Annotated in this window: 113 protein-coding genes, 1 tRNA gene, 2 pseudogenes and 2 riboswitches (1 of these 118 cut by a window edge); of the genes and pseudogenes, 59 read left to right on the top strand and 57 right to left on the bottom strand. The window is 63.5% G+C overall.

The features are described from left to right. The 3 genes and pseudogenes from DY201_RS07775 to DY201_RS07765 form a co-directional block, all read left to right on the top strand. Positions 1–333, top strand: the 3' portion of a protein-coding gene (locus DY201_RS07775; RefSeq protein ID WP_115730707.1) for a YqaA family protein. Its footprint begins 255 nt before the window's first position; 333 of the gene's 588 nt are visible here — the last part of the coding sequence; the start codon falls outside the window, past its left edge; its stop codon occupies positions 331–333. Positions 334–370: 37 nt separating this feature from the next. Then, on the top strand, positions 371–886 hold the full coding sequence (locus DY201_RS07770; RefSeq protein WP_115730706.1) for a disulfide bond formation protein B: 516 nt from the start codon (positions 371–373) through the stop codon (positions 884–886). 117 nt (positions 887–1,003) lie between these two features. After that, positions 1,004–1,510 (top strand): annotated as a pseudogene (locus DY201_RS07765) (DMT family transporter); the annotation flags it as partial. Here the strand turns inward: DY201_RS07765 and DY201_RS07760 are convergent. After that, positions 1,477–2,328, bottom strand: coding sequence for a YihY/virulence factor BrkB family protein (locus DY201_RS07760; RefSeq protein ID WP_172582920.1), 852 nt, complete (start codon positions 2,326–2,328; stop codon positions 1,477–1,479). The pseudogene DY201_RS07765 and the gene DY201_RS07760 overlap by 34 nt on opposite strands. Before the next feature lie 194 nt (positions 2,329–2,522). On the opposite strand from DY201_RS07760, the gene DY201_RS07755 reads away from it, so the two are divergent. The 7 genes from DY201_RS07755 (at position 2,523) to DY201_RS07725 (ending at position 7,926) form a co-directional block, all read left to right on the top strand. Next, a complete protein-coding gene (locus tag DY201_RS07755; protein ID WP_280959923.1) occupies positions 2,523–3,365 on the top strand; it encodes an SDR family oxidoreductase in 843 nt (280 codons plus the stop codon). A gap of 27 nt (positions 3,366–3,392) precedes the next feature. Continuing rightward, positions 3,393–3,587, top strand: a complete 195-nt coding sequence (locus DY201_RS07750) for a twin transmembrane helix small protein (protein WP_115730704.1) — start codon at positions 3,393–3,395, stop codon at positions 3,585–3,587. 12 nt (positions 3,588–3,599) lie between these two features. Further along, entirely contained in the window at positions 3,600–4,181 is a 582-nt protein-coding gene (locus tag DY201_RS07745) for a cob(I)yrinic acid a,c-diamide adenosyltransferase (RefSeq protein WP_115730703.1), read from the top strand. A 39-nt stretch (positions 4,182–4,220) separates the two neighbouring features. Next, positions 4,221–5,009: a rhomboid family intramembrane serine protease gene (locus tag DY201_RS07740; protein ID WP_115730702.1), complete on the top strand. Its 789-nt coding sequence runs from the start codon at positions 4,221–4,223 to the stop codon at positions 5,007–5,009. Between the two features lie 221 nt (positions 5,010–5,230). Then, entirely contained in the window at positions 5,231–5,980 is a 750-nt protein-coding gene (locus DY201_RS07735; protein ID WP_115730701.1) for an electron transfer flavoprotein subunit beta/FixA family protein, read from the top strand. Between the two features lie 24 nt (positions 5,981–6,004). Beyond that, positions 6,005–6,934, top strand: a complete 930-nt coding sequence (locus tag DY201_RS07730) for an electron transfer flavoprotein subunit alpha/FixB family protein (protein WP_115730700.1) — start codon at positions 6,005–6,007, stop codon at positions 6,932–6,934. Between the two features lie 110 nt (positions 6,935–7,044). Next, entirely contained in the window at positions 7,045–7,926 is an 882-nt protein-coding gene (locus DY201_RS07725) for a 3-hydroxybutyryl-CoA dehydrogenase (RefSeq protein ID WP_115730699.1), read from the top strand. 43 nt (positions 7,927–7,969) lie between these two features. Here the strand turns inward: DY201_RS07725 and DY201_RS07720 are convergent, their stop codons facing one another. From DY201_RS07720 to DY201_RS07710, 3 genes are all read right to left on the bottom strand, one after another. Continuing rightward, positions 7,970–8,770 carry a GGDEF domain-containing protein gene (locus DY201_RS07720; protein ID WP_165915900.1) on the bottom strand — a complete coding sequence of 267 codons (801 nt, stop codon included), beginning with the start codon at positions 8,768–8,770 and terminating at the stop codon, positions 7,970–7,972. Positions 8,771–8,917: 147 nt separating this feature from the next. Then, positions 8,918–9,382, bottom strand: coding sequence for a GNAT family N-acetyltransferase (locus DY201_RS07715; RefSeq protein ID WP_245431923.1), 465 nt, complete (start codon positions 9,380–9,382; stop codon positions 8,918–8,920). Further along, the gene (locus DY201_RS07710) at positions 9,379–9,780 is read right to left on the bottom strand and encodes a rhodanese-like domain-containing protein (RefSeq protein WP_115730697.1); all 402 of its coding nucleotides are present in this window, start codon (positions 9,778–9,780) and stop codon (positions 9,379–9,381) included. Before DY201_RS07710 ends, DY201_RS07715 begins: the two co-directional genes overlap by 4 nt. Before the next feature lie 78 nt (positions 9,781–9,858). Here DY201_RS07710 and ftrA point away from each other — a divergent pair, with 78 nt between their 5' ends. Then, positions 9,859–10,848 (top strand): transcriptional regulator FtrA, encoded by a 990-nt coding sequence (ftrA, locus tag DY201_RS07705; protein ID WP_245431922.1) that lies wholly within the window; start codon positions 9,859–9,861, stop codon positions 10,846–10,848. Between the two features lie 245 nt (positions 10,849–11,093). Here ftrA and DY201_RS07700 read toward each other — a convergent pair whose 3' ends face one another. The 4 genes from DY201_RS07700 to DY201_RS07685 form a co-directional block, all read right to left on the bottom strand. Then, complete coding sequence (locus DY201_RS07700) at positions 11,094–11,765, bottom strand: amino acid ABC transporter permease (protein ID WP_115730696.1); 672 nt, start codon at positions 11,763–11,765, stop codon at positions 11,094–11,096. Between the two features lie 124 nt (positions 11,766–11,889). Then, entirely contained in the window at positions 11,890–12,696 is an 807-nt protein-coding gene (locus tag DY201_RS07695; protein ID WP_165915902.1) for a transporter substrate-binding domain-containing protein, read from the bottom strand. Positions 12,697–12,722: 26 nt separating this feature from the next. After that, positions 12,723–13,034: a GYD domain-containing protein gene (locus DY201_RS07690; RefSeq protein ID WP_115730694.1), complete on the bottom strand. Its 312-nt coding sequence runs from the start codon at positions 13,032–13,034 to the stop codon at positions 12,723–12,725. Further along, on the bottom strand, positions 13,034–13,708 hold the full coding sequence (locus tag DY201_RS07685; protein WP_115730693.1) for a cysteine hydrolase family protein: 675 nt from the start codon (positions 13,706–13,708) through the stop codon (positions 13,034–13,036). The genes DY201_RS07690 and DY201_RS07685 overlap by 1 nt, the downstream gene beginning before the upstream one ends. 138 nt (positions 13,709–13,846) lie before the next feature. On the opposite strand from DY201_RS07685, the gene DY201_RS07680 reads away from it, so the two are divergent. Then, positions 13,847–14,743: a LysR substrate-binding domain-containing protein gene (locus DY201_RS07680; protein WP_115730692.1), complete on the top strand. Its 897-nt coding sequence runs from the start codon at positions 13,847–13,849 to the stop codon at positions 14,741–14,743. A gap of 32 nt (positions 14,744–14,775) precedes the next feature. Here DY201_RS07680 and ugpC read toward each other — a convergent pair whose 3' ends face one another. The 5 genes from ugpC to tlpA form a co-directional block, all read right to left on the bottom strand. Then, positions 14,776–15,825 (bottom strand): sn-glycerol-3-phosphate ABC transporter ATP-binding protein UgpC, encoded by a 1,050-nt coding sequence (ugpC, locus tag DY201_RS07675; RefSeq protein WP_115730691.1) that lies wholly within the window; start codon positions 15,823–15,825, stop codon positions 14,776–14,778. After that, a complete protein-coding gene (gene ugpE, locus DY201_RS07670) occupies positions 15,825–16,673 on the bottom strand; it encodes a sn-glycerol-3-phosphate ABC transporter permease UgpE (RefSeq protein WP_115733657.1) in 849 nt (282 codons plus the stop codon). The genes ugpC and ugpE overlap by 1 nt, the downstream gene beginning before the upstream one ends. Before the next feature lie 40 nt (positions 16,674–16,713). Further along, on the bottom strand, positions 16,714–17,598 hold the full coding sequence (gene ugpA, locus DY201_RS07665; protein WP_115730690.1) for a sn-glycerol-3-phosphate ABC transporter permease UgpA: 885 nt from the start codon (positions 17,596–17,598) through the stop codon (positions 16,714–16,716). 210 nt (positions 17,599–17,808) lie between these two features. Further along, positions 17,809–19,119 carry a sn-glycerol-3-phosphate ABC transporter substrate-binding protein UgpB gene (ugpB, locus tag DY201_RS07660; protein ID WP_115730689.1) on the bottom strand — a complete coding sequence of 437 codons (1,311 nt, stop codon included), beginning with the start codon at positions 19,117–19,119 and terminating at the stop codon, positions 17,809–17,811. 354 nt (positions 19,120–19,473) lie between these two features. Next, the gene (tlpA, locus tag DY201_RS07655; protein ID WP_115730688.1) at positions 19,474–20,163 is read right to left on the bottom strand and encodes a thiol:disulfide interchange protein TlpA; all 690 of its coding nucleotides are present in this window, start codon (positions 20,161–20,163) and stop codon (positions 19,474–19,476) included. Positions 20,164–20,196: 33 nt separating this feature from the next. On the opposite strand from tlpA, the gene argH reads away from it, so the two are divergent. The 4 genes from argH to DY201_RS07630 all read left to right on the top strand — a co-directional run bounded on the left by argH (position 20,197) and on the right by DY201_RS07630 (position 25,946). After that, entirely contained in the window at positions 20,197–21,597 is a 1,401-nt protein-coding gene (gene argH / locus DY201_RS07650) for an argininosuccinate lyase (protein WP_115730687.1), read from the top strand. Between the two features lie 70 nt (positions 21,598–21,667). Beyond that, positions 21,668–21,874, top strand: a complete 207-nt coding sequence (locus tag DY201_RS07645; RefSeq protein WP_115730686.1) for a lipoprotein — start codon at positions 21,668–21,670, stop codon at positions 21,872–21,874. A 30-nt stretch (positions 21,875–21,904) separates the two neighbouring features. Beyond that, on the top strand, positions 21,905–23,173 hold the full coding sequence (lysA, locus tag DY201_RS07640; protein WP_115730685.1) for a diaminopimelate decarboxylase: 1,269 nt from the start codon (positions 21,905–21,907) through the stop codon (positions 23,171–23,173). A 178-nt stretch (positions 23,174–23,351) separates the two neighbouring features. After that, positions 23,352–25,946, top strand: a complete 2,595-nt coding sequence (locus DY201_RS07630) for a TIGR02302 family protein (protein ID WP_115730683.1) — start codon at positions 23,352–23,354, stop codon at positions 25,944–25,946. Between the two features lie 250 nt (positions 25,947–26,196). On the opposite strand, the gene DY201_RS07620 is transcribed toward DY201_RS07630, so the two are convergent. Both DY201_RS07620 and DY201_RS07615 read right to left on the bottom strand, forming a co-directional pair. After that, a complete protein-coding gene (locus tag DY201_RS07620) occupies positions 26,197–26,823 on the bottom strand; it encodes a glutathione S-transferase family protein (protein WP_115730682.1) in 627 nt (208 codons plus the stop codon). A 95-nt stretch (positions 26,824–26,918) separates the two neighbouring features. Next, complete coding sequence (locus DY201_RS07615; protein ID WP_115733656.1) at positions 26,919–27,779, bottom strand: LysR substrate-binding domain-containing protein; 861 nt, start codon at positions 27,777–27,779, stop codon at positions 26,919–26,921. A 317-nt stretch (positions 27,780–28,096) separates the two neighbouring features. Between DY201_RS07615 and DY201_RS07610 the strand changes: the two genes are divergently transcribed. After that, positions 28,097–29,041: a DMT family transporter gene (locus DY201_RS07610; protein ID WP_115730681.1), complete on the top strand. Its 945-nt coding sequence runs from the start codon at positions 28,097–28,099 to the stop codon at positions 29,039–29,041. On the opposite strand, the gene DY201_RS07605 is transcribed toward DY201_RS07610, so the two are convergent. From DY201_RS07605 to DY201_RS07595, 3 genes are all read right to left on the bottom strand, one after another. After that, complete coding sequence (locus DY201_RS07605; RefSeq protein WP_165915903.1) at positions 29,008–29,403, bottom strand: response regulator; 396 nt, start codon at positions 29,401–29,403, stop codon at positions 29,008–29,010. The two genes, DY201_RS07610 and DY201_RS07605, sit on opposite strands and share 34 nt — an antisense overlap. A 66-nt stretch (positions 29,404–29,469) precedes the next feature. Then, the gene (gene hpt, locus DY201_RS07600; RefSeq protein ID WP_115730679.1) at positions 29,470–30,012 is read right to left on the bottom strand and encodes a hypoxanthine phosphoribosyltransferase; all 543 of its coding nucleotides are present in this window, start codon (positions 30,010–30,012) and stop codon (positions 29,470–29,472) included. 9 nt (positions 30,013–30,021) lie between these two features. Next, entirely contained in the window at positions 30,022–30,618 is a 597-nt protein-coding gene (locus DY201_RS07595) for a hypothetical protein (protein WP_245431921.1), read from the bottom strand. A 310-nt stretch (positions 30,619–30,928) separates the two neighbouring features. Here DY201_RS07595 and ftsE point away from each other — a divergent pair, with 310 nt between their 5' ends. The 4 genes from ftsE to DY201_RS07575 all read left to right on the top strand — a co-directional run bounded on the left by ftsE (position 30,929) and on the right by DY201_RS07575 (position 34,296). Then, complete coding sequence (ftsE, locus tag DY201_RS07590) at positions 30,929–31,588, top strand: cell division ATP-binding protein FtsE (protein WP_067957659.1); 660 nt, start codon at positions 30,929–30,931, stop codon at positions 31,586–31,588. Beyond that, on the top strand, positions 31,581–32,597 hold the full coding sequence (locus DY201_RS07585) for a cell division protein FtsX (protein ID WP_115730677.1): 1,017 nt from the start codon (positions 31,581–31,583) through the stop codon (positions 32,595–32,597). The genes ftsE and DY201_RS07585 overlap by 8 nt, the downstream gene beginning before the upstream one ends. A 164-nt stretch (positions 32,598–32,761) precedes the next feature. Continuing rightward, a complete protein-coding gene (locus DY201_RS07580) occupies positions 32,762–33,388 on the top strand; it encodes a YdcF family protein (protein ID WP_425358716.1) in 627 nt (208 codons plus the stop codon). A gap of 119 nt (positions 33,389–33,507) precedes the next feature. Beyond that, positions 33,508–34,296 carry a lysophospholipid acyltransferase family protein gene (locus tag DY201_RS07575; RefSeq protein WP_115730675.1) on the top strand — a complete coding sequence of 263 codons (789 nt, stop codon included), beginning with the start codon at positions 33,508–33,510 and terminating at the stop codon, positions 34,294–34,296. 11 nt (positions 34,297–34,307) lie between these two features. Here DY201_RS07575 and DY201_RS07570 read toward each other — a convergent pair whose 3' ends face one another. Then, positions 34,308–35,363 carry a bifunctional transcriptional activator/DNA repair enzyme AdaA gene (locus tag DY201_RS07570; protein ID WP_115730674.1) on the bottom strand — a complete coding sequence of 352 codons (1,056 nt, stop codon included), beginning with the start codon at positions 35,361–35,363 and terminating at the stop codon, positions 34,308–34,310. 69 nt (positions 35,364–35,432) lie between these two features. After that, positions 35,433–35,957 (bottom strand): gamma-glutamylcyclotransferase, encoded by a 525-nt coding sequence (locus tag DY201_RS07565; RefSeq protein WP_115730673.1) that lies wholly within the window; start codon positions 35,955–35,957, stop codon positions 35,433–35,435. A 56-nt stretch (positions 35,958–36,013) separates the two neighbouring features. On the opposite strand from DY201_RS07565, the gene DY201_RS07560 reads away from it, so the two are divergent. Continuing rightward, entirely contained in the window at positions 36,014–37,012 is a 999-nt protein-coding gene (locus tag DY201_RS07560; protein ID WP_115730672.1) for a DUF2125 domain-containing protein, read from the top strand. 45 nt (positions 37,013–37,057) lie between these two features. On the opposite strand, the gene DY201_RS07555 is transcribed toward DY201_RS07560, so the two are convergent. Continuing rightward, complete coding sequence (locus DY201_RS07555; RefSeq protein ID WP_115730671.1) at positions 37,058–37,993, bottom strand: prephenate/arogenate dehydrogenase family protein; 936 nt, start codon at positions 37,991–37,993, stop codon at positions 37,058–37,060. 3 nt (positions 37,994–37,996) lie between these two features. Continuing rightward, a complete protein-coding gene (gene hisC, locus DY201_RS07550) occupies positions 37,997–39,109 on the bottom strand; it encodes a histidinol-phosphate transaminase (RefSeq protein WP_115730670.1) in 1,113 nt (370 codons plus the stop codon). Between the two features lie 153 nt (positions 39,110–39,262). Then, a riboswitch (SAM riboswitch) is annotated at positions 39,263–39,340 on the top strand. 53 nt (positions 39,341–39,393) lie between these two features. On the opposite strand from hisC, the gene metA reads away from it, so the two are divergent. Next, positions 39,394–40,317, top strand: a complete 924-nt coding sequence (gene metA / locus DY201_RS07545) for a homoserine O-acetyltransferase MetA (protein WP_115730669.1) — start codon at positions 39,394–39,396, stop codon at positions 40,315–40,317. A 91-nt stretch (positions 40,318–40,408) separates the two neighbouring features. Here metA and DY201_RS07540 read toward each other — a convergent pair whose 3' ends face one another. Then, positions 40,409–41,266, bottom strand: a complete 858-nt coding sequence (locus DY201_RS07540; RefSeq protein ID WP_115733655.1) for a LysR family transcriptional regulator — start codon at positions 41,264–41,266, stop codon at positions 40,409–40,411. A gap of 136 nt (positions 41,267–41,402) precedes the next feature. On the opposite strand from DY201_RS07540, the gene DY201_RS07535 reads away from it, so the two are divergent. Further along, positions 41,403–42,956 (top strand): MFS transporter, encoded by a 1,554-nt coding sequence (locus DY201_RS07535; protein ID WP_115730668.1) that lies wholly within the window; start codon positions 41,403–41,405, stop codon positions 42,954–42,956. A 44-nt stretch (positions 42,957–43,000) separates the two neighbouring features. Here the strand turns inward: DY201_RS07535 and DY201_RS07530 are convergent, their stop codons facing one another. The 5 genes from DY201_RS07530 to DY201_RS07510 all read right to left on the bottom strand — a co-directional run bounded on the left by DY201_RS07530 (position 43,001) and on the right by DY201_RS07510 (position 49,160). Then, the gene (locus DY201_RS07530) at positions 43,001–44,806 is read right to left on the bottom strand and encodes an ABC transporter ATP-binding protein/permease (protein WP_115733654.1); all 1,806 of its coding nucleotides are present in this window, start codon (positions 44,804–44,806) and stop codon (positions 43,001–43,003) included. A gap of 130 nt (positions 44,807–44,936) precedes the next feature. Further along, positions 44,937–45,824, bottom strand: coding sequence for a lipid kinase (locus tag DY201_RS07525; protein WP_115730667.1), 888 nt, complete (start codon positions 45,822–45,824; stop codon positions 44,937–44,939). Positions 45,825–45,977: 153 nt separating this feature from the next. Then, positions 45,978–47,399, bottom strand: a complete 1,422-nt coding sequence (locus DY201_RS07520; RefSeq protein ID WP_115733653.1) for a pyridoxal phosphate-dependent decarboxylase family protein — start codon at positions 47,397–47,399, stop codon at positions 45,978–45,980. A gap of 98 nt (positions 47,400–47,497) precedes the next feature. Continuing rightward, a complete protein-coding gene (locus DY201_RS07515; RefSeq protein WP_115730666.1) occupies positions 47,498–48,301 on the bottom strand; it encodes a DUF1194 domain-containing protein in 804 nt (267 codons plus the stop codon). An 88-nt stretch (positions 48,302–48,389) separates the two neighbouring features. Then, positions 48,390–49,160, bottom strand: a complete 771-nt coding sequence (locus tag DY201_RS07510; protein WP_115733652.1) for a class I SAM-dependent methyltransferase — start codon at positions 49,158–49,160, stop codon at positions 48,390–48,392. Between the two features lie 106 nt (positions 49,161–49,266). Between DY201_RS07510 and gloB the strand changes: the two genes are divergently transcribed. The 3 genes from gloB (at position 49,267) to DY201_RS07495 (ending at position 51,045) form a co-directional block, all read left to right on the top strand. After that, positions 49,267–50,034, top strand: a complete 768-nt coding sequence (gene gloB, locus DY201_RS07505) for a hydroxyacylglutathione hydrolase (RefSeq protein WP_115730665.1) — start codon at positions 49,267–49,269, stop codon at positions 50,032–50,034. 115 nt (positions 50,035–50,149) lie between these two features. After that, the gene (locus DY201_RS07500) at positions 50,150–50,605 is read left to right on the top strand and encodes a DUF6678 family protein (protein ID WP_131922320.1); all 456 of its coding nucleotides are present in this window, start codon (positions 50,150–50,152) and stop codon (positions 50,603–50,605) included. A gap of 2 nt (positions 50,606–50,607) precedes the next feature. After that, positions 50,608–51,045, top strand: coding sequence for a cupin domain-containing protein (locus tag DY201_RS07495; RefSeq protein WP_115730663.1), 438 nt, complete (start codon positions 50,608–50,610; stop codon positions 51,043–51,045). Here the strand turns inward: DY201_RS07495 and yddG are convergent. Beyond that, a complete protein-coding gene (yddG, locus tag DY201_RS07490) occupies positions 51,042–51,938 on the bottom strand; it encodes an aromatic amino acid exporter YddG (RefSeq protein WP_115730662.1) in 897 nt (298 codons plus the stop codon). The genes DY201_RS07495 and yddG overlap by 4 nt on opposite strands. A gap of 137 nt (positions 51,939–52,075) precedes the next feature. Continuing rightward, positions 52,076–52,858, bottom strand: a complete 783-nt coding sequence (locus DY201_RS07485) for a DUF3108 domain-containing protein (RefSeq protein WP_115730661.1) — start codon at positions 52,856–52,858, stop codon at positions 52,076–52,078. A gap of 249 nt (positions 52,859–53,107) precedes the next feature. Here DY201_RS07485 and rpmB point away from each other — a divergent pair, with 249 nt between their 5' ends. From rpmB to DY201_RS07455, 6 genes are all read left to right on the top strand, one after another. Then, complete coding sequence (gene rpmB, locus DY201_RS07480; RefSeq protein WP_115730660.1) at positions 53,108–53,404, top strand: 50S ribosomal protein L28; 297 nt, start codon at positions 53,108–53,110, stop codon at positions 53,402–53,404. Between the two features lie 119 nt (positions 53,405–53,523). Further along, positions 53,524–54,201, top strand: coding sequence for a queuosine precursor transporter (locus tag DY201_RS07475; protein ID WP_115730659.1), 678 nt, complete (start codon positions 53,524–53,526; stop codon positions 54,199–54,201). Positions 54,202–54,310: 109 nt separating this feature from the next. Continuing rightward, positions 54,311–55,201, top strand: a complete 891-nt coding sequence (locus DY201_RS07470; RefSeq protein ID WP_115730658.1) for a LysR family transcriptional regulator — start codon at positions 54,311–54,313, stop codon at positions 55,199–55,201. Between the two features lie 100 nt (positions 55,202–55,301). Beyond that, a complete protein-coding gene (locus tag DY201_RS07465; RefSeq protein ID WP_115730657.1) occupies positions 55,302–55,664 on the top strand; it encodes an antibiotic biosynthesis monooxygenase in 363 nt (120 codons plus the stop codon). Between the two features lie 14 nt (positions 55,665–55,678). After that, complete coding sequence (locus DY201_RS07460; RefSeq protein ID WP_115730656.1) at positions 55,679–56,308, top strand: DsbA family oxidoreductase; 630 nt, start codon at positions 55,679–55,681, stop codon at positions 56,306–56,308. A gap of 88 nt (positions 56,309–56,396) precedes the next feature. Beyond that, positions 56,397–56,846: a GNAT family N-acetyltransferase gene (locus tag DY201_RS07455; RefSeq protein ID WP_115730655.1), complete on the top strand. Its 450-nt coding sequence runs from the start codon at positions 56,397–56,399 to the stop codon at positions 56,844–56,846. Between the two features lie 6 nt (positions 56,847–56,852). Here DY201_RS07455 and DY201_RS07450 read toward each other — a convergent pair whose 3' ends face one another. Beyond that, positions 56,853–57,281, bottom strand: coding sequence for an Lrp/AsnC family transcriptional regulator (locus DY201_RS07450; protein WP_115730654.1), 429 nt, complete (start codon positions 57,279–57,281; stop codon positions 56,853–56,855). Positions 57,282–57,403: 122 nt separating this feature from the next. On the opposite strand from DY201_RS07450, the gene DY201_RS07445 reads away from it, so the two are divergent. Beyond that, positions 57,404–58,504, top strand: a complete 1,101-nt coding sequence (locus DY201_RS07445) for a saccharopine dehydrogenase family protein (RefSeq protein WP_115733651.1) — start codon at positions 57,404–57,406, stop codon at positions 58,502–58,504. A gap of 139 nt (positions 58,505–58,643) precedes the next feature. On the opposite strand, the gene DY201_RS07440 is transcribed toward DY201_RS07445, so the two are convergent. From DY201_RS07440 to DY201_RS07420, 5 genes are all read right to left on the bottom strand, one after another. Next, entirely contained in the window at positions 58,644–59,015 is a 372-nt protein-coding gene (locus tag DY201_RS07440) for a nuclear transport factor 2 family protein (RefSeq protein ID WP_115730653.1), read from the bottom strand. A 48-nt stretch (positions 59,016–59,063) separates the two neighbouring features. Further along, positions 59,064–60,185, bottom strand: a complete 1,122-nt coding sequence (locus tag DY201_RS07435) for an esterase-like activity of phytase family protein (protein ID WP_245431919.1) — start codon at positions 60,183–60,185, stop codon at positions 59,064–59,066. Next, positions 60,182–62,080: a cobaltochelatase subunit CobT gene (gene cobT, locus DY201_RS07430; RefSeq protein WP_115730652.1), complete on the bottom strand. Its 1,899-nt coding sequence runs from the start codon at positions 62,078–62,080 to the stop codon at positions 60,182–60,184. Before cobT ends, DY201_RS07435 begins: the two co-directional genes overlap by 4 nt. A gap of 12 nt (positions 62,081–62,092) precedes the next feature. Next, positions 62,093–63,079, bottom strand: a complete 987-nt coding sequence (cobS, locus tag DY201_RS07425; RefSeq protein WP_115730651.1) for a cobaltochelatase subunit CobS — start codon at positions 63,077–63,079, stop codon at positions 62,093–62,095. A gap of 116 nt (positions 63,080–63,195) precedes the next feature. Further along, a complete protein-coding gene (locus DY201_RS07420; RefSeq protein ID WP_115730650.1) occupies positions 63,196–63,822 on the bottom strand; it encodes a J domain-containing protein in 627 nt (208 codons plus the stop codon). Positions 63,823–63,963: 141 nt separating this feature from the next. Between DY201_RS07420 and DY201_RS07415 the strand changes: the two genes are divergently transcribed. After that, complete coding sequence (locus tag DY201_RS07415) at positions 63,964–64,266, top strand: BolA family protein (protein WP_115730649.1); 303 nt, start codon at positions 63,964–63,966, stop codon at positions 64,264–64,266. Between the two features lie 80 nt (positions 64,267–64,346). Beyond that, positions 64,347–64,611 (top strand): annotated as a pseudogene (locus DY201_RS29805) (low molecular weight phosphatase family protein); the annotation flags it as partial. A 6-nt stretch (positions 64,612–64,617) separates the two neighbouring features. On the opposite strand, the gene DY201_RS07405 reads toward DY201_RS29805, so the two are convergent. From DY201_RS07405 to DY201_RS07395, 3 genes are read right to left on the bottom strand one after another with little or no spacing between them, the layout of a single operon-like run. Continuing rightward, entirely contained in the window at positions 64,618–65,526 is a 909-nt protein-coding gene (locus DY201_RS07405; protein ID WP_115730648.1) for an HlyC/CorC family transporter, read from the bottom strand. Further along, on the bottom strand, positions 65,523–66,635 hold the full coding sequence (gene aroB, locus DY201_RS07400; RefSeq protein WP_115730647.1) for a 3-dehydroquinate synthase: 1,113 nt from the start codon (positions 66,633–66,635) through the stop codon (positions 65,523–65,525). The genes DY201_RS07405 and aroB overlap by 4 nt, the downstream gene beginning before the upstream one ends. Then, positions 66,632–67,255: a shikimate kinase gene (locus DY201_RS07395; protein ID WP_115730646.1), complete on the bottom strand. Its 624-nt coding sequence runs from the start codon at positions 67,253–67,255 to the stop codon at positions 66,632–66,634. Before DY201_RS07395 ends, aroB begins: the two co-directional genes overlap by 4 nt. A gap of 132 nt (positions 67,256–67,387) precedes the next feature. Here DY201_RS07395 and DY201_RS07390 point away from each other — a divergent pair, with 132 nt between their 5' ends. The 5 genes from DY201_RS07390 (at position 67,388) to DY201_RS07370 (ending at position 71,299) form a co-directional block, all read left to right on the top strand. Then, positions 67,388–67,537 carry a histidine kinase gene (locus DY201_RS07390; protein ID WP_115730645.1) on the top strand — a complete coding sequence of 50 codons (150 nt, stop codon included), beginning with the start codon at positions 67,388–67,390 and terminating at the stop codon, positions 67,535–67,537. Further along, a complete protein-coding gene (locus DY201_RS07385; protein WP_115730644.1) occupies positions 67,534–68,445 on the top strand; it encodes a site-specific tyrosine recombinase XerD in 912 nt (303 codons plus the stop codon). Before DY201_RS07390 ends, DY201_RS07385 begins: the two co-directional genes overlap by 4 nt. Positions 68,446–68,543: 98 nt before the next feature. After that, positions 68,544–69,494: an acetyl-CoA carboxylase carboxyltransferase subunit alpha gene (locus tag DY201_RS07380; protein ID WP_115730643.1), complete on the top strand. Its 951-nt coding sequence runs from the start codon at positions 68,544–68,546 to the stop codon at positions 69,492–69,494. A 297-nt stretch (positions 69,495–69,791) separates the two neighbouring features. Further along, positions 69,792–71,060 (top strand): L,D-transpeptidase family protein, encoded by a 1,269-nt coding sequence (locus DY201_RS07375; RefSeq protein ID WP_115730642.1) that lies wholly within the window; start codon positions 69,792–69,794, stop codon positions 71,058–71,060. A 5-nt stretch (positions 71,061–71,065) separates the two neighbouring features. Next, positions 71,066–71,299 (top strand): sulfurtransferase TusA family protein, encoded by a 234-nt coding sequence (locus tag DY201_RS07370; RefSeq protein WP_115730641.1) that lies wholly within the window; start codon positions 71,066–71,068, stop codon positions 71,297–71,299. 21 nt (positions 71,300–71,320) lie between these two features. Here the strand turns inward: DY201_RS07370 and DY201_RS07365 are convergent, their stop codons facing one another. Both DY201_RS07365 and DY201_RS07360 read right to left on the bottom strand, forming a co-directional pair. After that, complete coding sequence (locus DY201_RS07365) at positions 71,321–72,460, bottom strand: CobW family GTP-binding protein (RefSeq protein WP_115730640.1); 1,140 nt, start codon at positions 72,458–72,460, stop codon at positions 71,321–71,323. Continuing rightward, positions 72,457–73,605 carry a D-alanyl-D-alanine carboxypeptidase family protein gene (locus tag DY201_RS07360; protein ID WP_115730639.1) on the bottom strand — a complete coding sequence of 383 codons (1,149 nt, stop codon included), beginning with the start codon at positions 73,603–73,605 and terminating at the stop codon, positions 72,457–72,459. Before DY201_RS07360 ends, DY201_RS07365 begins: the two co-directional genes overlap by 4 nt. A gap of 226 nt (positions 73,606–73,831) precedes the next feature. On the opposite strand from DY201_RS07360, the gene DY201_RS07355 reads away from it, so the two are divergent. After that, on the top strand, positions 73,832–74,995 hold the full coding sequence (locus tag DY201_RS07355; RefSeq protein ID WP_115730638.1) for a M20 aminoacylase family protein: 1,164 nt from the start codon (positions 73,832–73,834) through the stop codon (positions 74,993–74,995). A 151-nt stretch (positions 74,996–75,146) separates the two neighbouring features. Beyond that, positions 75,147–75,223: transfer RNA gene (locus tag DY201_RS07350), tRNA-Arg, on the top strand. 247 nt (positions 75,224–75,470) lie between these two features. On the opposite strand, the gene DY201_RS07345 is transcribed toward DY201_RS07350, so the two are convergent. Further along, complete coding sequence (locus DY201_RS07345; RefSeq protein ID WP_115730637.1) at positions 75,471–76,607, bottom strand: GGDEF domain-containing protein; 1,137 nt, start codon at positions 76,605–76,607, stop codon at positions 75,471–75,473. Positions 76,608–77,111: 504 nt separating this feature from the next. Between DY201_RS07345 and DY201_RS07340 the strand changes: the two genes are divergently transcribed. Further along, a complete protein-coding gene (locus DY201_RS07340; protein WP_115730636.1) occupies positions 77,112–78,848 on the top strand; it encodes an LVIVD repeat-containing protein in 1,737 nt (578 codons plus the stop codon). 75 nt (positions 78,849–78,923) lie between these two features. On the opposite strand, the gene DY201_RS07335 is transcribed toward DY201_RS07340, so the two are convergent. The 5 genes from DY201_RS07335 to DY201_RS07315 all read right to left on the bottom strand — a co-directional run bounded on the left by DY201_RS07335 (position 78,924) and on the right by DY201_RS07315 (position 84,936). After that, the gene (locus DY201_RS07335) at positions 78,924–79,673 is read right to left on the bottom strand and encodes a F0F1 ATP synthase subunit A (RefSeq protein WP_115730635.1); all 750 of its coding nucleotides are present in this window, start codon (positions 79,671–79,673) and stop codon (positions 78,924–78,926) included. Between the two features lie 298 nt (positions 79,674–79,971). Further along, positions 79,972–81,369, bottom strand: coding sequence for a dihydrolipoyl dehydrogenase (lpdA, locus tag DY201_RS07330; RefSeq protein WP_115730634.1), 1,398 nt, complete (start codon positions 81,367–81,369; stop codon positions 79,972–79,974). 4 nt (positions 81,370–81,373) lie between these two features. Continuing rightward, complete coding sequence (locus DY201_RS07325) at positions 81,374–82,681, bottom strand: dihydrolipoamide acetyltransferase family protein (protein WP_115730633.1); 1,308 nt, start codon at positions 82,679–82,681, stop codon at positions 81,374–81,376. A gap of 2 nt (positions 82,682–82,683) precedes the next feature. Continuing rightward, positions 82,684–83,697 carry an alpha-ketoacid dehydrogenase subunit beta gene (locus DY201_RS07320; protein WP_115730632.1) on the bottom strand — a complete coding sequence of 338 codons (1,014 nt, stop codon included), beginning with the start codon at positions 83,695–83,697 and terminating at the stop codon, positions 82,684–82,686. Between the two features lie 3 nt (positions 83,698–83,700). Beyond that, on the bottom strand, positions 83,701–84,936 hold the full coding sequence (locus tag DY201_RS07315) for a 3-methyl-2-oxobutanoate dehydrogenase (2-methylpropanoyl-transferring) subunit alpha (RefSeq protein ID WP_115730631.1): 1,236 nt from the start codon (positions 84,934–84,936) through the stop codon (positions 83,701–83,703). Positions 84,937–85,120: 184 nt separating this feature from the next. Next, positions 85,121–85,237, top strand: a riboswitch (TPP riboswitch). A 217-nt stretch (positions 85,238–85,454) separates the two neighbouring features. On the opposite strand from DY201_RS07315, the gene thiC reads away from it, so the two are divergent. Genes thiC through DY201_RS07285 form a run of 6 tightly spaced genes read left to right on the top strand, consistent with a single transcriptional unit; the run spans position 85,455 to position 90,591 of the window. Then, a complete protein-coding gene (gene thiC / locus DY201_RS07310) occupies positions 85,455–87,281 on the top strand; it encodes a phosphomethylpyrimidine synthase ThiC (RefSeq protein WP_115730630.1) in 1,827 nt (608 codons plus the stop codon). Then, the gene (thiO, locus tag DY201_RS07305) at positions 87,278–88,264 is read left to right on the top strand and encodes a glycine oxidase ThiO (protein ID WP_115730629.1); all 987 of its coding nucleotides are present in this window, start codon (positions 87,278–87,280) and stop codon (positions 88,262–88,264) included. The genes thiC and thiO overlap by 4 nt, the downstream gene beginning before the upstream one ends. Next, positions 88,248–88,445 carry a sulfur carrier protein ThiS gene (gene thiS, locus DY201_RS07300; RefSeq protein WP_115730628.1) on the top strand — a complete coding sequence of 66 codons (198 nt, stop codon included), beginning with the start codon at positions 88,248–88,250 and terminating at the stop codon, positions 88,443–88,445. Before thiO ends, thiS begins: the two co-directional genes overlap by 17 nt. A gap of 3 nt (positions 88,446–88,448) precedes the next feature. Beyond that, positions 88,449–89,222 carry a thiazole synthase gene (locus DY201_RS07295; RefSeq protein WP_115730627.1) on the top strand — a complete coding sequence of 258 codons (774 nt, stop codon included), beginning with the start codon at positions 88,449–88,451 and terminating at the stop codon, positions 89,220–89,222. After that, positions 89,219–89,824, top strand: coding sequence for a thiamine phosphate synthase (locus DY201_RS07290; protein ID WP_115730626.1), 606 nt, complete (start codon positions 89,219–89,221; stop codon positions 89,822–89,824). Before DY201_RS07295 ends, DY201_RS07290 begins: the two co-directional genes overlap by 4 nt. Continuing rightward, on the top strand, positions 89,821–90,591 hold the full coding sequence (locus tag DY201_RS07285; protein ID WP_115730625.1) for a hydroxymethylpyrimidine/phosphomethylpyrimidine kinase: 771 nt from the start codon (positions 89,821–89,823) through the stop codon (positions 90,589–90,591). Before DY201_RS07290 ends, DY201_RS07285 begins: the two co-directional genes overlap by 4 nt. A 16-nt stretch (positions 90,592–90,607) precedes the next feature. Here the strand turns inward: DY201_RS07285 and fghA are convergent, their stop codons facing one another. From fghA to DY201_RS07255, 6 genes are all read right to left on the bottom strand, one after another. Then, positions 90,608–91,441 (bottom strand): S-formylglutathione hydrolase, encoded by an 834-nt coding sequence (gene fghA, locus DY201_RS07280; RefSeq protein ID WP_115730624.1) that lies wholly within the window; start codon positions 91,439–91,441, stop codon positions 90,608–90,610. Positions 91,442–91,777: 336 nt separating this feature from the next. Then, positions 91,778–92,905 (bottom strand): S-(hydroxymethyl)glutathione dehydrogenase/class III alcohol dehydrogenase, encoded by a 1,128-nt coding sequence (locus DY201_RS07275; protein WP_115730623.1) that lies wholly within the window; start codon positions 92,903–92,905, stop codon positions 91,778–91,780. Between the two features lie 55 nt (positions 92,906–92,960). After that, on the bottom strand, positions 92,961–93,608 hold the full coding sequence (locus DY201_RS07270; RefSeq protein ID WP_115730622.1) for a glutathione S-transferase family protein: 648 nt from the start codon (positions 93,606–93,608) through the stop codon (positions 92,961–92,963). Between the two features lie 9 nt (positions 93,609–93,617). Further along, complete coding sequence (locus tag DY201_RS07265; protein ID WP_115730621.1) at positions 93,618–95,384, bottom strand: Rieske 2Fe-2S domain-containing protein; 1,767 nt, start codon at positions 95,382–95,384, stop codon at positions 93,618–93,620. Between the two features lie 41 nt (positions 95,385–95,425). Continuing rightward, complete coding sequence (locus DY201_RS07260; RefSeq protein WP_115730620.1) at positions 95,426–96,331, bottom strand: aromatic ring-hydroxylating oxygenase subunit alpha; 906 nt, start codon at positions 96,329–96,331, stop codon at positions 95,426–95,428. A gap of 26 nt (positions 96,332–96,357) precedes the next feature. Next, positions 96,358–97,224, bottom strand: a complete 867-nt coding sequence (locus DY201_RS07255; protein WP_115730619.1) for an aromatic ring-hydroxylating oxygenase subunit alpha — start codon at positions 97,222–97,224, stop codon at positions 96,358–96,360. Between the two features lie 240 nt (positions 97,225–97,464). Between DY201_RS07255 and DY201_RS07250 the strand changes: the two genes are divergently transcribed. The 5 genes from DY201_RS07250 (at position 97,465) to DY201_RS07230 (ending at position 103,014) form a co-directional block, all read left to right on the top strand. After that, positions 97,465–98,235 (top strand): GntR family transcriptional regulator, encoded by a 771-nt coding sequence (locus tag DY201_RS07250; protein WP_115730618.1) that lies wholly within the window; start codon positions 97,465–97,467, stop codon positions 98,233–98,235. A 46-nt stretch (positions 98,236–98,281) separates the two neighbouring features. Continuing rightward, positions 98,282–99,376: a BMP family ABC transporter substrate-binding protein gene (locus DY201_RS07245; RefSeq protein ID WP_115730617.1), complete on the top strand. Its 1,095-nt coding sequence runs from the start codon at positions 98,282–98,284 to the stop codon at positions 99,374–99,376. Between the two features lie 125 nt (positions 99,377–99,501). Next, positions 99,502–101,043 carry an ABC transporter ATP-binding protein gene (locus tag DY201_RS07240; protein ID WP_115730616.1) on the top strand — a complete coding sequence of 514 codons (1,542 nt, stop codon included), beginning with the start codon at positions 99,502–99,504 and terminating at the stop codon, positions 101,041–101,043. Then, positions 101,027–102,094 carry an ABC transporter permease gene (locus tag DY201_RS07235; protein WP_115730615.1) on the top strand — a complete coding sequence of 356 codons (1,068 nt, stop codon included), beginning with the start codon at positions 101,027–101,029 and terminating at the stop codon, positions 102,092–102,094. The genes DY201_RS07240 and DY201_RS07235 overlap by 17 nt, the downstream gene beginning before the upstream one ends. Then, entirely contained in the window at positions 102,094–103,014 is a 921-nt protein-coding gene (locus DY201_RS07230; RefSeq protein ID WP_115730614.1) for an ABC transporter permease, read from the top strand. The genes DY201_RS07235 and DY201_RS07230 overlap by 1 nt, the downstream gene beginning before the upstream one ends. A 33-nt stretch (positions 103,015–103,047) precedes the next feature. Here the strand turns inward: DY201_RS07230 and DY201_RS07225 are convergent, their stop codons facing one another. The 4 genes from DY201_RS07225 to DY201_RS07210 form a co-directional block, all read right to left on the bottom strand. Continuing rightward, positions 103,048–104,520 carry a M81 family metallopeptidase gene (locus DY201_RS07225; protein WP_115730613.1) on the bottom strand — a complete coding sequence of 491 codons (1,473 nt, stop codon included), beginning with the start codon at positions 104,518–104,520 and terminating at the stop codon, positions 103,048–103,050. A gap of 40 nt (positions 104,521–104,560) precedes the next feature. Next, a complete protein-coding gene (locus DY201_RS07220) occupies positions 104,561–105,388 on the bottom strand; it encodes a carbohydrate ABC transporter permease (RefSeq protein ID WP_165915907.1) in 828 nt (275 codons plus the stop codon). Beyond that, the gene (locus DY201_RS07215; RefSeq protein WP_115730612.1) at positions 105,385–106,254 is read right to left on the bottom strand and encodes a carbohydrate ABC transporter permease; all 870 of its coding nucleotides are present in this window, start codon (positions 106,252–106,254) and stop codon (positions 105,385–105,387) included. Before DY201_RS07215 ends, DY201_RS07220 begins: the two co-directional genes overlap by 4 nt. Before the next feature lie 78 nt (positions 106,255–106,332). Continuing rightward, positions 106,333–107,568 (bottom strand): ABC transporter substrate-binding protein, encoded by a 1,236-nt coding sequence (locus DY201_RS07210; RefSeq protein WP_115730611.1) that lies wholly within the window; start codon positions 107,566–107,568, stop codon positions 106,333–106,335. A gap of 191 nt (positions 107,569–107,759) precedes the next feature. Here DY201_RS07210 and DY201_RS07205 point away from each other — a divergent pair, with 191 nt between their 5' ends. The 4 genes from DY201_RS07205 to DY201_RS07190 are packed head-to-tail and all read left to right on the top strand — an operon-like array spanning position 107,760 to position 110,958. Then, complete coding sequence (locus tag DY201_RS07205) at positions 107,760–108,530, top strand: SDR family oxidoreductase (RefSeq protein ID WP_115730610.1); 771 nt, start codon at positions 107,760–107,762, stop codon at positions 108,528–108,530. Between the two features lie 4 nt (positions 108,531–108,534). Then, the gene (locus DY201_RS07200) at positions 108,535–109,605 is read left to right on the top strand and encodes an ABC transporter ATP-binding protein (protein ID WP_115730609.1); all 1,071 of its coding nucleotides are present in this window, start codon (positions 108,535–108,537) and stop codon (positions 109,603–109,605) included. Beyond that, positions 109,602–110,483, top strand: coding sequence for a MurR/RpiR family transcriptional regulator (locus DY201_RS07195; protein ID WP_115730608.1), 882 nt, complete (start codon positions 109,602–109,604; stop codon positions 110,481–110,483). Before DY201_RS07200 ends, DY201_RS07195 begins: the two co-directional genes overlap by 4 nt. A 1-nt stretch (position 110,484) precedes the next feature. Next, on the top strand, positions 110,485–110,958 hold the full coding sequence (locus DY201_RS07190) for a hypothetical protein (RefSeq protein ID WP_115730607.1): 474 nt from the start codon (positions 110,485–110,487) through the stop codon (positions 110,956–110,958). The last annotated feature ends 159 nt before the right edge of the window (positions 110,959–111,117 follow it).

Genomic DNA, 111,117 nt, shown 5'->3' with positions numbered 1-111,117 from the left:
CTCGAATTCTACGGCAAGTATGACGAGTTCGAGGCACTCAAGGTGTCGTCAGGCGCTGGTATCATCCTGTTGATGCTGGTCACGTCGGGGCTGTCACATTTGCCGCCAATCAAGGTGGTCACCATTCTCGCCGGCGTCGTCAGCTTCCCGCTCGGCTGGTTCATCGTCTCGGCGATCGTCGCCCGTGGCGCACGCTTCCTTTTCCTGGCATGGCTGCTCCGCACCTATGGCGAACCGATCCGCCACTTTATCGAAAAGCGCCTCGGGCTCTTGGCCGGCCTCGCCGCCGCTGCCCTCATTTTGCTCTATCTTCTCGTCAGATACCTCCACTGAACGGCAAATGCCGGTAACAACAGCTGGGCACTCAAGAATGACCTCCCTCGCCTCCCCGACCGGCCGCAGCCAGACGCTGACCGCGATCTTCCTGACCATTGCCATGGCCGCCGTCGTCGGCACCGCACTCGGCTTCCAGCACATTGGCGGCTACCTGCCCTGCAAGCTCTGCCTCGAGCAGCGCACGCCCTATTATGTCGGCGTGCCGTTGATGGCGCTTGCCGCACTGTCGTCGGCGCTGCACTGGCCGGCCTGGATGACCCGCGCGCTGCTGGCCGTGGGCTGGCTTTTGATGCTTTACGGGCTCTATCTCGGCGCCTACCACGCCGGCGTCGAATGGCGCTGGTGGGCCGGCCCGACCGACTGCCAAGCCGTTTCGGGCACCGTCGACACCGGCGGCAAGGGCCTGCTCGACGTGCTCAACAATGTCGTGCCGCCGCGCTGCGAGGATGCGGCACTGCGCGTACTCGGCCTGTCCTTCGCCGGCTGGAACGTGCTCGCCAGCGCCTTCCTGGCGGTGGTTGCGCTTCGTGGGGCTTTCAGTAAGGCGTAAGTTGGGGGAGGCCGCGATCCTTCGCACCCTCTGTCCTGTCGAACATCTCCCCCACAAGGGGGGGATCAGCCTTCATCAAGGCTCGAACTCAACATCCCGGATAGGTCCGTGAGCACCGGAAGCATCGGCGTGGTGATCGTGCTTTCCCCCAAACTTGGCGCGATCGGCGGCGGCGTTACCTGGCAGACGCTGACCGCATCGATCATCGCCATGGCCGGCATCAGCGCCGGCACGATCTGGCAGAAGCGCGTCGGTGCGGCCAGCGACCTGGTATCAGGTACGTTCTGGCAATATGTCGGCGCGGCGATCCTGATGACGGCTGCCTCGGCGATCTTCGAGACGCAACAGATGACGATGAACGGCGAATTGATCTTCGCCATGGCCTGGTTGGTCTTCGTGCTGTCGATCGGCGCGATCTTCCTTTTGATGGTGATGATCCGCGACGGCGCGATGTCGAAGGTCGCTTCGCTGTTCTACCTGGTGCCGGCGGTGACCGCCGTCATCGCCTGGCTGCTGTTTGGCGAACAGTTGTCGGCGATCCAGCTCGTCGGCATGGCGATTGCCACGCTTGGTGTCGGCCTGGCGACGGCTCAGCCTGGCACGCGGGCGCGGGCCTCGAGATAACGGCTGATCGCGGCGTTGAGTTCGCCGCCGAGGATGAAGATCGCCGAGACGATGTAGAGGAAGACCACCGCGATCATGATCGAGGCAAGACCGGCATAGGTGGTGACGTAGGACGAGAACGTGTCGAGATAGGCGGCGAAGATCGTCGAGCCGACCACCCAGGCGATGAGTGTGAAGACGATGCCGGGGATGATGCTGAAGAAACGGCGCCGACCGGCCGGCAGCCACATATGCACGGCAAACAACCCGAAGACGATGACTGCAGAAGCGATGGAAAAGCGCCAGACGGTGATGGTGCCCATATAGGGCTGGATCCATTCGAACTTGGCTTCAAGGATGCGCGCGATGATCGGTGCAAACACCAAAAGCACCGAGATCGCGACGAAGCTGATCGTAGCGATGAGCACGAAGAAGATGCTCTGGATGCGCCGGAACCAGAAGGTGCGGGTCTCGGTGATGCGGTAGGCACGGTTGAGGGAGGTGCGCAGCGCCTCGACGCCGTTGGAAGCAAAGTACGCCGCAAGCACGACGCCGTAGGTCAGAAGATCCGTACGCGGCACGGTCAGAACGTTGACCACCTCCCGCGCGATGGGTGCCGCGATCTGGTCAGGCCAGGTGTCGAACACCAGATGCACGGCGGTTTCGGCGAATGCATCGGCGCCGAGGAAGCTGGCGAGGGTGGTGGCAAAGATCAGGAAAGGGAACAGTGCCATCAGCGCCGAAATGGCGAGATGACTGGCCATTGCCCAACCGTCGTCGTCATGGAAATGGCCGGCTGCGTCGAAGAGCACGCGCCTCGTGGCGACGATCTTGCGCATCAGCTCCAGTTTACCACTCCGTCCGATTGTTTCCGAGGCGCGAATATGGGAAGGCTTTGCCTCGGTTGGCAAGTAGCGCATCGACTTGAAAAACACCAAGATTTTCAGAAAGTGCTATGCGCGAATTCAACAATTTGCTGGAGTGTCTCTTGTGCGTCCATGTCGCACGCGCGGCGTTTCAAGACGGGAGCGACGTGAACCCGACCAAGGATTTACGCACCATCATCATGACCGGCGCCTCATCGGGCATCGGTGCCCATTGCGCTCGCGCCCTCAAAGCCGAAGGCTGGCGGGTGTTTGCCACAGCGCGCAAGGCCGAGGATCTGGCGGCACTGGAAGCCGACGGTATCGAGGCGCTCTATCTCGACTACACTCAACCGAAATCGATCGAAGCGCTTGTCGAAACTGTGCTCGAACGCACCGGCGGCAAGCTCGACGCGCTGTTCAACAATGGCGCGCACGCCCAGCCGGGAGCGGTCGAGGACCTGCCCATGGCCGCATTGCGCGACCAGTTCGAGGCCAACTTCTTCGGCTGGCACGACCTGACGCGGCGCATCGTGCCTGTGATGCGCGCGCAGAACCACGGCCGTATCGTCAATTGCTCGTCGATCCTCGGGCTGACGCCAGTGCCGTTCCGCGGCGCCTACTCCGCCTCCAAGCATGCGCTGGAAGGACTGATGCTGTGCATGCGTCAGGAGCTCGCAGGCAGCGGCGTCCACGTCGCAATGATAGAGCCCGGACCGATACGCTCTGAGATCGCCACCAACGGGCTCGACTGGTTCCTGCGCTACATCGACCACGAGAACTCACCTCACCACGAGGCCTACCGCGCCCAGCTCGAAAGGCTCTCCAGCGGCGGCTCGAAATCGCGGCTGAAACTGGGGCCGGAAGCGGTCCATGCGGTATTGCGACACGCCCTGCTGTCACCCCGGCCGCGTCCGCATTATGTTGTCACCACCCCTGCGAGAATCGGCGTCGTGCTGAAGCGCCTGCTGCCCGCCTCGCTGCTCTACAGAATTCTGGCCCGCCAAGCCTGACCGGCCGCCGACTGAACTGGAACCAACATGGCTACCGTCTTCAACATCCTCGCCGTCGTCTTCATGTTCGCAGTCGTGGTCGTCCTGATCCGCGGCCTGGTCAACATGCTGCGCGGCGGCTCAGGCAACACCTCCAACAAGCTGATGCAGGCCCGCGTGCTGCTGCAGGCGGTGGCGTTGGTGTTCATTGTTTTGACCCTCTATTTCACCCGTGGCGGCTGAGCGGAGCGCGGAATGGTCAAGCTCAACAAGATCTACACCCGCACCGGCGACGACGGCACCACCGGCCTGGGCTCGGGCGAAAGGCGGTTGAAATCGGACCTGCGCGTCGAGGCCTACGGCGCCGTCGACGAGGCCAATGCCTGCATCGGTTTGGCACGGATACATACCGCGACCGAACACCCCGACATCGACGCCATGCTCTACCGCATCCAGAACGACATGTTCGATCTCGGCGCGGATCTGTCGACGCCCGACACCGGCAGGGACCTGGGCTACGAGCCGCTGCGCATCATCGCCAGCCAGACCTCGCGCATCGAGGCCGACATCGACGCGCTGAACGCGCATCTCGAGCCGCTGCGGTCCTTTGTGCTGAATGGCGGATCACCGGCGGCAGCAGCGCTGCATCTGGCCCGCACCGTTGCCCGCCGCGCCGAACGGGTGATGGTGGCGCTGGCGCAGCACCCCGAGGAGCATGTCAACCGCGAGGGCATCCGCTACATCAACCGCGTCTCCGACCTGCTGTTCGTTGCCGCGCGTGTGGTCAATGACAACGGAAAAGCCGATGTGCTATGGGTTCCCGGCAAGAACCGCTAATCAGCAGATTTAGTCGCCGGGAGGGCGGAAGCGAGCCGCATGTTCATTCCGCTCTATGATTCCAATCACCTGCGCCACATCAGGCTGCAATACGTCACCCTCAGCCTGATCGCGATCAACGTCATCGTCTATCTCCTGACCACGGTCGGCGGCGAGGACTTTGCCACCGCGGCTGTACTTGGGCTGGGCTACATCCCCTCCGTCGTGCACGACCTGGCGGAGCTGTCGCCGGATCTGATCATCATTCCGGAAGATCTGAGCTACATCACCTATTCCTTCCTGCACGGCGACATCTTCCACCTCGGCGGCAACATGTTGTTCCTGTGGGTGTTCGGCGACAATGTCGAAGACGCGCTCGGGCATTTCCGCTTCCTGGTTTTCTACCTCTTGTGCGCGGTCGCCGGCGCCTTCCTGCACGGGCTGATCCTGCCGGATTCGCAGACGCCGCTGATCGGCGCCTCGGGCGCCATCGCCGGCATCGTCGCCGCCTACCTCATCCTTTACCCCCGGGTGAAGGTGTGGGTACTGGCCTTTGCCCGTATCCCGCTGCGCATCCCGGCCTGGATTCCACTGATTCTGTGGGTCGCCTTCCAGTTCCTGATGATCGCTATCGGCGGCGACGAAGAGGTCAGCTGGGCAGCGCATGTCGGCGGCATCGTCGCCGGCGCCGTTCTGGTGCTCGTCCTGCGCCGGCGCGAGGTGCCTCTGTTTGCCGATGCCGAGGAGGCGGTGCCGTTACAGGAAAAGGCCGAAGCACCGGCTATGCCGGAGCCTGCGACGCCAGAGCCTCCAACCGCCCAGCCGACGACGCGCTGGGGCCGGCAATAGAGGCTGCTGGCCCAGCTTGTTTCAAACGATTTGAGCTTGAAGCAGATATTGACGCTAACGTTAGCCGCAACTACGGTCCGGCCGCTTGCGGCAGCCCTCCCGCCACCAAAAGCGCGAGATCAAGTCTGTTTTTCCGCCCAATATGTCGGCAATCGACAATTGCGTGGGCCCAAGCGCTGCTATAGCGCGCACAATATCGCTGTTCAGAGAGGTACCAGCCCATGAAAGTTCTCGTCCCGGTCAAGCGGGTTGTCGATGCGAACGTGAAGGTGCGCGTGAAATCGGATGGCTCGGGCGTTGAGCTCGCCAATGTGAAGATGGCGATGAACCCGTTCGACGAGATCGCGGTCGAAGAGGCGATCCGGCTCAAGGAAGCCGGCAAGGTCGAGGAGATCGTCGTGGTCTCGATCGGACCGGCCCAGGCCCAGGAAACGCTGCGCACCGCGCTCGCCATGGGCGCCGACCGCGCCATCCTGGTCAAGACCGACGAGGCCGTCGAGCCGCTCGGCGTGGCCAAGGTGCTGAAGGGCGTGGTCGAGGCGGAACAGCCCGGCCTGGTGCTGCTCGGCAAGCAGGCGATCGACGACGATTCGAACCAGACCGGCCAGATGCTGGCAGCCCTGCTGGGCTGGGCCCAGGGCACCTTCGCCTCGAAGATCGAACTCGCCGGCGACAAGGCCAATGTGACGCGCGAAGTCGATGGCGGCCTGCAGACGGTGTCGCTGAAGATGCCGGCGATCGTCACCGTCGACCTGCGCCTCAACCAGCCGCGTTACGCCTCGCTGCCGAACATCATGAAGGCCAAGAAGAAGCCGCTCGACGAGAAGTCGGCCGCCGATTTCGGTGCCGACATCACCCCGCGACTCAAGGTGCTGAAGACTGAGGAGCCGGGCGGCCGCAAGGCAGGCATCAAGGTCAAGACCGCGGCCGAACTCGTCGACAAGCTGCGCAACGAAGCCGGCGTGCTCTAAGCGAAGCGGAAAGGGATCAAACACATGGCAATTCTCCTCATCGCTGAACACGACAACGCTTCGCTCTCCGACCAGACCGCCAAGGCCCTGTCGGCAGCGCTCAAGATCGGCACCGACATCGACGTGCTGGTCGCCGGCAAGGGCGCCAAGGCAGCCGCCGATGCGGCTGCGAAGCTCAAGGGCGTGCGCAAGGTTCTGCTCGCCGAAAGCGAAGAACTGGCCGAGCGCCTGGCCGAGCCGACCGCTGCCCTCGTCGTCAGCCTCGCCGGCAACTACGACACCATCATCGCCGCGGCCACCTCGACCGGCAAGAACGTCGCCCCGCGCGTCGCAGCGCTGCTCGATGTCGCCCAGGTCTCGGAGATCATCGAGGTCGTCTCCGCCGACACCTTCAAGCGTCCGATCTATGCCGGCAACGCCATCCAGACGGTGCAGGCACAAGGGCCCAAGAAGGTCATCACCGTGCGCACCGCCTCGTTCCAGGCAGCACCCGATGGTGGTTCGGCAGCCGTCGAGACCGTTGCTGCTGCCGCCAACCCCGGCCTGTCGAGCTTCGTCGAAAACAAGCTGTCTGAGAGCGACCGTCCGGAGCTGACCTCGGCCAAGATCATCATCTCGGGTGGCCGCGCGCTCGGCTCTTCGGAGAAGTTCCAGGAAGTCATCCTGCCCGTCGCCGACAAGCTCGGTGCTGCCGTCGGCGCTAGCCGCGCTGCCGTCGACGCCGGCTACGCCCCCAACGACTGGCAGGTCGGCCAGACCGGCAAGGTGGTGGCGCCCGATCTCTACATCGCCTGCGGCATTTCGGGTGCGATCCAGCACCTTGCCGGCATGAAGGACTCGAAGGTCATCGTCGCCATCAACAAGGACGAGGAAGCCCCGATCTTCCAGGTGGCCGACTACGGCATCGTCGGCGACCTGTTCGTCGTTCTCCCGGAACTCGAAAAGGCGCTTTGACGCCCCAACGAGTGACGTATTAAAATATGATGGCCGGGGTAGACGAGTGCTACCCCGGCCATTTAGTTTGCATTGCACAAAAGTAAAAAGCCTGCGACGGGATAGGTGTGATGACGGGTAAGATCGAGACGATCGGCATTGTCGGCGCTGGCCAGATGGGCGGCGGTATCGCACATGTTTCGGCACTGGCAGGCTACAGCGTGCTGCTCTACGACGTGTCGCCGGAGCGCATCGAAAAGGGCATCGCCACCATAAACGGCAACCTGGCGCGTCAAGTCGCCTCGGGCAAGCTCGAGGACCAGGCCCGCAAGGACGCAATGGCCCGTATCTCGTCCGCGCCCGCCATGGCCGACCTTGCCAGCGCAGACCTCGTCATCGAGGCGGCGACGGAAGACGAAACGATCAAGCGCAAGATCTACGCGCAGCTGTGTCCGCAGCTGAACCCGGAGGCGATCCTCGCCACCAACACCTCGTCGATCTCGATCACGCGCCTTGCCGCCCAGACCGACCGGCCCGAGCGTTTCATCGGCATCCACTTCATGAACCCGGTTCCGGTGATGAAGCTCGTCGAGCTGGTGCGCGGCATCGCCACCGAAGACAAGACCTTCGAGGCGTCGAAGGAATATGTCCGCAACCTCGACAAGACGGTGACTGTGTCCGAGGATTTCCCGGCCTTCATCGTCAACCGCATCCTGTTGCCGATGATCAACGAGGCGATCTACACGCTTTACGAGGGCGTCGGCACCGTCGAAGCCATCGATACGGCGATGAAGCTGGGCGCCAATCATCCGATGGGGCCGTTGCAGCTCGCCGATTTCATTGGCCTCGACACCTGCCTGTCGATTATGCAGGTGCTGCATGATGGCCTGTCGGACTCGAAGTATCGCCCCTGCCCGCTGCTGGTGAAATATGTCGAAGCCGGCTGGCTTGGCCGCAAGACCGGCCGCGGTTTCTACGACTATCGCGGCGAGCATCCGGTGCCGACACGCTGAACCGCGTTGCGGCGGACGCTTCGCCCGCGGGCAGCCTGATGTCTCAGTTCGGGAGTCCGGTGTGAAACCAGCTCGGTGTCATATCTGACGGCATGGCCGCCAGCTCGACCCGGTTGCGCCCCGCGCCCTTGGCTTCGTAGAGATGCAGGTCGGCGACGCGGAACAGCTCTTCGAACATCACCGGCCGGTCGAACAGGGCGCCGCCTACGCTGACCGTCAGCGTGTGGTTGTTGCCGCCTGGCCTGAACGGCGCGTCGGCCACTGAGCGGCGGATGCGCTCGGCGATATCGGCAGCGTTGACCGGTGTCACGCCAGGCAAGAAGACCGCAAATTCCTCGCCGCCGAGGCGGCCGAGCATGTCGTCGCGCCTCAGGCAAGGCTGGATCGCCGCGACGATGATGCGTAGCGCTTCGTCGCCCTCAGCATGACCGAAGCGGTCGTTGACCGACTTGAAGTGATCGGCATCGATGACCAGCAGCGCGCCCATGGCGCGCTGGCGGCGCGCGATCTCCCGGGTGAGCACATTTTCGACCCGGGTCGAAAAGGCTCCCCTGTTGAGACAGGCGGTAAGCGCATCGGTCGATGCTGCAACGACGAGCTTGTGGTTGACGATCGCCAGCTCACGCAGCTTGAGCGTCAGGTAGAAGAACAAAGGCCCTGCCAGAAGGATCGGCAAGACAGTCGCCTCGATCAGGCCGAGATGCAGCACGTCGGCACTGGCGTTGCGGAACACCGCATAGGTAGCCGCAAGTGACACCGCGATGCAGCCTAGTGTGCCGAACACGGTCCATCCGGCGAGTTGCAGCCATGCGCCAGGCGAAAGCTTCTTCAACGATACCGGCAACCCTGCCACCTCCTTGATGCTGAACCGATCATCGATCGTGCTGCATGAACAGGAGGTTAGCACGGGGCGTCAAATTCGAGCGATCACTGCAACGAGTTGCGCTCGGCCGGTCGTGCGTCGGTTAGGGTATGCCAACATCGGCCGGCCTCATCGGGCTCTCTTCGGAGAATGCACGTGCTTGCTGAAGCGCATCTTTGGCTGGCCAACACCGCCTTCGCGCTCGAAAAAGCGTATCGCATCCAAATTCCGCAGCGGCGTTTGCCATTCCATTCGCTCCACCCCCGCTTCCTCGGTCAGAAGACCGACATGGTCGAAGAGCTGCTTTCCAATTCCCTGTCCGCGCGCATTCTCGTACACGAACAAGCAGTCGAGGTGGGCAAACCGGCCGGCAGTCCACAGTGCGTAGTCGAATGTGAGAGCTGCATAGCCGATCAGGGTTCTCTCATCTTCAGCTACGATAAGATGTGTAGGAGGCTCACGAGCATCGAGAATGGCGACGAGATCGGCTTCATTCACGCATTCGGTCGCCCGCTCGAAGAGCGCATGTTGCCGGATTAAATCCAGCAACTGTGCGGCGTCTTTGGGCAACGCCTTTCTGATCTGAACCGTCACGCTGTCTCGGAAGCTGCAAGCTCAAAGCCTTCGTCGAGCCATCCGGTGATGCCGCCCGCCATGATCTTGACGGGGCGTCCCAATTCAGCGAACCGCAAAGCGCCGCGTGCCGCGCCGTTGCAGTGAGGACCGGCACAATAAGTCACGAAAATCGTATCGTCGGGCCACTCGACCATCTTCGACCGAACGATCTTGCCGTGCGGAAGATTGATGGCGCCCGGTATATGGCCCTTGGCAAACATCGCTGGGCTGCGCACGTCGAGAAGCACGAAGTCAGCGCCCTTGCTGAGCGCCTCATGAACGTCCCAGCAGTCGGTTTCAAACGTAAATTCAGCAGCGAAATGTTGCCGGGCGAGCTCGCTAGGTGCGGGTGGGATAGCGGTAACTGATGTGGTCATATCGGTCTCCTTTCCCTCTCTGTCTACGATTTGGCCCCGTGCTTGCAATTGGCAGGAATGCCAATATACGTAAAGATCATGCCAAAGTTGACTGGACCCCTGATTGTCGCCCTCCTTTACGACGGGCTGTGCACCTTTGAATTCGGCATCGTCGCCGAAATCTTCGGACTCTCTCGGCCTGAATTGGGATCGGGATGGTACCGGTTCGCCAGTTGTGCGGTCGATGAGGGGCCAATGCGTGCCCATGGCGGGTTCGTCATCGTCGCCGACAACGGCTCGGAGGTAATCGAACAAGCCGACATTGTTGTCGTTCCAGGCTGGAAGGGTGCTGACGTTCCCGTCCCTGAAGCGCTGTGCCAGCAACTGCGAGCGGCTCACAGGCGCGGGGCCCGGCTGGCGTCCATATGTTCCGGCGCATTTGTTGTTGCTGCGACGGGTCTGCTTTCGGGTGGTGCAGCAACGACGCACTGGCGTTATGCCGACAAGCTGCGCCGAAATTACCCCGACATCGAGGTTGATGACACCTCTCTGTACCGCGCTCATGATCGTATCTACACGTCAGCGGGAAGCGCGGCGGGGATCGATCTCCTGATCGAGATCGTCAGGCAGGATTTCGGGGCCGTTGCAGCGAACTCAGTCGCCAGACGTCTCGTGATGCCCGCGCACCGAACGGGGGGACAGGCACAGTTTCTTGAACGGCCTGTTCCGATCCGGGAAGGGCTGGAAATCGCTCCGCTTCTTGACAGCATACGTGCCGATCTTGCGACCAACTGGAGCATCGAACGGATGGCACATGAAACCCGGATGAGCATGCGAACATTTCTGCGCCGGTTTTCCGAAGCCACAGGAAAGACCCCAGGGGATTGGATCGCGGCCGAACGTGTCAGCGAGGCGAAGCGTCTGTTGTGTCAAGGCAACGCGAGTATGGAGGCGATCGCGTTGGCAGCCGGTTTCGGAAGCTCCCATACGCTTCGACATCATTTTCGGAAAAAAGTCGGGATAAGCCCAGGTGAATATCGCGCACGTTTTATGATCGAGATGCCCGATAAACAGATGGCATCGGCCTAAGGTGTCAGTTCGCCCGTACCGGAACTGACCCCAGACGCCCGCGCCCTATACCCTCTTGCCGTCGCTGCCGAAGAAATGCGGCTTTTCGCGCTGGCCGCAAGACCGGACGCGGCTTCTCAGATCATCGCGGCGAGCACCCGGTTCCGACGCGCTGACGGCTGTCAGTTCAAGTTTCCGATTTGTGAGGCAAGTGTCCGATACGTCGGGCTCCTTCTCTGCACGCCCGGTTGGACGCGCAGAAACGCTCAGCCCAGCCGCCTCTGGATAAGCCCCTGGATCACCATCAGGATCGAGACGATCACCAGATAATAGACGAGTGCCGCGCAATACCATTCGACGAAGCGGAAGCTCGCGGCGATCGCGTCATTGACTACCGCCATGATCTCGCGCAGCGAGATGACATAGGCCAGCGACGTCAGCTTGATCAGGTTGATGAATTCGTTGACGAGCGACGGCAGCGCGATGCGCAGAGCTTGGGGCAGGATGACCAGGAAGAAGGCCTGGGCATTGGTCAGGCCGAGTGCCTTGGCGGCATCCATCTGGCCGGGTCCGATGGCCCGCAGCGCACCGCGCATGACCTCCGCCATGTAGGCGGCGGTGACGAGCGTGAAAGATATCGCCGCAGCAACGAAGGGCGTGTACCAGTTCGCCTTGAGCAGGGCCGGGATCAGTTGCGGCGCCCCGTTCCAGACAATCAGCAGAACCAGGATCAGCGGCGAAGCGCGAAACAGCCAGACATAAATCTGGGCGGCAAGATTGCGCCCGCGTTTCGGCGAGTTCAACGCCAAGGCCACCGGCAGGCACAAAAGGAACGAGACGAGTTGCACAACTGCCGACAAAAGGATGGCAACGCCCGCCCCTTTCAGCATAGCCGTGGACTGCAAGGCGCTCAGGAAAAGCGCGAGATCGAAAGTCATCCGCCGCCAACTCCCCGCCGGCTCGAGCCTTTTGCCGCCATGCCGGCTGGCCGGCGGCAAAAGCCTGGTTTCAAACTGTCAGAGCTTTGACAACTCGCGCGGCTGCAAGTTGTCGGAGGGTGAACTACAGATCATGGTCGACGTCAAAGACCGCCGGATCAAGTCCGTACTTCTTGGCAAGCCCGGCGAAGAAGCCCTGCTCCCGCAGCGCCTTGAGTGCCAACTTCACGGCAGCGAAATCTGCCGGGTCGCGGCGGCTGTAGATGCCATATTTGAACTCCGACTGCCAGACATAGGCGACGCGCAGCTGGTCGCTGGCGCCGGCTACCCGGAAGGCGCCCTCGGCTTCCTCGGTCAGCGTGGCGTCGGCGCGCCCGACCATGACCTGCTGGTAGGCCGCCTGCTGGCTGGGATAGTCCTGCGCCGTCAAGGGCGGCACGCCCTTGGCCATCAGATCTTTGTTCAGCGGATCAACGCGTTCTTCGCGGTAATAGGTGCCGGCTTCGAGCGCGATGGTCTTGCCGCTGAGATCCTCGGGTGCCTGGATCGCGGCATTGTCTGCCTTGGTGACGATCACCGTCGCCGACTTCATGTAGGGTGCGCCATCATAGGTCTCGCGGCGCTTGTCGTTGATGTAGATGCCGCTGACGATAAGGTCGCAGCGGCCCGAACCGAGCGTCGGCAACAGGCCGGCGAAGTCCGTCACAATGTAGCCCGCCTTGGCGTTCCACAGCTTGGCCAGCGCCTCGACGACATCAATGTCGATGCCGACCGGCGTGGTGTCGCCCGGGTTGGTCTTGTAGGTCAAGGGCGGAAAGGCGGCTGTCGTGCAAACGTTGAACTTGCCTTCGGAAACGAACCCCGGCACGTCGGCCTGGGCGGCGCCCGTCATCAGCATCGCCATAGAGGCAATCGCAAGCAGCTTCTTCATCGGATTCATTCCCCTCTTGTTGTTATTTATTGCAGGACGCGCTCGACAATGCCGCCGTAAGTCGGCGGATCGAATGCCGGCAGGATAAGCGGATCGACGAAGCCGTCGCGGCGGGCAGTGAGCACGTATTGCATCATCGCCTCGTTGCTCGGCATCTCGAAAACCTGAACGAAGTCATAGCTTCCCAGCGTGGCGTAGAAGGCGATCGACTTGCCCCCAAGCGCTGCCACGCGCTCCTCGCTGACCTTGCGGCGGTCGACGCTGCCACTGAGTTCGGCGAGGCCCTTGTCGGTCAGGCGCATCAGCGAAACGTATCTCTGTGTTGTCGGTGCCGACATCAGCTCGCCTTCCCCGACAAATCCTGCAGGGCCTCGATGACAGCGGCTGAATCGGAAAGCGCGCCAAAGATGCCGTTCTCGACGGTAACCATATGCAGCGCGGCCTCATGCGCCCGCTGGTCTCCGCTGGCGCATGCGTCAGAAATCGTCAGGCACTGGAAATTGCGGTCGCAGGCTTCGCGCAGCGTGGTGTGGACGCAGACGTCCGTGGTGCAACCCGAAAACAATAGATGGGTGATGCCCTGCGCGCGCAGCACATGTTCGAAATCGGTGTAGGTGAAGGCGCCGTTACAGGTCTTGTCGACGATGATGTCTTCGGCCGCGACATCGATTTCCGCAACGATATGGAAGCCAGGGCTGGAGCGCAGCAGGATCTCGGTGCCTTCGATGCCGGCCCGCTTGCGCCGCCACTTCTCGTAGGGCGTCATGTCGGCCATGTCCGCCCGGTAGCCCTGGCGCGTGTGGATGATCTTGAGACCGGCGGCGCGCGCGGCGGCAATCAGCCGGTTGACTGTCGGCAGGATCGCCCGCAGCGGCGTCGGATCATAACCATGCTTGGCGAAGTAGCCTGTCGTCGACAGGAAGTCTTCCTGCAGATCGATGACGACAAGGGCGGTGTTTGCGGCGACGAAATTGCCGTCATAGGGAAAATTGAATGGGATAGCCTTGATCATATTGGTCCTCCTTTTTTCACGATAGGACGAGGAATCGTTTGAAAAAAGCAATTTATTCAGATCAGTATCGTGCAGTTATACTCACCTATCAGGAAGCCAATAGGCATCGGCCAACCAGCGCACGGAGAGCGACGACAGATGCGATCACTGGGCTTTCTGCAATATCTGCGCGCTTTCGAAGCCGTCGCCCGGATTGGCACCTTGCGCGGCGCAGCCGACGAGCTTGCCTTGAGCCCAAGCGCGGTATCGCTGCAACTGCGCAAGCTTGGCGAAGCGACTGGGCTGATGCTGTTCAGGAAGTCGGGCCGCAACGTCGTTCTGACCCAGGCCGGGCGGGAATTTTCCCAGACTGTCACCCAGTCGCTTGGCCAGCTCGCGGGCGCGGTGCGCTCGGCGGGCGATATCGATCTGGACGGCAAGGCGCGCGCGCTTACGATCTTCATGTCGCCGTCGCTCGGCATCGCTTGGCTGACCGCAACGCTTGTCGAATTCGCCGAGGCGATGGGCACGTCACGCCTGACCTTGCGCCACTGCATGCGCGAGAGCGACGTCGACTGGACCGAGGCCGATATCGCGGTGGTCTACGACAACCCGCCCTTCGCCAATTGCCGCTGGCTGCTGCTGAGCGCGGTGAAGCTACGCCCGGTCTGTTCGCCGATCCTGTTTCCCCGGCTCGACCTTCAGCATCGCGAACGCAAGCTGGGCGGCATCACGCTGCTTCACGAGGATGACGGCCAGGAATGGGCGCGCTGGGCGACTGCGGCGCGCGTTAGCCTCGAGGGTTGCGGCAGCGTGCGCGTGCCGACTGTGGCGCATGCTGTGGCTTCGGCGGTGCAAGGCCAAGGCATTGCGCTGGTGTCCGACGTCCTGACCCGCAGTCATTTCAACGACGGGCGGGTCATCCAGCCATTTTCAACGTCGATCGATGCCTCATGGGCCTACTACATCGTCTGGCCGTTCGAGCGCTCAGACGATCCGCTGATCCAGGCTTTGATCGGAAGGATCATGGAGAGCATACATCCGGCCGGCGGCTAGTCCAGGCGGAGCGTCTTTCCGTGACCCCGCGGTCACCCCACCCTCTTGCCGTCGCTGCCGAAGAAATGCAGCTTTTCGCGCCGTGCAAAGATCGGCAGCTGGTCGCCGACCAGCACCTCGGTCCGGCCGGCCACCCGCACCACGATCTTGCCACCGCCGGCGGCGCAGTAGAGAAAACTCTCTGATCCCACCGGCTCGACGCCTTCGACCCTGGCCATCAGCCTGAGACCATCGGTCGAGGCCGCGCCATCGGCGCCGACCTCGCAGTCCTCGGGCCTAAAGCCAATCGTTGTCGCATTGCCTGATACTTCAGGCAGCGTGATGGCGTCTTCGAGCTGGCCGCCGCGCAGCGGCAGAAGGTTCATCGGCGGTGCGCCGATGAAGGAGGCGACGAAGGTCGAAGCCGGCTTTTCATAGATGTCGAGCGGCGCGCCGAGCTGTTCGACCAGCCCGCCATTCATCACCACCAGCACGTCGGCCAGTGTCATTGCCTCGAGCTGGTCGTGGGTGACATAGACTGAGGTGACGCCGAGCTGACGCTGCAGGTTCTTGATCTCGACGCGCATCTGGCCGCGCAGCTTGGCGTCGAGGTTGGACAGCGGCTCGTCGAACAGGAAGACCTTGGGATTACGCACGATGGCGCGACCCATGGCGACGCGCTGGCGCTGCCCACCCGACAATTCGCGTGGGCGGCGTTCGAGCAGATGCTCGAGCTCCAGCGTCTTGGCCGTCGAGCGCACCCGCTTGTCGACCTCGTCCTTCGGCATGCCGCGGTTGCGCAGGCCGTAGGCCATGTTGTCGTAGACCTTCATATGCGGGTAGAGCGCATAGTTCTGGAACACCATAGCGATGTCGCGCTCGGTCGGGCCGATGGTGTTGACCACCTTGCCGTCGATGGCGCAGGTGCCGGCCGAGATGGTCTCGAGCCCGGCGATCATGCGCAAAAGCGTGGACTTGCCGCAGCCCGAGGGACCGACCAGCACGCACAGCGCCTTGTCGGGAATGGCGATGGACACGCCCTTCACCGCTTCGACCCCGCCGGCATAGACCTTGCGTACGTCCTTGAGATCGACGGTTGCCATTATTTCTCCGTATCGACGAGGCCGCGGATGAACCAGCGCTGCATCAGCACAACGACCAGTATGGGTGGCACGATGGCCAGCATTGAGGTGACCATCACCAGATGCCATTCGGTATCGGCATCGGCAAACGAGATCATCTTTCTCAGCGCAATGACGATGGTGTTCATGTCGTTGCGGTTGGTGACGAGCAGCGGCCAGAGATATTGCGTCCAGCCATAGATGAACAGAATGACGAACAGCGCCGCAATGTTGGTACGCGACAGCGGCAGCAGGATATCCCAAAAGAAGCGCCACGGCCCGGCACCGTCTACACGCGCGGCTTCGACCAGCTCGCCCGGAATGGTCAGGAAGAACTGGCGGAACAAAAGAGTCGCGGTCGCCGAGGCGATCAGCGGCACGATCAGCCCGGTATAGGTATCGATCAGGCCGAGATCGACCATCACCTTGTAGGTCGGCAGGATGCGGACCTCGACCGGCAGCATCAGCGTGATGAAGATCAGCCAGAAAAACACCATCCGCAGCGGAAAGCGGAAGAACACGATCGCATAGGCCGACAGCAGGGAAATGATGATCTTGCCGATGGCGATGCCGAGCGCAACGATGGTGGTATTGAACAAAAGCGTCGCGACGCTGACCCCGCCAATGCGGCCGACACCACCAAACAGTGCCTCGGAATAATTCTCAAGGAAACGGTCGCCGGGCACCAACGGCAGCGGCGGGCGCAGGATGGTCTGCAGCGAATGGGTCGAGGCAACGAAGGTGTAGTAGATCGGGAACGCCACGATCACGATGCCGAGGATCAGGATGGCGTGCGCGATATAAATGCCTGTTACCGACTGACCGATCATCAGCTTGTCGTGCCCGCTGACAGGCGGAAGGGCTTTCGGCTCAGCCATAATGCACCTTCTTCTCGACATAGCGGAACTGGATGGCGGTGAGCGCAATGACGATGACCATCAGGATCACCGACTGGGCCGCGGAGTCGCCGAGGATCAGATTGACGAAGCCGTCATTGTAGACCTTGTAGACCAGCGTCTCGGTGGCCTTGCCCGGCCCGCCGCCGGTCACGGCATGGATGATGCCGAAGGTGTCGAAGAAGGCGTAGACGGTGTTGACCACCAGCAGGAAGAAGGTGGTCGGCGCAAGCAGCGGGAAGACGATGGTCCAGAAGCGCTTGTTCTCGCCGGCGCCGTCGATGGCCGCCGCCTCGATCAGCGTCTTGGGGATGGCCTGCAGGCCGGCAACGAAAAACAGGAAATTATAGCTGATCTGCTTCCAAGATGCGGCGGCAACCACCAGCGCCATCGCCTGCTCGCCATCGAGCAGCGGGTCCCAGTTGATGCCGAGCCAGCGCAGGCCATAGGCGAGCGAGCCGATCGACGGGTTGAACAGGAACAGCCACAGCATGCCGGCAATGGCCGGTGCCACCGCATAGGGCCAGATCATCAGCGTGCGGTAGAGGTTGCGGCTGCGCACCACCTTCTCGGCCATGACGGCGAGCAGCAATGCAGTACCCATGGCAACGGCTGCCACCGAGACCGAAAAGATCGCCGTGACCTGGATCGAGTTGAGATAGTTGGGGTCCGACAGCACCTTCTTGAAATTGTCGAACCAGACGAATTTCGACGACAGGCCGAACGGATCCTCGCGCAGCATCGACTGGCGCAGCGCCTGGCTCGCCGGCCAGTAGAAGAACACCAGCGTGATCGCCAGCTGCGGCGCGACCAGCAGGTAGGGCAGGATCTTGTTGGGAAAGACGACGCGTGGGGACAATGAGGGCCTCTTGTTACGCGTTTGTCAGAAGCTGGATGGCATCGCTGCCGTCCTTCGGCCCAGCGTTTGCGCCGCCCCTTACCCTAGCCTCTCCCCCGTGAACGGAGAGAGGAAGGGCGCCCACCTTGCCGCTTGTCCCTTCTCCCGGTTCACGGGGAAAAGGTGCCGGTAGGCGGATGAGGGCAGCGCTACGATGGCTTCAAGCTGATGTCAGTTGCCGATCGCTTCCTGGATCGCCTTGTTGCCGCGTGCGACGGTGTTGTCGAGCGCCTGCTGGGCGGTCTGCTGGCCGGCGAGCATCTTTTCGAGCTCTTCGTTCTCGATGTCGCGTACCTGCGGCAGGTTGACGAGGCGGACGCCCTTCGAGTTTTCGGTAGGCGCCTTGCCCATCATCTGCTTGATCGGGATCTCGCGGGCCGGGTTCTTGTCGTAAAAGCCCGACTTCTTGGTCTCCTCATAGGCAGCAAGCGTGACCGGCAGGTAGCCCGAAACCTGGTGCAGGCGGGCCTGGATCGGCGTTTGCGACAGGAAGTTGAAGAAGGCAGCGACACCCTTGTACTGCTCGTCAGGCAAGCCGGCAAAAACCCAGAGCGAAGCGCCGCCCGGAATGGTGTTCTGCGGCGCACCCGCTGCGTCAGCCTCATAGGGCAGTTGGCCGGTGCCGTAGTTCATGCCCGACTTGACGATGTCGCCGAGGCCACCCGAGGATTCGGTGAAGATACCGCATTCGCCGGCAAGGAAGATCTGCTTGGCTTCGGAGGTGCGGCCGCCATATTTGAAGGTGCCGTCCTTGGCGAGGTCGGCGAGCTCCTGGAAATGCTTGACGAAGGCAGGGGCGTTGATCTTGAGCTCGACATCGGTGCCGCCGATGCCGTTTTCATTGGTGCCGTAGGACAGGTTGTTCCAGGCGGCGAAATTCTCGGTGTGGATCCAGGTCAGCCAGGTTGAGGTGAAGCCGCAGGGGGCTGCACCGCTCGACTTGATCTTCTTGGCAGCGTCCCAGACCTCGCCCCAGGTCTTGGGTGGATTGTCGACGTCGAGGCCGGCTTTCTGGAAGATGTCCTTGTTGTAATAGAGGATCGGCGAGGACGAGTTGTAGGGGAACGACAGCATGGTGCCGTCGGGCTTCGAGTAGTAGGCGACGATGCCCGGCAGGTACTGGCTCTTGTCGAAGGCCTGACCGCCCATCGACAGGATGTCGGCGACCGGCTTGATGGCGCCCTCGGCACCCATCATCGTGCCCGTACCGGCATCGAAGACCTGCATGATTGCCGGCGGCTGCTTGGCGCGGAAGGCAGCGATGCCGGCGTTCAGCGTCTCGGGATATGTGCCCTTGAAGACCGGAACGATCTTGTAGTCGCTCTGGCTCTTGTTGAACTCTTCGGAAAGCTGGTTGACGACCTCGTTGTTCGCGCCGGTCATGGCATGCCACCATGAGATCTCGGTGACGGCGAAGGCGGAGGTGCTGGACAACAGCGTCATGGTGGCGGCAACACCGGCCGCAAAGCCTAGGGTCTTCATGTCTCGCTCCCGTTCTGGTTGGCGAAATGTTTAGTTCCGCGAGGAGCAGTATTGTCGGATTATGACAGCGCGACAACAGTTTTATAGCGATCGTATGAAGGTCGCATTTGGCTCGCTTTGATTTCGATTTCTCCACAACCTCATGACAAGCTTTCGCTTTTCCAGAAAACGAAAGTAATTTACCGGGAATTAGACTCGTCTGAACTGCCGGCAATGCCGGCTAACGAAAGCCTTGAAATGGAATGAACGTGCCATTACGTGGCCTTCGCGGATGAAAACCGCGAAGATGGCGGCCCAAATCCTACAATCTGAAATTGCAGGGGCCGCCAACAAAAGTGTGTGGACACGCAGGCCCTATTTGGCGAGCGCGGCCTCGATCAGCTTCCTGGCGTCGGGGCTGGCCCATTCGGCGGGGCCGTTCATGTTGGCAAGCAGGCAGCCTTCACCGTCGACCAACAGCGTGACGGGCAGGCCGAGCGCCAGGCCGCGCTTCTTCAGGTCATTGAACACGGCGAGCGTGTTGTCGCGGTAATGGCCGAGTGAGGAGACGCCGATCTCTTCGAGGAACTTCTTCGGCTTGGTGTCGTCGCCAGTGTCGACATTGACGGCCACGACCTCGAACTCCTCGCCGCCCATCTCACGCTCCAGCGCGTCGAGCGCCGGCATCTCGGCACGGCACGGCGCGCACCAGGTGGCCCACAGATTGACCAGAAGCGTGCGACCGGCATGGTCGGCGATGGTCATCGGCTTGCCCTGGGGATCGTTGAAGGCGAGCGTCTTCAGCGACTGCGGCGGGTCGGCCGGCATCATCGCCGCGACATGGCCCGTCGCGGCGGCTGCGACGGCCTTCGCCTTTTCAGCCTTCGCCGCACACAGCTTGTCGTCGGGGCTCGCAGAGGAGTCGACGGCGACCGTGGGCTGCGGCGTGTTGTTGCCAGGACGGGTCGTGCTGACATATACCGCGACCGCGCCGGCGATCACGCCCGCAACGGCGGCAATCAGTATATGGCGTGGGGCTGGAAACATTTTTCTGCGGTCCGACATCTAATCAATTCTCTCCGGAGCCCGGGTATCACGATGAGCGACAAGAAGGCCAGCAACCAGATGTGGGGCGGACGTTTTGCCTCGGGCCCGGCTGCGATCATGGAGGCGATCAACGCCTCGATCGGCTTCGACAAGAAGCTTTACGCCCAGGATATAAGAGGTTCAGTCGCCCACTCCGTGATGCTGGCGGAAACGGGCATTATTTCGGCTGACGATCAACAGAAAATCGCTCACGGCCTGAACACGATCCTGCGAGAAATCGAGGAGGGCAAGTTCGCATTCTCGACCCGGCTCGAAGACATCCACATGAATGTCGAGTCGCGGCTCGCCGAGCTGATCGGCCCGTCTGCCGGGCGCCTGCACACAGCACGTTCGCGCAACGACCAGGTGGCCGTCGACTTCCGGCTCTGGGTCAAGGACGAGTTCCACCGTGTCGCCGCAGCACTGAAGGGGCTGATCGCGGCCTTCCTCGAACGCGCCGAACAACACGCCTCGACTGTCATGCCCGGGTTCACCCATCTGCAGACGGCGCAGCCGGTGACCTTCGGCCACCATTGCATGGCCTATGTCGAGATGTTCGCACGTGACCTCAGCCGCGTCCGCGACGCCGTCGAGCGCATGAACGAGAGCCCGCTGGGTGCAGCCGCCCTCGCCGGCACCGGCTTCCCGATCGACCGCTTCCAGACGGCCAAGGCGCTCGGCTTCCGCGAGCCGACACGCAACTCGCTCGACAGCGTCTCGGACCGTGACTACGCGCTCGAATTCCTGTCGATTGCCGCGATCTGCGCGACGCATCTGTCGCGCCTGGCTGAAGAGATCGTCATCTGGTCGACGCCGCAGTTCGGCTTCGTGCGCCTGTCGGACTCATACTCCACCGGTTCGTCGATCATGCCGCAGAAGAAGAACCCCGATGCCGCCGAACTGGTGCGCGCCAAGACCGGGCGCGTCAACGGCCACCTGATCGGCCTGTTGACGGTCATGAAGGGCCTGCCGCTGACCTATTCCAAGGATATGCAGGAAGACAAGGAAGCAGTGTTCGACGCCGCCGAGACACTCGACCTGATGCTGGCTGCGATGACCGGCATGGTCGGCGACATGACCATCAACGAACAGGCGATGAAAAAGGCCGCCGGCTCGGGCTATTCGACCGCCACCGACCTTGCCGACTGGCTGGTGCGCACGCTCGGCATGCCTTTCCGCGAGGCGCATCACGTCACCGGCCGTGCCGTAGCTTTGGCCGAAAGCAAGAAGGTCGGGCTCGAGAAACTCGCGCTTGAGGACCTCAAGTCGATCCATGATGGCATCACAGACGACATCTTCTCGGTTCTGTCGGTGCAAAATTCGGTGAAGAGCCGCACCTCCTTCGGCGGCACAGCGCCGGCAGAGGTGAAGAAACAGATCCGCTACTGGAAGAAACGTTTGATGAAAGCTTGATCTATCCGGGGTGCAAAGCCCGAAAATCTCCGCTACAAGCGGCGGGGAAATTTTCGCGGACGGATGGAACATGACCGCTGGCAGGATTCTGGTGACGCTCGGGCTGATTGCGGCGGTTGGCATGGCTTCGGCCTGCGGCCGCAAGGGCGACCTCGACACCCCCTATGATGCTGCCGTGCAGGCGCAGAAAGACGCCCAGAAGGCCGGCCAGCCAGCCGGCGCTGCGCCGGTGAAACCGGTCGAGGACAAGCCTTTCATCCTCGACCCGCTGCTCTGAGCCGCACTTCATTTTCGAAAGCATGCTGCCGTGAACCATTTCGACTATCGTGACGGCGTCCTCCACGCCGAAGACGTGGCGCTGACCGATATCGCCGCTGCCGTCGGCACTCCATTCTACTGCTATTCGACCGCGACGCTGACGCGCCACTTCCAGGTCTTCTCCAAGGCTTTCGCCGATCTCGACTCGCTGGTCTGCTACGCGCTCAAGGCCAACTCCAACCAGGCCGTATTGAAGACGCTGGCAAAGCTTGGCGCCGGCGCCGACACGGTTTCGGAAGGCGAGATGCGGCGTGCGCTGGCCGCCGGCATCCCGGCTGAAAAGATCGTTTTTTCGGGCGTCGGCAAGACGGCGCGCGAAATGGACTTCGCGCTGCAGGCCGGCATTCTCTGCTTCAACGTCGAATCCGAGCCCGAGCTCGAATTGCTGTCGGCGCGCGCTGTAGCCAACGGCAAGACGGCACCAGTGTCGCTGCGCATCAACCCCGATGTCGACGCCAAGACGCACAAGAAGATTTCGACCGGCCTTGCCGAGAACAAGTTCGGCATCCCGCGCCAGAGGGCGCGCGAAGTGTATGCCCGCGCAGCCGCCCTGCCCGGCATCAAGGTGACCGGCATCGACATGCATATCGGCAGCCAGATCACCGAGCTGCAGCCTTTCGACGACGCCTTTGCGCTGATGGCCGAACTCGTGGAAACGCTCAAGGCGGACGGCCACGAGATCGACCATGTCGATCTCGGCGGTGGCCTCGGCATTCCCTACAAGACCGACAACAACCCGCCGCCGCTGCCCGACGCCTATGCCCAGATCGCGCACAAGCATGTCGGTAAGCTCGGCCTCAAGGTGATGTTCGAGCCCGGCCGGCTGATCGTCGGCAATGCCGGCATCCTGGTATCGGAAGTCATCTTCGTGAAGGAAGGCGACGCCAAGAACTTCCTGATCGTCGACGCGGCGATGAACGACCTGATCAGGCCGACACTCTACGACGCCTATCACGACATCCGCCCGGTGATGCAGCCGGCGGCCAACACGCCGCGCATGACCGTCGACATCGTCGGGCCGGTCTGCGAGACCGGCGACTATCTCGGCCTCGATCGCGACCTGCCCAGGCTGAAGGCTGGCGACCTGATCGCCGTCGGCACGGCCGGCGCCTATGGCGCTGTGCAGGCAGGCACCTACAACACGCGGCTGTTGATCCCCGAAGTGCTTGTCGACGGCGACCGTTTCCATGTCGTGCGCAAGCGCCAGAGCTATGACGAACTGATCGGGCTCGATTCCATTCCCGATTGGCTTGCCTGACGGCGCGCCAGCTCGCCAGGACGTGGATCGGGAGATCTATGGCGTTCCTTGCGCTTCCTCTGGACGTGCTGTGCGTTGAGCTTCACGATTACGTTGGTCGCCTCGCCTTCGCCGCGATTGATGGTATTCTGCCACAGGCAGGGTGGCTGCATCCCGCGCCGCCCAAGCGGAAGGGCCGATGACGGAACCGACAAGACCAGCGCTGCATCGTAACGTCGCCGCCAGCCTGGGCAGGACGCGCCTGGCCATATCAGCGGCAATGATCGTCGAGCGTGGCTGGCCGCTGGTGCTGCCACTGATCGTCGTTGTCAGCTTGTTCGTCAGCTTGTCCTGGCTTGGCCTGTTCCGGGCCCTGCCCGACATGGCGCGACTGGCGCTGGCCGTGGCCTTCGGGCTCACTGGACTTGCCTCGCTCTATCCATTGCGCTTTTTCCGCCTGCCGACATGGGCCGAGATCGACAGCCGCCTCGAACGCGCCAATCAGCTGCTGCACACACCGGTGCAGGTCCAGACCGACCGCCCCTCGGGCCGGCCGGACAGCTTCGCCGACGCCCTCTGGCGCGAGCACCAGAAGCGCATGGCCGAACGGCTCGGCACACTGGGCGGCGACTTGCCCCGCACCCGCGTGCCGGAGCGCGACCCATGGGCGCTTCGCGGCGCGGCTGCCCTGCTGTTCGTATGCGCCTTTGCCTTTTCCTTCAGCCCGACCGGCGGACGGCTGGGCGACGCCTTCAGGGCGCATGCGACGCGCGACATCGTACCCCCGCGCATCGACGCCTGGGTCACGCCGCCGACCTACACCGGCAAGGCACCGATCTTCCTGACCGCCGATGCCAGCAAGGATGTTCCTGTCACCAACGTACCCGAAGGCAGCGAATTGTCGCTGCGTGTCACCGGCGGATCGGGTGAGGAAACGCTCGCCTTCACAGATGCTGCAGGTACAGTGCGCGACATCGCGCCGAACGGCGTCAAGACCGAAGCCTCGACACAGGTTGCTGCTGGCCCCGTCGCCGCCGTCAGACAGTTCGCCGACAAGCTCACCGCCGAGGGTACGCTGACGCTGAAATCCGGTGACGACGAGCTCGACCGCTGGGCCTTCACCGTCATTCCCGACAGCGCGCCGAAGATCAACTTTGCCGGTGAGCCCAAGCGTGCCGTCAACGGCACGCTCGAGCTGACCTACAATATCGAGGACGACTATGGCGCGGCTTCCGCCAGGGCCGACTTCGCCCTTGCCGAGGCGCAGTCGCCCGATGCCCGCCCGCTCTATGGCCCGCCCGAAATGCCGCTTTCGCTGCCGCGCCGCGGTGCCGCCAAGAAGCCGGTAAAGGCGACGCGTGACCTGACCGAGCATGTCTGGGCCGGAGCTTCGGTGAAGCTCACCCTGCACGCCACCGACGACGCCGGCCAGGAAGCCAAGAGCGAAACCAAGACGCTCATCCTGCCTGAAAAGCCCTTCACAAACCCGCTCGCCCGAGCGGTGATCGAACAGCGGCGGCTGCTGGCATTAGACGCCAACGCCAAACCGCGCGTGATCGACCTGATGGACGCGATCACCCTCAGGCCGGAGGACACGATCGACAATCTTTCGCACTACCTTGCACTGATGAGCGCCCGTACGCGGCTCAAGATGGCCAGCTCCGATGACGAGCTGCGCGAGGTGGTCACCTATCTCTGGCAAGTGGCGCTCGGTATCGAGGACGGCGACCTGTCGGCGGCGGAAAAGCGCCTGCGCCAGGCCCAGCAGGCCCTGCAGGATGCGCTCGAACGCGGCGCCAGCGACGAGGAAATCGACAAGCTGATGGCCGAGCTGCGCGAGGCAATGAACGAGTTCCTGCGCGAATTCGCCGAACGCAACCAGCAGAACCAGAATACCCAGAACCAGTCGCCGGCCCAGGAGCTGCGCCAGAGCGACCTGCAGCGCATGCTCGACCAGATCGAAAACCTGGCCAAGTCAGGTAACCGCGACCAGGCCAAGGAGCTTCTGTCGCAGTTGCAGGACATGATGAACAATCTGCAGGCCGGCAAACGGCAGCAAGGCCAGCAGGGCCAGCAGAACTCCGAGATGCGCCAGCAGATGGACAAGCTTGGCGAGATCATGCGACGGCAGCAGGAGATGATGAACGAGACGTTCCGTCTCGACCAAATGCAACGCGGCCAGCAGGGCGACCAGAGCGATCCCTTCGGCGAGAATGGCGAGCCCGGTCAGCAGCAGCAACAGGGTGAACAAGGCCAAGGCCAGCAAAACAAGGGCAAGCAGGGCCGGCCAATGACGCCGCAGGAATTCGCCGACGCGCTTAAGCAGTTGCAGCAGGGCCAGAGCCAGCTCGAGAAGGACCTCGAATCGCTGATGAAGGGGCTGGAAGGCCTCGGCATCAAGCCGGGCAAGGGCTTTGGCGACGCCGGCGAATCGATGAACCAAGCCGAGGGCTCGCTCGGCAAAGGTGAAGGCGACCGTGCCGTCGGCCATCAGGGCCGTGCGCTCGAAGCGCTGCGCCAGGGCGCCCAGGACATGATGCAGCAGATGCAGGCCATGCAGGGCGACCAGGGCGGCAGCGGCGAAGGCGGCCGCCAACAGAATGCCGACCGCGACCCACTCGGCAGGCCACGCGCCACCACCGGACCCGACTTCGGCGATTCGACCAAGGTGCCGGACGAGATCGACGTGCAGCGAGCCCGCCAGATTCTCGACGCCATCCGCAAGCGACTCGGCAACGCGCTGAGCCCCGAGCTGGAGCGGAGTTATCTCGAACGCCTGCTGGAGTTGAGATAGGCAGCGGCAACGGGGGCTGCTTGCTCCGTCGCACTCCGTCCCATCCCCCTCTGGCCTGCCGGCCATCTCCCCCGCAAGGGGGAGATTTATCTCGCCGCCGACGGCGCTCATCCTGTGACGTCGTAGAATTTGCGAAGTTAGTGATTGGCTTCAGCGCCGATGGCGGCCTGATCTCCCCCCTTGCGGGGGAGATGTCCGGCAGGACAGAGGGGGGTGAAGCCGCACCAACGCTCAGGCCCGCCCCTTCCCCTCACCCCGCAACCATTCCCGCCTCTTGCGCCAAAGCATGATCCTTCTGGCTGGCGCGCTGGAAGGCGGGGCGAGCAGCCAGCCGCTCGACATAGTCGAGGAACACCGGTTTATCAGGCAGCGTCTTGAGCACGCGGATGCCGAAATTGATGCCGCCGCCGATCTGGGTGTCGGCAGCGGTGAAGCGGTCGCCGGCGATGTAAGGGCGCGAGGCCAGCGTCTTTTCGAGATTGTCGACCATCTCGCTGAACGATCCGTAGGAATAGCCGCCGCCCATGAATTCGTGGCCATGCGCCTTTGCCGCCAGCACCGGATCGAACACCGAATCGGCGTAGACGAGCCAGGTCAGGTAAGGCGCGCGCAGCTTGTCGCCCATGGCAGGTGCAAGTCCGGCTTCGGGGAAGACGTCGCAGAGATAGGTGCAGATCGCCGCGCGCTCGGTGACAAGGACGCCGTCATGGATGATCGCCGGCACCTTCTTGTTGGGCTGGATCGAGCGGTAGGCTTCCGGCACCCCGCCAGGCGCGCGGATATCGACCTTCTCGATCTTGTAAGGTGTGCCGAGTTCCTCGAGCAGCCACAATATGTTGGACGCGCGCGACCATGGCGCATGGTAGAATGTGATCATCAAGTCCTCCCGTTTCAGAGATGCGAACTACATAGCATTGGCCTGCTGACAGCCCTTTGTCAGGAGCGCTGGCAGGAAGTGACTTGATTCAGCAATCAGCGCCGCTGATGGAAGGCATCCCGGATGGCGTCGGCCATGGCGTCGACGGCTTCGCTGTTGGCACGCGGGTTGCGATGCATGACGACCCTCGTCGTGTCGATCGGGCCGAAGCCCTCGGCATCCGTCAGCTCACGGCAGTCCACAGGAATGTTGCTGCGCGCCATCGGCGCCAGCGCCAGGCCGGCGGTGACGGCAAGCGAAAGCCCGTTGGTGGTGTCGCTTGTATAGGCGAAACGATAATCGATGCCGCGCTGCTCCAGCGAGCGAAGCGCGTACTCTCGCGACCAGCCGTGACGGGTGTACATGGCAACCGGCAGCGGCCGCTCCAGATGCAGATTGTGGTGAATGGAGGTCACCCAGACGGTTGGGTCGTTCATCAGAACTTCGGCGCCCGAAGGAAATTGCCACTCGAACACCACGGCAAGGTCGAGTTCGCCGGCTGCCAGCGCCGCCAGTTGGGTGACCGAGTAACCGAACCGAACCGTCACCTCCACTTGCGAATGGCGCTTGGCGAAGGCACCCAGCGCGCGCGACAGGACGGGCTGCCCGTACTCCTCGGGAATGCCTATCCGGACCGGCCCGCCAAGTGGTGCGGCGCGCATCGCGGATGCGGTTTCGTCGAGCAGGGCAACGATCCGGCGGGCATTGCCGACAAGCTCGCTACCCCGTTCCGTCAAGGTGACGCCACGCGCGCCGCGCGCAAACAGCACCTCGCCGACAACCTCCTCAAGGCGTTTGATCTGCATGCTGATTGCCGACTGGGTACGCCCGACGCCTTCGGCCGCGCGGGTGAAATTGCCGCTCTCGGCAACCGCGAGGAAGGTGCGCAACAGGTCGCTGTCGAGGCGTGCGGTCATGAAAACGTTTTCAGCCATGAGAAAATCTAATGACTGTCATCATTCCAATTCGTTTGCATCGTGTCAAACGGCAGGGAATAGTCCCGCTACCCATTGGAAGGTGGCCGTAAGAGATGCGGCTACGGACTGGTAAAACCGTCCTCACTTTCACCCGCCGCAACTTTGCCGGCGGGTATTTTTTTGGCGCATCGCTCTGAAGGTGAACGCGCCGCGCCATCCAGCGCTGGCCCAACAGGAGGCGCCGACAAGCGCTCTCGCGCCGCCTGATCTCAAGATACAACAGTCGACACGACCTCTCAGGCGAGCACCCCTGTACCATGCACAACAGAACGCTTCTCGGCATCCTTTGCCTTTGCCTGGGCGTGCTGGTGTTTTCGATCCAGGACGCACTGATCAAGGCCGTGGCCGGCACCTACCCGGTCAGCGAGGCCCTGCTGATCCGCGCCGTGGTCGCCTTGCCGATCCTGCTTGTGCTGGTTCATCGCGATGTCGGCCTGGCAGCACTCGCCTCGCCCAACTGGCGCTTCCTCGCCACGCGTTCGACGATCCTGTTCGTGTCCTACTGCGCCTATTATCTGGCCATCCCGGCGCTGCCGATCGCCGACGCGGCAGCGCTGTTTTTCCTGGCGCCGCTGCTGATAATGACCATGGCCGGTCCCTATCTTGGTGAGCGGGTGCCGTGGCAAAGCCTTGCCGCCGGCACCGTCGGCCTGCTCGGCGTGATCGTCATGGTCAATCCTGGGGCCGGCATCTTCGAATGGGCGGCCTTGCTGTCTCTCGTCTCGGCATTTCTCTACAGCTTCTCGCAGCTGATGGCGCGCAAGGTCGGCGTGACGGAAAGCGCCACGACCATGGCCTTCTACCAGAACGCCGCCTATCTGCTCGGCGCGGTGCTGATCACCACGATCTTCTCCGCCACAGGCTTCCATCAGACCGGGCACCCCAGCCTTGATTTCCTGATGCGGCCGTGGATCTGGCCGAGCCTGCGCGACTTCCTGATGATGGGCGCCTGCGGCATCATTGCTGCTGTCGGCATGGTGTTGCTCGGCCAGGCCTACCGGCTGACGCCGGCCAACAAGGCAGCGACCTTCGAATATACCGGGCTGTTATGGGCGCCGCTGTGGGGCTTCCTGTTCTTCGCTGAGATCCCCGGCAGCGGCACGGTCATCGGCGCCTTGCTGATCGTCGGCGCCGGCATCTTTGCGCTCAATGTCGGGACGCGGCCGCCTCAGGCAGCACCCGCAAGCGCTACCGTCGACTGAGATACAAGTGCCAGCGAGACGCGGTCGCGAATGTCCGACAGCGTGAACGGTTTCTGCACGACATCGATGATGATGGCGTCGAGTTCCTCGGCACGTTCGCGCTGGTCGGCATAGCCGGTCATCAGCAGGATCGGCAGTCCGGGATAGGCGCGAGCCGCCTTCTGCGCCATCTCGATACCGTCCATCTCCGGCATGCGGATGTCTGAGACGACGAGGTCGTAGCCGCCCCGCGCTGCGTGGATGCAGTCGAGCCCCTCGGCGCCATCGCAAGCGACATCGACCTTGTGGCCGGCGCGTTCGAGCGCGCGGGCTGCAAGTGTGCGTACGGACTCATCGTCCTCAACGATCAGAAGCTTTGCCATGGCGGCGATATTTGCCGCGACTGGTTGACGATTTCTGAACGCCGGAAAATTTGTGATCGGCCGTTGTCAGGCCTCGCCCTTGACCACCCCGACGAAGGGCAGTTCACGGAAGGCGTGTGCCACATCCATGCCGTAGCCGACGACGAAATAGTCGGGGCAGTCGAAGCCGACGTAGTCGGCATTGAGGTCGGTCTTGCGGCGCATGCGCTTGTCGAGCAGCACGGCGATCGAGCAGCTCTTGGCGCCGCGCGACATCATCAGCTCGCGGGTGAACTTCAGCGTCTTGCCCGATTCGAGAATGTCGTCGATCAGGAGAACGTCGCGGCCGGCGACCTCGTTGTCGATGTCGCGCAGCACGCGGACCTCGCCGCTGGTCGTGCCCGCGCCATAGCTGGAGATGAAGATGAACTCGACTTCCGGCGAAAGGCCGACGTCATGCATGGCCCGGATGAGGTCGGCGGCAAAGATGAACGAACCCTTCAGCACCGAGATGACCAGAAGGTCGGTGTAGTCGTGCGCCGCGATGTCCTTGGCGAGTTCGAGATTGCGCCGTGCGATCGCCGAGGCGGAGAACAGCACTTCGATTTCCTTGTCGCGCAGAACTGGCATGACAGCATCCTATTCCGAGAAAGCGACCGTAACGGTCTTTACCCCGTTCATAGGCACGTCGAGCCGGCTCGAAAAGTCCCATCTTGCGCCGGCCGCTACCGGAACGGTACCTGTCCCCAGCCTGTAACGCAGGACTTTGCCGTCATCACCGGTGACGGCAATGACGATCGGCGGCAGCGATGCCGGGCTGATTCCATCGTTGAAGGCAGCGCCATCGACGAGCAGCAGCGGCTTGCGACCGGAGCTGTCGATGCGCGAAACGACATCGGCCAAGCGCAGGCTGGACGCCTGCCATGACAACGGAAAGGCCGATGCATGCAGCATCTGGTGCCCGCCAGCCACCCAAAACGCCATTGCCGCCAATGAGATACCGGACAGCCAGAAGATCGGCCCACCGCGCGTGGGCCCAGCGTCCCGCCGAGAATGCGTTGGCCGCAGCATCTCCATTCCGCCGGTACTGGCTGGCTGGCTGACAAAGACGGGTTGGACGGTGGATGATTCGTTTCGGCGATCGGCATGCGCCACGACCTCGAAATCGGCGTCGATGATGTCTGAGGCAGGCGCGCGCTGGGGCTGGGCGGAAGTGTCGCGGCCGTCATCGGTCATGATTTCGCCGGAAACCGGGCGTGCTTTCCGCTGCTCAGCCATCAGACCCCTTAGACATTCTACTGAGAGGGGGTAAACGGAAATGGTTAATGCTTCGCCACCGAGGCGCCCCAGCGCCCCATTCCGGACGGAAAATTAACCGTCCGTTAACCATGCGGACCCATGGTCGTTTCGTAGAAACGGGCAGCCAGGGTCCCGATGAATCTCCGTGGATTCGCAAGTTCCCAGGGCTTCGCAAGTCCCCGGGGCTTTGCAAGTCTCCAGGGTTTCGTAAGTTCCCAATGTTTCGCAAGTTCAAGGTCTGCAGCACGTGATCCGCTTCGAGAATGTCGGCCTCAGATACGGGATGGGACCGGAGATCCTGCGTGACATCTCCTTCCACATCCCCGAGCGCTCGTTCCAGTTCCTGAGCGGGCCTTCGGGCGCGGGCAAGACCACCCTGCTGCGGCTCCTGTTCCTGTCGCTCAAGCCGACGCGCGGCCTGATCAGCGTCTTCGGCAAGGACCGCTCGCGCATCTCGCGCACCGAGCTGCCGCTGATGCGCCGGCGCATCGGCGTGGTGTTTCAGGATTTCCGCCTGCTCGACCACATGACCACCTATGAGAACGTGGCGCTGCCGTTGCGCGTGCGCGGCCGCGAGGAAGCGAGCTACCGCACAGACGTCACCGAACTGCTCAAATGGGTCGGCCTCGGCGAGCGCATGCATGTGCTGCCGCCGGTGCTTTCGGGCGGCGAGAAGCAGCGCGCCGCGATCGCCCGCGCGCTGATCGAGCAGCCCGAGATCCTGCTAGCCGACGAGCCGACCGGCAATGTCGACCCACCGCTGGCGCGGCGCCTGCTCAGGCTGTTCATCGAACTCAACCGGCTTGGCACCGCGGTGGTGATCGCCACCCACGATCTCGGCCTGATGGACCAGGTCGACGCCCGGCGCATGATCCTCGCCGGCGGAAGGCTCGACATCTATGACTGAGGTCCAAGCCGACAGCCGCTTCCACGACGAGGAGTTCGAAGACGAATTCGAGGATGCGCCGCTGCAGCAGCAGCCGGCGCCGCGAATGCAGCGCAAGACCGCACCGATCGTGCCGTCGCAGAACATCGCCGGCCGCGCGCTGGTGCTGGTCATCGCCATCATGACCTTCCTGTCGTGCCTGACGCTGGGAGCGGTGACACTTGTGCGCGACACCGCCTCGGTATGGGAAAACCAGATAGCACGCGAAGCGACGATCCAGATCAAGCCGGCCGAAGGGCTCGACATGGAAGCCGCGCTCGAGACTGCTGCCCGCATTGCCAGCGAGTTCGCCGGCGTCAGCGGCACCAAGATCGTCGACCGGGCGGCCACCGCGCGCCTGCTCGAACCCTGGCTCGGCTCGGGGCTGAACATCGACGAACTGCCGGTGCCGCGGTTGGTGATCGTCACCATCGACCAGAGCAGCCCGCCCGATTTCGGTGCGATGCGCCAGGCGATCACGCCCAAGGTACCGACCGCAACGCTCGACGATCACCGCACCTGGGTCGACCGGCTGGTGGCGATGGCGCGCACGACCGTCACCATCGGCACCGGCGTGCTGGTGCTGATGCTGGCAGCGACGATCCTGTCGGTGGTGTTTGCGACGCGCGGCGCCATGGCCGGCAACGGCCACATCATCGAGGTGCTGCATTTCGTCGGCGCCGAGGCCAATTTCATCGCCAGCGAATTCCGTCGCCATTTCCTGCTCACCGGCATGAAGGGCGCTGCCGCCGGTGGCGTTGCCGCGGTGGTGGTCTTCATCATCTTTTCGTGGTGGTCGTCGCTCAATCTTGCGACCCCCGAAGCAGACCAGGCAACAGCACTGTTCGGCAATTTCGCCATCGGCGTGAACGGCTATCTCGGCGTCGCCGTGATCGTTGCGGTCATCGGTGCGCTGACGGCTGCGACATCGCATTTCACCGTCGTCAGCTATCTTGGCGACATCGACGTGCAGCATCCGGAGAGGATGTGATCACCGATGATGTCAATTTGTTGCAGAATGTGCTTAGATAGGCGCTGCAAAAGCCTCATTCCCTGCGTAACCATGGTTTCGTGATGGGTCAGAACGCGCTCGCCGCATCGGGGACGGTTTCGGAAAGAAAATTCTACCCGGCTGGGCTCAAGCCGCGCCGGAGAATGATTTTTTTGCGCCGCATACTGTTCATCCTGGTCGCCGCTGCCGTCATCTTCACCGGCGGCTTCGCGCTGTTTGCGACCCATGTCAGCAGCCTGACCACACCTGCCAACCCCGCCAAGGCCGACGCCATCATCGTTTTGACCGGCGGCCAATCGCGGCTGGACGCGGCGCTCGACCTGCTCAAGGCCGGAAAGGGCGAACGCCTGCTGATCAGCGGCGTCCACCCCGCGGCGACGCGCCGGCAACTGCAGCTGGCGACGCGCAGCGACAAGTCGCTGTTCAACCGGGTCGACATCGACCGCGCCGCGCTCGACACCATCGGCAATGCCGAGGAAAGCGCCAAATGGGTTGAAAGCCACGACTATGCCCGCGTCATCCTCGTCACCAACAATTACCACATGCCGCGCAGCATGCTGGAAATGGGCCGCCTGCTGCGCAAGGCCAGCCTGGAGCCCTACCCGGTCGTCAACTCCAAGCTTGGCGAAGGTCGCTGGCTGACCAAGCCCGAGGCGTTCCGCGTACTGTTCACCGAGTACAACAAGTACCTGCTGGCGCTGGCACGCGGCATCGTGCCGGTCAAGCCGACCTCGGACGGCATGGTCGTGGTCCAGGCCGCCGCCGAATAACTTTCCGGCACAAAAGCCGGCCCGCGCAAAAACCGATTGTGCGCGAAGCGGCGTTTTCCTTTTCGGCCGGCTTGGTGTAACCAACGGCGAAATCCCCGTCCTTCAGGCGCTCCTCACCAATGCTCCATATCCGCTCGCTGGCGTTCAACTTCGTCTTTTATGTCAGCCTGATCGTCCAGATGATCGTCTGGACGCCCTACTACTTCCTGTCGCCACGCCACCGCGCCTGGCTGGTGCCCAAATTCTGGGCGCGTTCGAGCCTGTGGCTTCAGGAGAAGATCGCGGGAACGAAAAGCGAGGTAACGGGGCTTGAGAACCTGCCTGCGGGTTCGTTCATCCTGGCGCCAAAGCACCAGTCCTTCTGGGATGCCATCGCCTTTTTCCCCTATCTGCGCGACCCGCTCTACATCCTCAAGCGCGAGCTGATGTGGATCCCGTTCTTCGGCTGGTACATCGCCAAGATGAAGATGATCCCGGTCAATCGCGGCAAGCGCTCGGCAGCACTGAAGGCGGTGGTGGTGGCAACCCGCCGGGAAATGCAGAATGATCGCCAGTTGATCATCTACCCCGAAGGCACCCGCCGCGCCCCCGGCGACGAGCCGGCCTACAAATGGGGCATCGCCGAGCTCTATGCGGCGCTCAACATGCCCGTGGTCCCGGTCGCCCATGTCGCCGGCCTGTACTGGCCCCGCCGCAAGTTCCTGCGCTTCCCCGGCACAATCAAGGCACGTTTCCTGAAGCCGATCCCTGCGGGCCTCACGCGCGAGGAATTCATGCAGCGCCTGATTTCAGAGACGGAGGCCGCCTGCGACGAATTCCTGATCGAAGCAGCAACCTCGAAAAATCCACCGCCGATGCCGCCGACGGCGGTGAAGCGGTTGAAGGAACTGGGTATCGAGGTCGGCTAGCTACCGGCTGGCTAACCAGCAGTCATGCGCCGCTCGTGTTCGAGCAGCCAGCGCTTGCGCCAGAGGCCGCCGCCATAACCTGTCAGATCACCGCTGGCGCCGACGACCCTGTGGCACGGAATGACGATGGCGATCGGGTTGGCGCCGTTGGCGCGGCCGACCGCACGTACGGCTGCGGGATTGCCGATCTCGGCGGCAAGACCGGAATAGGTCACCGAGACACCTGCCGGAACGCGGCGCAGGCCATCCCAGACCTGACGCTCGAAGGACGTGCCCTGCGGCGCAAGCCGAGTGGCGAACTCTGCAGATGTGCCCGCGAAATAGGCGGAGAGTTCCGCCTCGATCTGGTCGATCGGTGCCGCCCTGCCGAAGGCTATTGCCGAACCGGTGACCGCCTGCAGCTTGCGCACCTCTGTCGCCAGCGCCTTGCGCTCGAGGAATTCGAGAATGTGCAGGGCGTGTTGGTCGGCGATGGCGATCATCGGGCCGATGGGCGTCTCGATCCAGTCGGCCTTGAGCATGGTCTTGCCGCGCAGCTTGGCCGGCGCCTCGCCAAGCAGCCGGGTGACAGCCGCGCGAAATCCGCTGCCGGAATCGAAACCCGCCTCGACCTGCGCGCCGACGACGCTGTCACCTGACATCAGCCGTTCCGCCGCCTGCCCCAACCGGCGCAGCCGCGCCATTTCGAGAAAGCTCATGCCGAAACGACGCTTGAAGGCGCGGCGCACTGTCGAGGCATCGAGGCCCATGGCAACGATGTCGGCTTCCAGCCAGCGCCGCTCCGGCTCGCGTTCGAGTGCTTCGACCAGCGTTGCGACCAATGGCTCCGCTTCGCCCGAGCCCATCATCGGCCGGCAGCGCAGGCAAGGCCTGAAGCCGGCATGCAGGCATTCGGCCGTGGTGTCGAAAAACTGCACGTTCTCGCGTCTGGGCTTGCGGGCGGAACAGGTCAACCGGCAGAAGACGCCGGTCGTCCGCACGCCGACATAGGCAAAGCCGTCATAGCCTGCATCACGGGCAATCAATGCATCGTAGAGCGTGTCGTCATCGGGGCGTTGGAACAGCATGGTTGATCCTTAGCGCGTCTCCGCCGGGCGCGCCGCCGAAAATCGGGCGTCGATTTTGCCCTCCTGACATCAGGCCTGTTTGCCGATGAGCCGCGCCACTTCTTCGAGCCAGTGGTCGCGAATGCCGAGCGCCTTGAGATGCTCGACGGTGCTGACCACATAGTCTTCGTTGCGGCCCGACTGACCGACGGCGCCACCGACGATTTCGGCGGCGTGGGCCGCGTCGAGATTGCCGGCATACTGGTGGTGCTTGCGGTCGGCGATGTAGCAGACCGCCTCGACCTTTTCGCCCTGGTCGAGCTCTATTGCCAGTTGGCGTTCGAGATAGACGCTGGTGACCAGTTCACGCTCACGCAGATAGGCTAGCACCTCGTCCCTGAGATCGCCCGGCACGCGGAAGGCGAGGCCGACGCAGGAGCCGCCGCGGTCGAGGCCGAGCACCAGGCCGGGGCGCTGCTCGGTGCCGCGATGGACCCAGGAACGGATGCAGAGCGAGCGGCGAAAGCCCATCAGCCGGGCACGGCGCGTCTCGATATGCGCGAAACCTGGCCGCCACATCAGCGAACCGTAGCCAAAAACCCAAAAATCGCCCATATCGCCAGCCTGTTGGTGATCGCGGTGAACAGAACCGCGTTAGCGAGAGCCCAAGCATGCCGTCAAGTCAGGAACCAAGACCGAATTCCAGCCGCCGCTTCATGTGGCTCGGGCTTTTCATCGTGCTTCTGTTCGGTGGCTATAGCGCCGGATGGTTCTGGTTCGCCGGAAAGGCCGAAAGCGAGGTGCGCAAGGCGATCGCCGGCGTCAACCGCGATGGCGTGTCGCTCGAATGCGCCAACCCCGAGATCAAGGGCTTTCCATTCCGCATCGGGCTATTCTGCGACCGGCTGGACTATGAGGATTCCGGCCGCAGGATTTCGGCGAGCGCCGGCAGTTTCCGCACCGCCGCCCAGGTCTACCAGCCGATGCACTCGGTGCTGGAGATTGACGGCCCGCTCAGGATCAACGCGCCCGACCTGCCGCAACTGCAGTTCGATTGGGACCTGCTGCACGCCAGCACCCGCATCGCCAAACCCCTTCCCGAACGGATTTCGGTCGAAACGCGCAAGCTGTCCGGCCAGGCGGCGTTCATCGACGGCGTTGCAAAGCCGCTGTTCACCGCCGAGCAGACGCAGACGCATCTGCGCCCGAATGGCGCCAACATCGATCTTGCCGGCACCTTCACCGGTCTCCAGATCGACCCGCAGGCAATAGGTGGCCGCACGCTGCCCAAGCTCGACGGCAGCGCCGACACCTCGCTGAACAATGGTGTCGCGCTTGTGGAGAGCAGGCAGCCGGTGCTGCGCGGCCAGTCGGGCAGCATTCGCTCGCTGACGCTGACGACGGGCGGTACGACCGGCGTCGCACTCAGCGGCCCATGGTCGGTCGGCGACGATGGGCTGATCGATGCGGATCTCAAGGTGACGATCCAGAACCCGCGCGAGCTCTCGCGCATCCTGTCTCAGGTCATCCCCGAGCAGAGCAAACAGTTCGAGACCGCGTTCACCGGCCTCGCGCTGCTCGGCAACGCCCCGACCCTGCCGCTGAAGATCGTCAAGGGCAAGGCGATGCTGGGCTTCATTCCGCTCGGCATGGTGCCGGCGGTTGATTAAGGCAGTAGGGGATTAGGGAGTAAGGGAGGGCGATCCCCTATTCCCCTACCCCTTAACCGGATGCTCGATCGCCTCGCGGCCGAAGTTCGGCACGTCGACTTCCTGGCCGGCGTCGATGATCGAGCGGCGGATGGCGCGGGTGCGGGTGAACATCTCGAACAGCTTGTCGCCGTCGCCCCAGCGGATCGCCCGCTGCAGCGAAGCCAGGTCTTCGGAGAACCGCGCCAGCATTTCGAGGATCGCATCCTTGTTGTGCAGGCAGACGTCGCGCCACATCGTCGGATCGGAAGCCGCCAGACGGGTGAAGTCGCGGAAACCCGAGGCCGAGTACTTGATGACTTCCGACTTGGTCACCGACTCCAGATCGTCGGCGGTGCCGACGATGTTGTAGGCGATGATGTGCGGCAGGTGCGAGACGATGGCGAGCGTCATGTCGTGATGCTCAGGGTCCATCGTGTCGATGTTGGAGCCGCAGCGGCGCCAGAACTCCGACAGCTTGTCCAGCGCCACCGGATCGGTATCGGGCAGCGGTGTGAAGATGCACCAGCGGTTCTCGAACAGCTCGGCGAAACCCGCATCCGGACCCGACTTCTCGGTACCGGCCAGCGGGTGGCCGGGGATGAAGTGCACGCCCGCCGGGACGTGCGGGGCCATCTGCGCGATGACGGAGGCCTTTGTGGAGCCGACGTCGGTGAGGATGGCGCCCGGCTTCAGCGCTGAAGCGATGTCGACAGCCACCGCTTCCGAGGAGCCGACCGGCACCGAGACGATGACGAGGTCGGCATCCTTCACCACCACCTTGGCATCTGTCGAGTAGCTGTCGCCGAGGCCGAGTTCCTCGGTACGGGCGAGCGTAGCTGCGCTGCGGGTGGAGATGGCGATGTGATGGGCAAGCCCTTCACGGCGGATGACACGGGCCAGCGACGAGCCGATCAGGCCGATGCCGACGAGGGCGATCTTTTCAAAGAGAGGTTGGGACATTGGTCAACTTTTCAGGAATTCGGTGAGGGCGGCAACGACGCCGCGATTGGCTTCTTCGGTGCCGATGGTCATGCGCAGCGCGTTGGGGAAACCGTAGCCGGTGACCCTGCGCAGGATATAGCCGCGCGCCGTGAGATAGTCGTCGGCAGCAGCAGCCGAGTGCTTGCCGTCATCGGGGAAGTGCACCAGCAGGAAATTGCCGACCGAAGGCGTGACGCGCAGGCCAAGCTTTTCGAACTCGGCAACCAGCCATTCCGCCCACTTGGCATTGTGCGCCACAGTGCGCTCGACATGGCCACGGTCTTCCATCGCCGCGACGCCGGCTTCGATTGCCGCCGCATTGACGTTGAAGGGACCGCGCATGCGCTCCAGCACGTCGATGATGTGCGCCGGCGCATAGATCCAGCCTATGCGCATTCCGCCGAGGCCGTGGATCTTGGAGAAGGTGCGCGTCATGACGACGTTTTCGTTGGCCGCGACCAGTTCGACGCCCGACTCGTAGTCGTTGCGGCGGACATATTCGGCATAGGCGGCATCGAGGACGAGCAGCACGTTCTTGGGCAGCGCGGCATGCAGGCGGCGCACCTCCTCGAACGGCAGGTAGGTGCCGGTCGGGTTGTTCGGGTTGGCGAGGAAGACGATCCTGGTCTTCGGCGTCACCGCCGCGATGATGTTGTCGACGCTGGCCTTCTCGGCATCCTCCCTGGCAACGACGGGCGTGGCACCGGCAGCCTGGGTATAGATCTTGTAGACCATGAAACCGTGCTCGGTGTAGACGGCCTCGTCACCCGGCGAGAGATAGCTCTGGGACAGCAGGCCCAGCACTTCGTCGGAGCCGTTTGTGCACAGGATGTTGGCAGGGTTGAGCCCATGGGTCGCTGCGATCGCCTGCCTCAGGCGTGACGCCGATCCGTCGGGATAATACTCCATCTTATGCGAAAGCCTCTGGACGGCCTCGACCGCATGGGGCGAGGCGCCGAGCGGATTTTCGTTCGACGACAGCTTATGGACCTTGGCGACGCCTGCCGGAGCGGAGCTCTTGCCGGGGACATAGGCTGCGATGTCCATGATGCCGGCGCGGGGTTCGGGGCGAATCTGCTCGGGTGCCTTGGTCATTTCGAAATATCCTGGATTGGCGCCTCCGGCCGGAGGCCGCAGCGGAAATACCGCCCGGTGCACGCAATGTCGAGGAAAACCGGCGGAACCGGGCGGTCTGGCCGGACGAATGGGTCGCGGTTGACGCAATCGGCGCCCGGGCGTAATAGCAGGGCATAGACCCGTGGTGATTTGGCCGGTCGGCTTGCAGCCACGTTAAACAAGTCGCTAAAGGGCCGTTTGCGATCCGTAAACCGGCTTTGCGACAGCAATGCCGGTTTTTTTGTTTTTTTGGAGTTCGCACAGTGCCGATCAAGATCCCGGATCAACTCCCCGCCCGCGAAGTGCTGGTCAAAGAGGGCGTGTCCGTCATGGACGAGCAAACCGCCTTGCGCCAGGACATCCGTCCGCTGCAGATCGGCCTGCTCAACCTGATGCCCAACAAGGTCAGGACGGAAACCCAGATCGCACGCCTGATCGGCGCGAGCCCGCTTCAGGTGGAGCTGACCCTGGTGCGTATCGGCACCCACAAGGCCAAGAATACGTCTGAGGATCACCTCATCGCCTTCTACCAGACCTGGGAAGAGGTGAAGGACCGCAAGTTCGACGGCTTCATCATCACCGGCGCGCCGGTCGAGCTTCTGCCCTTCGAAGACGTCACCTACTGGGACGAACTCAAGCAGATCATGGACTGGACGATGACCAACGTGCACTCGCCGTTCTTCATCTGCTGGGGCGCGATGGCCGCCGCCTGGCATTTCCACCGCGTGCCCAAGCACACGCTGGAACAAAAGGCGTTCGGCGTCTACCGCCACAACAACAACGCGCCGGCCTCGCCTTACCTCGCCGGCTTCTCGGACGATTTCGCCATTCCGGTGTCGCGCTGGACCGAGGTCCGCGCCGCAGACATTCCCGAGGGCTCCGGCCTTGAACTGCTGATGGAATCGGAAGAAACCGGCCCGAGCCTGCTGGCCGAAGAAGCCGGCAACCGGCTCTACATGTTCAACCACATCGAGTATGACTCGACCTCGCTCAAGGAAGAATATGACCGCGACGTGGCCGCCGGCGTGACCATTGCCGTGCCGCATGAATATTACCCCGACGACGACCCGCAGCGTAAGCCGCTGAACCGCTGGCGCTCGCATGCCCATCTGCTGTTCGGCAACTGGATCAACCGGGTCTACCAGACCACCGAGTACGATCTGGAAACAATCGGCAAGGGTCGCTAGCCGATCAATTCATGGCCGCGTCCGGAACCTGGCCGCGGTCCTTCATCATTCCGGTGGCTGTGAACGTCTTCATACGCGAACACCTTGACTGCTATTGCCCCGACGCGCGGTGCTCGCGGAAGGCGCAGGCGAGGATGCGCAGCGCTTCGCGCGAGCGCCGGTCGGTCAGCGTCGAATGCAGCACGATTTCCGACGACGGCACCTCGGGCAGGCCGAACTTGCGGCTGACCTCGACCGTGCCGGGCGGCGCCAGCCGGCTCGAAAACACCGCCGTCGCAAGACCGGCTGAAACAGCCGCCGTCACCACCGACGAGCCGCCGCCGAGGAACACCTCGACCCAGGCGATGCCGGCATCGTCGAGCGTGCGCGTGGCGAGATCGCGCACGCCGCAGGCCCGCGACAGCGCAGCCAGTCGTATCGGCTCGCCCTCGCGGTGATGGAAGTCGGGCGTTGCGAACCAGCCAAAATGCTCCGGCCCCAGCACCTCGCCATCACGGCGATCATCCTCGCGCCTGACGATCGCCGCATCTAGCTTGCCGCGATCGAAGGCGTCGAGCAGATTGCTCGAATTGTCGACCTGGACCTCGATGGTCAGTGCTGGATCGTGCTGGTTGAGCCGCGCCAGCAAGGTTGTCACCTCTGGACCGGCGACATGCCCGGCGATGCCGAGCGCAAAGCGGCGCTTGCCGCAGGACAGGCCGGCGACCGCATTGTCATGCGCAACCAGAAAAGCCCGTGCCGAATCGATGAACAGCGCGCCCTCGGCCGACAGCCGTACGCGCCGCGGCGTGCGCTCGATCAGCTTGCGGCCGACACGCTCCTCCAGCCGCTTGAGCTTGACGGAGACGGCGGCCTGCGTCGAGCCCATCGCGTCGGCGGCCCGGGTGAAACTCTGCAGCTCGGCCACCATGACGAAGTTGCGTACCGCTTCCGGGTCAAGCCACAGCATCGCGTCCATTCCGTTTTGTTATCACTGAAATAGAAATACATACCATTTCGATATGATCAAGCTTCACCTATGTCGATGACTCAAAGCAACAGTGCGGCAAGGCGCCCGAGCCAGTGCCGTCAGCCAGAGGTATGGGATGAAGCTGATCAGTAGAGATAATCTGGCGCTGGGGGCGATCTGCCTGTCGGCGCTGATGTTCGGCCTCGAGATCTCGAGCGTGCCGGTGATCCTGCCGACGCTCGAACATGTGCTGCAGGCCGACTTCCAGGACATGCAGTGGATCATGAACGCCTACACCATTGCCTGCACGACGGTGCTGATGGCTACGGGGACGCTGGCCGACCGCTATGGCCGCAAGCTGGTCTTCGCCATCACCGTTGCAGCCTTTGGCCTGACATCGCTGATGTGTGGCCTCGCCCCCAACACCACCGTGCTGATCATCAGCCGGTTCCTGCAAGGCATGGCCGGCGGCGCCATGTTCATCTGCTCGATCGCCATTCTCTCGCACCAGTTCCAGGACGCCAGGGCACGCAGCAGCGCCTTCGCCATCTGGGGCGTCATATCGGGCATCGGTCTGGGCTTCGGGCCGCTCATCGGCGGCCTGATCGTCGCCCTGACTACGTGGCAATGGGTGTTCCTGGTCCATGCACCGCTGGCCGTGCTGTGCCTTGTTATGGCCTATGCCAGCGTCACCGAATCGCGCGATCCGCAGGCCAGGAAGCTGGACGTCGCCGGCATCGTCGTCCTGAGTGCATCGGTCTTCGGCCTGACCTACTACATCACAGGAGGCAACGATCTCGGTCTGCTTAGCCCGACCGCACTTGCCATCGCAGCGGCAACCATCGCCGGCCTGATCGCCTTCATCGCTGTTGAGCGCCTGCACCCGCATCCGATGTTCGACTTCTCGGTATTCAGGATCCGCGACTTCTCCGGCGCCATCATCGGCTGCGTCGGCATGAATTTCAGCTACTGGCCGCTGATGATCTACCTGCCGATCTATTTCACCATTGGCCTCGGTTATGACAGCGCAACGACCGGGCTGGCACTGCTCGCCTACACCGTGCCCTTCCTGGTGATGTCGCCTGTCGCGCAGTTCCTTTTGCTGCGCACCAGCGCCCGAACCATCATCCCGCTTGGCCTGTTCACCATCGGCCTTGGCTTCATGGTGATGTGGTTCGGCAGCGGCCTCGAGCAGGCCGCTGGAGCCACTGTGCTGGCTGGCGCCCTGATTTCGGGCATCGGCCTTGGCCTGACGACGACGCCAGCCACCAATATGACCACAGGCTCGGTGCCAGCCAGCCGTGCCGGCATGGCCTCGGGCATCGACGCCAGCGCCAGGCTGATCGCACTGGCCGTCAACATCGCGGTGATGGGCCTGGTGCTTGTCGAAGGCATTCTCCACACGCTGCGAAACGCACTGCCGCAGGCCCCGGATACGGCCCAGTTGCGGGCCCTGGCCGAGCGCATCGCCGCCGGTGGCGCTGCTACGCCGCAGCCACTGGCCGGCCCATCGACGCTGGAGGTGCCGGCAGCATTGGCGCATGCCGCACTCGTCGACGGTTTTGGCTGGACGCTGCTTTATGGCGGCATCGGCGTCTGGATCCTGGCCGTCCTCAGCTTCATTGTCTTCGGGCCAGGCAAGGCGGTCAGCGACGCGACGCGCCCGAAGGCCCAGTCGCAGGTCATCTGACCGGTCTGGCCACGGCGCCGCATCGCTTGAGACCCGCTGCCGGCTCAGGCCGGGGCAGCAGCCTTGGCCACATCCTTGATGCGGACCGGCTTGAGCACCGGTCCGCGCTTGTCCTTGGCGAGGTGGACGGTCCGGCCGAACAGGCCGCCATTGTGACGATGCGGGCCGAAATAGACGACGCCTGTATCGGCAAGCTCGCCCTCGAACATGTCCTTGACGCGGCTGTGCGCGGCAGCGTCGAGCGTCTCGAAGGCCTCGTCGACAATCACCCAGTCGGGCTTGCGCAAGCGGAGCCGGGCGAAGGCAACCAACCTGAGCTCGTCGCTTGTCAGTTCCTCGTTCCACGGCGCGACACGGTCGAGCGAAGTTGCCAGCCGTTCAAGTCCAACGGCAGCGAGCGCTTCGGCAAAATCCTTGTCCTTGAGCACGGCCCCGCTGGCGGGATAGGCCAGCACCTCGCGCAACGTGCCCGGCGGCAGGTAGGAGATGCGCGGCAGGAAGGCGATCTGCTTGCCGGCAGGCAGTTCGATACGGCCCTTGCCCCACGGCCACAGTCCGGCCAGCGCCCGAAACAGCAGCGTCTTGCCGGCACCGGCCTCGCCGGTGACCTGCAGGCGTTCGCCCGGCCCGACCCTGACATGCGGCTCTGACAGCCTGATGCAGCCGCTCGGCGAGACCAGCTCGACATCTTCGAACGCCAGCGAGCCGTCGCTGCTTTCGCCGATGTCAATGCGCTGTTGCTCGTCATGCAGCGTATCGGTCGCCACCAGCACCTGGCGGATCACGCCGACGCGCATGAGCGTGGCGCGCCAGTCGGCGATGGCGCCGACATTGTTGATGAACCAGCGCAGCGAAGCGTGGACCTGGTTGAAGGCGCTGACCGCCATCATCAGCCCGCCGAAGCTGATATCACCGGCGAAATAAACCGGTGCCGCGACAAGGATCGGCGCGACCACGGTGAACCAGCCATAGCCGTCGGTGACCCAGCCAAGATTGATCTGGGTGGTAAAGATGCGGCGCAGCGCAGTCAGCACACCGGCGAGGTCCAACTCCAACCGGCGCTTTTCGTCAGCCTCACCGCGCGCCAATGATATGGCGTCGATGTTCTGGTTGATGCGGACCATCGAAAAGCGCAGTTCGGCCTCGCGCGAATAACGCTCGGCGTTCTGAGAAATCAGCGGCCGGCCGACGAGCCAGCTCAGCAACGAGGCCGACCCGGCATAGACGATCGCCGCCCAGACCATATAGCCAGGGATACTGAACGAGCGCTCACTGATATGGAAGACGAAGCCGGACGACAGGCTCCACAGCACGCCGACGAAGGACACCAGCAGGATCGAGGCCTGCAGCAGGCCGATGGCAAGGTCGGTGGTCAGGTCAGCGAGGTGGCCGGCATCCTGCTGCATGCGCTGGTCGGGATTGACGCCGACGGCCCCGGCATTGGCGAGGCGGAAGGCACGGCCAGGGCGCAGCCATTCGGTGATGAGGTCGAGCGTCAGCCCCTCGCGCAGCTTGAGCCGGATCATCTGGTTCAGCCATTGCTGGCCGACATTAAGCACCAGGAGGCAGCCGGCGATCGCCGCGAAGATCGTCAGCTGGTGCAGAAAGGCGTCGAGGTCGCGGTTTTCGAGCGCGTCGTAGAACGGCTTGTTCCAGCGGTTGAGCACGATCTGCCCGGCCGATGTCGCCAGGATGACGGCAAGGATCGACAGGCCGGGCCAGACGAGTGTTCGGCGCACCGGAGAGCCGGCAAGCGCCTGCCGCGCCATTCTGAGATGGTCGAAAAACCCGCCGTCGACATCTGCTGCCAGAGGCTCGCGATTGGTCTGGATGAACGATTGGCCTGGCATGCGCATCCTCCGGCTGGCCGCTTCGTGCGAATCGGCGCCGCAGAGTTTGCCATTCAACTGAAGCTGCGTATCCCCGCTTTGGCTGAACGGTCCGTGACCGAATACGCGGTCGGAAACCGTCGTGGCGGCGTCAGTCCTTGGGCACGAACACGTTCACCGATTTGGGTCGGATGCGGAAATGTGCCGGCGTCCAGGTCACCAGCTCGCCGTCGGTATTGACCGGACGCGGCTGCTTGGTGCGGATCGTCACTTCGGTCGTCTTGAAGGCGCGGACGTCGTCCCATTGGCCTTGCGTGCCCTTGCGCAGGCTGGGCAAAAGCCTGAGCAGCCGCCACCAGTGGTCGACCTCGAGGCTGTAGAGATCGAGCCAGCCGTCGTCGGCGGTCGCGGTCTCCTCGACGGTCATGCCGCCGCCATAATGGCGACCGTTGCCGACCGAGACCTGCATGGTGCGGATCTTTTCGGTGGTGTCGTCATGATCGACATAACAGGTGAACAGGCGCGAGCGCATCAACAGCCTGGCCGCGACGATGCCGTAGCCGAGCGTGCCCCACCGCTTCTTGGCGTGCTCGGTGAGCTCGCCCGCCAGTTCGGCGCTGAAGCCGATGCTGGCGACATTGAAGAACAGATGGCCGTTGACCTCGCCGAGATCGACAGTCGTCTGGTGGCCGGCGGCAATGACCTCCGCCGCCTTCACCGGGTCCGGCGCAATGCCCATCGTGCGGGCGAAATCATTGGCGGTGCCGAGCGGCAGCACGCCCAGTGTCAGGCCGGAATGGGTAAGGCCGGCAGCCGCATTGTTGAGGGTGCCGTCGCCACCACCGACGATGGCGATGTCGAAATGATCGGCGTGGCGCGAAATCAGCTCCGAGGCGTTCTCGTCCTTGCTGGTCGCCATTTCCTCGATTTCGAGGCCGGCATCGATCAGCACCTGGCGGGCGGCATCGATCGACCCGCCGCCACGGCGGGCGCGCGGATTGACGATCAGCATCGCGCGCTTGCCCTTGGACTGCTGCACGGCGCGCTTTTGGCGGATAAGGTCGGTCAGGAGGAAAATCCCTATTCTTCGAAGTGGGCCAGGCCCGCTGTCATCTAGGGATCGATCTGGCAAATTTGAAGGCGGGCAGATGAATATGCCACCGGCGGAGCCAGGCAACCGGCAATATCGACGTCAGACCTGGGACGTTTCACGCACACCGCGCCAGGCTGCAATGATGGCTTCGGCAGCGACCTTGCCGGCCGCATCATCGACAAGCCAGGAAATCACCGAAATGCGCATCACCTCGCGTCCGCGCCATTTGGCGCCGCCGGCGAAAGCAACGCCGTCTCGCTGCAGCCGGGCTATCGTTGCCCGGGTCAGTTCGTCGCCGCGCTCCGCAGGCTCGTCCGCGCCGAACCGCACCAGCACCTGGTTGAGCACGACATCGTTCAGGACGGCGATGGCGTTTTCACCGCGCAACTGCTCGGCGACCAGCCGGGCAACACGACAGTGCCGCTCGACCATCGTGGCGATGCCCTCGCGACCGAGATGGCGAATGATCGCCCAGGTGGCGAAACCACGCGCCCGCCGCGACAGTTCGGGGACAAAATGGCTGGGGTCGCGCTCACCCTCCATTGCCGGCGGCAGATAGCTCGCAGCAATGGTCATGGCCCGGCAATGCGCCTCGCTGTCGCGCACGATGGCATAGCCACAGTCATAGGGCGTCTGCAGCCATTTGTGGCCATCAGTTGCCCAGGAATCGCAAGCGTCGAGCCCTTCGGTGAAATGCCTGAACGTCGGGCAGGCACGCGCCCAGGCACCGAATGCGCCGTCGACATGGACCCAGGCACCGACCCCGTGGGCGATCGGCGCCAGCTCGGCGAACCTGTCGAAGCCGCCTGTATTGATCTGGCCGGCCTGCAGGATGACGATTGCAGGCCCACGCACTTCAGCAGCTCGGCGAGCGAAGTCGTCTGAGAGCATCTGGCCCTGGCTGTCAGTGGCGACCCGGATCAGCCGGTCGTGGCCAAGTCCAAGGAATTGCAGCGCCGAAAACACCGTAGTGTGGGCGTCGTCTCCGATCAGCACGGAAATCGGCGGCGCGCCGAACAGGCCGTTGGCTTCGACATCCCAGTCGACGCGGCGCAGCACCGCGCCGCGCGCAGCGGCAAGGCAGACGAAATTTGCTACCGTGGCACCGGTCACGAAGCCAACCGAGCTTTCGCGTGGCAGGTCGAGTAACTCCAGCAGCCAGCGCGCGGCAACCGTTTCGGCCGCCGCGGCCGAAGGCATGGCGTGGTGGTTGCCGGCGTTCTGGCCCCAGGCGCTGGTCATCCAGTCCGCGGCAACGCCGACCGGGTGAGAACCGCCAATGACCCAGCCGAAGAAGCGCGCACCGGTGGTGACGTTGAGGCCCGGTTCGGCCCGGGCCGCCAGTTCGTCGATCACGACATTGGAAGCCTCTCCGGCCTCAGGCAAGGGGCTGTCAAAGGCAGCCAAGGCGTCGATGTAGCCATGCAGCGGACGCTGAGGCCTGGATGGCAGTTCCGACCTGTAGCGGATGGCATGTTCCGCAGCCTGGCGCAGCACGCGCCCGATGTTTTCCCCCTCCATGGCCATGCTCCCAGGCACAAGAGTTGCCTAATTCGCAGAAATATTAGTGATTCAGCATATTCTCCGCATGAGCCTCCTACAACGGACCGGCAAAAATCCTAACGATCTAGCTCCGGGAAATAGGGGTCGGAGTAGATCCGCCTGTCGCGTTCGCCGGCCATGCAGTCGACCCGGGGCTCGGTGTCGATCCTTATGACAGGCAAGGCATCGGTATCGCCGCTGACTTCAAGCACCAGCTTGCGGCGGATCGCGGTGGCGAACTCCGACGCCGCCTTGATCGGCAGGACAAACGAGCCGGGGCCACCGGTGACGCATTCGGCATAGTAGCGGTCGAGCCGGGATGCCGTTCGCGACGGCCGGATCAGGATCGGCAGGCCGTTGATGACGATGCCCTGGGCCAAGGCGGCATCACGCGCGGGTATCACCGGCTTGCCGAAATTGTTCGGCCCGTCTCCCGAAATATCGATGACGCGGCGAAAACCATCGGCGTCATTGCGGTCGAACAGGCTGGCGCCATAAGTGACCGCGCCGGAGATCGAGGTTCCGCGAAAGCCGCTGAACGGCCGCGCCTCGAGCCGGGCGGCGAAGGCTGCGGCACTTTGCGGCCCGTCGATGATCTGCCACGGCACCACCGATTCCGCGCGCACCGTGCCGGCCCATTCGAAATAGGTGATGGCGACGCGGCCATGTAGGCCGGAAAGCACAGCTTCGACGAAATCGGAGTGGCGCAATGCTGCGACATAACCGGCGCGCTGAAGGGTGAATTCTTCCAGGTCCATCGACCTAGACACGTCGACCGCCAGCACCAGTTCGACGTCGACCGCAACACCCGCCACCGGCATGGCGACCGGCTTGGGCAATTCGCAGCCCAGACATGAAATGATGGCCAGCACGCCCAGCATTGGCAGGCTCTCCGGTAGGACAAGCCAGTGTCGCGGCAATGGCGGCGGAATGGAAGTGGCCGACCTTCACCCCTTCGTGAGGTGGCGCTCAGCCGCCGAGCTCGGCACCGCTGCGCCGCAGCGCCGGGAACCCGCGCGAGGCCCCGCTGGGCGACAGCACCGGCACGAAGACGCGCCGCGAGGCACGTTGGGCCAGCGGAATGCCCTGGTAGACGCGCTTTTGCGCCTCGACGACGATGGCGCCGGAAAAGATCGGCCAGAAGCGGCGTCCGGCGCGCTCGAACAGATGGTCGAACTTCATCATCCATTTGCGCCGCGACGGCGGGAAATGCAGCGCGTCCGACCACGCCGAGACGGTGAAATTGGCCTCGCGCAGCAGCTCGTTGAGCTGACCCGACGAGAACGGTCGCCCAGTGCCGAAAGGCGTGTGTTCGAAACGCGCCCACACGCCGCGCCGGTTGGGCACGACGATGACAATGCGTCCCGCCGGCGACAGCACGCGCCAGATCTCCTTCAGCGTCTCGCGCGGGCTTTCGGCATGTTCGAGCGAATGGACGAGCAAAACCCGGTCGACGGAGGAATCAACCAGCGGCAGCTCCTCGTCGAAGACAAGGGCGGTCGAGGACGGGCCGTTCGCCGGCCAGACGACGGCGCCCTGTGTAGCCGGCATGAAGGCAAAGACGCGTTCGGCATCGGAGCCGAAGCGGTCGAGCCAGGGCAGCGTATAGCCTAATCCGACAAGCCGCTCATTGGGCAGGCCGGCCCATACCGAGGACAGCGCCATCGATATCGACTGCTCGGCGAGGCGGCCAAGCGGCGTCGAGTAGAAGGAGCGAAGGTCGACGATGTCGGAATTCATGGCAGGAAGGTAGACGCCCGAACCGCCGACTTCAACGACCCCGGCCCATTTGGCGTGACAGGCTTGGCGGCGCGCCCTATCGTTCCCGGCAAAATGGAGTCCTGTCATGGCTGTCGAGATCAAGCTTTTCATGTGCCGCACCGACAATTTCGGCGCCCTGCTGCACGACCGCGAAACCGGCGAGACGGCGATCATCGATGCGCCCGAGGAAGGCCCTATCCTGGCGGCGATCGAACAGAGCGGCTGGACGCCGTCGACGATCCTGACGACGCATCACCATGCCGACCATGTCGAGGCCAATCTCGCGCTGAAACAGCGCTTCAAGCTGCGCATCGTCGGGCCCGAGGCCGAGCGCGACAAGATCCCCGGCATCGACGACACGGTCGAACAGGGCTCGGTGGTTCCCTTCGGCAATGAGACCATCGAGGTCATCGAGACTCCCGGACATACGGCCGGCCATGTCTGCTATTACCTGCCGAAATCGAAGGTTGCGTTCACCGCCGACACCCTGTTTGCGCTCGGCTGCGGCAGGTTGTTCGAGCGCCCGGCACCTGTCATGTTCGAATCGCTGAACAAGCTTGCCGCCCTGCCGCCCGAGACGGTGGTTTATTGCGGGCACGAATACACGCTGTCCAACGCCCGCTTTGCCCTGACCATCGACCCCGAAAACGCAGCCCTGCGTGCCCGCACCGAAAAGATCGAGGCGCTCCGCGCCGAGGGCAAGCCGACGCTGCCGACGACGATCGGCGAAGAGCTTGCCACCAACCCGTTCCTGCGCTGGGCCGATCCCGCCGTCCGCAAGCATCTCGGCATGGAAAAGGCGACTGATGTCGACGTCTTCACTGAGGTCCGCAGGCGCAAGGACAACTTCTGACCATGCGGGCGCAGGAGATCATCGCCACATTTAGCATCCAGCGGGTGGGATAATCAGTCACACGTCAGCCGCACGAAATGTTGCGGCCTTCCAGCATCGCTGCAATGATGGACAAATGGTAATAGCGACGCCCGATCCAGACCATGTGTATCTGCTCACCGATGCAAAGGACAAGAAACGCATCAGGGAAATCCTGACAGAGCGCGGTTTGGCTTCATACATGAACGACACGAAGTGGCGGGAACTTTGTCGGGGTATGTATCAGCTGCCTTTTCCGCCCGCATACCAGGCCAAACACGTGCATCAGGCACCTGAGACACACGAGCTTGAGTACGCACCGGCATACTTCGGCGACTGGGCAAGAACCCACGAAGCGAGCCTTGGCCTGCACATCGAGTGGATAAGGATTGCACCCCGCTACACCGAGCACAGAGGCCTGTTGGTAAGCCCGGTGATACAGGATTGCTCAAGCGAACTGATCGCACTGCTCACACGGATCCACGTTCCATTTATCGAGCAGGATAGCTTCGTGGTGGTCTATGGGCACGGCTCGGCTTCGACCCCGATCTGACCATGAGGGCTCAGGAGATCATCGCCACACTCGGCATGCAGCGCCACCCCGAGGGCGGCTGGTATGTCGAGACCTTTCGCGACAGCTCTCAAGGCGGGCCGCATGGTCTGCGCGGCAACCAGACGGCGATCTATTTCCTGCTGGAGCACGGCGACGTCTCGCACTGGCACCGCGTCAGGGATGCCGCCGAGATCTGGCATTTCCATGCCGGGGCGCCGATCGAGCTCAGGCTGTTCCGCGAGGGCGGCGACATCGTCGCCCACACGCTCGGCATCAACATAACAGCGGGCCAACGGCCGCAACGCGTGGTGCCCTCAGGCTGGTGGCAGACGGCGCGCAGTTTGGGTGACTGGACGCTTGTCGGCTGCACCGTCTCGCCCGGCTTCGAGTTCGCCCAGTTCGAGCTGGCAGAGCCCGGTTGGGAGCCGAGTGTCGGCTAAGCCCCTGCCCCGTCGGCGGCCGTCCCCTTGCGCTCGCCGAAGATCAGCGATTTGGCCGCCAGCACCGCACCCCCGGTGATCAGCACGCAGGCGGCGAGGATGCGCAAGCTCGGTTCGGCAAAACCGGCTGATATCAGCACCAAAGTCGACAGCAGCGGCGCGGCATAGCTTGCCGCGCCGAGCACCTGGATGTTGCCGCGCTTGACACCGATGTCCCAGGCATAAAAGGCCGCACCGACGGGCATCAGGCCAAGGCCGAGCACGGCGAGCCACTGGCCGGCATTGGCCGGCAGCACCGTCTCCTCGAGCGCCAGATGGCAGGCAAGCGACAGCACTGACGTCGCCAGGCAGAACCAGGTGACGATTGTCGTCGGCACCGAGGGAAAGCGGCGCGACAACAGCGAATAGCCCGCCCACAGGAAGGCGCAGGCAAAGGCCATGGCGTAGCCGAAGGCGAAACGCGGCTCGAAGGCCAGCCCGCCGCCCTTGGTGACGATCAGGAAGGTGCCGGCAAGGCCGAGCAGTGCACCGGCAATGTGGTTCCAGCGTAGGCGCTCGCCTGGCATCAGCGCCGAGCCGAGCACGATGAACAGCGGCCACAGATAGGCGATCAGGCTGGCTTCGACCGCCGGCGCGTTGCGCAGCGCGGTGAAGTAGAAGAAGTGGTAGCCGAACAGCCCGACGATGCCGATGACCCAGACCTGGGCCGGGATCTTTGCAGGCGTCTCGGTTTTCGGCATGAACAGGCGGGCAACGAGGCCGACGCAGGTGCCGATGGCAAAGGTGATCGCCGACATCAGGAACGGCGGCACCGTGCCGGAGGCGTCGGTGAGCAGCGCCAGCAGCGCCCACATGGCGACAGCCGAAAACCCAATCAATGTCGCGCGCCCCACACACCCCTCCCGGCGCCTCGGCGCCTCAAACCCGCTTCATTTCAAGCGCCGGCCCTAGGCCGGCTTGTTTGGTGGAGCATGATCCTGTCCGAAAAGCGGTAGCCACTTCCAGGGATCATGCTCGTTCGGCATCATGCTCAGTCGATCGCTTCAAAACGCCGGGCCTTGACGGTGATCGTGCCGATCTGCGTGCTGACCGTGGCATAGATGGGGGCATATATGCCGGTTTTGCCGAGCGGCGCAAACGTCACCATGATGCGCGAGCGGTCGCGCAGGAAGGTCAGCGCCTTCTTGTCGGTGCGGTAGCCCGAGACAGGCTGGAAGCCCATGCGGCAGGTGACCGTCTCGCCGGCAAAACCCTTGACCGACATCGTCTTGCGCGACACCTCGGTCAGCCTGAGGTCGGCGCGCAATTCGCCGTCATAGATCTTGACCGTGCGGCCGCAGACCTTGTCCAGGCTCGGTGCGCGTATGACGGTTGCGGCGATCGGATCGGCGACGCCGCGCAGGTCGTTGGCGCCGAGCGGAATCCAGGTCTTGCCGCGCTTCCTGGGCGCCGGCACGACCTCGGTGCTGACGACACGGTCACCGGAGAAGCCGACCGCGACAAGCGAACTGACCTTGCCCGAGACATAGTCGGCGCGGAAGGCGCGCGGCTTGGTGCGGCCGTCGCCGAAACTGCCGCGCGACGAGATCGTGCCGCGTGTGTCGTCGAAGAACGCCGCCAGGCCGGCACTGGAGACCTTGCCTTTCACGACATAGGAGTTGCCTTCATAGCTGCTGTCGAAGGTCGCCTTGGCAACTGGAATACCGAGGAACGACAGGGAATAGTCGCCGCTGAAGGATTTGCCCGCAGCCAGCAGCGGCGATGGCAAAAGGGCCAGGGAGACGGCGAGCAGGACAGGCAAAAGGCGGGGCATCGTTGGAAACACCTCATCGTCAGCGGAAGCTGACTTCGCGCTGTTCGTGTCCCTTGTGATCGGTTATAGAACCAATTCCGGCCATTCTGTGGAGTTGGGGACAACGCCCGGAAACCACCACGACGCTTGACGCGTCCGCGAAATGCAACTATGGAACGCCAACTTTTTCCATGAGGCCGCCTGACTGAGACCGCGCGCCATATCGGTGCGTTATCGTCGCTTGGTCCGCCAGAACTGAAGGTAAGTAACATGTCCCGCGCTTGCGAACTCACCGGCAAAGCCGTCATGACCGGCAACAATGTGAGCCACGCCAACAACAAGACCCGTCGGCGCTTCTTGCCGAACCTGGTCAATGTCACGCTCATCTCCGAGACGCTGAACCAGAACGTGCGCCTGCGCATTTCGGCCAACGCCCTGCGTACGGTCGAGCATCGCGGTGGCCTCGACGCCTTCCTGGTCAAGGCAGATGCCGAAGAGCTGTCGCAGCGTGCGCGCCTGCTCAAGAAGCAGATCGCCAAGAAGAACGCCGAGCAGGCCGCAGCCTAATCGTCAAATCAGGCGGGGGACACCGCCTGGAGCCTCTGACGGCCGCAAGGACGATGGAGGCTCCGCCCAATCCGCCGGGCACTGCCCGTAAAGCTGGTTCCATTACCCAGGATAAAAAAATGAACTCCGGTTCAAGATATCTGCCTTTCGTGGCGGCCATGGCGCTTGTCGTCGTCGCTTCCAACATTCTCGTCCAGTTCCCAATGCAGGGACAGGTCGGATCTCTGGCGCTTGCCGATGTCCTGACCTGGGGCGCCTTCACCTACCCCTTCTCATTTTTGGTCACCGACCTTGCCAACCGCCGCTACGGGCCAAGGCTGGCGCGGCGCATCGTCTTTGTCGGCTTCATGGCCGCAGTGCTCTGCTCGATCGTCGCCCCGCCGCTGCTGTTCCGCTACGGCCTGGTTCCCTTCGACACCGCCGCTGATCGTTTGGCGCGCATTGCCGTTGCCTCGGGTGCCGCCTTCCTGACTGCCCAATTGCTCGACATCACCGTGTTCAACTGGCTGCGCCGGCAGAGCTGGTGGCGCGCGCCGATCTTCGGCACGCTTGTCGGCTCGGTGTTCGACACGGCGATCTTCTTCGGTGTCGCCTTTGCCGCCGCCTTCGCCTTCCTGGGCCCCGAGGACGCCTTTGCGCTGGAAGCAGCCCCCCTGTTCGGCGTGCTGTCGATGGAAGCGCCGCGCTGGGTCTCCTGGGCGCTGGGCGACCTCACGGTAAAGCTGTTGATCGCGCTGTTCGCGCTCATCCCCTACCGCCTAATCGCCGCGCGCTGGACACAACCGGCGCTGGCATAACCCCCACACAGATAAGACAGCTGTCCCAAGAGCAGCCGATCGGCTGCTCTTGCATGTCGGGCGCCGCCGAATAGGCTGCCGGCTCGCGCCACGGCATGACAGGCAGATAATGGCTCTCGATTCGGTTGATCTTTTCCTTGAGGTCGTTCGGACCGGAAGCTTTTCCGGCGCGGCCAGAGCCACAGGCATCCCGGTTTCCACCGTGAGCCAGCGTATCGCCGCACTCGAAACCCGCCTCGGCAGCACCTTGCTCAAGCGCACGACACGACGCCTGGCATTGACCGAAACCGGCGCCAGCTATCACGAGGTCGCATCGCGGGCGCTCGCCGAGCTGCGCGGCTTCGAGGCCGAGCTGACGGACACGGCTGCAGGTCTGAGCGGCAAGCTCAGGCTGGCGAGCACGATCGCCATGGACGATGTACTGGCGCCGTTGCTGAGCAGCTATCTCGAGACATATCCTAAAATGTCGCTCGAGCTGCATCTGAGCGGCCGCAACACCGACCTGTTCGCTGACGGCATCGACATCGCCATCCGGGTCGGCGCACTGCGCGACGATTCGGGGCTGGTTGCACGTGCGCTCGGCAGTACCGCACCGGAGCTCGTGGCGTCGCCCGGATATCTCGCGGCACATGCGCCGATCAGCCATCCCGGCGACATCGACGCCGGTCAGCTGATGTCCTTTGCCGGACATGGCACGGCACAGCTTCGCCACGCCAACGGCGACGTCCACGAACTGCGCATCGCCGGTCGTTTCGCCGGCAACCAACTTTCATCGTTGCGGCACCAGGCCGTTGCAGGCCGTGGGATCGCGCTGCTCCCTGCTCCGTTCCTGAGCAAAGAACTGGCCAGTGGCGAGCTTGTGACGGTGCTGCCCGAGTGGCGCGGCGAGGCACAGCCGATCCACATCATCTATCTGCGTCAGCGCATCGTCTCCAGGCGTCTGCGCTCCTTCATCGACCACGTCATCGCGCATTTCCCGCGCCAGCTGTTCGCCGGCTGATCTTCCGTCGATCCGGAAGCTGCATCCTGGAAGCTTCGGCTAATCCGGCTGGCCACCTTTCCTTACCTTCGGCTCATCGAAGCTTGGAAAGGACAAGCAGATGCAAGACACCCAAGGTTTCTATTCGATCATCGACTACACCGTGGACGGCGCCCAGACGCAAAGCGAGCTGATAGACGCCTTCGCCGACCTGCAGGAAAGATGGGTGCGTTTCTATCCCGGCTACAAGTCGGCACACCTGTATGCCAGTACCGACGGCAGGCGCGTCTACAACATCATCCACTGGGAAAGCGAAGCGGCGCACCGCGAATTCGAACGTGTTTCGGACAATGCCGCGCGCATCGCCGCGATCCAGGGCGTGATCGACGGCCTCAAGGGCAAGGCAGAGCCCAGGATGAGCGGCCCGCCACGTTACAACCTCGTCCGTGAAGTCTTGCCCGGCTCGCCCCCGATCGACGCCTGAGCCGGGAGGATATCATGCGGATCGAGATACATGCCGACGTGTTGTGCCCGTGGAGCTATATCGCCAAGCGCCGCCTCGAAGCGGCTTCGGCGCTTGCCGGCGCGCCGATCGAGATAGTGTGGCGGAGTTTCGAGCTGTCGCCAGAAGGCGGCCCGATTCCCGGCGACAGCGCTGCCGATATGATCAGACAATGGCGAGGCGACGCCGCCGAGGCGCGGATCGCCCAGATCACCGCGCTAGGCGCGGCGGAGGGCACCAAGCTCGACCTTGAGAACGCGCGCCCCGTCAACAGTTTCGACGCACACCGGCTGGTTCATCTCGGTGCCGCAGCGGGCAAGGCCGACGCGGTCATGGAACGCCTGCTGCGCGCCTATCACAGCGAGGCCGAGAACATCGCTGTGACAGGCGTGCTGAACCGGCTTGGCCGCGAGGCCGGGCTTGACCCGCGTGCTGTGGCCGACTTGCTTGCCGGCGAGGAATTCGTCGATGCCGTGCGCGCCGACAAGCGCCTCGCGATCGAACGCGGCATATCGGGTGTGCCGGTGATGGTCCTCCCCGGGGCAGCACCGACATCGGCGGTCAAGCCGGTCGCGGAGCTTGTCGGCTTGCTGCGAGAAGCGGCAGCTAGCGAGCCTGGAACGTAGGCACGGCACTTGCCGCGACGACCAGGGACATGCTTGCTTAATGCATCGCGACAATTGTCGCGGGCATTACGTCAGACACGGTGGACATATGATCATTACGCTACGCCCGCTCGACGATACCGAACGGGCAAGAATGCTTGAACTGCAGGTCTCTCCCGCACAGCAGGATTTTGTCGCCAGCAACGAAGATTCGATCGAGGAGGCTGATGACGGCAACCATTGCGTGCCGTTTGCCATCTATGCCGATGACCAGCCGGTCGGTTTCACCATGTATGCGCTCGATCCCGACGACGGCAATTACTGGATCTACCGACTGATGATCGACCAGCGCCACCAGCGGCGCGGCTATGGCCGTGAGGCCTTGCTGGAGATGCTGAAGCTGATGTCGAAGCTGCCCGGCTGCGACCATGTCACCTTGAGCGTCGTGCCGGAGAATGAAACAGCGATGGCGCTGTATCGCCAGACCGGCTTCCACCCGACAGGTGAAATCATCGGCGGCGAGGTCGTGTTCCGTCACGACATGCCTGGCACCGGCTGAAACAGCTCAGCGGTCTATCCGCGTCGACAGGATGATCGAAGACAAGGTGCGCTCGACGCCTTCGAGCGCACCGATGCGGTCGATCAATGCGTCGAGGTCGCGCACCGACGGCGCCTCGACGACGACGATCATGTCGAAATTGCCGCTGACCGAATGCAGCGTGCGCACTTCGGGAATACGCTTCAGAACCGCCTCGACTGCTGCAGAAACCTTGGGCAGGGCCGTGACCAGGATGTGGGCTCGGACGAGGTTCTTCTCGTAGTCGGGCGACAGCATGACGCTGTAGCCTGCGATCACCCCGCGCTGCTCCAGCCGCTCGATGCGGCTTTGTACCGTCGTTCTGGAGACGCCGAGCTTGCGCGCCAGCTCGGCAGTCGAGGCACGCGCGTTGTCGCGCAGCAAGGTTAGCAGGGCACGGTCAGGGTCTGTCGTCATTTCGTCAATACCATACGTCGTTTCGCTTAAAACATATCGGCTTTTCGGCAATATCGATACTGCCTTTCGACGAGACGCGGACTTAGAATCCGCGCGAAATTCCAGTTGAAGGGGACATGACCATGAAACAGATCGTTGTCGTAGGCGCAGGCAAGATCGGCTCGACCATCGCCGATATGCTGGCTGAAACGGGCGACTACCAGGTAACCGTGGTCGATCGCTCGCAGGCGGCTCTCGATTCGCTCGAAACCGGCAACGCCGTCCAGACGCTGAAGGTCGAAATCGCCGAGGCCGGCGCGCTCGACGCTGTGCTGGCCGGCAAGTTCGCCGTGCTTTCGGCAGCCCCCTTCCACCTCACCACCCGCATCGCCGAGGCTGCCGCCAAGGCCGGCGTGCATTATCTCGACCTGACCGAGGACGTCGCTTCGACCCGCATCGTCAAGGAATTGGCGACGACCGCCAAGAGCGCCTTCATTCCCCAATGCGGCCTGGCACCGGGCTTCATCTCGATCGTTGCCAACGACCTCGCCAAGCGTTTCGATTCGCTGGAAAGCGTGCGCATGCGCGTCGGCGCGCTGCCGCAGTATCCGTCCAATGCGCTCAACTACAACCTGACCTGGAGCACCGACGGCGTCATCAACGAATATTGCGAGCCCTGCGAAGCGATCGTCGAGGGTTCGCTGGTCGAGGTGCCGCCGCTCGAGGAGCGCGAGGAATTCTCGCTCGATGGCATCACCTATGAGGCGTTCAACACCTCGGGCGGGCTTGGCACGCTCTGCGAGACCTACAAGGGCAAGGTGCGCACGCTGAACTACCGCACCATCCGCTATCCCGGCCATGCCGCGATCATGAAGGCGCTGCTCAACGACCTCGGCCTGCGCCACCGCCGCGAAGTGCTCAAGGACATCCTGGAGAACTCGCTGCCGGCAACCATGCAGGACGTGGTGGTGATCTTCGTCACCGTCAGCGGCCGCAAAGGCGGGCGCCTGCTGCAGGAAAGCTACGCCAACAAGATCTACAGCCGCCAGATGGGCAAGATGGTGCGCAGCGCGATCCAGATCACCACCGCTTCCGGCATCTGCTCGGTGCTCGACATGCTGGCCAACGGCGCGCTGCCGCAGCAGGGCTTCATCCGCCAGGAAGACATCGCGCTCGACGCCTTCCTCGCCAACCGTTTCGGCCACAACTACGCCCAGGCCGCGGCAAGCCATCTGGCAGCCTGATCACGCAACACCTTACGGGGAGGATACCCCGGAGGTCCGACTTATCCAGCGAGGGGTTGGGGGACCCCTCGCTTTCTTTTTGCCTGAATGGCTGTTGTGGCTACTATTGCCGCAGCCACGATGGGCGTCTTCAGCCAGATCAGATCGCCGTCATTGGCCCGAAGAAGCCGATGATGCGCTCGATGCGTTCCCCGTCAGGCGCCAGTTCGACAAAGTCTATGCCTTCGGGCATCGGCGTGCCGTCGGCCTCGATGACGCGCCAGCCGAACCGGGCAACTCTGTGATGAACGTCGACCACTGTTGTGCGAACGATTTTCGCGCCGGGACGGCTGGCCCGGATCTTCGCGATATGCGCCAAAAGCTCATCCGCGCCGACAGTATCCGCACGCGGGTCGGTGTAGCTTGCCTGCTCGGCCCAGACGGCTTCCAGTAGCGCCTTGCGCTGCTCTTGGTCGTCCTCGTTCCAGACCGCGCAGTAGCGGTCGATCACACTTGTGACATCGGACGACATGGCCGGACTCCCGCATCGCAAGCATCGACAATAGCCGAAAATCGCTGCTTAATCGCCATGGAGGATGAATTCCAGGTAGAGATTGCGCTGGAGGATCGAATGATTGTCATCCGAGACCAGCGACACGATCAGCGCCCCGTCGCTGCGCTGCCAGACGTCGAGCCCTTCCATGTTGTCGATCTGGTAGCCCATATTGGCTTCCAGCAGTACCGGGCCGTCGGCGACCTGGTCCATGGCGATGGTTTCAGACGCGATGCGCCTGAGCCGCATCTTGACGCCCGATGCCATCGAGAAGCTGCGTTCGAGCAGCAACAGGTCGCCATCTGGCAGGAAGGCGCCGTCGGTGATGTCGAACTCACCGTTGCGCTTGACAGTGAAGACGCCCTTCTTGGGCCCCTCGATGATCGCGGCGAAGATGTTACCTGCCTTGTCGAGGCTCTTTTCCGACACCACGACCAGCCCGCCCTTTTCGGCGGAATAGGCGACGGTCTCGAAGCCACGATTCGTGCGCAGCTCGTTGCGTGGCACGAGGAAATCGAGCTCGCGGAACGGCGCGCCGATGTTGTCGGGATCGATGCGATACTGGGCGATGCGGTGGGTGCGCTCGAAGCCGACGGTGGCAATACCGTCCTTGACCGCGAGGCCTTCAGCATCGGCCTGCCATTTTTTCTCGATGGCGTCGCCGGAGCTGTCCACCATCTGCACCATGCGGAAATTCTCGATCCCTGTCGGGCGCAGGGCGGAATCGCGGGCGACGCGGCCGAAATACCAGAAACCGGTGTCGGCGACGCCGATGAAATCGCTACCCGGCTTGAGAAAGCGGAAGGCCGAAAGCGCACCGAGATTGCGCGACGACGAGGTCATTTCAAGGCCGCCGACGAATTCGAGCGGACCGAATATCTTCTGGTCGAGGCCGATCTGGAAGCGAGCGATGGGACGGGCTGATATCTCGATGCGCTCGATGTCAGGCTGTTCGGCGCGCGAAGAGGCAGTGAGCGAGGTCGAAAGCGCGAGCGTCGCCAGGGCAGCACAAGCAAGATGCCGCAGCCGGGATAGGGCGCTGCCGCTTTTCTTCGAAACGCGGAAACGCTCTATCTTCTTGTTTTTGCGCAATTCCGGACGGAAAACCGCTGCACACTTTTCCTGGAATTGCCCTGGCGACAAGATCATCCGGCGCGCCGGAAGCCGCCGCGGCGGGTTTCACGCGCGCTTTCCTCACCGAACAGCGAGGCGAGTTGCTCGGTCATGGCACCTGCCAGTTCCTCGGCGTCGACGATGGTGACGGCGCGGCGATAATAGCGCGTGACGTCGTGGCCGATGCCGATGGCGAGCAACTCGACCGGCGAGCGCGTCTCGATCAGATCGATGACGGCGCGCAGATGGCGCTCCAGATAATTGCCCGGGTTCACCGACAGCGTCGAATCGTCGACCGGGGCGCCGTCCGAGATCATCATCAGAATCTTGCGCTGCTCCGGCCGCGCGATCAGGCGCTGGTGCGCCCAAAGCAGCGCTTCGCCGTCGATGTTTTCTTTGAGCAGGCCTTCGCGCATCATCAGGCCGAGGTTACGGCGCGAACGCCGCCATGGCGCATCGGCGCTCTTGTAGATGATGTGGCGCAGGTCGTTGAGGCGGCCGGGGTTCGGCGGCTTGCCGTCCTTCAGCCACTTCTCGCGCGCCTGCCCACCTTTCCACGCACGGGTGGTGAAGCCAAGGATCTCGACCGAGACGCCGCAGCGCTCCAGCGTGCGCGCCAGAATGTCGGCGCAGGTGGCAGCGACAGTGATCGGGCGGCCGCGCATCGAGCCGGAATTGTCGAGCACGAGCGTAACGACCGTGTCGCGGAACTTGGTGTCGCGCTCTTGCTTGAAGGACAGCGGCTGCATCGGGTCGATGACGACACGCACAAGGCGCGCCGGATCGAGATAACCCTCTTCGAGGTCGAAGTCCCAGGAGCGGTTCTGCTGCGCCATCAGGCGGCGCTGCAGGCGATTTGCCAGGCGGCCGACGACACCAGACAGATTGGCAAGCTGCTTGTCGAGGAAAGCGCGCAGACGGTCGAGCTCGTCCTCGTCGCAAAGTTCCTCTGCGCCCACCGTCTCGTCAAAGGCGGTGGTGAAAACCTTGTAGTCGATTTCGCGCGGCAGGTTGGCGAACGGATTGTCCTGGCGACGCGCCTCGCCTGGCGTCTCGGAATCGACGTCATCGTCGTCGGACATCTCGTCGGAGGTGGCATCGGACGCCTCCATCTCGCCGGACTGCTCTTCGTCGGCGGAGGATTCGGCATCTTCGGACTGTGCCTGCTCGGAGCCGGAATCGTCCTCGCCGCCCTCCTCGCTCTGCTCCTCGCCTTGCGGCTGATCGTCGTCCTGGTCCTCGTTGTCCTCGGTCTCCTGGTCGTCGCCATATTCCTCGGCCATCTCGAGCGAGGCCAGCATGTGACGGACGACACGGGCGAAAGCCTGTTGGTCCTCGAGGCTGCCGAGCAGTCCGTCGAGATCGCCACCGGCCTTCTGGTCGACCCATTCGCGCCAGAGCGAGACCATGCGCTCGCCGCTCTTGGGGACCGGCTGGCCGGTCAGCTTCTCGCGCACCATCAGCGCCAGCGCTTCCTCGAGCGGCGCTTCCGACTGTTCGGTGACGTCGGCGAGATTGGCCTTGGCGTATTTGTCCTCGAGCATCGAGGTGATGTTCTGCGCAACGCCTGTCATGGCGCGGCTGCCGATGGCCTCGACACGAGCCTGCTCGACGGCGTCGAAAACAGCACGGGCCTGCTTGCCCTCGGGCGCCAGGCGGGCATGGATGCGGCCGTCGTGGCAGGCGCGCTTCAGCGCCATGGAATCGCCGAGGCCACGGGTGACGGCGATGTCACTGGGCGAGGCCTTCTTGGGCAGCTCGGGCAGGCGGGCACGATTGCCGGCAAGCGCCGGCCGCTCCTTGGCAAAGGCCACTTCGAGGCCGTTGTCGCCCGAAATGGCACGCATGCAGACGGTCATCGCGCGCTTGAAGCTGTCGGCTTCAGAGCCCGTCTTCGACTTGTTGCGTGTGTTGTCGCCTGGCCCCGCCATCTGAGCCTGTTCTTATCCCAGCACGACGTTGGCGGATGACTCCGGCAGATCTTCGCCGAAGGCGCGCTGGTAGAACTCGGCCACGACCGAACGTTCGAGCTCGTCGCACTTGTTGAGGAAGGTGAGCCGGAACGCCATGCCGACATCGCCGAAGATCTCGGCGTTTTCGGCCCAAGTGATGACAGTACGCGGGCTCATGACAGTCGACAGGTCGCCATTGATGAAGGCCGAGCGCGTCATGTCGGCGACGCGGACCATCTTGTTGACGATCTCCTTGCCCTTGGCGTCGCGGTAATGCTTGGCCTTGGCAATGACGATGTTCACTTCATTGTCGTGCGGCAGGTAGTTCAGCGTCGTCACGATCGACCAGCGGTCCATCTGCGCCTGGTTGATCTGCTGGGTGCCGTGATAGAGGCCGGTGGTGTCGCCGAGGCCGACGGTGTTGGCGGTGGCGAACAGGCGGAATGCCGGGTGCGGACGGATGACGCGGCTCTGGTCGAGCAGGGTCAGGCGGCCCGACGATTCCAGAACGCGCTGGATGACGAACATCACGTCGGGACGGCCGGCGTCGTATTCGTCGAAGCAGAGTGCGACATTGTGCTGGTAGGCCCAGGGCAGGATGCCGTCCTTGAACTCGGTGACCTGCATGCCTTCCTTGACGACGATCGCGTCCTTGCCGACCAGATCGATACGGCTGACGTGGCTGTCGAGGTTGACGCGGACCATCGGCCAGTTGAGTCGGGCGGCGACCTGCTCGATGTGGGTCGACTTGCCGGTGCCGTGATAACCCGACACCATGACGCGGCGGTTGTAGGCGAAGCCGGCGAGGATCGCCATGGTCGTTGCCTTGTCGAACAGGTAGTCCGGATCGATGTCGGGCACATGCTCCGACGAGGCCGAATAGGCCGGTACGACCATCTTCGACTCGAAGCCGAAGGTGTCTTTCACCGACACCGTGGTATCAGGCAGATTGGTGATGTCGCGATCGACCTTGTTCATAGCGTCTCCACGCGCGTGGTTTCAGGCCACGCCGGCAATCGAATTTTCTTCGGGGGCGGTCATAAAGCCTTTTCCGACCAGATGAAAGTTGGAAAAAGGCCGCGACCGCGGCTGGCTCAACACAATCCCGCTTGCTTGAGCACGCGATAGGCCTGGAGCACGTCCCTGAAGCGGTCCTCAGACCCCCGGTCACCGCCATTGGCATCGGGGTGGTGGCGTTTGACCAGTTCCTTGTAACGCGTCTTGATGTCGGTGGCAGTGGCCCTGGTATCGAGCCCCAGCGTCTCCAGCGCCTTGGCTTCCAGGGGCTTGGCCTTGCGCTGGCGCGGTGCGCCCTGCCCGCCGAACACGTTGCTGGAATCGCGCATGCGATTGTAGTAGCCGGCGCGGCCCGAGCGCTGCTGGGCAAAATCAGGTGCCGAGCGCGCCGCGCCATTGGAAGCTGCGGACGCATTGGAACCGATGGTCCAGGTCGGCCGGTGGCCGGTCAGCGCTTCCTTCTGGAAGCGCGCGATGTCGCCGTCGGCGAGGCCGGAGAAATAATTGAAGCCCTTGTTGTACTCGCGCACGTGGTCGAAACAGAAGCGGAAGTACTCGCCTTCCTTCATCCGGCCGACAGGCGCCTTGTGCGTTCCCGGCTGCTTGCAGCCGTCCCACTGGCAGGCCGGCGCGTGCGACTTCACCTCCGCTTCCGGATCAGGCCGGACGCGGATCTTGTCGAAATATTTTGGGTACGGCTTCATCTGATTGTATTTACCGCCTCTTGGCGCGGCGAAACAAGAATTGACATTTCAAGGATGTTGGCCCTAACGCCTGATTTGCGGCCCAATTTTGCCCGAGGGCACGATTTGCCGCGGCGACACATGTGGTGAAAGGCGAGACCGATGTCCATACAGGCGACCATCGAAACGAAGCTGAACCAGGCATTTTCGCCCGAACGGCTCGTCGTGCTCAACGAAAGCCACTTGCACGCCGGCCACCACCATGTCGACGGCGGCCATCACGCCACCTTCGACGGGTCAGGTGAAACGCATTTCCGCATCCGCATCGTCGCCCCGGCCTTTGCCGGTATGAGCCGCATCGACCGCCACCGCGCCGTCAACGATGCGCTTTCAGCCGAACTCAAGGCCGGCCTGCACGCGCTGGCGATCGAGCCGGCGGCCCCCGGCGAAGCGACGCGCTGGTAACAGCTCTTTCCAACGGCTGTTGAGCGCAGAGCAGGCGACGCGCCGTCATTTGGCCGTCACTTGTATCCGTTGGTCTGGATATATGGATGGTCTGTGACGACGCGGCGGGTGAAGCCTGCCCGGTCTGGCTCGGCCATCCGGCCAATGCGCATTGGGGTATCGAGGATCCGAGCCACGTCGAAGGCACCGACCTCGAAAAGGAAGCAGCCTTCGTCACCGCCTTCAAATACATGCGCAACCGCATCAGGGGCCTTCAACGCACTGCCCATCGCCGGCCTCGACCATCTGGCGCTGACCTCGCAGCTCGACGACATCGGCAAGATGGAAGGCTCAAGTTCTCGCTGAACGTAGTCAGCGCGGCGATTGCGGCTCGACCACAGCAGGCCTGATCCTGATACGCGCGAGGCGGTTCTTATCGCGTTTCATGACGATGAAGCGCTTGCCGTGGAAGGTGAAGGCCTGTTTTTCCTCGGGGATCGACTGGGTCTCGTGGATGACGAGCCCGGCGATCGTCGTCGCCTCGTCGTCCGGCAGGTGCCAGTCGAGCGCGCGGTTGAGGTCGCGGATCGGCACGGTGCCGTCGACGACCACCGAGCCATCGGCCTCCTGCTTGACGCCCTGGACGTCGATGTCGTGCTCGTCGGCAATCTCGCCGACGATCTCTTCGATGATGTCTTCGAGCGTCACCAGCCCTTCGACCTCGCCATATTCGTCGACGACGATGGCGAAATGCGCCTTGCGGCGCAGAAAGGCGTTGAGCTGTTCCTGAAGCGTCGTCGTGTCGGGCACGAACCACGGCTTGGAGGCGACCTTCGGCACATCGACCCTGGAATAGTCGCCCTCGACGTCGTTGAGCGCCCGCAACAGGTCCTTGGCGTGGACGACGCCGACAATGTTGTCGATCGAGCCGCGCCACAACGGCATGCGCGTATAAGGGCTCTGCAGGATCTCGCGGACCAGCGCCTCGGACGCGATGTCGGCATTGACCGAGCGCATGGCCGTGCGGTGGACCATGACGTCGGAGACTTCGAGCTCATGCAGGTCGAGCAGGCCGCCGACCTGGTCGCGGTCCTGCTTGACCACCTGGCCGTCGCGGTGGAAATCGTCGACAGCACCACGCAGTTCGTCATGGGCGGAGCGCTGCGGCGTCAGCGCCAAAAGCTCGTAGCCCAGCGATGCGAGCAGACGGTCGCGGAACGCCAGGGCCAATAAGATCAGCCCCGCCAGAATGCCTGCGACGATCCAGCCTGCATCTATCATTCCTGACGATTCTCCTTGAGAAACGACACGACCTCCGAGGCCGGCACGTCCTTGGCGATGAAGGACTGGCCGATGCCGCGGGTGAGGATGAAAGTCAGCGCACCGCGCGAAACCTTCTTGTCCTGGGTGATGTAGTTGAACAGCGCCTCAGCGTCCGGCAGCGAGCCGGGAATGTCGGACATGCGCCACGGCAGGCCGACGGCGCGCAGATGCGCCTCGACGCGGGCCGCATCATCTGGGCTTGCAAGATTGAGGCGGGCCGAGAAGCGATGCGCCAGCGCCATGCCGATGGCGACGCCCTCGCCATGGACGAGCCGCGAACCGTCATAGGCGGTGGCGGCTTCGAGCGCGTGGCCGAAGGTGTGGCCGAGATTGAGCAAGGCGCGGTCGCCGGTTTCGAACTCGTCGCGGGCAACCACATCGGCCTTGGCGCGGCAGGACTGGGCGATGGCCTCGATGCGGGCCGCACCGCCCGAAAAGACCTCCTGCCAGTTGTTCTCCAGCCAGGCGAAGAAATCCGGGCGGTCGATCAGGCCGTATTTGGCGACCTCGGCATAACCGGCGCGGAATTCGCGCAGCGGCAGCGTGTCGAGCGCGGCGGTATCGGCCAGCACCAGCTTCGGCTGATGGAAGACGCCGATCAGGTTCTTGCCGCGCGGGCTGTTGATGCCGGTCTTGCCGCCGACCGACGAATCGACCTGGGCCAGAAGCGAGGTCGGCATCTGCACGAAATGCATGCCGCGCCTGACGATGCCGGCGGCAAAGCCGGTGAGATCGCCGATGACGCCGCCGCCAAGCGCGATCACCGCATCGCCGCGTTCAAGCCGGGCAGCGATGATCTGGTCGACCACGGTTTCGAGCGAGGCGAAGCTCTTGGTCTTTTCGCCGGCCGGCAAGGTGATCACCGCAGGCGCATTGCCGGCAGCGATGAGGCTTTCCACCAATGGTTCGAGATGGGCGGCAGCGACGTTTTCGTCGGTAACGATCGCCGTGCGCGCCTTGGGCAGGCGCTTGTGGATCAGCTCGCCGCCACGTCCGATCAGGCCGGGGCCGATCAGGATGTCATAGGCGCGGTCGCCAAGTCCGACTTCGACAGTGACGACGCTCATTCGTGATCCTCCGAGCCTTCCGAAACGTGAATCCTGCCGGGCACGCCGAAATGGCTGCACAGCGCTTCGATGACCTCGCTGGCGATCGCCTCCTTGCGGTCGTCGCGCGTCGCGACCGTCAGGTCGGCAAGGCCATAGACCGGGTAGCGCTCGTCCATCAGCTTGGAAAGCACCGCGCGCGGATCGGCGTTCTGCAGCAGCGGCCGGTTCTGCTTCTTGGAGACGCGCTCCATCAACAGGTCGAGCTCGGCCTTGAGCCAGATCGATACGCCGTGGCCTGAAATCGCTGCACGGGTCTGCGCATTCATGAAGGCGCCGCCGCCGGTCGACAGCACCTGCGGACCGTTCTCCAGCACGCGGCCGATGACGCGCTGCTCGAGCGCGCGGAACTCGACCTCGCCATAACGTTCGAACAATTCGGGAATGCTCATCCGCGACACGCTTTCGATCTCGTGGTCGCTGTCGATGAAGCCGAGTCCGAGTGCCTGCGCGACCTTGCGGCCGATGGCCGTCTTGCCCGCACCCATGAGGCCGACGAAGACGATCGAGCGCGTGCCCAGCCCTTCAAGCAGGGCGGTGACGGAGCCTTCGGGAAATGGTGTCTGCGCGTCGGGTGTCATGGCGTCCCTTTCGCCGGCGTATCGACATGAAAAGCCCCGTTGCGTCAAGCGCATGAGGCCAAACGCGCCCTTGAATTGCCTGAAGCGGCGTCCCATAAGGGCACAGGATAGGACAGACGGGCAAACACATCGATGCCGACACTTTTCCGGTTCCTTGTCACGCTCGCTGTTCTGGCGGGCATCGCTTACGGCGCCATGTTTGCGCTGGTGATGTTCGTCGAGCCGAAGAAGGCCGAAATCACCGTGCGCATTCCACCGGAAAAGCTCGCGCCCAAAAAATGAAAAGCGGCGCGCGCATCGAGGCCTTCCTTGAAATGATGAGCGCCGAGCGCGGTGCCGCCGACAACACGCTTTCGAGTTATCGCCGCGATCTCGAAGACGCCTCGGAATTTCTCAGTGGACGCCTCGCCGATGCCGATGCCACGGCCATCCGCAGCTATCTCGACGACATTGCCGGCCGCGGCTTCGCTGCGACATCCCAGGCGCGCAAGCTCTCAGCCCTCAGGCAGTTCTTCCGCTTCATGTATGCCGAAGGCCTGCGAACCGACGATCCGACCGGCGTGCTCGACAGCCCGAAGAAGGACCGTCCGCTGCCCAAGACGATGAGCGAGGCCGAAACCGGCCGGCTGCTCGACCGCGCGGCGATGGAAGCCAGCGAATCCGCCGAGGGCGACAGCCTGGCCGCGACCCGGCTGCACGCGCTTGTCGAGGTGCTCTATGCCACCGGCTTGCGCGTTTCGGAGTTGGTCAGCCTGCCGCTGACGGTGGCGCTGCGCGACGAGCGCTTCTTCGTGGTGCGAGGCAAGGGCGAGAAGGACCGCATGGTGCCGTTGTCGGCCAAGGCGCGCGAGGCGATGCGGGCCTGGCTCGACCAGCGCAATCGCCATCCCCGGCAGGTCGACAGCCCATTCCTGTTTCCGGCTTCGTCCGAGAGTGGACACCTGCCGCGCCAGGTTTTTGCCCGCGACCTCAAGGGCCTTGCGGCGCGTGCCGGCATCGCTTCGGCAAAAATCTCGCCGCACGTGCTGCGTCACGCCTTTGCCAGCCACCTGCTGCAGAATGGTGCCGACCTGCGCGCCGTCCAGCAATTGCTTGGCCATTCCGACATTTCGACCACGCAGATCTATACCCATGTTCTGGAAGAACGGCTGCTGAAACTGGTCAACGAGCATCATCCGCTTGCCGATTAGGGCCCATATCGCTATGTGAGTGCCACGTTCCACTGGCGCGGTGCCACATTCCCCGGCCCCCGGTGCCTCAAATTTTCAGCGTGGTAGTCCGCTCGCCAATGTACAATTACCTCGATTTCGAAAAACCGGTCCAAGATCTCGAAGGCAAGATCCTCGAGCTCAAGAAGCTTGCCGAAAATGGCGAGGCCGTCGATGTCGGCGACGAGATCAAGCGGCTGGAGAAGCGCTCGCGTGATGCGCTGCGCGACGCCTACAAGGCACTGACGCCGTGGCAGAAGGTCCAGGTGGCGCGCCACCCCGACCGTCCGCATTGCCTCGACTACATCAACGGCCTGTTCACCGATTTCACGCTTCTGGCCGGCGATCGCAATTTCGGCGAAGACAATGCCATGGTCGGCGGCTTTGCCCGCTTCCGCGGCGAGCCGGTGCTGGTGCTCGGCCAGGAAAAGGGCAACGACACCAAGAGCCGCCTCAAGCACAATTTCGGCTCGGTCCGCCCCGAAGGCTACCGCAAGGCCGTGCGCCTGATGGAAATGGCCGACCGCTTCAACATCCCCGTCGTCATGCTTGTCGACACCGCGGGCGCCTATCCGGGCGTCGGCGCCGAAGAGCGCGGCCAGGCCGAAGCCATTGCCCGCTCGACCTCCGCCTGCCTCGGCCTCAAGGTGCCGTCGATTGCTGTGGTCATCGGTGAAGGCGGTTCGGGCGGCGCAATTGCCATTGCCACCGCCAACCGCGTCTTCATGCTCGAACATGCGATCTATTCGGTGATCTCGCCTGAAGGTGCAGCCTCCATCCTGTGGCGCGACACGACACGCTCCAAGGACGCGGCGACCAACATGAAGATCACCGCGCAGGACCTGCTCTCGCTCAAGATCATCGACAAGATTATCGAAGAGCCGCTGGGCGGCGCCCACCGCAACGCCGAGGCGGTCATTTCGGCCACCGGCGACCTGATCGCCAAGACGTTCGGCGAATTCAACGGCTCGAACATCGATTTCCGCGAGCAGCGGCGCGAGAAGTATCTCGCCATCGGCCGCAGCCTCTGAGCATCGGCCCGACGATCGGAAACGATTTTGGGAAAAAGCACGATACGCAGCCTGTGCCCGATACGCAGCCTGTGATTGCGTAAACTGTGGCCTGAACGGGCCACGGCATGGTTTCGCCACAAAATTGCCGCCTCGCCCGGTTCAATGAACTTGCCGTGATTTTTCGCGCGTGGGACGGGCCAGGAACTTGCGGTAAGGATTTTTCAAGGTTAACGACCCTAAGGTCGAGGCAGTAACAGGACGGGCCGGTCGTTGGCGCATGCGCCATGACTGCAATCAGAGACGACATTTAGACCGATGATCGCCAATATCGCACGCGCCGGATTGCTTCTCGCTGCCCTTGCGGTAGCCGGCTGTTCGGAATCTTCCGTGACCGACTTCGTGCCGCAGCACGCCAACAGGCAGCTGCCGGCCAAGATCGTGGCCGAAATGAAGGCCAAGGGCATGAACAAGAGCTCGCCTGTGCTGGCGCGCGTGTTCAAGGAAGAGGGCAAGCTGGAAGTCTGGAAACAGAAGACCAACGGCCGCTACGACATCATCGCCAGCTACGATATCTGCAAGATGTCGGGCAAGCTCGGCCCGAAATTCACCGAGGGCGACCGCCAGTCGCCGGAGGGCTTCTACACCGTGCGGCCGGGTCAGATGAACCCGAACTCCAGCTATCACCTCGCCTTCAACATCGGCTACCCCAATGCCTTCGACCGCGCCAATGGCCGCACCGGCTCGAACCTGATGGTTCATGGCGCCTGCTCGTCATCAGGCTGCTTCTCGATGACCGATGCGCAGATCGAAGAGATCTATGCCTTCGCGCGCGACGCCTTCAAGGGCGGCCAGACCGAGTTCCAGGTCCAGTCCTATCCGTTCCGCATGACCCCAGCCAACATGGCGCGATATCGCAACGATCCGAACTACAAGTTCTGGGCGATGCTGAAGGAAGGCTACGACCACTTCGAAATCACCAAATCACCGCCGAAGGTCGACGTCTGCGAAAAGCGCTATGTCTTCAACCAGATCCCGGAAGCCGGCGGCACGTTCAATCCGACCGGCGCCTGCCCGGCAGTGACCCAGCCGCAGGCGCTGCAGACCGCCTACCAGGCCTATAAGAGCAAGTATGACGCTGCTTTTGCCAGCGCCACCGGCGGTGACATTCCCGCGCCCAAGCCGACGATCGCCGGCATCAAGGAAGCGGCCATCGTTTCGGACTGGACCAAGAAGCGGGCGCGCGGCGAGCGTGTGCCGATCGAGCCGCCATCGCTCAACCAGGATGGCACCGTGACGGTCACCGCCCGCATGGGCCGCATCGATTCGGCCGAAGGCCGCCGCATGGCAGCGCTCGATGCCGCGGCGGAAGCCAAGAAGAAAGCGGCCGAAGAAAAGGCCCAGGCCGTCGCTGCCGCCAAGGCAGCCAAGCTTGCCGCCCAGCAGGAAGTCGTGACCGCCACCGTGCCGCAGCAACAGCCTGTGGTGACAGAAGTGCCGACGCAGGCCGCCCAGGTGGCACCGGTCGAAGAGGCAGGTGCTGCCACCAAGCTCAAGAAGAAGCTGCTCGGCCTGTTCGGCAGCTGACCAGCGTGAGCGAAACCACCGACATTTACGATCTCAGGGGGCTCAACTGCCCCCTGCCCGTGCTCAAGGCCAGGCGCCGCCTCGCCGACATGGCATCGGGCGAGCTGTTGTGGCTCGAAACCACCGACCCGCTCGCCGTCATCGACATCCCGGCCTTCTGCCAGGAGGCCGGCCACCGGCTGGTCGAAACCAGGCCGGCCACCGGCGGCCACCGCTTTCTCGTCGAACGCGGCAGCTGATTTTCGGCAAAATTTGGGAAACTACAGCCCGGCGATCGCCAGCGGGTTGTTTTCCATCGCCTGACGGTCCGGCGTGTCGATGGCAGGCTTGTTGACGAAGGCTGCAAACAGCCGTTCGACATAGTCGCGCGGCAGGTCGATGCCGATCAGCACCAGCCGCGTGCCGCGCACGGCATCCGGCCATGACGGCAGGCGTGCCGGCGGATGCAGCAGCTTCTGCACGCCGTGGATGACCAGCGGCCGCTCCCGGTCCTCAATCAGCTCGACGATGCCCTTGATACGCAATAGCCTGTCGCCCTGGGTCGAAAGCAGAAGGTCGAGAAACATCTCGACGGTCGAAAACGGCAGCGGCCCTCCATGCGTCAGCGAAAACGAGCCGATGCGGGCATCGTGGCCGTGAGCGTGCTGATGATCGTGATCATGGCCGTGATCGTGGTCGTGGTGATGATGATGGTGATCGTGCTCGCCTTGGCCGTGATGGTCATGCGCATGCGCCTCGCCGAGCCAGCGGCGCACATCGGCGGTCTTGCTTGTCGGGTCGTAGAGCCCGCACTGCAAAAGCCTGGCCACAGCGGCGTCGACCGCGCGGATTTCGGCGCCCGGATTGATGCGCAACAGCCGCGCCTCAAGCGCATCGAGCCATGCGGCATTGTCGACGAGATCGGCCTTGGTCAACACGATGCGGTCGGCCACCGCGACCTGCTTGACCGCCTCGACATGGGCGTCGAGGGTCGCCGAACCATTGACCGCATCGACGACAGTGATGACGCCGTCGAGCCGGAAGGCATGAATAAGGGCCGGATGGCCCATGATCGACTGCAGCACCGGCACCGGATCGGCAAGCCCGGTGGTCTCGATCACCACCCGCGAAAGCCTGGCGATGCGACCGGTCTGCAGCCGGTCGACGAGATCGGCCAGCGTATCGACAAGTTCGCCGCGCACGGTGCAGCACAGGCAGCCATCGGACAGTTCGATGACCCCGTCGGAGGCCTTTTCGACCAGCAGGTGGTCGATGGCGACGTCGCCGAACTCATTGATGATGACGGCGGTGTCGGTGAGCTCGGGATCCTTGAGCAGGCGGTTGAGCAGCGTCGTCTTGCCGGCGCCGAGAAAGCCGGTCAGCACCGATACCGGGATCGGGAACGCTGCCTGCGAGTTCACGAGCGCGCCTGGACGTTGGCAGCGACTGGGGCTGCACCGACGGGTGCCGGCCGGTCGGGACGCCAGGTCGGCAGCGGCACGCCTGTGTCGACAACGATGTCGCCGCCGCCCAACGCCTTGGGTTTCGGCCCGGTGGCGCCGCCCAGGCTGACGGTGACCCAGTTACGCTGGCGCGTCATTTCGGGAATGATCGAGACCTTGTCGGGTGCAGCCCCCGCTTCGGTCGGTGCCGGACCGTCGGACGCCGCATGCTTGGCCTTGGGCGAGCAGACCTCCTCGCGCATGCTGGTCGCCACGTCGCGGCTGTCGCCGTAAGGCGCAAGCCCAGTGACACTGACCGAGGCGCCGTTGCGGACAAAACCGGTCTGCAGCATCTTCGCCGCCTCTTCGGCACGCTTGTCGGGTGAATCGGCACCGAGCACGATGGCCGCCAGCGTGCGGCCGTCGCGGGTGGCGGTGGCGATCAGGTTGAAACCGGATTCGCAGACGAACCCTGTCTTCATGCCGTCGGTGCCGGGGAAGCGGCCGACCAGCGGGTTGAAATTCTTCAGCTTCGCCTTGCCGGCAATGATGCCTTCAATGTCGAAATAGGCGGCATATTCAGGATATTCGAGGCGGATCGCCCTGACCAGCACCGCGAGATCGCGCGCCGTGGTGTACTGGGCGGGGTCATGCAGGCCGTTGGCGTTGACCCAGTGGCTGCCCGACATGCCCAGGCGCTGCGCCTCGGCATTCATCCGTGCGGCGAACGCCTCTGACGTGCCGCCGACATTTTCGCCGATCGCCGCGGCCACGTCATTGGCCGACTTGACCATGATGATCTTGAGCGCGTTGTCGAGCGTCAGCACCGAGCCCGGCTTGTAGCCCATCTTGGCCGGCGGGAAGGCCGCTGCCTTCTTGGAGATCTTGATCGGCGAATTGAGCGCCAGCTCACCCGCCTTAACGGCGCGGAAGGTGGTGTAGGCGGTCATCAGCTTGGTCAGCGAGGCCGGATGCCAGCGCTTGAACGCCTCCTGGTGCTCGATGACGGCACCCGAATTGACGTCGAACAGCATCGCCGGATTGGCCGACACGGGCGCAGCACTGAGCACGGTTGCGGCCGCCAGGCCAAGGAGCATGCTTTTGACGAACCTAATCTTCATCATCAAATCCGAAATCGCCTCTTGCCGATCATAGCCGGCCGTCCATAAGATTTCCGTAAACCGGGATGGCAACGCGCTGGCCGGTACGAAAGACCATGGCCACGGCGTCGCCGCCGCTGCTAAATAACCTATGTGACGCCAAGATGGCAGATCTCTGGCGATCACAATTGCGAATCCGGACCCTGGTTCCATACCGAGTGAGTCCACCACACAGGAAGTCGAGACCACCATGCCGATCCTGAACCGAGCCGCCGAACTGCAGGACGAGATCGCCGGCTGGCGCCGTCACCTGCACCAGAAGCCGGAGCTCAATTTCGACGTCTTCGAAACCGCCGCTTTCGTCAAAGCCAGGCTCGAAGAATTCGGCTGCGACGACATCGTCACCGGCCTGGGCAAGACGGGCGTCGTCGGCATCATCAAGGGCAGCCTCGGCGCTGGCGGCGTGGTCGGCCTGCGCGCCGACATGGACGCGCTGCCGATCGAAGAGATCACCGGCAAGCCTTACGCCTCAACCGTACCTGGCAAGATGCATGCCTGCGGCCATGACGGCCACACCGCCATGCTTTTGGGCGCCGCCAAATATCTCGCCGAAACGCGCAATTTCGCCGGCTCCGTCGCGGTCATCTTCCAGCCCGCCGAAGAGGGCGGCGGCGGTGGCAACGAGATGGTCAAGGACGGCATGATGGAGCGTTTCGGCATCCAGAAGGTTTTTGGCATGCACAACATGCCGAGCCTGCCGGTCGGCCAGTTCGCCATCCGTCCGGGCGCGATCATGGCGGCGACCGCCGAGTTCACCATCACCGTCAAGGGCAAGGGCGGCCATGCCGCCATGCCGCACCGCGCCATCGACCCGATCGTCGCCGGCAGCCAGCTGGTGACCGCACTTCAGGCGATCGCCTCGCGCAGCACCGACCCGGCCGAAGCGATCGTCGTTTCGGTGACCAAGTTCAATGCCGGCACCGCCTACAACATCATTCCCGAACAGGCGGTCATCGCCGGCACCGTGCGCACGCTGAAGAAGGAGATCGCAAAACTCGCCGAAGAGCGCATGGGCGCCATCTGCCGCGGCGTCGCCGAAGCCACCGGCACGGCGATCGAGCTCGACTACGACGCCAATTATCCGGTCACCTTCAACCATGAAAACGAGACGGTGTTTGCCGGCGATGTCGCCGCGTCAGTCGCCGGCGAAGCCCAGGTGCACCGGGCGATCCAGCCCTTGATGGGCGGCGAGGACTTTTCCTACATGCTCGAAGCCCGCCCCGGCGCCTTCATCTTCATCGGCAATGGCGACACCGCCAACCTCCACCACCCGGCCTACGACTTCAACGACGAGGCCATCCCGCACGGCGTCAGCTACTGGGTCCGCCTCGCCGAAACGGCCCTGGCGGCCTGACCCTTGCCTGCAAAACGCCTCCAGGGCTGCCAATCGGCCCTGGACGCAGAAACAGCATTTGGCACGGTCGGCAACCGCCAAAACGTTTCAGCCGCAGCCTGCCAAAAACCGTTGGCGAATCCGTTTGAAGCCGCTATGTGTGCAGCCGAGTGGTCCCGTAGCTCAGTAGGATAGAGCGGCAGATTCCTAATCTGTAGGTCACAGGTTCGATTCCTGTCGGGATCACCACTCGAAAATCAAAAGTGTGACGAAGTTTCAGCTGGTGATTTTCCGGCAGCGCTGGCCCTGTGAAATTCTCCACCCTTATCCGCAACGAGAGGTCCCGCAGATACGGTACGGCCGACATGCAACGCGTCGCCGAACGGCAGGGTCGGGGCCGATTGCGGACTGTCCGATCTTGGGACGTCCAACATAGATAGCGGACAGTCGGTCCGGCGTTTGAAGTAGCACTCTGAGAGGGCCATGTTAGCGTGCCTTACTCGGCAAGATTAACGCGATCGCGACCGTTGCCCTTTGCCCTATAGAGGGCATGATCGGCACGCTCGATCAAAGACGGGAGGCCTTCATCCTCCCGCGCAATCGCGACGCCAAAACTGGCCGTCGGGTGTGCCTCACCCGCTACGGTGTCAAATGCGATTTGTTTAAACGTTGTTCTTACCTCTTCCGCCAATTGGTAGGCAGAGTCGCTCGCGTTTGAAGGCAACATGACTGCGAATTCTTCACCACCAAGACGCGCCATGATCGCATCGCCGGGCGCCTTCTGCTTGAGAACCTCGGAAAACCTCCGAATGATCAAGTCGCCACCGCTATGGCCGAATAGATCGTTGATCGATTTGAAGTGGTCGAGATCAGCGAGGATCATGGCAGGCGGGGTGCCGGCCGTCCGCTTCGATAACGCCCTTAGTGCGAGCGGTTCGAAGCCGCGGCGATTGAACAATCCGGATAGGGTATCGATCAGCGCATCAGTCTTGATTTCATCCATCACGTCGCTTGCAATAACCGCAAACACACCAACAGCAGTCATCGCGCAGATAAGAGCATCCGAAATCGAAACGACAAGCCAGTAGGAACCTTCGAAGCGCTCGCCGGAGGCCCCTGACGCGATCAAGAAGAGCGGGCGAAGAAGATAGCCTGCGCATGATACGAGTAACAACCCGAGCAGCACCTGCTCGACCGGCGAGCGGCGTGGCGCCTTCGCGACGTCCCACAACATCAGGAGGCTGAGCAGGGCCAGCCCAGAATTGAGAATGATGACGCGGGCGAGCAGGTTCGGTTCGATGAACTGATAATAGTAGAGCGGTCCGAGCGTGATCGCAGCGATAGCAAGGAGAGCGCCGTAGCGAGGCTGTCGTAAGCGCCGATTGGACAAGCCGATAGAGAGCAGCATTATCGCGAACAGGAGGAAGATGTTCGCCGAATATCGCAAAACCGGATTTTCAAGGGAGAAGGCAAAGTAGAAAATGCCGAAGCACAGCGACCGAATCCCATAGGATAGGCCGAGCACCCCTATATATTTCAGGGCGCGATTGTTTCGCCATATCGTTAGCAGCGCGATACAGAATATCGCAGCCATACTCGTATTCAACAAACCTATGACATTGTAATAGTTCATACATCCAATCAGTAGTGAAAATCCGGACCGGCCCGCATGGTTGGAGAGGTTGCCATAGTCCCGGTAAAGGCGGAATGAACGTCATTCCACAGCGAACGACCGCTTGGGAGATGATCAAGTGCAGCACCGAACGGCCGATATCAGGCGCACAGCAGCCGCAAATCAGGATTGACAAGAACGACCGAAACTGGCCGGGAAGCCAACTGCTTAGTCGTCGAGGTAAATCGATCCTTAGGCGCGCCGATCCTGAACAGTCGTGCAGATTTCGAACCCTATCGGGATCACCACCCCATTCCCTCTCGATATCTCAGATGCAACGCGTGGCCACATCAGCCCCTTTCTGCATGCAATTTACACCCCATGCATGCAATCCCACCCCCATCTATGCCACTCCCTCATACCCACCTGCCGAAAATTCACTTTTCTGACTGACCGAACTTTCCTCAACTGACCAAGCCGGCCCGATGCGAAGAACGTGGGCGGCCAACCGTCGGGAGGGACGTCATGACACCTAGGATTATCGCGATCGGCTGTTCGGTGCTGGCGCTGACGGCCGGCGTGGCTGAGGCCGCCGACTGGGGCAGCAAGGTGCCGACGGAAATCAACATCACCGATCCCTACCTCAAGCAGTGGAACGCCTTGACCTACGACAAAGCGCCGCCCGCGCTGGAGCCGGGCAAGGATTATGGCATGGCGGAGGACGGCACGTTCAAAGCGCCGCGCGCCACGCCTTTGGGCGAAAGCCCGGCCTTTCCCGGCCAGCTCAAGGCCTGGGACGACAACAGCTACAGCCACAATGTCGAGGAGATCGCGTTTTATCCTGAAGTAAGCTCGCCCTGGCATGCCTGGCCCGACGTCGCCGACTTCGACGGCAAGCGCTACATGTATGTGCACGACCGCGACTATATGCGCGTGCTCGACATCACCGACCCGGCCAAGGCCAAGGTCGTCTATTCCAGGGGCGGCGTGTGGGGGCCGGAGGGCTCGAGCGAGGACTGGGACGCCAAGACGGTCCAGGACTATTTCGGCGGCATCACCATCGCCTGGAGCGCGAAGCTGCAGAAGAACGTCGTCGTCGCCTCCTACGAGATCGGCCGCTTCGGCATTCTCGACAACAAGCGCACCCAGCCCGACATCGTCGCGAGCCTGCGCAACTACAATTCGCTCAAGGGCTTCAAGGTCTATGAGATGAACGGGCCGACGCCCGACGACTGGAAGCTGATCGCCACCCGCACCACCGACACCAAGAACCCGGATGCGCCCATCGGTCAGCAGCAGGGTTCGGGTTCGCTCGATGCGCCGGCCTGGTTTGGCGGCAAATACATGTATCTGTCGGCGGCACCTGACGATTCCTACGCGCTGACCGAATACCCTGATTACCTGCACTCGCCGGGCTACCAGGTCTGGGACATGTCGGACCCGGCCAATCCGGTCTTTGTCAGCCAGGTCACGGTGCCGGGCCAGGTGGTCGGCGACAAGGCAAGCGAGGACGCCTATCTGATGAACCCGCGCGCCGGCAACCGCACGTCATGGATGGGTTCGCGCATGCCGCCCTTCCTGCCGACCCCGGTCGAAAAGGGCGGCAAGATAGCCTTCGGCGCGATGGGTGGCCTTGGCCTTTACACCTTCGATCTTTCCAATCCCGACAGGCCGGAGATCAAGGGCCATGTCGAGACGGCGCCGAGCTTTGCCGGCACCGAGTTCGACAATGTCGACACCAGCCAATATGCCCGCACCGGTTATGTCCTTGCCAATGGCTATCCGATGAACTCGAACTGCTACGAGCCCTACAAGGACGTGCTGGTGATCGACGCCAAGGATGTGGCGGCACCCAAGGTGGTGGCGACCTTGCCGCGCCCGACGCCGCCGAAGGAGGCGAAGTTCACCGATTTCTGCCAACGCAAGGGCAGCTTCGGGCCCAAGCGCTCCGGCACCACCCACCAGCCGGGTCATGGCCGCGACGGCATCGTGCCTTACGCCTTCTACAATGCCGGGCTGCAGATCTTCGACGTCAAGGACCCGGCACAGCCGAAGATTACTGGCTATTTCGTGCCGCGTTTCCCAACGACTTCGGAAATGCCCGACTACACCTTCGACAATGCCAGCTTTGCGGTGTTCACCGAATATGACCGCAACATCATCTGGCTGTTTTCGGTCGGCGGCGTGCACGCGCTGAAGACGCCGCTGCTCGGCGAACCCAAGATGGGCAAAAGCGACCATGTCTGGCCGCCGCGCGACTGAGCCGATCGATCTGCTTTGGCGCTCAAACCCCGGCTTTATGCCGGGGTTTTTGTTTTGTCGCGCAAGCGCGCCCGGTCAGTGCCCGGAGTGCAGGGCATCGTTGAGATACATGCAGGTCAGCATGGTGAAGATGTAGGCCTGGATCACCGCCATCAGAAGTTCGAGTGCGGTCAGCGCGACCGTCATGGCCAGCGGCAGCACGGCGGCGAAGATGCCGAGCGTGCCCATGCCGCCGAGGCTTGCGACAAAACCGGCAAAGACCTTGAGCGTGATGTGGCCGGCCAGCATGACGGCAAACAGACGCACCGAATGGCTGATCGGCCGCGAGATGTAAGAAACGATCTCGATCGGCACGATGATCGGCGCCAAGGCCAGCGGCACGCCGGATGGCAGAAACAGCCGGAAGAAACCAAGGCCGTTCTTCCAGATGCCGTAGAGCGTGACGGTGCCGAACACGATCATGGCGAAAGAGAAGGTGACGATGATGTGGCTGGTGACAGTGAAGGCATAAGGAAACATGCCGGCGAGGTTGGCGATCAGGATGAAGACGAACAGCGAAAACACCAGCGGGAAGAACTTCATGCCGCCCTCGCCGGCATTTTCGCGCAAAGTCTTGGAGACGAACTCGTAGATCAGCTCGGTGATCGACTGCAGCCGCGTCGGCACCAGCGCACGCGCACTGGTCGACACCAGCAGGAACAGCCCACCGAACACGGCGACGCCCACCATATAGGCGGCGGAGTTGGTGAAGGCGATCTCCTGGCCGGCAAACTCGAACAGGGTGAAGATCGGCTTGATTTCAAATTGTTCTATCGGTCCGGCCATGGCGCCTCTCCGGTCTGGGTGATGCGAATGCGAAAGCTCGCGCCCCGGAACCGAATCCGGAAGCCTGACAGGGTCGAGCGCACAGCGCAGTCCGCCGCGCGGAGGCTGCATGTTTTCGCGGTTTCAAGGTGTGGATCAGTTCGGGTGACAAGTCTGCGGCGCCATCTCTTGGATGGGGCCGTCCCCGAACGTGCTAGGCACTGGTCGTCCAGTGCGTGGGCTTGTTAGCCCAGCTTGGCTGATTGGGCAAGGCTGGAGGGGACGCGGCGCAAGGCCGCGTCCATATCGGGATAGGGCATCAGATGTGGAGCGCGTGGCCGAGCGTGCGCAGTGCAGCCTCGAGGAAGGCTTCGCCCTGGGTCGGGTGGGCATGGATGGTGCCGGCAATGTCTTCCAGCCTGGCGCCCATCTCGATCGCCAGGCTGAAGGCCGAGGAAAGCTCCGAGACACCGGTGCCGACGGCCTGGATGCCCAGCACCAGATGGTTGTCGGCACGCGCAACGATGCGCACGAACCCGTCTTCGCCGAGCAAGGTCATCGCCCGGCCATTGGCCGAGAACGGGAATGACGCCGACTTGATCTCGATGCCAAGCGCCTTGGCCTCGTCGGGCGAAAGGCCCGCGGTGACGACCTCCGGATCGGTGAAGCAGACGGCAGGGATCGAGCGCTTGTCCCAGCTGCGCTTGTGGCCGGCAACGATCTCGGCGACCATTTCGCCCTGGGCCATGGCGCGGTGCGCCAGCATCGGCTCGCCGGTGACGTCGCCGATGGCGTAGATGCCGCGCATCGAGGTGCGGCACTGCTCGTCGATGCGGATGAAACGGCCGTCGCGGTCGAGGTCGATCTCTTCGAGGCCCCAGCCTTCGACCAGCGGCTTGCGCCCGACAGTCACCAGCACCTTGTCGGCCGCAATCTTCTGCTCGCTGCCATCGGCGGCTTCGACCAGAAGCGCATCGCCCTTGGCGGAAAGCCCCTTGGCCTTGGCGCCTGTCAGCACCTTGACGCCGAGCGCTTCGAGCCGTTTGGCGACGGGCCGGGTCAGCTCGGCATCATATTGCGGCAGGATGCGCGGCAAGGCTTCGACGACCGTCACCTTGGCGCCGAGCTTGGCAAAGGCGGTGCCGAGCTCGAGGCCGATGTAACCGCCGCCGACGACGGCCAGCGCTTGCGGCACCTGCTTCAGCGCCAGCGCCCCGGTCGACGAGATCACCGATCCGCCAAAGGGCAGGAACGGCAGCTCGACAGGCACCGAACCGGTGGCGATGACGATGGTTTCGGCGCGGATCACCTGCAGGCCGGTCTCGGTGTCGACCTCGACGGTCTTGCCGTCGCGGAAGCGCGCCCAGCCCTGCACCGACTTGACCCGGGCCTTCTTGAGCAGGCCGGCGACGCCTGTGGTCAGGCGGCCGACGATGCGGTCTTTCCAGGCAACCGTCCTGGCGAGATCGAGTGCCGGTGCCGACAGGGAGATGCCGAGCGGGCTTGTGCCCGCCGCCATCTCCGAGACCTTGAGATATTCGTCGGCGGCATGGATCATCGCCTTGGAGGGGATGCAGCCGACATTGAGGCAGGTGCCGCCCGGCTTGACCGCTTCGACGATGACCGTGTCGATGCCGAGCTGGCCGGCACGGATGGCGCAGATATAGCCGCCGGGTCCGGCACCGATGATCAGAAGCTTGCAGGAGATTTCCTTCACAGCCTCAGCCCTCCACGAAGATCATTGCCGGCGCTTCGAGCAGCGCCTTGAGGCGCTGGACAAAGACCGCCGCGTCCCAGCCGTCGATGACGCGATGGTCGAAGCTGGACGACAGGTTCATCATCTTGCGAGGCACGAACTGGCTGCCGTCCCACATCGGCCGGATCATGATCTTGTTGACGCCGACGATCGCCACTTCCGGGTAGTTGATGACGGGCGTGGTAGCGACACCGCCCATCGCCCCCAAGGAGGTGATGGTGATGGTCGAGCCGGTCAGCTCCTCGCGTGTCGCCGTGCCGGCCTTGGCGGCCTCGGCAAGGCGGTTGACCTCGACGGCGCAATCCCACAGGTCGCGCGCCTCGGCATGCTTGACCACAGGCACCATCAGCCCGCCCGGGGTCTGCGCCGCCATGCCGATATGCACGCCGGCATGGCGATGGATGATGCCGGCATCGTCGTCATAGATCGCATTGAGCTGCGGCTGTTCAGCCACCGCCTTGACCAGCGCCCGCATCAGGAACGGCAGCAAGGTCAGCTTCGGCCGGTCCGGCTTCTTCGTGGCGTTGAGCTTGGCGCGCAACTCCTCGAGAGCGGTGACATCGACCTCCTCGACATAGGTGATGTGGGGGATGCGCGACTTGGCCAGCGCCATCTTTTCGGCGATGCGCCGGCGCAGGCCGATGACCTTGATCTCCTCGACCCCTGACTTGGCCTGCAAGCCGGCCACTGGGACCGCAGCACCGCGCGCGGCAAAACCGTCGAGATCCTCATGGGTGACGCGGCCGGCCGGACCGGTGCCGGGGATCTGGCGCAGGTCGATGCCGGCTTCCTTGGCGCGCAAGCGCACGGCGGGCGACGCCAGCGGGCGTTCGCCTTCCGGCCTGGGCAGGCCGAGCGTTGTCGCACGTGGCACAGGCTTGAGTGCTGCCGCGGGTGCTGGTGGCTTTGCCGCAGGCTCGGCTTTCTTAGCCGGCGCAGGAGCCGCTTCCACAGCTGCCGGGGCCGGCTGCCTGGCCTCGCTTTTCGGCTCGGCCGGGGCGGCCTCAGCCACAGTTTCCGCCGGTCCGTCGCCGGCAATTTTGATGCGCACGATCGGCGAACCGACGGCGACGGTTTCGCCGATCTCGGCGCCGAGCCAGATGATCTCGCCATCGACCGGCGAGGGAATTTCGACCGTCGCCTTGTCGGTCATGACGGCGGCGATCACCGCGTCCTCGCGCACGAGGTCGCCGATCTTGACGTGCCATTCGACCAGTTCGGCCTCGGCCACGCCTTCGCCGACGTCGGGAAGCTTGATGACATGTTCGCCCATGTTCAGGCCCCCATCGTTTCGATCAAAGCTTCGCCGACCCGCTTGGGACCGGGGAAATAATCCCATTCCTGAGCATGCGGATAAGGCGTGTCCCAGCCGGTGACACGCGCAACCGGTGCCTCGAGATGGTAGAAGCAGTGCTCCTGCACCAGCGCTGCAAGCTCGGCACCGAAGCCCGAGGTCAGCGTCGCCTCATGCACGACGACACAGCGGCCGGTCTTCGTGACCGAGGCGATGATGGTGTCGAGGTCGAGCGGCAGCAGCGTCCTCAAGTCGATGATTTCGGCGTCGATGCCGGTCTCTTCGGCCGCCGCCTGGGCGACATAGACCATGGTGCCGTAAGCAAGCACGGTGACGGCTGAGCCAGCCCTGCGGATCTTCGCCTTGCCGAGCGGGGTGGTGTAGTGCCCCTCGGGCACCTCGCCCAGTTCATGCTTCGACCAGGCCGTGACAGGCCGGTCGTGATGGCCGTCGAAGGGGCCGTTATACAATCGTTTCGGCTCCAGAAAGATCACCGGATCGGGGTCTTCGATCGAGGCGATCAGCAGGCCCTTGGCGTCGAGCGGGTTTGAGGGAACAACGACCTTCAGGCCAGAAACATGGGTGAACAGCGCTTCCGGGCTCTGGCTGTGGGTCTGGCCGCCGAAGATGCCGCCGCCGGTCGGCATGCGCACGACGATCGGGCAGGTGAACTCGCCGTTGGAGCGGTAGCGCAATCGTGCCGCTTCCGAAACGATCTGGTCATAGGCTGGATAGACATAGTCGGCGAACTGCACCTCGACACAAGGCTTGAGCCCGTAGGCGGCCATGCCGATGGCGGCACCGACGATGCCGAGTTCGCTGATCGGCGCGTCGAAACAGCGCGAGCGGCCGTATTTCTGCTGCAGCCCCTGGGTGCAGCGGAAGACGCCGCCGAAATAGCCGACATCCTCGCCAAAGACGACGACATCGTCGTCGCGCCCCATGGCAACGTCCATGGCGCTGCGGATGGCTTCGATCATGGTCATGCGCGGCATGGTCTATACCCCCGCCTTCTGGCGCTGGCGCCTCAGATGCGGCGGCATCTCGGCATAGACGCCTTCGAACATGTCGCGCGTCGACGGTTTGCCACCGGCATGCAGCGTGCCGTGGCTTTCGGCTTCCTTCTGCGCGGCGATGACGGTTTCGAGGATTTCCGCCTCGGCCTGCTTGTGGCGTTCGTCCGACCACAGGCCACGCTTGATCAGATGGTTCTTGAGCCGGATCACCGGATCGCCGAGCGGCCAGGCGTCCGATTCGGTCTTGGGCCGATAGGCGGAGGGATCGTCCGAGGTCGAATGCGCGCCGACGCGGTAGGTGACATACTCGACCAGCGTCGGGCCGAGATTGCGCCGGGCGCGTTCGGTCGCCCATTTGGCCACCGCATGGACGGCGAGATAGTCGTTGCCGTCGACACGCAGGGCCGCGATGCCAAACCCAAGCCCACGCGCCGCAAAAGTGCCGGAGCCGCCGCGGGCGATGCCCTGGAAGGTCGAGATCGCCCACTGGTTGTTGACGATGTTGAGCACCACGGGCGCCTTGTAGGTCGAGGCGAAGACGAGTGCGGCGTGGAAGTCGCTCTCGGCGGTGGCGCCGTCGCCGACCCATCCGACGGCGATCTTGGTGTCGCCCTTGATCGCCGATGCCATCGCCCAGCCGACCGCCTGGATGTACTGCGTCGTCAGATTGCCGGAGATCGAAAAGAAGCCGTGCTCCTTGGAGGCATACATGACAGGCAGCTGCCGGCCCTTCAGCGGATCGCGCTCGTTGGAGTAGATCTGGTTCATCATCTCGACCATCGGATAGCCGCCGGCGATCAGCAGGCCGGCCTGGCGATAGGTCGGGAAATTCATGTCGCCTGGGATCAGCGCCTTGCGGAAGGCGCAGCTCACCGCCTCCTCGCCCATATGCTGCATGTAAAACGAGGTCTTGCCCTGGCGCTGCGCCATCTGCATGCGTGCATCGAAGGTGCGCAGCGTCATCATGTGACGCAGGCCCTCGAGCTGCTCCTCGTCGCTCAGCGTGCCGGCCCAGGGGCCGACGGCATCGCCCTCGCGGTTGAGCACGCGGATGATCGAATAAGCGAGATCGCGGATGTTGCGCGGGTCGACATCGACCTCGGGTCGCGCCACCGATCCGGCCTTGGGAATAGGCACATTGGAGAAGTCGGGCGTCCCGCCCGGCCGAACCTCGGGTTCGGGCACGTGAAACTTGAGTGGCGAGGGATTGTCCGTCACGGATGTTCCTCCTGTCTCGCGCAGGCCAATTGGTCCTCCCTGCGCGGCAGACAATTTATGTCAGCAACGCTGACCTATTATCCCAACGCTTTCGAAACCGCAATGGCTGCTGAGGCGAGTTTGGCATTGTCGCGACAATATCGAAAGCCCGGTTGACAGCACCGGCCTTCCTCCCTCATGTTGCCGGCCTCACCAGGGGGGTCCCGACAAGGGGCTGAGATACTGCTCGCTAACGCAGCGCAGTGACCCGTTGAACCTGATCCAGTTCACACTGGCGTAGGGACGGTGCGAGGCGTTGCGGGTCGGGCATTCCGGCTTTGGCATTCGGGCTCATGCCCGAAGACCACCAGGCAAACCTCACCTCCTCCTCATCGCACGAACTGGGTCTCCATTGCGGCGCATCGCGTCCGAAAACCGGTTCTCGGTTTTAGGCAAGCACGATGCGCAAAACCAAGGACCCGGAGCGTCCTTGTGCGTCCTGCCGGACGCATGGCGCGCCGAAGCAAGGAGGCTCACTCATGAATGCCCACACCCCGACAGTCACGTCAGGCGAACTTCCCGCATCGCGGAAGGTCCACAAAACTGGAAAACTCCATCCCGCCATCCGCGTGCCGATGCGCGAGATCTCGCTCCATCCGACATCGGGCGAGCCGCCCGTCACTGTCTATGATTCCTCCGGCCCCTACACCGACGCCGCGGTGAAGACAGACATCGAGCGTGGCTTGCCCAGGCTGCGCGAGGACTGGATCGTGGCGCGCGGCGACGTCGAACGTTACGAGGGCCGCGCCGTCAAGGCCGAGGACAACGGCTTTGTCTCGGGCGAAAGGCTGACACCGCAATTCCCTGTCCGCAACGCGCCGCTGCGCGCCACCGGCGGCCGTGCCGTCACCCAGCTCGCTTATGCCCGCGCCGGCATCATCACGCCCGAGATGGAGTTCGTCGCCATCCGCGAAAACCTCGGCCGCGAGCAGCTGCGCACCAAGCTTGTGCGCGACGGCGAAAGCTTCGGCGCTGTCATCCCCGACTTCGTCACGCCGGAATTCGTCCGCGAGGAGGTGGCGCGCGGCCGCGCCATCATCCCCTCCAACATCAACCATCCCGAAAGCGAGCCGATGATCATCGGCCGCAATTTCCTGGTCAAGATCAACGCCAATATCGGCAATTCGGCCGTCACCTCGTCGATGGCCGAAGAGGTCGAAAAGATGGTCTGGTCGACGCGCTGGGGCGCCGACACGGTGATGGACCTGTCGACCGGCCGCAACATCCACAACATTCGCGACTGGATCATCCGCAATGCGCCGGTGCCGATCGGCACGGTGCCGCTCTACCAGGCGCTGGAGAAGGTCAACGGCATCGCCGAGGACCTGACCTGGGAGGTGTTCCGCGACACGCTGATCGAGCAGGCCGAACAGGGCGTCGACTACTTCACCATCCATGCCGGCGTGCGCCTGGCCTATATCCACCTCACCGTCGACCGCGTCACCGGCATCGTCTCGCGCGGCGGCTCGATCATGGCCAAATGGTGCCTGCATCACCACAAGGAGAGCTTTCTCTACGAGCATTTCGACGAAATCTGCGACATCTGCCGCACCTATGACGTCGCCTTTTCGCTCGGCGACGGCCTGCGTCCCGGCTCGATCGCCGACGCCAACGACGCCGCCCAGTTCGCCGAACTGGAAACGCTCGGCGAACTGACCAAGATCGCCTGGGCCAAGGATTGCCAGGTGATGATCGAAGGCCCCGGCCATGTGCCGATGCACAAGATCAAGGAAAACATGGACAAGCAGCTCGAGGTCTGCGGCGAAGCGCCCTTCTACACGCTCGGGCCTTTGACCACCGACATCGCGCCCGGCTACGACCACATCACGAGCGGAATCGGTGCGGCGATGATCGGCTGGTTCGGCACGGCGATGCTCTGCTACGTCACGCCCAAGGAACATCTCGGCTTGCCCGACCGCGACGACGTCAAGGTCGGCGTCATCACCTACAAGATCGCAGCCCACGCCGCCGATCTCGCCAAGGGTCATCCGGCGGCCAAGGTCAGGGACGACGCGCTGTCGCGGGCGCGTTTCGAGTTCCGCTGGGAGGACCAGTTCAACCTCTCGCTCGACCCGGAGACGGCGCGCTCCTATCACGACCAGACCTTGCCCAAGGAAGCGCACAAGGTGGCGCATTTCTGCTCGATGTGCGGCCCGAAATTCTGCTCGATGCGGATCTCCCACGACATCCGCGCCGAGGCACAGAAGGAAGGGCTGGCGGCCATGGCGGCGAAATACCGCGACGGCGGCGACCTCTATATGGCGGTGGAGAGCGTCGAGCCGGCGGAGCCAGCGAGCCAGCCATGAAGGTGCTGATCCGCGGCGCGGGCGTCAACGGATTGACGCTCGCCCACGAGCTTTCATCGCGCGGCGCCGACGTCACCGTCGTCGACGCCAGAAGGCAGATCGCCGGCAATGCCTCATGGCAGGCCGGCGGCATGCTGGCGCCGTGGTGCGAATTGGAGAGTGCCGAAGAGGCGGTGCTGACGCTCGGACGCGGTGCCGCCGACTGGTGGGACGCCGCCCTGCCCGGCCATGTCATGCGCAACGGCACGCTTGTCGTGGCCTCCGCCCGCGACATGTCCGAACTCGACCGCTTCGGCCGCCGCACCTCTGGATACCGCGTCATCGACGCCGAGGCGATCGCAGCGCTTGAACCCGACCTCGAAGGCAGCTTCACCCGCGCGCTGTTTTTTAATGAGGAAGCCCATCTCGACCCGCGCCAGGCGCTGCTTGGGCTGCAGCAAAAGCTTGTTGAGATGGGCGTGTGTTTCGAGTTCGGTTACGGCGCGGTGCACAGTCCGTCGGCCGATGTCGAGGCCGACTGCACCGGTATTGCCGGCAGGCAGCCCGGCCTGCGCGGCGTGCGTGGCGAGATGCTGATCCTCAAGACGTCGGAGGTGGCGCTGGCGCGGCCGGTGCGGCTGCTGCATCCGCGCATTCCGGTCTATGTCGTGCCGCGCTCCGACAATCTGTTCATGGTCGGCGCAACGATGATCGAAAGCGATGCCGCCGGTCCCATCACCGCGCGTTCGGTGATGGAACTGCTCAACGCCGCCTATGCGCTGCATCCGGCCTTCGGCGAGGCCGAGCTTGTCGAGACCGGCACCGGCATCCGCCCGGCCTTTACAGACAATTTGCCGCGCGTCGAACGCGAGGGAAACTCCATCCGCATCAACGGCCTTTACCGCCACGGCTTCCTGCTCGCGCCCGCCATGGCTCGGCAGGCCGCCGACATGATCCTGGGCAAAAAGACGAAGAAGGAGCTCGCCCATGAAGCTCACCGTTAATGGCGAAAACCAAGAGGTCGCGGCCGACACGCTGGCAGCGTTGCTTGCCGAGCTTGACTACGAAGGGGGCTGGCTCGCCACCGCGCTGAATGGCGAAGTCGTGCCGGCACGGGAACGCGACGGCTGCGCCCTCACCGATGGCGACCGCATCGAAATCCTCGCACCGATGAAGGGAGGGTAGGCCATGCTCGAACTCTACGGACAAGAAATCTCGTCCCGCCTGCTGCTCGGCACCGCACTTTACCCCTCGCCCGCCATCATGGCCGAGGCAATCGAGGCATCGGGGGCCGACATCGTCACGGTGTCGCTGCGCCGCGAGACCTCGGGCGGCAAGTCAGGTGGCCAGTTCTGGTCGCTGATCCAGTCGCTCGGTGTGCGCGTCTTGCCCAACACCGCCGGCTGTCACTCGGTCAAGGAAGCAGTGACGACGGCGAAAATGGCGCGCGAGGTCTTTGCCACCAACTGGATCAAGCTCGAGGTCATCGGCAATCACGACACGCTGCAGCCCGACGTGTTCGGCCTGGTCGAAGCAGCTGGGATTCTCGCTGCCGACGGCTTCGAGGTCTTCCCCTACACGACCGACGATCTGGTTGTCGCCGGGCGGCTGCTCGATGCCGGCTGCAAGGTGCTGATGCCGTGGTGCGCGCCGATCGGCTCCGCCCGCGGCCCGCAGAACCTCGATGCCTTGCGCAGCCTGCGCGGCCATTTCCCCGACGTGCCGCTGATCGTCGACGCCGGCATCGGCCGCCCGTCGCATGCCGCAACCGTCATGGAGCTCGGCTACGACGCCGTGCTGCTCAACACGGCTGTTGCCAAGGCCAGCGACCCCGTCGCCATGGCGTCCGCCTTCGGCAAGGCGGTTGAAGCCGGACGGCAGGCGTTCCGCGCCGGCCCGCTTGAACCGCGCGACATGGCCGTCCCCTCCACCCCCGTCATCGGCATGGCAGCATTTTCATGAAGCTCGACCCGTTCTACCTGATTGTCGATTCCGCCGCCTGGATCGAGCGGCTGGTGCCGTTGGGCGTCAAGCTGGTGCAGCTGCGCATCAAGGACATGGACGAGGCCGGCCTGCGCCGCGAAATCCGCGTGGCGAAAACCATCTGCGCGCGCCATGGCTGCCAGCTCGTCGTCAACGATTACTGGCGCCTCGCCATCGACGCGGGCTGCGACTACGTCCATCTCGGCCAGGAGGATCTGGCCGAAGCTGATGTGGCAGCGATCCGCCATGCCGGCCTGAAACTCGGCCTCAGCACCCATGACGATGCCGAACTCGACACCGCACTTGCCGCCGCACCCGACTATGTCGCGCTTGGCCCTGTCTATCCGACCATCCTCAAGGCGATGAAATGGGCGCCGCAAGGGCTCGACCGCATCGCCGAATGGAAAAAGCGTGTTGGCACCACACCGCTGGTTGCCATTGGCGGGCTCAATGTCGAGCGTATATCAGGCGTCTTTGCCTACGGCGCCGACATTGCTGCCGTCGTCACCGACATCACGCTCAACGCCGATCCCGAGGCGCGCACGCGCCAGTGGCTGGCAGCGACGGCTCAGTGGCGATGAGCCCGCATGTGCTCCCGCATGTGCTCCCCCATGTGCTCATTGTCGCCGGCTCGGATTCGAGCGGCGGCGCCGGCATCGTCCGCGATGTCGAGGCGGTGTCGGCCTTCGGCCTGCGCTGCAGCCTCGCCATCACGGCGGTGACGGTGCAGACGCATCAGCGCGTCGAGCGTATCGAACAGATGCCACCCGACCTCGTCGCCGACCAGATGCGCGCCGCCTTCGCCGCCGACCCGGTCGCTGCGGTCAAGATCGGCATGTTGGGAACGGCAACTGCCATCGACACCGTCGCTTCGGTGCTGGCGAGCAGCCTGCCGGTGCCTGTCGTGCTCGACCCGGTGCTCGCCTCGACCTCGGGGCGGCAACTGCTCGACGACGAGGCCATCGACACGCTGAAGCGCAAGCTGTTTCCGCTGTGCGCGCTTGTCACGCCCAACCTGCCCGAACTGGCGCTGCTGAGCGGCCTGCCGCTCGCCACCGGCGAAACAGAGATCGTCGAACAAGCCGAAAAACTGTTCGACACCGGCGCATCCGCCATCCTGGTCAAAGGCGGCCACGCAACCGGCGCCACCGCGACGGACCTGCTGATCCAGCCGAGGCGCGAACCCGTCCGCTTCGACGCATCGCGCATCGCTGTCGCCATGCGCGGCACCGGCTGCATGCTGGCCAGCGCGATCGCGGCACATCTGGCACAATATGAAACGCTGGAGATCAGCATCGGCAAGGCGAAGCGCCATGTCTTCGCCAAGCTGCTGGCGGTAAGGCCGTGACGGCGACTTGCGCCGCTCAGCCAAGCCGGGCGGCGTGCCACCTCAGATGATCGTCCATGAAGGTCGAGATGAAGTTGTAGGAATGATCATAGCCATCCTGCATGCGCAAGGTCAGGCCGATGCCTGATTTCGTGCAGGCCTCTTCGAGCAGCCAGGGGCGCAGGCCCTCGTTGAGGAAGCTGTCTGATGAACCCTGGTCGACGAGGAATTCTGGGAAACGCTTGCCGTCTTCGATCAGCAACGTCGTGTCATAGGCGCGCCAGGCAGCCTCGTCGGAACCGAGATATTTCTCCAGCGCCGGCTTCGACCAGCCTGCCGTCGAAGGCTGGGCGATGGGCGCGAAGGCCGAGCAGCTCTTGAAGCGCTCGGGGTTCTTCAGCGCGATGGTCAGCGCGCCGTGCCCGCCCATCGAATGGCCTGTAATCGCCTGGCGCGACATGTCGGCTGGGAAGTTTGCCGCGATCAGCGCCGGCAATTCCGCGGTGACATAGGAATACATGCGATAGTTTTTCGCGAATGGCGCCTCGGTCGCATCGACATAAAAGCCCGCGCCCGAACCGAACTGCCAGTTGTCCTTCTCGTCGGCGACACCTTCGCCGCGCGGGCTGGTATCGGGGCAGACGATCATCAGGCCAAGTTCGGCGGCGAGGCGGCGGTATTCGCCCTTGTCCATGACATTGGCATGCGTGCAGGTCAGGCCAGAGAGATACCACAGCACCGGCACCGGACCATCCTTGGCCTGCGGCGGCACGAAGACGGCAAAGGTCATGTCGCAGGCGCAGGCCTCGGAGGCGTGCGCATAGACGCCCTGGACGCCACCATGCGACTTCGACGTGGAAATGGTCTTCATCTGCTTAGCCTTCTCGTCAAACAATCCCGACCCGGCATAACGTCGGGGCGCAGGACCTGCAACCGTTCAAAAAGAGATGCCGGCGGTGCGGACGAGGGTTGCAGACACCTCGGACGCACCGCCGGTCGACGCCATGGCTTTGGGAACACGCGGGCCAAGCTGGGAGGCTTGAGGGCCGGCGAAAAGCCACAGCGCTTAGAGCAATTCCAGGAAAAGTGCGTAGCGGTTTTCCCTAGAAATTGCGCAAAAACAAGAAGATAGAGAGATTCCGCGATTCGAAGAAAAGCGGAAATTCTCTAGAGGACCGGCCATGGGAGCCTGGCCGGTCTTGGGAGCTCAGTAGACGACCACGCTGCGGATGCTTTCGCCGGCATGCATCAGGTCAAAACCCTTGTTGATGTCTTCGAGCTTGAGCGTGTGCGTGATCATCGGGTCGATCAGGATCTTGCCCTCCATGTACCAGTCGACGATCTTCGGCACATCGGTGCGGCCGCGCGCCCCGCCAAAGGCGGTGCCCTTCCAGCTCCGCCCGGTGACCAGCTGGAACGGCCGCGTCGAGATCTCCTGGCCGGCACCGGCAACACCGATGACGATCGATTCGCCCCAGCCGCGATGCGATGCTTCGAGCGCCTGGCGCATCACCTTGACGTTGCCGGTGCAATCGAAGGTGTAGTCGGCACCGCCGATCTGGTCGGCGCCACGCTTGGTCATGTTGACGAGGTAAGGCACGATGTCGCCCTCGACCTCCTTCGGATTGACGAAATGCGTCATGCCGAACTTTTCGCCCCAGGCCTTGCGGTCATTGTTGATGTCGACACCGATGATCATGTCGGCACCGGCCAGGCGCAGACCCTGCAGCACATTGAGGCCGATGCCGCCGAGGCCAAAGACGATGGCCGTCGAACCGATCTCGACTTTGGCGGTGTTGATGACCGCACCGATGCCTGTCGTCACGCCGCAGCCGATGTAGCAGATCTTGTCGAACGGAGCGTCCGAATTGACCTTGGCCAGCGCGATCTCGGGCAGCACGGTGAAGTTCGAGAAGGTCGAGCAGCCCATGTAATGGAAAATCTTGTCCTTGCCGATCGAGAAGCGGCTCGAACCATCAGGCATCAGGCCTTGGCCCTGCGTCGCGCGGATCGCGGTGCACAGGTTGGTCTTGCGGCTGAGGCACGACGGGCATGAGCGGCATTCCGGCGTGTAGAGCGGAATGACGTGGTCGCCCTTCTTCAGCGAGGTCACGCCCTTGCCGACATCGACGACGACGCCTGCACCTTCATGGCCGAGAATGGCCGGGAAGATGCCTTCGGGATCGGCACCCGACAAAGTGAACTCGTCGGTGTGGCAGATGCCGGTCGCCTTGATCTCGACAAGCACCTCGCCCTCGCGTGGCCCTTCGAGGTCGACCTCCATGATCTCGAGCGGCTTTCCGGCTCCAACAGCTACGGCGGCGCGGGTTTTCATTTTTTTCTCCCAGTATCAGGTAAATGTCGGGCGCTCGCCCGGCGAACTATCGAATTCAGGCTGCCTTGGCTGGGCCTGCCGGGAACACGCCCGACATCACGGCAAAGCCCTTGATGCGCTTGACACGGTCACACCAGCGACGGATCGCCGGATAGTCCTGTCTTGAAATGCCGCCCTCTTCCGACAGCATGATGTAGGGGAAGCAGGCGATGTCGGCGATCGTCGGCTGGGCCGCCGAACAGATCCAGCTGCGCCCTTCCTGTTCGCCGAACCACAGATGCTCGTCGAGGATGCGAAACAGCCGGTGCGCACCGGCGCGCGCCGCCTCGACGTCGAAGTCGTAAAATAGCGCATCATGCAGCCGCGCCGCCGAAGCCGTGCCGGTGATGCCGTCGGCGAAGGCCAGCCACTGGCTGATCTCGCCGAGCAGTGCCGGATTGTCGCGCGGGTACCACGTGCCGGACGCATCGTACTTCGAAGCGAGATAGACAAGGATCGCCTGGGCATCGCGCAGGACAAGCCCGTCGTCGTCGATGACGGGAAGCTGGCCGAGCGGATTGATCTTGAGGAACCAGTCCGACTTGTGCTCGCGGCCGGGATAGAAGTCGACAGGAACAGTCTTCCACTCGACACCGAGCATGCCCATCAGCAGGCGCAGCTTGTAGCAGTTGCCCGACAGTTCGTAGTCGTAAAGCGTAATCATCGGTAACTCCTAGAGGTCGAGCACAAGCCGCGCCGACTTGGCACGCGACACGCAGGTCATGATCTTGGTGCCGGATTTGCGCTCGGCATCGTTGAGATAGACGTCCTGATGATCGGGCTCGCCTTCGATGACGGTGGCAAGGCAGGTGCCGCAGGCGCCCTGCTCGCAGGACGACGGCATGTCGATGCCGGCGTCGCGCATCACTTCGAGGATCGTCTTGCCGGCCGGCACGGTCAGCGTCATGCAGGAGCGCGCCAGCGCCACTTCGAAGCTGGTGGAGTCGTCGATGACATTGGTGTTCTTGAAATATTCGAAATGCACCGCCGTTTCCGGCCAGCCCATTTCTGCGGCGATGCTGCGCGCCGCTTCCAGCATCGGGCCGGGTCCGCAGAGATAGACATGCTTATCGGGGCCATAGCCTGACAGGATCTCGCGCAGCTTCGCGCCGGTCTGGTCTGGCGAGAGCCCAAGATGCGGCTTGAGCGAGGCGCCAAGCGTCTTTGTCTTCTCGGGGAAGGCGAGCTGGGCTTCGTTCTGGGCGAAGTAGTGCAGCTCGTGGCTGAGGCTCTGGTTGTTGAGCGCCTGGGCCATGGCGAGCAGCGGCGTGATGCCGATGCCGCCGGCGATGAACAATGTCTGGACCGCGTCGCGGCGCAGCGGGAAGTTGTTGCGCGGCTCGGAGATCGCCAGCACGTCGCCTTCGCGCACCGTCTCGTGCAGGCAGGTCGAGCCGCCCTTGGAGTCGCGCTCGAGCTTGACGCCGATGACGTAGCTGTCGCTTTCGCCGGGGCCGTTGGTGATCGAATACTGCCGGATCAACCCGTTGGGCAGATGCACGTCAATATGGGCGCCGGGCTGGAAGGTCGGCAACAGGCCCTTGAGCGGCCTGAGCTCGAAGCCGGCAATACCATCGGCCGCCGGCCACTTCCTCTTAACCTGGACGCGGATCGTCGCCTTGCGGCCATGTGTCGTCTCTTCCGGCATCTCGGCCAGTTCTGGCGAGACCCGTTCGATGATCGGCTCCAGCGGGGCCGGTGCAGGTTCCCGCGCGGCCTCGGCTTCCACGGCGACACGCAGGCGCGACAGAAGCTCGTTGTGGTGGCGCAGCACGACGAGACGGGCAGCGCCTTCGACCTCGCTGTCGAGCACGCCGCGGATCACCGAGCGGTTGGAATCGACCGGCTGGACGAAGAACACGGCGAGTGTGCTGGCATCAGCCTCGCTCGAACGCAGCGCCACCGAAAAGGCGTTGGAGGCTTCGACCGTGACCTTGGCTGCGGAGCCGGCGATGTCGCCGCTTGGCTGGAAGCGGTAGCCCGTAAGCCTGGCCGCCACCACGTCGGCGGGCGCGTTGACCGGAATGGCGCGCAGCGCCAGAAGCTCGCCCTCGGCAAACCCTGTTACCTCGGGCACCTCGCCTTGCGGCTCTTCTGCCGACCACACCAGGCCGTAGCGTTCGACGGCGGCAAAGGTGCGGTTGGTGATGGTGCGGGCCGGCGCATCGGCCGGGTGTGCCGGGATATAGGTGCAGCCGGCGGTTCGGTTCGAATAGCGCCAGCCATGATACTGGCACTTCAGCTCGCGGCCGTCATTGATACCGATCGACAGGCGCACGCCGCGATGCAGGCAGCGGTTTTCCCAGATGTTGACGTAGCCGTCGTCGGCGCGCCAGACGGCGAATTCGCGGCCGAGCAGCTGGCCATGAAAGACGTGACGCAATGGAAGGTCGTGCGCCGCGGCGATGGGATGCCATCTGGATTTGGCTAGGTCGAGCATAGGTTCCTCGCTGATATCTTGTCGTTGGCGCCTTCAGGCGCTCAGGTGGCGGCCGGGATGACCCCGTAGGTCACGCCCTTCTGGCTCAGCCACCGGCGGTAGGCGATCGCCGACTTGTCGGCTCTGATGGGGGTCTCGGCGCGCGGATCGAGCGGCAGGCGCTTGGGGAACTGGTTTTCCAGGATCGGCTTGTCCTGGCCGAAGATCGTCTGCTGGAAACGCTTGATCACCTTGTCTTCATTGTCCTCGTCGAGCACGCACAGCAACATGTGCGCCCGGACATGTTCTTGGTCGACCGGCTGCAGGAACACGGCAATGACGTCGAGCCGCGTCTCGTCCATCGGGCTCGATTTGTAGAGCACCGAGCAATAGGGATGCGGCACCCGGTAGATGTAGTCGACATCGGCGCCGCCATCCGAAGTGGTCGATGCCATCGGCTGGAAAAAGCGGCAGCGTGTGGCCAGGATCTCGTCGCGGTCGACCGAGATCTCGACGTCGTATTCCTTCACTTCTGTATGCGGTTCCACACCGAGGATATCGGTGTGGACATAAGGGAAGTGGCCCATGTCGAGGAAGTTCTCGATCGCCCGCGGCGCCGAGACATTGACCCCGAACGTGGCGGCGTTGAGCTTGCGTCGGTCAGCTTCGGCATATTCGGGGATCGGGAAGATGTCGGCCGGCGGATTGCCGAGCGACGTCCAGACATAGCCATAGGCAAGCTTGACCGGCAGCGTGCCTTCGACCACTGAAATGTCGACCGGCCCGTCGACAGGCAGATCGCGTCGCGAACGCCAGACGGCAACCTTGCCGGTGCCGTCGGAGGCCAGGCTGAGGCGCTCTTCGAGCAGGATGGTGCCGACCACCACGCCAGCCGGCACTTCGGAAAGTGCGGCAAGCGGGTGCCAAAGGTCGAGGATCACCTGATCCTTGCATCTCGTCTCGGTCATCTAAGGTTCCTCCTGAGGGCGCGGGTTCACATCCGCGCCGGTATCGCGCCGTAAGTGACTGATTTGTCGCGCAGCCAGCGCCGGTACAAGACAGCAACCGCATCGGCGCGGATCGGCGTTTCAGCACGCGGGTCGAGCGGCAGGCGTCGCGGCAGCTGGTTTTCCAGGATCGGTTTGTCCTGGGCGAAAATCAGCTGCATGAAGTTGCGGATTCCGGCCTCGTCGCTGCCGTCCTTGAGATAGCAAAGGAAGGGATGGGCGACGCAATTCTCCTCGTCGACGGGCTGGACGAACAAGGTGATGACGTCGAGCCGCTCCTTCTGCACCGGATTGCTCTTGTAGAGCGCCACCGTGTAGGGGCGGATCACCTTGTAGATATAGTCGACGACAAAGCCTTCCTTGGCCGTCGGCGACGCCACCGGCTGGTAGAATTTGCATTCGGTCGCGACCAGTTCGTCGGCAGCCGTCAGCTCGACCTTGTAAGGCGCGACTTCGGTATGCGGCTCCTCGCCGAGCCAGCCGGTGTGGACGAACGGGAAATGGCCCATGTCGAGGAAATTCTCGACCGTGCGCAGGCCGGAAACCTTGACCGCGATCGACCCGCCGGTGAGCAGGTAGCGGTCTTCCTCCTCGGCCTCCGGCACGAACACGATGTCGCGCTCCGGCTTGCCGAGGCAGGCCCACAGGAAGCCATAACGCTTGGTCGCATTGACCAGCGCCCCGGTGTCGTTTCGCACCACTTCCTTGTTGTAGCGGCCACGGCAATAGACGGTCAGGTCGACGCCAAGCAGGCGGGTCTGGAACGGCTCGTGCGCCGACAGGTTGGTCAGGTCGGCGATCACATGCCAATCGTTAAGAAGGACTCTGTCGCTACAAAGGGCAGCTATGCTCATCGCACCCTCCCTGGCTAGCACTTCCCCGTGAACCTAGCTCTGTTATGCCCATATTGGAACCACAGGATTGGATATCAATCAATGACAATTTGCATGCCAAAGAAAGAATTTTGATTGACAGCTTGATTTGATTGACTACCGATATGAGAAACGCAACTCGGGATATGCGGCGTCGCCGGCGCAGCGATAACCGGGCTGGCCGCCAAGCAAGCCAAAGGCGCTGGCGGGGAGGAGAATGCCATGAGCAACCGCTCGCAGGCCATTGCCGATATGCTGACGCGGGCGATCCTCGATCACCGCCTCGTCCCCGGCTGCAAGCTCGGTGAGCGCGAACTGTCAGAGGTATTCGACGTCAGCCGCATCGTCATCCGCCAAGCACTGATCCGCCTAGCCGATGATGGTCTTGCCCAGATCGAGCGCAACCGCGGCGCCTTTGTCGCCCGTCCCAGCATGCAGGACGCAATGGAAATCTACGACGCGCTCACGCTCGTCGAACAGGGCGTCGCCGCTCAATTGAGCGACCGCCTCGGCCCTGCCGGCTGGGCCGAATTGCGCCAGCATGTCGAGCGCCAGCGCCAAGCCGTGGCTTCGGGCAACGACGCGCTCGCCGACGTGCTCGGGCAGGAGTTCCACACAGTGTTCGTGCGGCTCAGCCGCAACAAGGTGATGCAGGAGATCCATGCCCAGCTGGTGCGCCGCACGACCTTGCTGCGCTCGCTGATCACCGCCGATTTCGACTACTGCAACCTGCTCGACGACCATGCCCGGGTGATCGACCTGCTCGAAAAGGGCCGGCTCAAGCCGGCGATGGAGCTGATCGACGCGCACCACCGCTCTGTGGTGCGTGGCTACATCATGGACCGGCAGGTGTTTCCCGAGCTGACGCCGCGCGAAGCGCTCGAACCCTATCTCGACGGCAAGCCAGGCGAGCCGCCGAAACCGGCACCACGAAAGAAGGCAGGAGAAAACGGCGCGGCACGGGCACATGCCCATGTCCACGCCTCAAAATAGACCCGGCAACAATCCGGGCGCATCCAACCAACAGAGGGTTACCACCATGTTCAATCTGACCAGACGGCAATTTCTGCAATATTCCGGCGCCGCGGGCGCCGCTCTCGGCACCACGGGCCTTGCCGGCATCGCCAGCGCCCAGGAGCCGCTAAAGATCGGTGTCGTCTATGTCTCGCCGATCGCCGATATCGGCTGGACCAAGCAGCACAGCCTCGGCGTCGACGCCATCAAGGCGGAATTCGGCGACAAGGTCGCGCTGACCGTCATCGACAACATCTTCATGCCGCAGGATGCCGAACGCGTGTTCCGCGAACTCGCCGCCTCCGGCAACCAGCTCATCTTCGGCACCTCGTTCTCGCATGGCACGCCAATGCAGAAGGTGGCGCCGCGCTTCCCAAAGGTCGCCTTCGAGCATTGCTCCGGCATCGTCCATCTCGCCAATCTCGGCACCTTCGAAGCCAAATATTACGAAGGCACTTTCGTTGCCGGCGCTGCCGGCGCGCATATGAGCAAGGCCGGCAAGATCGGCTTCATCGGCGGCTTCCCGATCCCCGATATCGTCGGCCCGGCCAATGCGCTGCTGCTCGGCGCGCAAAGCGTCAATCCCGACGCCACCTGCAACGCCATCTTCCTCAATTCCTGGTTCGATCCGGGCAAGGAAAAAGAAGCCGCCAACACGCTTTTGTCGCAGGGCTGCGATGTCATCTGCTCGATGACCGACACCGCGACCGGTGTGCAGGTCGCCGGCGAAGGCGGCGCGTGGTCGATCGGTTATGCCAGCGACATGGCCAAGTTCGGCTCGGGCAAGCAGCTCACCGCCTTCACGCTCGACTGGTCGAGCGATTATGTCGGCGCCGCCAAGGGCGTGGCCGCAGGCACCTGGAAGCCCGAGGCGCGCTGGGACGGCCTGGCCGGCGGCGTTGTCAAGATGGCGCCGTACAACGAAGCCATTCCGGCCGACGTCATCGCCAAGCTCAAGCAGCTCGAGGCCGACATCGGCTCCGGCAAGATCCACCCCTATGCCGGCGAACTCAAGGACCAGGACGGCAACGTCAAGGTTGCGGCAGGCAGCGTGCTGGCCGATGCCGACATCCGCGGCATGAACTGGTTCGTCAAGGGAATGATCGGCAAGCTCGGCTGATCCTTTCTTACCGCTAGCAAGGCCACCGGGGCACGACAGCGCAGCGATTCCGATCTCGGGATCATGCGGCTTGCCCCGGTGGACTATGGCTGCGCACCGTCCAACCCTCACGGCAGGACCCGGCTATGCCCCCACGCCTCGAATTGCGCAACATCACCAAAAGTTATCCAGGCATCATCGCCAATGACGACATCTCGATGTCGATCATGCCAGGCGAAATCCACGCCGTGCTCGGCGAAAACGGCGCCGGCAAATCGACATTGATGAAGATCATCTATGGCGCGGCCCAGGCCGATTCCGGCGAGATCTTCTGCGATGGCAAGCCCGTCGCCGCCCACACGCCAGCGACATCGCGGGCCCTTGGCATCGAGATGGTCTACCAGCATTTCGCGCTGTTTGAATCCGTCACCGTGGTCGAAAACATCGCGCTCGCCGTTTCGAGCACCTTCGACCTCGATGCGCTGGCGCGCCAGATCACCGAGCTGTCGAACCGCTATGGCATGCCGATCGACCCGCATCGCCGCGTCCACGACCTGTCGGTCGGCGAACGCCAGCGCGTCGAGATCGTGCGCTGCCTGTTGCAGGCGCCCAAGCTTTTGATCCTCGACGAGCCGACCTCGGTGCTGACACCGCAGGCCGTCGTCAAGCTGTTCGAGACCTTGCGCCAGCTGGCGAGCGAAGGCTGCTCGATCGTCTACATCAGCCACAAGCTCGACGAGGTGCAGGAGCTTTGCGACACAGCGACAGTGCTGCGCAACGGCAAGGTGACAGGCACCGCAAGGCCCAAGGAAAGCACCTCGGCCCAACTCGCCCGCATGATGGTCGGCGCCGAACTGCCCGAAATGCATGTCAGCCCCTCCGTGCCGAGCGACAAGCCGGTGCTCGAGGTGCGCGGGCTGACCGCCGCTGCCCGCGACAAATATGGCGTCGAGCTCAAGAACGTCTCGTTTGCGGTGCGCGGCGGCGAGATCGTCGGGCTTGCCGGTGTTTCCGGCAATGGCCAGGCCGAGCTGATCTCGCTGCTCAGCGGCGAGCGCACCCATGGCAATGCGCTGGCGATCCAGATCGACGGCAAGGCTGCCGCCCATCTCAATGCCAGCGAAAGGCGCAAGCTCGGCATGGCCTTCGTGCCGGAAGAGCGGCTTGGCCGCGGGGCCGTGCCGCCGCATGCATTGTGGCAGAATGCCGTTTTGACCGCTCACCGCGCAGGCCTGGTGCGCAACGGCCTCGTCGACCGCAAGCAGGCGAGCAGTTTCGCCGCCGGGATCATCGAGCGCTTCAAGGTCAAGGCCAACGGCCCGCAATCGAGCGCGCAAAGCCTTTCCGGCGGCAATCTGCAGAAGTTCATCGTCGGTCGCGAGATCGCGCTCGAGCCCAGGCTGTTCCTCGTCGCCCAACCCACCTGGGGCGTCGATGTCGGTGCGGCCGCCTTCATCCGCCAGACAATTGTCGACCTGAGCCGCTCGGGTGCCGCGGTGCTGGTGATTTCGGAGGAGCTCGACGAGTTGTTCGAGATCTGCGACCGCCTGCTCGTCATCTGCCAGGGCCAGGTGTCGCCGCCACTGATCAGGACAAAAACCAACCGCGAAGAAATCGGCCTGCTGATGACAAGGGTCGACCGCGGCAACGGTACCAATGGGAGAGCCGAAGTTGCGATTCAGGATTGAACAAAGACCGGAACCATCCGCCAGGATGCGGGTGGCGGCACCGGTCATCGCGACCGGGTTAACGCTTCTCGTCGGCTCGCTGCTGTTTGCCGTGCTCGGCTATGACCCGCTGGCGACGCTGCAAGCCTTCTTCATCGCTCCGCTCAACTCGATGAACGGCCTGTCGGAGTGGCTGCTCAAGGCCTCGCCGCTGATCCTCATCGCCTGCGGCCTGGCCGTCGGCTTCCGCGCCAACGTCTGGAACATCGGCGCCGAGGGCCAGCTGATCATCGGCGCCATCGCCGCCTGCGGCGTCGGCCTGTTTTACCCCGACCCCGACAGTATGCTGCTTTTGCCGCTGATGTTTTTTGCCGGCGCCATCGCCGGCATGGCCTGGGCCGCCATCCCCGCCTTCCTTAGGGCGCGGATGAACACCAACGAGATCCTGGTCACGCTGATGCTGACCTATATCGCCACGCTGCTGCTGTCGTGGCTGGTGCACGGTCCGTGGCGTGACCCGGCCGGCTTCAACTATCCGCAGACCGCACTTTTGTCGGCGGCGGCGATGTTCGAGCCGTTCGACTATGCCTATCGGCTCAACGCCTCGGTGTTCATCACCGTCGTCGCCGTGTTTGTAATGTGGCTGTTCACCGACCGCAGCTTCCTTGGCTACAAGATGTCGGTCAGCGGTGCCGCACCTCTGGCGGCGCGTTACGCCGGCTTCCGCGAATCCGCTGCTGTGTGGACCGGCCTGCTTGCCGGTGGCGCTGCCGCCGGCATCGCCGGCATGGCCGAGGTCTCGGGTCCGCTCGGACAATTGTCGCCGCAGATCTCGCCCGGCTACGGCTTCGCTGCGATCATCGTCGCCTTCATCGGCCGCCTCAACGCCTTCGGCATCGTCCTCGGTGGATTGCTGATGTCGCTACTTTTCCTCGGCGGCGAAGCAGTGCAAATGAATCTTGGCCTGTCGGCTGCGCTGACCCGCATCTTCCAGGGCATCTTGTTGTTCTTTTTGCTTGCCGCCGATTTCTTCATCTTCTACCGGCTTCGCCGCATTCCGGAGCATGCTTGATGGACCTGTTCATCGCCATTTTCACCGGCACCATCATTGCCGCGACACCCCTGATCTTCGCTGCCCTTGGCGAACTCGTCGTCGAAAAATCAGGCGTTCTCAACCTTGGCATCGAAGGCATGATGCTGATGGGTGCGGCCTTCGCCTTCTGGGCGGTCATCGCCGGACTGCCGATGCCGGTCGCCATCCTCGCCGGCGCGTTGGGCGGGGCAGCCGCCTCGCTATTGTTCGGCGTGCTGGCGCTGACCTTCTTGACCAACCAGTATGCCGCTGGCCTGGCGCTCGCCATCTTCGGTTCCGGCGTTTCGGCTTTCCTCGGCCGCAACTTCGGCTCGGCACCGATCGATGCGCTGAAGAAGATCTACATCCCCTATCTCTCCGACATTCCGGTCATCGGGCCGATGCTGTTCCGCTTCGATCCGATGGTTTATTTCGCCATCGTCATGTTCTTCGTCATCAGCTGGTTCCTCTACCGTACCAAGGGCGGGCTGGTGCTGCGCACCATCGGCGAGTCGCCGGAGACGGCACACGCCATCGGCTATCCGGTGATCCGCATCCGCTATCTCGCGGTGCTGTTCGGCGGGCTGATGGCTGGTCTTGCCGGCGCCTATCTGTCGGTCGCCTACACCCCGCTATGGGTCGAGAACATGACCGCCGGCAAGGGCTGGATTTCGCTGGCGCTGGTGGTGTTTGCGACATGGCGGCCGCTGCGCGTGCTGCTCGGCGCCTGGCTGTTCGGCGGCATGACCATCCTGCAGCTGCAGGGCCAGGCACTCGGCATCGCGGTTCCCTCGGAACTGCTTTCCGCCCTGCCTTACCTCGCCACCATCATCGTGCTGGTCATCATCTCGCAGAACCGCCAGATGCTGGCGCTGCATTTCCCGGCGTCGTTGGCCAAGCCGTTCCGGCCCGCGACCTGACCGGCAAAAGGCGAGGCCTTGCGGCCTCGCCTTTCATGCCCAGGGATCGCTGACCCGCGGCCACACCGGACGGACAAGCTTGGTGTAGTTGGTGACGCGCGGATTGCTTGGGTACGAGCTCGGCGCGTCGACATAGATGATCTCGGCCGCCACCGGCGCGAAACCGGCATAAAAATGGTTGGTCGACTTGACCAGCAAAATGTCCTTGCTGGCCAGCTCGATGCCGAGATTGGAGAAGATGTCGGGCTCGAAGGTCTGGGTCCGGTTGGTATTGAGGATGACGTCGACCTCGGTGCCAAGGATGCGCACCAGCGCCGTCAGCCCGAGCGTGACGCGGCTAGGCCCGAAACTCTGCCAGCCTTCCTCGACCGCCTTCAGCACCTGCACTTTGGCATCGATCGGCTCGCCGGCCTGCGGTCCGGCCTTGCCGCCGAAACGCAGGTCGATCACCGCGCCCTCACCCGCCGCATGGCAGAAGGTCACCGCGATCGGGTCCCAGATCGTCGCCACCCCGACCTTGTCGACGCCACGCTCCAGCATCCGCCGCAGCATGAAGGTGCCGTCGCCGGCCACGCCGCCGCCGGGATTGTCCCAGACGTCGGCGACAACAGCGGGCTTTGCCGGATTGGCCTTGCGCGCGGCGAGCGCCTGGTCGATGCCGGCGTCGGTGTCGACCATGGTCATCGCCGTCTTTTCGCGCATGGCATAGAGCTCGCGGCCAAGCTTTTCGGCGAGCGCATCGCCCTTGGCCTTGTCGTTGTCGCTGACGACGACGATGCGCGAGCCCATCTCCGGAACATCCGAGGCCATGAAGCCATGGATCACCGACACCGACAGGATGCCGTCCTTGCCTTGCAGTGCCTTGATACGGTCGACGAAGCTCCGCATCGGTTCGCGGCTGGTCGGCAGCACGGTGATCATGCGGCAGTCGAAGGTCGAGATGACAGGCTTGATCTCGCCGCGCGCTGCCGCCAGGCCAAGCGCGACGACATGCTCGCCGCGCTCGTAGAAATCGGTGTGCGGAAATTCGAGGAAGGCCGCCAGCACGTTGCAGGCAGCTACACGCTTCGGCGTCAAATGGCTGTGCGGGTCGAATTCCGCAGCAATCACGACATCGGGCCCGACGATCTCGCGCACCCGCGCCAAGAGGTCGCCCTCGCAATCGTCATAGCCTTGCGCCACCATCGCGCCGTGAAGGCCAAGCACGACTGCGTCGACCGGCAGCGCCGTCTTGAGCTGGTCGAGAATTTCGTCGCGCAGCGCCTCGAAGGTCTGGCGTTGCACCAGCCCGCCCGGCTCGGCCCAGGTGGCGGTGCCTTCGATGACGGTCAGTGCGTCGGCAGCGGCGCGGCGGCGTAGCGCCACCATCGGCGACGAGCACAAGGTCGGTGTCTCTGGATGCTGGCCCGGCCCGGCGTAGAATGCCATCTCGAACGAGGCGCGGTCGGTCGGCACCGGCGAGAAGGTGTTGGTCTCGGTCGCCAGCGAAGCGGTGAAGATGCGCATGTCGGGTTCGTTTCTTTATCGTTGAAATCGGGAGTTGCGGTCACTTGACGGCGCCGAGCGCCAGCCCGCGGACGAGGTAGCGCTGCAGCCAGACAAACAGGATGGCGACCGGCACGGTGGCGACGAGCGTTGCAGCCATGACGTAGTGCCATTCGACAGTGTAGCGCCCGGCAACAAGCGAAAAAACCTGGATCGGCAGCGTGTAGCTTTCCTGGCTGCGCAGCATGGTCAGTGCGACGACGAACTCGTTCCAGGCATTGATGAAGGTGAAGATGGCGGTGACGGCGATGGCCGGCACGCACAGCGGCAAGAACACCTTGCGCAAGGTCAGCCAGCGGCTGCCGCCTTCCATCCACGAGGCTTCCTCGAGGTCGCGCGGGATGGTGTCGAAATAGCTCTGCAGCATCCACACGGTGAAGGCGATGTTGAAGGCCATGTAGACACCGCCGACGGCATTGAGGCTTTCGACAAGGCCGAAGGAGGCGAGCAGGCGGAACAGGCCGAGCACCAGCACGATCGGCGAGATCATCTGCGAGACCAGCAGGAACTGCCGGAAGGCGCCATGACCGGCAAAACGGAAGCGCGACATGGCATAGGCAGCCGGGATCGAGATGACGATCGCGCCGACTGTGGCGATCACCGACACGTAAAGCGAATTGAACAGCGCCCGGCCGAAGCCGGCCTGCACCCACATGTCGTAGAAATTGCGCCAGCGAAACTCGCTCGGCCACCAGCTCGGCGTCAGCACTTCCTGCGCCGGTTTGACCGCGGTCAAAAACATCACCGCGAAGGGAAACAGCGTGACGACGACAAGCGGCGCCAGCAGCCCCCAGGCGATGATGGTGCGCTTGAGTTTGGGCGCGATCATGCGCGTTCTCCCCGCATGGCGAGCCTGATGTAGATGGCGGTGAAGACCAAAAGGATCGCCAGCATGACCAACGACACCGCCGACGCCTCGCCGAGTTTGCCGATGCGGAAGGCCAGCTTGTAGAGATGGGTGACGAGGATGTCGGTCGAGTTGGCCGGACCGCCCTGCGTCATCACCCAGATGATCGGGAACGAGTTGAAGACATAGATCGTGTTGAGCACGATGGCGATGTTGACGAAGGGCTTGAGCAGCGGAAAGGTGATGCGCCGGAATTGCTGCACCGGTCCCGCCCCTTCCAGTGCCGCCGCCTCATAAAGGTCGTCGGGGATCGACGACAACCCGCCCAAGAAGATGGTGGTGGTGAACGGCACCGTCACCAGTATGCCGATCATGATCTGCATCGGAAATGCGGTCGCCGCGCTCGCCAGCCACTGGATGTTCTGGTCGGCAAGGCCAAGCCCGCGCAAGGCCGAGTTGAGCATGCCGCTTTCGCCGTTCAGCGCCCAGCGCCAGACGATGGCCGTCATGGTCAGCGACACCGCCCAGGGCAGCATGACGATGACACGGGCGAGCGAGCGACCGTAGAAATCGGTGTTGAGGATCACCGCCACCGGGATCGACACCAACAGCGCGCCGCCGACGACGGCTGCCGTCCAGACGCCGGTACGCACAAGCGCCTTGATGAAATCGGGATCGGCAGCCAGTGCTGCAAAATTGTCGAGGCCGCTGAAATCGCGCAGCTGGCCGAAACGGCTGACCTCATGCGTCGAGATCTGGATCAGGTCGAGCACCGGCCAGAAGATCACCACCGCCGCCAGGATCAGGCTCGGCAGCGTCAGCAGATATGGCAGGGCGCGATTGTGCATGGGAGCCGTGGCCTGGAGCGCGGGGCAAGGTGAAGGGGCGGCAGCGCAGCTTTGGATGCGCCGCCGCCTGAAAAAAAGCTACTTCTTCAGGATGCCGTCGGCCTTGGCAGCGGCTTCCTTGAGCAGGGCCTCGGGGTCGCCTTCGCCGAGATAGACCTTCTGGATGGCGTCAGAGGTGATCTGCGCGACCTCTTCCCAGCCCGGAATGATCGGCGCGAAACGGGCGTCGGGCAGAAGGGCGGTGAAGGCGGCCAGGTCGGCATTATTGACGTAGTAGTCCATCTTGGCCTCTTCCTTGTTCACCGGCAGGAAGCCTTCGCCCTGGGTGAACTTGGCGCGCCAGTCGGTCTGAAACAGGAAGTCGAGCAGCTTCCAGGCCTCGTCCTTGTTCTTCGAATTGGAGAACATGACGATGGAGTCGGTGACGCCATAGGTGCCGCGCGCACCCGTCGGGCCGGCGGGGATGGCGGCGACGCCATATTTCAGGTTCGGCGCTTCTTCCTTGATCTGGTTGGACAGGAAGGGCGCGGTGATCATCATGCCGACCTTGCCCTGCTTGAACAGGTTCTGCACGTCCTCACGCGCATAGGAAGTGACGCCCGGCTGGGTCAGTCCCTCGTCGATCAGCGACTTGTAGAGCTTGGCCGCCTCGATGGCGCCGGGGCTGTCGAGACCCGAGGTGCCGTCCTTGTCGAGGATCTCGGAGCCTTGCGACCACATCGCGTAGTAATAATAGACGTCGGTCTCGATCTCCTTGCCCTGCAGGCCGAAGCCGTAATTCTCGCCGCCCAGCGCCTTGATCTTGGCGGCGGCGTCCTTGAGCTCGGCCCAGGTCGCCGGCGGGTTGGCGACGCCGGCCTTTTCGAGCAGTTCCTTGTTGTAATACATCGCCCGCGCCGAAGCAGCGATCGGCAGGCCGTAGGTCTTTCCGTCCATCACAGAAGGCGACATGAAGGTGTCGATGAAGCGGCCCTTGAACTCGTCATTGATGTAGCCGTCGAGTGGCTCGGCGACGCCCTGCTGGACGAAATCGATCAGCCAGCGCGTGCCGATGATCGACAGGTCGGCATTGGTGCCGGCGGTGATGTCGGTAGTCAGCTTCTGCAGCAGCACGTCCCACGGCACGACCTCGAACTTGACGTCGACACCTGGATTGGCCGCCTCGAATGCCTTTTCCACTTCCTGGAAATAGGGGCCGGTCTTTGCGCTGTATTCCGCAACCGTGACCCTGACTTCGCCGGCATTCGCCTGGGCGGCCAGTGCCAGCACGCTCAACCCGGCCAGAAGGCCAGTCTTCAACTTCGAAATCGCCATGTCGGTGTTCCCTTGCTCCCACGGGCCAAGGCCCGGTCCTCCGGCGCTTTAACGCGCCTCTTTGATTAAGTGACTTTCTTACATTATCCGGCAATTTCACCATATCAAGCGATTTTCTTTGTTGCTTAATTACATTTTCAGCCATAGTCCTGAACACAGAAAGCGGCCAAGATCGCTATGGGAGCACATCGTTGAGCAGTGACAGCGAATTCAGCGGAAAGTCCGTCCTGATCACCGGCGCCGGCGGCGGCCTCGGCCGGGCGCTGGTGGCGATCTTCAATGAAGGCGGCGCCCGCGTCGTCGGTTGCGACCAGTATATCGAGGCGATGGACGGTCTCGATCTCGCCGGGCGCCACAGCTTCGACCTGACCGATCGCCCCGGCCTTGCAACAGCGGCGCGCAAGCTGGTCGAAGCCGACGGCGTGCCCGACATCGTCATCAACAATGCCGGCTGGACCCGCGCCGAAACCGTGCCTGCTCTGACCCAGGAGCGGGTCGAAAACGAGATCGACCTCAACCTGACCGGCGTCGCCAGCCTGACCAACGCGCTGCTCAAGCCGATGGTGACGCGCGGCGCGGGCTGCTTCGTCTTCATCTCCTCGGTCAATGCGCTGTCGCATTTCGGCAACCCGGCCTATGCCGCGGCCAAGGCCGGCATCAACGCCTTGTCGCGCGCCATTGCTGTCGAGCATGGCCGCCAGGGCATCCGCGCCAACGTCGTCTGCCCGGGCTCGATCCGCACCCCGGCCTGGGACCATCGCCTGGCCAAGGATCCCGCCATTCTGGGCAAGCTGCAGCGGCTTTATCCGCTTGGCCGCATCGTCAACGCGCGCGAAGTGGCCGAGGCCGTCGCCTTCCTCGCCTCGTCACGCGCCTCCGGTATCACCGGCACTGTGCTGCCGGTCGACGCCGGGCTGACCGCCGGCTGCCTGCCATTCATCGACGACATATTGGGAGCGTGAAGACATGACCGGCGTAACCTTCCGCAACCTCTCCAAGTCGTTTGGCCAGCACAAGGTGCTCGACGACATCAACCTCGACATTCCAAGCGGCGAGTTCGTCGTGCTGGTCGGTCCCTCTGGCTGCGGCAAGTCGACCTTGCTGCGCATGCTGGCCGGGCTCGAGCCGATCAGTCACGGCGACCTTGTGATCGGCGGCATGCGCGCCAACGACCTGCCGCCGCAGAAGCGCAACATCGCCATGGTGTTCCAGTCCTACGCGCTGTTTCCGCATCTCACCGCGGCCGAAAACATCGGCTTCGGCCCGAAGATCAGGGGCGAGGCGCCCGAGGCGATCGACAACAAGATCAACAACGCCGCGGCAATCCTCAACCTCCACGCCTATCTCGACCGCTATCCGCGCCAGCTCTCCGGCGGCCAGCGCCAGCGTGTCGCCATGGGGCGCGCCATCGTGCGCGAACCCTCGGTGTTCCTGTTCGACGAACCGCTGTCCAATCTCGACGCGCAATTGCGCGTGCAGATGCGCACCGAGATCAAGGCGCTGCATCAGCGCTTGAAATCGACGGTGGTTTACGTGACACACGACCAGATCGAGGCCATGACCATGGCCGACCGCATCGTCGTCATGAACCAGGGAAAGATCCTGCAGGTGGGTGCACCGCTCGAACTCTACGACAAGCCGGCCAACAAGTTCGTCGCGAGCTTCATCGGCTCGCCGTCGATGAGCTTTGTCTCGGGCAGCCTCGCCTCGTCGGCTTCGGGCGCGCATTTCGAGACGGCGACCGGAGAGAAGCTGTCGCTCAACGGCGGCCGTGCCTCGGCCTTCGCAGGCGCTGTCGAAGCCGGCATCCGGCCGGAGCATTTCATCATCAGCGCCAGCGAGGGCGCGCTGCCGTTCAAGGTCGACGTCATCGAGCCGACGGGCTCGGAGACGCATATCTACGGCGCCATCGGCAACGAGCAGGTGCGCGCCGTGTTCCGCGACCGCGTTTCGGTGCGGCCGGGCGAGACACTGCCGGTCAGCGCCGATCCGAAAAACATCCACCTGTTCGACAAGGCGACCGGCCTGCCCGTATGAGCAACATCGCCGACATCATCACCCGGCTTCAGGTCATGGCGCAGGACGGCTCGAAGTCCGACAAGCGCCTGGCGAGCCTGGTGCTGTCGGATCTCGACTTTGCCTCCAAGGCCGCCATCTCGGAGATCGCCGCGCGCGTCGGCGTCAGCGAACCGACAGTCACCCGCTTCTGCCGCAATCTCGGCTGCGACGGCGTGCGCGACTTCAAGTTCTTCCTGGCCCAGGCCATCGCCATCGGCGGCCAGTATCTCAAGCCCGAACCGCTCAGCCGCGACGCGCGCGAGCAGCGCATCGCCTCCGCCGTCACCGAAGCGGCGATCGTGGCGATCCAGCGCGCCTCGGACAATCTCGACATGGCGACTTTGGTCTCGGTGGCCGAGCTGCTGTCGGCCTCGCAGCACATATTGTGCTTCGGCTCCGGCGGCATCTCCTCGATGATGGCGACGGAGCTGCAGAACCGGCTGTTCCGGCTCGGCCTGTCGGTCGTCGCCCAGGTCGACGGCCAGCTGCAGCGCATGTATGCGGCGGTCGCCAGGCCTGAGACGACTGTCGTTGCCTTCTCCGTTTCCGGCCACGCCAAGTCGGTTGTCGATGCGGTCCAGGTCGCCCGGCAATATGGCGCCCGCACGGTTGCCGTGACAGCGCCCGGATCGGCTTTGGCCAAGGTCGCCGACATCGTCATCCCGTTCCAGCCGATCGAAGACGGCAACATCTACAAACCGACCTCGTCGCGTTTCGCGCTGCTTGCCATCCTCGACATGATCGCCACCGCGACCGCCGAGACCCGCGGCACCAACGTGCTCGAAGGCCTGCGACGCATCAAGCAGAGCCTGAACATGCTCAAGATCGACGACCCCAGACTACCTCTAGGTGACTGACATGACGATTGCCGAAAACCCGTTCCCCGGAGATGCCGACCGCGCCGCCATCTGGGAGATGCTGGTGCGCCGCGACATCGCTGCCTTCGTCGGCCAGGACTGGGCCATGGTGTCAGGCGACTTCGACGAGCAGCGCTTCCTCGGCATCCATGCCCACAATTCGGCCAACCCCGACGCGTGGGACGCCGCCTTCCCGACGCTCGAGGTCTATCGCAACGAGTGGCTGCGCCAGGCAGCCGAGACGGCCGCCACCTGTTATGCCGAGCCGCTTGCCGAAGGAATCCACCGCGCGACACGGCTGACCGAGATCGACATCACAGGCGATGTCGCTGTGGCGCGCAAGAAGTTCGACGGCACCATCAAACGCGGCGACGGCAGCGACGACGTCCTCAACTGGCAGACGCTGTACTTCTGCCGCAAGACGGACGGGCGCTGGAAGATCACCGGTTTTGTCGGCTACATGAAATACATCTGAGGTTTGCGGCCACGGCCGCGCCCCTGCCCTGACCGACACCCCGGCGCTCCCCGGAGCGCCTTTTTCATATCTCACCCAGGCGCTCCCAGGAGCGCCCTTTTTCATGTCCCACTCGGCCGCTGCAAGACAGAAAAGCCAATCTTGCACACGTTTGCACTT

This window comes from Aminobacter aminovorans (genome assembly GCF_900445235.1).
GTDB lineage: Bacteria > Pseudomonadota > Alphaproteobacteria > Rhizobiales > Rhizobiaceae > Aminobacter > Aminobacter aminovorans.
Note: the sequence above shows the minus strand (reverse complement) of the source record. Positions and strands in the feature narration are given on the sequence as shown.

What these genes read in the sequence shown, in the direction of transcription:
- DY201_RS07770 (WP_115730706.1), top strand. Translation starts at nt 371, where the DNA reads ATGACCTCCCTCGCCTCCCCGACCGGCCGCAGCCAGACGCTGACCGCG.
- DY201_RS07760 (WP_172582920.1), bottom strand. Translation starts at nt 2,328, where the DNA reads ATGCGCAAGATCGTCGCCACGAGGCGCGTGCTCTTCGACGCAGCCGGC.
- DY201_RS07750 (WP_115730704.1), top strand. Translation starts at nt 3,393, where the DNA reads ATGGCTACCGTCTTCAACATCCTCGCCGTCGTCTTCATGTTCGCAGTC.
- DY201_RS07745 (WP_115730703.1), top strand. Translation starts at nt 3,600, where the DNA reads ATGGTCAAGCTCAACAAGATCTACACCCGCACCGGCGACGACGGCACC.
- DY201_RS07740 (WP_115730702.1), top strand. Translation starts at nt 4,221, where the DNA reads ATGTTCATTCCGCTCTATGATTCCAATCACCTGCGCCACATCAGGCTG.
- DY201_RS07735 (WP_115730701.1), top strand. Translation starts at nt 5,231, where the DNA reads ATGAAAGTTCTCGTCCCGGTCAAGCGGGTTGTCGATGCGAACGTGAAG.
- DY201_RS07730 (WP_115730700.1), top strand. Translation starts at nt 6,005, where the DNA reads ATGGCAATTCTCCTCATCGCTGAACACGACAACGCTTCGCTCTCCGAC.
- DY201_RS07725 (WP_115730699.1), top strand. Translation starts at nt 7,045, where the DNA reads ATGACGGGTAAGATCGAGACGATCGGCATTGTCGGCGCTGGCCAGATG.
- DY201_RS07710 (WP_115730697.1), bottom strand. Translation starts at nt 9,780, where the DNA reads ATGACCACATCAGTTACCGCTATCCCACCCGCACCTAGCGAGCTCGCC.
- ftrA (WP_245431922.1), top strand. Translation starts at nt 9,859, where the DNA reads ATGCCAAAGTTGACTGGACCCCTGATTGTCGCCCTCCTTTACGACGGG.
- DY201_RS07700 (WP_115730696.1), bottom strand. Translation starts at nt 11,765, where the DNA reads ATGACTTTCGATCTCGCGCTTTTCCTGAGCGCCTTGCAGTCCACGGCT.
- DY201_RS07695 (WP_165915902.1), bottom strand. Translation starts at nt 12,696, where the DNA reads ATGAAGAAGCTGCTTGCGATTGCCTCTATGGCGATGCTGATGACGGGC.
- DY201_RS07690 (WP_115730694.1), bottom strand. Translation starts at nt 13,034, where the DNA reads ATGTCGGCACCGACAACACAGAGATACGTTTCGCTGATGCGCCTGACC.
- DY201_RS07685 (WP_115730693.1), bottom strand. Translation starts at nt 13,708, where the DNA reads ATGATCAAGGCTATCCCATTCAATTTTCCCTATGACGGCAATTTCGTC.
- DY201_RS07680 (WP_115730692.1), top strand. Translation starts at nt 13,847, where the DNA reads ATGCGATCACTGGGCTTTCTGCAATATCTGCGCGCTTTCGAAGCCGTC.
- ugpC (WP_115730691.1), bottom strand. Translation starts at nt 15,825, where the DNA reads ATGGCAACCGTCGATCTCAAGGACGTACGCAAGGTCTATGCCGGCGGG.
- ugpE (WP_115733657.1), bottom strand. Translation starts at nt 16,673, where the DNA reads ATGATCGGTCAGTCGGTAACAGGCATTTATATCGCGCACGCCATCCTG.
- ugpB (WP_115730689.1), bottom strand. Translation starts at nt 19,119, where the DNA reads ATGAAGACCCTAGGCTTTGCGGCCGGTGTTGCCGCCACCATGACGCTG.
- tlpA (WP_115730688.1), bottom strand. Translation starts at nt 20,163, where the DNA reads ATGTCGGACCGCAGAAAAATGTTTCCAGCCCCACGCCATATACTGATT.
- argH (WP_115730687.1), top strand. Translation starts at nt 20,197, where the DNA reads ATGAGCGACAAGAAGGCCAGCAACCAGATGTGGGGCGGACGTTTTGCC.
- DY201_RS07645 (WP_115730686.1), top strand. Translation starts at nt 21,668, where the DNA reads ATGACCGCTGGCAGGATTCTGGTGACGCTCGGGCTGATTGCGGCGGTT.
- DY201_RS07630 (WP_115730683.1), top strand. Translation starts at nt 23,352, where the DNA reads ATGACGGAACCGACAAGACCAGCGCTGCATCGTAACGTCGCCGCCAGC.
- DY201_RS07620 (WP_115730682.1), bottom strand. Translation starts at nt 26,823, where the DNA reads ATGATCACATTCTACCATGCGCCATGGTCGCGCGCGTCCAACATATTG.
- DY201_RS07615 (WP_115733656.1), bottom strand. Translation starts at nt 27,779, where the DNA reads ATGACCGCACGCCTCGACAGCGACCTGTTGCGCACCTTCCTCGCGGTT.
- DY201_RS07610 (WP_115730681.1), top strand. Translation starts at nt 28,097, where the DNA reads ATGCACAACAGAACGCTTCTCGGCATCCTTTGCCTTTGCCTGGGCGTG.
- DY201_RS07605 (WP_165915903.1), bottom strand. Translation starts at nt 29,403, where the DNA reads ATGGCAAAGCTTCTGATCGTTGAGGACGATGAGTCCGTACGCACACTT.
- hpt (WP_115730679.1), bottom strand. Translation starts at nt 30,012, where the DNA reads ATGCCAGTTCTGCGCGACAAGGAAATCGAAGTGCTGTTCTCCGCCTCG.
- DY201_RS07595 (WP_245431921.1), bottom strand. Translation starts at nt 30,618, where the DNA reads ATGACCGATGACGGCCGCGACACTTCCGCCCAGCCCCAGCGCGCGCCT.
- DY201_RS07585 (WP_115730677.1), top strand. Translation starts at nt 31,581, where the DNA reads ATGACTGAGGTCCAAGCCGACAGCCGCTTCCACGACGAGGAGTTCGAA.
- DY201_RS07580 (WP_425358716.1), top strand. Translation starts at nt 32,762, where the DNA reads ATGATTTTTTTGCGCCGCATACTGTTCATCCTGGTCGCCGCTGCCGTC.
- DY201_RS07575 (WP_115730675.1), top strand. Translation starts at nt 33,508, where the DNA reads ATGCTCCATATCCGCTCGCTGGCGTTCAACTTCGTCTTTTATGTCAGC.
- DY201_RS07570 (WP_115730674.1), bottom strand. Translation starts at nt 35,363, where the DNA reads ATGCTGTTCCAACGCCCCGATGACGACACGCTCTACGATGCATTGATT.
- DY201_RS07565 (WP_115730673.1), bottom strand. Translation starts at nt 35,957, where the DNA reads ATGGGCGATTTTTGGGTTTTTGGCTACGGTTCGCTGATGTGGCGGCCA.
- DY201_RS07560 (WP_115730672.1), top strand. Translation starts at nt 36,014, where the DNA reads ATGCCGTCAAGTCAGGAACCAAGACCGAATTCCAGCCGCCGCTTCATG.
- DY201_RS07555 (WP_115730671.1), bottom strand. Translation starts at nt 37,993, where the DNA reads ATGTCCCAACCTCTCTTTGAAAAGATCGCCCTCGTCGGCATCGGCCTG.
- hisC (WP_115730670.1), bottom strand. Translation starts at nt 39,109, where the DNA reads ATGACCAAGGCACCCGAGCAGATTCGCCCCGAACCCCGCGCCGGCATC.
- DY201_RS07540 (WP_115733655.1), bottom strand. Translation starts at nt 41,266, where the DNA reads ATGCTGTGGCTTGACCCGGAAGCGGTACGCAACTTCGTCATGGTGGCC.
- DY201_RS07535 (WP_115730668.1), top strand. Translation starts at nt 41,403, where the DNA reads ATGAAGCTGATCAGTAGAGATAATCTGGCGCTGGGGGCGATCTGCCTG.
- DY201_RS07530 (WP_115733654.1), bottom strand. Translation starts at nt 44,806, where the DNA reads ATGCCAGGCCAATCGTTCATCCAGACCAATCGCGAGCCTCTGGCAGCA.
- DY201_RS07520 (WP_115733653.1), bottom strand. Translation starts at nt 47,399, where the DNA reads ATGGAGGGGGAAAACATCGGGCGCGTGCTGCGCCAGGCTGCGGAACAT.
- DY201_RS07515 (WP_115730666.1), bottom strand. Translation starts at nt 48,301, where the DNA reads ATGCTGGGCGTGCTGGCCATCATTTCATGTCTGGGCTGCGAATTGCCC.
- DY201_RS07510 (WP_115733652.1), bottom strand. Translation starts at nt 49,160, where the DNA reads ATGAATTCCGACATCGTCGACCTTCGCTCCTTCTACTCGACGCCGCTT.
- gloB (WP_115730665.1), top strand. Translation starts at nt 49,267, where the DNA reads ATGGCTGTCGAGATCAAGCTTTTCATGTGCCGCACCGACAATTTCGGC.
- DY201_RS07500 (WP_131922320.1), top strand. Translation starts at nt 50,150, where the DNA reads ATGGTAATAGCGACGCCCGATCCAGACCATGTGTATCTGCTCACCGAT.
- DY201_RS07495 (WP_115730663.1), top strand. Translation starts at nt 50,608, where the DNA reads ATGAGGGCTCAGGAGATCATCGCCACACTCGGCATGCAGCGCCACCCC.
- DY201_RS07485 (WP_115730661.1), bottom strand. Translation starts at nt 52,858, where the DNA reads ATGCCCCGCCTTTTGCCTGTCCTGCTCGCCGTCTCCCTGGCCCTTTTG.
- rpmB (WP_115730660.1), top strand. Translation starts at nt 53,108, where the DNA reads ATGTCCCGCGCTTGCGAACTCACCGGCAAAGCCGTCATGACCGGCAAC.
- DY201_RS07475 (WP_115730659.1), top strand. Translation starts at nt 53,524, where the DNA reads ATGAACTCCGGTTCAAGATATCTGCCTTTCGTGGCGGCCATGGCGCTT.
- DY201_RS07470 (WP_115730658.1), top strand. Translation starts at nt 54,311, where the DNA reads ATGGCTCTCGATTCGGTTGATCTTTTCCTTGAGGTCGTTCGGACCGGA.
- DY201_RS07465 (WP_115730657.1), top strand. Translation starts at nt 55,302, where the DNA reads ATGCAAGACACCCAAGGTTTCTATTCGATCATCGACTACACCGTGGAC.
- DY201_RS07460 (WP_115730656.1), top strand. Translation starts at nt 55,679, where the DNA reads ATGCGGATCGAGATACATGCCGACGTGTTGTGCCCGTGGAGCTATATC.
- DY201_RS07455 (WP_115730655.1), top strand. Translation starts at nt 56,397, where the DNA reads ATGATCATTACGCTACGCCCGCTCGACGATACCGAACGGGCAAGAATG.
- DY201_RS07450 (WP_115730654.1), bottom strand. Translation starts at nt 57,281, where the DNA reads ATGACGACAGACCCTGACCGTGCCCTGCTAACCTTGCTGCGCGACAAC.
- DY201_RS07445 (WP_115733651.1), top strand. Translation starts at nt 57,404, where the DNA reads ATGAAACAGATCGTTGTCGTAGGCGCAGGCAAGATCGGCTCGACCATC.
- DY201_RS07440 (WP_115730653.1), bottom strand. Translation starts at nt 59,015, where the DNA reads ATGTCGTCCGATGTCACAAGTGTGATCGACCGCTACTGCGCGGTCTGG.
- DY201_RS07435 (WP_245431919.1), bottom strand. Translation starts at nt 60,185, where the DNA reads ATGATCTTGTCGCCAGGGCAATTCCAGGAAAAGTGTGCAGCGGTTTTC.
- cobT (WP_115730652.1), bottom strand. Translation starts at nt 62,080, where the DNA reads ATGGCGGGGCCAGGCGACAACACACGCAACAAGTCGAAGACGGGCTCT.
- cobS (WP_115730651.1), bottom strand. Translation starts at nt 63,079, where the DNA reads ATGAACAAGGTCGATCGCGACATCACCAATCTGCCTGATACCACGGTG.
- DY201_RS07420 (WP_115730650.1), bottom strand. Translation starts at nt 63,822, where the DNA reads ATGAAGCCGTACCCAAAATATTTCGACAAGATCCGCGTCCGGCCTGAT.
- DY201_RS07415 (WP_115730649.1), top strand. Translation starts at nt 63,964, where the DNA reads ATGTCCATACAGGCGACCATCGAAACGAAGCTGAACCAGGCATTTTCG.
- DY201_RS07405 (WP_115730648.1), bottom strand. Translation starts at nt 65,526, where the DNA reads ATGATAGATGCAGGCTGGATCGTCGCAGGCATTCTGGCGGGGCTGATC.
- aroB (WP_115730647.1), bottom strand. Translation starts at nt 66,635, where the DNA reads ATGAGCGTCGTCACTGTCGAAGTCGGACTTGGCGACCGCGCCTATGAC.
- DY201_RS07395 (WP_115730646.1), bottom strand. Translation starts at nt 67,255, where the DNA reads ATGACACCCGACGCGCAGACACCATTTCCCGAAGGCTCCGTCACCGCC.
- DY201_RS07390 (WP_115730645.1), top strand. Translation starts at nt 67,388, where the DNA reads ATGCCGACACTTTTCCGGTTCCTTGTCACGCTCGCTGTTCTGGCGGGC.
- DY201_RS07385 (WP_115730644.1), top strand. Translation starts at nt 67,534, where the DNA reads ATGAAAAGCGGCGCGCGCATCGAGGCCTTCCTTGAAATGATGAGCGCC.
- DY201_RS07380 (WP_115730643.1), top strand. Translation starts at nt 68,544, where the DNA reads ATGTACAATTACCTCGATTTCGAAAAACCGGTCCAAGATCTCGAAGGC.
- DY201_RS07375 (WP_115730642.1), top strand. Translation starts at nt 69,792, where the DNA reads ATGATCGCCAATATCGCACGCGCCGGATTGCTTCTCGCTGCCCTTGCG.
- DY201_RS07360 (WP_115730639.1), bottom strand. Translation starts at nt 73,605, where the DNA reads ATGATGAAGATTAGGTTCGTCAAAAGCATGCTCCTTGGCCTGGCGGCC.
- DY201_RS07355 (WP_115730638.1), top strand. Translation starts at nt 73,832, where the DNA reads ATGCCGATCCTGAACCGAGCCGCCGAACTGCAGGACGAGATCGCCGGC.
- DY201_RS07345 (WP_115730637.1), bottom strand. Translation starts at nt 76,607, where the DNA reads ATGAACTATTACAATGTCATAGGTTTGTTGAATACGAGTATGGCTGCG.
- DY201_RS07340 (WP_115730636.1), top strand. Translation starts at nt 77,112, where the DNA reads ATGACACCTAGGATTATCGCGATCGGCTGTTCGGTGCTGGCGCTGACG.
- DY201_RS07335 (WP_115730635.1), bottom strand. Translation starts at nt 79,673, where the DNA reads ATGGCCGGACCGATAGAACAATTTGAAATCAAGCCGATCTTCACCCTG.
- DY201_RS07325 (WP_115730633.1), bottom strand. Translation starts at nt 82,681, where the DNA reads ATGGGCGAACATGTCATCAAGCTTCCCGACGTCGGCGAAGGCGTGGCC.
- DY201_RS07320 (WP_115730632.1), bottom strand. Translation starts at nt 83,697, where the DNA reads ATGCCGCGCATGACCATGATCGAAGCCATCCGCAGCGCCATGGACGTT.
- thiC (WP_115730630.1), top strand. Translation starts at nt 85,455, where the DNA reads ATGAATGCCCACACCCCGACAGTCACGTCAGGCGAACTTCCCGCATCG.
- thiO (WP_115730629.1), top strand. Translation starts at nt 87,278, where the DNA reads ATGAAGGTGCTGATCCGCGGCGCGGGCGTCAACGGATTGACGCTCGCC.
- thiS (WP_115730628.1), top strand. Translation starts at nt 88,248, where the DNA reads ATGAAGCTCACCGTTAATGGCGAAAACCAAGAGGTCGCGGCCGACACG.
- DY201_RS07295 (WP_115730627.1), top strand. Translation starts at nt 88,449, where the DNA reads ATGCTCGAACTCTACGGACAAGAAATCTCGTCCCGCCTGCTGCTCGGC.
- DY201_RS07290 (WP_115730626.1), top strand. Translation starts at nt 89,219, where the DNA reads ATGAAGCTCGACCCGTTCTACCTGATTGTCGATTCCGCCGCCTGGATC.
- DY201_RS07285 (WP_115730625.1), top strand. Translation starts at nt 89,821, where the DNA reads ATGAGCCCGCATGTGCTCCCGCATGTGCTCCCCCATGTGCTCATTGTC.
- fghA (WP_115730624.1), bottom strand. Translation starts at nt 91,441, where the DNA reads ATGAAGACCATTTCCACGTCGAAGTCGCATGGTGGCGTCCAGGGCGTC.
- DY201_RS07275 (WP_115730623.1), bottom strand. Translation starts at nt 92,905, where the DNA reads ATGAAAACCCGCGCCGCCGTAGCTGTTGGAGCCGGAAAGCCGCTCGAG.
- DY201_RS07270 (WP_115730622.1), bottom strand. Translation starts at nt 93,608, where the DNA reads ATGATTACGCTTTACGACTACGAACTGTCGGGCAACTGCTACAAGCTG.
- DY201_RS07265 (WP_115730621.1), bottom strand. Translation starts at nt 95,384, where the DNA reads ATGCTCGACCTAGCCAAATCCAGATGGCATCCCATCGCCGCGGCGCAC.
- DY201_RS07260 (WP_115730620.1), bottom strand. Translation starts at nt 96,331, where the DNA reads ATGACCGAGACGAGATGCAAGGATCAGGTGATCCTCGACCTTTGGCAC.
- DY201_RS07255 (WP_115730619.1), bottom strand. Translation starts at nt 97,224, where the DNA reads ATGAGCATAGCTGCCCTTTGTAGCGACAGAGTCCTTCTTAACGATTGG.
- DY201_RS07250 (WP_115730618.1), top strand. Translation starts at nt 97,465, where the DNA reads ATGAGCAACCGCTCGCAGGCCATTGCCGATATGCTGACGCGGGCGATC.
- DY201_RS07245 (WP_115730617.1), top strand. Translation starts at nt 98,282, where the DNA reads ATGTTCAATCTGACCAGACGGCAATTTCTGCAATATTCCGGCGCCGCG.
- DY201_RS07240 (WP_115730616.1), top strand. Translation starts at nt 99,502, where the DNA reads ATGCCCCCACGCCTCGAATTGCGCAACATCACCAAAAGTTATCCAGGC.
- DY201_RS07230 (WP_115730614.1), top strand. Translation starts at nt 102,094, where the DNA reads ATGGACCTGTTCATCGCCATTTTCACCGGCACCATCATTGCCGCGACA.
- DY201_RS07225 (WP_115730613.1), bottom strand. Translation starts at nt 104,520, where the DNA reads ATGCGCATCTTCACCGCTTCGCTGGCGACCGAGACCAACACCTTCTCG.
- DY201_RS07220 (WP_165915907.1), bottom strand. Translation starts at nt 105,388, where the DNA reads ATGATCGCGCCCAAACTCAAGCGCACCATCATCGCCTGGGGGCTGCTG.
- DY201_RS07215 (WP_115730612.1), bottom strand. Translation starts at nt 106,254, where the DNA reads ATGCACAATCGCGCCCTGCCATATCTGCTGACGCTGCCGAGCCTGATC.
- DY201_RS07210 (WP_115730611.1), bottom strand. Translation starts at nt 107,568, where the DNA reads ATGGCGATTTCGAAGTTGAAGACTGGCCTTCTGGCCGGGTTGAGCGTG.
- DY201_RS07200 (WP_115730609.1), top strand. Translation starts at nt 108,535, where the DNA reads ATGACCGGCGTAACCTTCCGCAACCTCTCCAAGTCGTTTGGCCAGCAC.
- DY201_RS07195 (WP_115730608.1), top strand. Translation starts at nt 109,602, where the DNA reads ATGAGCAACATCGCCGACATCATCACCCGGCTTCAGGTCATGGCGCAG.
- DY201_RS07190 (WP_115730607.1), top strand. Translation starts at nt 110,485, where the DNA reads ATGACGATTGCCGAAAACCCGTTCCCCGGAGATGCCGACCGCGCCGCC.